Origin of the sequence: Streptomyces sp. NPDC018026 (assembly GCF_044327745.1) — a bacterium.
Lineage (GTDB): Bacteria > Actinomycetota > Actinomycetes > Streptomycetales > Streptomycetaceae > Streptomyces > Streptomyces rubrogriseus.
The window spans coordinates 57672-173014 of record NZ_JBIRFY010000014.1 but is presented as its reverse complement, the minus strand read 5'-3'; the positions used below and the strand labels follow the sequence as shown (position 1 = coordinate 173014).

Here is a 115343-nt window from a genome sequence, read left to right as displayed (position 1 = left end):
CCGCTGCCCCGGGCCGCGGACGGTCGGCTGGTGTTGGCCATCGATGTCTCACCGTGGTTGCGGCCGGACGCCGGGACCGTGCCGGACCGCTCGTTCTGTCACACCTACAGCCGAGGCAACGCCAAGCACCAGATGATGCCCGGCTGGCCGTACTCGGTCGTAGTCGCCCTGGAGAGCGGACGCACCTCTTGGTCCGCGTTGCCGGACGCGGTCCGCCTGGCTCCCGGCGCGGACCTGGCCGTTGTCACCGCCGACCAGGTCCGTGAGGTGGTCGAACGGCTCGCCGCCGCAGGCCAGTGGGCCTCCGGTGATCCGGAGATCCTGATCGTGCTGGACGCCGGCTACGACGCCCCGCGCATCGCCTATCTGCTGTCCGGCCTGCCCGTCGAGGTTCTGGGCCGGACCCGGTCGGACCGGGTGATGCCTCGCCCGGCGCCCTCGCGGGAGGAGTTCCTCCTGGCCAATCCGAAGGGCGGACGGCCGCCCAAGCACGGCGGGGAGTTCGTTTTCGGCGACCCCGCTACCTGGGGCGAGGAACAGGCTGTCACGGTCACCGGCACCCGCCTCTACGGCAAGGCCACCGCTCAGGCGTGGGACCGGCTGCACCCGCGGCTGACCCAGCGGGCCGCGTGGCTCGACCACGACGGCCCACTGCCCCTCATCGAACAAGCCGGTCTAGTTGTGGTGGTCAAGGACCGGTGCCACCTCGGCCGACGTCGACCGGTGCTGGCAGGCGCTCCTGCGAAGGTTCGACATTGAGCACACCTTCCGGATGCTCAAGCAGACCCTCGGCTGGACCCGGCCCCGCCTTCGTGACTCGGCCGCCGCCGACCGCTGACCTGGCTGGTCATCGCCGCCTACACCCAACTCCGCCTCGCCCGGCCGCTCGCGACCGACCTTCGGCGGCCGTGGGAGAAGCCGGCGCCGCCGCACAAGCTCACCCCCGCCCGGGTCCGGCGCGGGTTCCGGAACCTCCGCACAGCGACGGGCTCTCCGGCCGGTGCACCGAAACCCACCGCACCCGGCCCCGGACGCCCGACGGGCTCGAAGAACCGGCGTCCCGCAACCCGCCACGACGTGGGACGAGTCCTCGTCAGCGGCGAGGGATACCAGCGACCGGCCCACCACAAGGTCGGCATCAAACCCCGACGAACCGGTTAGAAAATAAGCTGAGGGTTTTTGGCACGAGTCCGTCCTGCGGCCAGGGGCTCGGTCGGCTGGGTCCACCGTGACGCTGCCGGGGTGAGACACGTGGGCCAGGTGTCCGCCGCGTACCGTCAGAACTCCCTGATCACCGGTGCGGGGACGGGACCCGTCGCTGCCACCTGAGTCAGCAGGATGGTGACCGCACCCGCGGCCGGGACGACGTGCGCCGCTGTGCCCGTGCCGCCGACCCAGTCGTCGGCCTTCGAGGCCAGCCCGCCGTGTGCTACGTCAGCGGGGACTCTCCACCCTCGTTGCCACAGACTACGAGAAGGAGTCGGACGCTCTGCAGTCCCCAGAAACGGTGGTTGCGGCGTAGTCGGTCGGAGTCTGGTCGTAGCGGCTTCGGAAGGCGCGGGCGAAGTGACCGCTGTCGGCGAACTGCCAGTGAGCGGCGATCTCAGTGATGGACATGCGCCGGTACGGTGTGACGAGCGCGCGGCGCGCCTCATCGAGGCGGCGTTCCCGGATGTATGCGCTCAGTGACTGCCCTTCGTTGGCGAAGGCCCGTTGCAGGGTACGTACGGAGACGTTCAGTTTTCGCGCGACAGTCGTGGGAGAGAGCGCGGGATCGGTGAGTCGGCGGTCGGCCAAGTCCCTCGCGGCTTGGGCCAGCGCCGGCGACAGCCGGGGTTCCACGTCGTCGAGGCCGCCTTGGACCGCTGCCCGAGCCAGTTCGGCCAGAGTGTCGCGAGCGGCGTTGACCCCGACCGGTCCGAGGCCGTCCAGCACCCGACCCACCATGGTGGCGTGTGCGGTCAGCAGCCGCACCTCGGCGGTGTCGATCGGACCGGAGGCCGTCTGCCCCCGCCCGCTCCGGATCTCGGCAGCGGGCAGCACGAGTACCTGGACGCTGGTGTGTGGTGTCGCGGCGAAATGCGACAACTCCCCAGTCTGGACCAGGAGACGGCCGGCCGGAGTCGTGTGCTCGGTTCTCCCGTCCGTTTCTCCGAACCGCCAGGTGCCCCGGTGGACGATCCACAGGCGTACGTGGTCGTCGGCCCCGACGCGTGGGCCGGCCGTTTGGAGGGAGGCCGTGTTCTCGAAGCGGTTGAACATCACGTCCCGCAGTCGAAACCCCTGGGATCGTGCCCCGAACCCGTCGACGGACGGCCGGCTGAAGGGCGCCAGCGCAAACGGCTCGCCCATCCGGTCCTGCCACTCGCGGGCGAAATCGCCGAAGGCGTTCGCGCCGCTCAGGTCCACCGAGAGAGTGTCGTTCATCGTTGTCGCGAGTCTTCCGTTCAGGTTGTCGCGTTGCTCCAAGCCTCCGCGACTGAGCTCGCGTCCGGCACGGCTCCCGGCCCCTCTTGCGGACACGCCTCACCGGCCTGTGTGTCGAGCACCTGAGGGGCGGCTCACGGGCCGGCCGGGGGAGTCCGTCCGCGTGCCGCGTAGAGGGAGGGAGCCCGATCACGGAAACGATGATCGCTTCCCGACCCCCACGCCCTGCCAGGGGCCGTCGTGACTCCGAGCAGGAGAAAGGCGCCGGTGGTCACGACGGTACGCCACAAGGCACGCAGTCTCATGACGCGTCCTCCCTCTCCAGGACTGTGATGTCTTCGTTCACAGACGTCTGTAATGAACGTTCTATCTACTACCTTCGCAGACGTTGCCCACAGGGTCAATGAAGTCGTGGAGGCGTCCGGTCGGGGTGCGGCCGTGCCGGTCGTCGCCGGGGTGCGTCCAAGTGTTCGGAGTTTTATATCAAACGTTTGACCCTCCACTTGTCCGCTTCTAATGTCATTCCTGTCGAAATCATCTGATCCGCGAGCATACGAAAGACGAACGGAGGTAGCCGCCATGTCTACCTTGGCGAGGTTTGGCGCCATGCCTGTGGCGGCGCCCGGTTCGGGCCGAGGATGTCTCCACTCCGCGTTCCCGGCGCGAAGCGTGCGACGTATCACTTTGCGTGCACCGGCCCAGCCCGAGTCGGTCGGGCAGCTCAGGAAACGCGTGTCGGTGATCCTTTCCGGTTGGTTGCTCGGCACCGACGAGACGCAGGCGGCCGAGCTGGTCGTCAGCGAGCTCCTCACCAACGCGGTCGAGCACGGGCACGACGAGATGACCCTTGGTGTCACGCTGAGTGGATCAGCTCTCGAGATCACGGTTACGGATCACGGCCCAGCCACGGAGTCCGGCAGCTCCAGTGATCCCGACGAACATGGTCGCGGTCTGGCCATCGTTGCTGCCATCGCGCAGGACCTGTCCATCGACAAGACGCCCGGCGGATGGCGGGCCGTGGCCGGCATGGCCATTCAGCCGGCGATGTCCGACCGTGCAGCGTGAGATGAGATGCCCGACTGCCCCGACTGCGAGGACCTGGCTGCGGCCTCAGCACACTCAGCGAGTGTTGTCGGCCTACCCCCGTGTGGCACGGTCCCGGCTCTCAGGGATGCAGGACGATCTTTCCCACATGATTCCTGCGGGCGAGTTCCGCCTGGGCCCGGGCCGCCTCGCCGAGTGGAAACGTCGCGGCGACGACGGGCTGGATCTCGGCGCGCCGGGCCATGTTCATGAGGAGGTCGAAGTGCGTGGGTGTGTGCATCGTGGAGCCGATCACCTGTGCGTTGTGCAGGTAGAGGCGGCGTACGTCGAAGGCAACCTGGTGTCCGCCAAGTGCCCCGGCGATCACCCAGCGGCCCCCTTCGCGCAGGAGGGGAAGGCCCTCACGCACCAGGTCCCCGGCCACGACGTCGAGGGCGACATCGATCCCCTCGGGCGCGGCGGTCCGCACTTGCCCGGCGATGTCCTGTGCGCGGTCGACGACTTCGTGTGCACCTGCGTCGCGCACCGGCTCGACCTTCGAGCCGCTGCTGATGGCGAGCACCCTCGCACCACGTGCTCGGGCGAGCTGGACCAGGGCGAGGCCGACACCTCCGGAGGCTCCTGAGATCAGGGCCGTCTCTCCGGCCCGCAGCCGACCCCGCTCGATCATGCCCAGTGCCGTGCCGTAGGCGGTCGGCAACGACGCGAGTTGGTCGTCGGTGAGCGGGGAATCCGTCATGTCGTGCACACGCTCTTCGGGGGCCGTCACATACTCGGCGTACCCGCCGTCACGCTCGCTCCCCATCAGGCCCACCGGATTTGCGTCGGGCCGGTCGGAGTCGTATATCGCCGGGTCCACGACCACTCTGCGTCCGACGAGGTTCCGGCCGCTGTCGGTGCCGGCGGCGACGACCCGGCCTGCTACGTCGGCGCCCTGGATGCGGGGGAAGCCGATGGGGCCGCGCCATCCCGACAGGGCGTTCATGTCCTCCGGCCGGCCGTACGCGCCTTGTCGGGTCCACAGGTCCGTGTTGTTGAGTGCCACCGCGCTGACCTGGACCAGTACTTCACCTGGCCGTGGTGCCGGAACGGCCACGTTTGCCGGCTGGAGGACATCGAGTCCTCCGTGCCCGACAATTCTCATTGAGCGCATGTTCTGGGGCACGACCACCGCGAGTTACCTCTTCGTGGAGTATACCGATCTGTTTACTCCAGTACCGTACACCGTCTGGACAGGGAGTGCTCGGAGTGGACAGTTGGGGATGCCCGATTCCTCCGCTCAGCGAAACGAAGGCGCGGCGAATCGATGTACAGCTCGCGGGGCCAGTCCTTGGTCACCTGTCCTGTGCGGGCCGACCGGAGGACCCTGCCGAGGATTGCCGGTGTGCCAGGCTGCGTGAGCGCGCGCCAACGGACCGCTCTGACACCGGTCGGCGCCGACCGGCCAGGTCCATCGGTGCGGTGGGGGGAAGTGGGCTGAGGGTGTGGCCCTGGAAGGATTGCAGGAGGTAGGTGACGAGGCGCCGGGCGGCGGGCAGCGCGGTTTCGGGAGGCTGGTGGGACAGTCCGCTGACGGCCAGGAAGAGGAGACCGATGTCGGCGGGGTCGAAATCATCGCGGAGTTGTCCGGCCTCGCGGGCGCGCTGGACCAGGCTGGACAGGCCTTCCGCGGCGCGGGTTGGCTCCCCGTTGTAGTCCAACGCCTCGGGGAAGCCAATCATGAAACCCATGTCGAAGCCGTGTTCGGTGACCAACGTCAGAGACACCGTCTCCAGAAAGCCGAAGAGTCCGTGCGCGGGGTCGGGGTCGGCCAATGCCGCGTCAAGAGCCGTCGCACACGTGGTGAGATGGTCGTCGAAGGCGGCGGCGACAAGATCGGAGCGAGTCGGGAACCGGCGGTAGAGGGTGGCCACACCGACACCGGCCCGACGGGCGACCTCGCTCAATGGCGCGTCGACGCCCTGGCTGGCGAAGACCTCGCGCGCGGCTTTCAGGACGCGCGCGCGGTTGCGGCGGGCGTCGGCACGCAGATCCGTCGCAGGTGCGCCGCCAGCCGCTCCAAGGGGCGCTTCAGGGGCAGGATCTATAGGCTCTTGAGAAGTCTGAGCAGGCACTTCTTCTCACTCCGGGCTATGCGGACGATGGATTCCGCGCACGAGAGTAGTCTGAGCAAGCGAGGCCATTCGCCCCCAACCTGGGGAGGTTCAGAGCGCAGGGTGTCTCGCAAGTGCAGTGCGGTGCGGTCGCGGTGGTGGTTGCAGGCGGGCGGGAGGTCTGCCGGCGGAGACGTCGCACGGCCCCGTTGCCACCGAGGACGCTCGCTTCTCAGATGTACGAGGTTGTGTCCTTCCCGTCTGTCTCTGTGCCGTGGTGTATGGGGATGTGTCCTCCGGTGAGTGAAACTCCGCTGCCCCCGTGCCGCTGGGCCACGATCTCGGCGGCGATGGACACCGCGGTCTCCTCCGGAGTGCGGGCGCCGAGGTCGAGACCGATCGGGGAGCGCAGTCGAGCCAGCTCCCCATCCGTGAGGCCCGCTTCACGCAGGCGTTCGTTGCGGTTGATGTGAGTCCGGCGGGAGCCCAGGGCGCCCACGTAGGCGATCGGCAGACGCAGCGCGCGGTGGAGCACGGGCACATCGAACTTGGTGTCATGGGTGAGCACGCACAGTACGGTGCGGGCGTCCACGTGGGTGCGTTCGAGATAGCGGTGCGGCCATTCGATGACGATCTCGTCCGCGTCGGGGAACCGGGCCGCGGTCGTGAACACGGGCCGTGCGTCGCAGACGGTGACGTGATAGCCGAGGAACTTGCCCATCCTGACCAGCGCCGACGCGAAGTCGATCGCACCGAAGATGATCATTCGCGGCGCGGGCAGCGAGGACTCGATCAGGAGCGTGAGCGGGGCGCCGCAGCGAGAGCCCTGCTCTCCCACCTCCAGGGTGCCGGTGCGGCCGGCGTCGAGGTGGGCAAGTGCCTCAACGGCCACGGTGAGGTCAAGTTCGGAGTGGGTGCCGAAACTGCCCTGCCGACGACCGCCCGGACGTACCAGCAGGGCGCGGCCCATGAGGTCGGGTGGGCCGGAGACGATGCGGGCGAGCGCCGCCGCCTTCCCGGTGGCGGCAGCCGTGAGCGCCGCTGCCAGCACGTCGCGTACCGTCCGGTCCCCGGACCGGACCGGTGTGACGAGAATGTCGATGACGCCGCCGCAGGTCAGACCCACGGTGAAGGCTTCGGCGTCGCTGTACCCGAACCGCTCCAGTCGGCTGCGTCCGTCCTCGATCGCCTCGCGGCACAGTTCGTAGACGGTGCTCTCCACACAGCCGCCCGAGACCGACCCGATGGCGCGGCCGTCACCGTCGACGGCGAGGGCCGCGCCCGGCTGCCGGGGCGCACTGCCACTGACGGCCACCACTGTGGCCACGGCGAAGTCGAGTCCACGCTCCACCCACCGGACCAACTCGTCGGCGATGTCCAGCACTGACAGGCTTCCCTTTCTCGCGCGGCCGCTGCCCAGGTGTCCATGTGCGGCAGCTCCCCTCGGCGCCGCACATGAAGGACTGCTTCGTCAACGGGCGGCGAAGTCGGCCTCGATGTCGGACATGGCCCGCCCGCGCCCCTCCTTGAACGCCCATCCCACGGCGGCGAGGACGACGAAGAGGGCGGCACCCGAGAAGACGAGGACCGAGTATCCGTACACCGGATAGACGGCCGCGGCGATGAGTGGCGGGAAGAAGGAAAGCCCTCGTCCGAGCTGCAGTGAACTGCCGACGCCCAACGAACGGACCCGAGTCGGGAACTGCTCGGAGAAGACCAGGCCGAAGGCCGCGGCGACGCCGGTGCCGAAGTACATGATGAAGACCGGTGCCAGGCTCAGGAAGCCCTGCGCGTCGGCCTCCAGGACGATGCCGAGCAGGACGCTCCCGAGGGCGGCGATGGATGCCATGATGCACCAGGTGAGACGACGTCCGATGCGGTCGGCCAGAACTCCGCAGGTCACTGATCCCAAGAAGATCGACAGACCCACGGTCATCGTCCACCAGGCAGCTTTCCCGAAGCTGAACCCCTGTACCTCGATGAGGTATTTGGGCAGGAGAGCGGCGACTCCGTAGAAGGCGAAGAACTCGATCGCACAGGCCGTGAGGCAGAGGAAGAAGGGCTTGAGGAAGAGCTTTGAGCGCACCAGCTTCCAGTCGGTCGAGACGCGTTCACCACGAGACTGAGCTTCCCACTCGTCGGACTCGGGTACAGCGAACCTCGCGAGGATCGCCAGGAGGATCGGCAGACACGACACGGCGAAGACCCAGCGCCAGCCGATGGCGGGAAGCAGATATCCGCCGACCACGGCGGCCAGGGCCAGTCCGAGTCCCACCCCGCTGTAGAGTGCGGCGCCCCACCAGCCACGGCTGCTTGCCGGCATGGCTTCCGAAACCAGGGACTGCCCGACTCCGAATTCGCCGCCCAGTCCGATCGCGGCGAGTATGCCGAACGCGACAAGCATGTTGTAGTCGGTCACGAAGGCTCGGGCCAGAGTGAACACGCCGAATATCACGATGGTGATCATCAGGACGCGACGGCGCCCGATCCGGTCTCCGAGGTATCCGAACACAACGCCTCCGACCGCGATGCCCAGGAGCTGGAGCGAGAGCAGGAGTGCGGTCTGCTGCGAGGAGAGGTCGAACTCCGCCGCGATCGGCACGATCAGGAACGTCATCAGTGCGATCTCGTAGTAGTCGAACAGCCACCCCGCGAATGCGGTGAGCCACGCAAGGAACTGCGGGCGGGTGACTTTCTCTCTCTCGTATACGGTAGCTTCTAGGGCTTGCATGGTCCTGGTCCCATCTTTCGGGAATTTACCGGAAATCGAAATGTTTCGATTCTCGGCAGGTGAATGATGTCGTGCTTTCTTCTCCTGTGGGGTGCATGGTTGTCCTGCACGCGCCGATCGGTTCTTGTGCGGAAATGAAAGGTTCGGGGGGAGGCGGTTTCAGGAGTTTTCCGGGTTACCGGCCGCGAGCATCGCCGCGGCGTGCCGGACGGCCTTGACGATGTTTTCGTAGCCGGTGCACCGGCACAGGTTTCCGCTCAGCGCGTCCCGGATCTCCGCCTCGTCCGGGTGCGGGGTGCGCGCGAGCAGGCTGATCGTCGAGAAGACCATGCCGGGGAGGCAGAAACCACACTGGAAGGCGTAGTGCTCCATGAAGGCGGTCTGCACCGGGTGGGGTCGGGACAGGCTGCCGAGGCCTTCGAGGGTCACGACCTCGGATCCGTGCGCCCGGCCGGCGAGCATGAGGCAGGTCTTGACGCAGGCGTCGTCGACCATGGCCGTGCAGCTTCCGCAGTCGCCGTTGCGGCAGCCCACCCTCACACCGGCCACGCCACAGCCCTCGCGCAGGGAGTCGACCAGCGTCTCGGCGTCGTGGACCTCGGCGCGAGTGGTCTCGCCGTTGAGGGTGAAGGTGACCTTCTGGGTGGCTTCCTGACTGCTCATGGTCGCTCCATTCCTGAGGGGAGCCGCGCGTGGGCCTGTCGTGATGCGCGCGATGCCACGGTGGCGGCGACTCGGCGCCGGTAGGCACCGTCCGCTCGGATGTCCTCCCAGAAGTCGTCCTCAGGGAGGGCAGACATGTGGTCTTCCAGGGCGTCCCGCAGCCGCCGCGGACTGTTCGCCACACCGTCGGGCAGGCGGATCTTCCAGGGCACACCTCGGACGCCACCGAGGGTGAGTTCGACCGTTCCGTCCGTCAGGACGCAACAGGCGCAGGTCACCACGGGCCAGGAGGACTCCGCGAACTTGAGCTTGTAGTAGCCGTGCGCCATGGCCTCGGGACGGGACCGGACGGTGAGTTCGGTGACCAGTTCGTCAGGACACAGGTCCGATCGTTCGGGACCGGTGAGGAACCGCTCGGCCGGCATCGTGCGGGTGCCGCGCACCGAGGCGAGCGAGACCTGGGCGGCGTGAGCCACGAGGACGGCCGGCGCGTCCGAGCAGGGCCGGGCACAGACCAGGGAACCGACGATCGTGCCCTGGGTGCGGATCTGGATTCCGCCCGTGATCCCCTTGGCCATCATGTGGAGAAGGGGCACACGCCGCTCGGCACTCGGTGTGTCGAGCAGTGACTGATAGCTGGCGGCGGGACCGAGACGAACGGTGTCCTCGTCGTACCGCACGAGAGGGATGTCCAGGTAGCCCAGGTCGACGATGTCGCTGGGATCGACTTCCCGCCGGGTGAGTTGCGGAACAGCGATCGTGCCGCCACCGACGACGAGCGCGCGCCCGCCTTTCGCCGTCACTTCCGCGAGCGCGGTCGTGGCCTCGGCGACGGTCCGTGGTCTGATGATCCGTCGGTTCACGGTTCGACATCCCTCTGCGCGTGGGCGAGCAGATCGAGAACCCGGGGCGGGGTCAGGGGCAGTGCCGTCGGAGGCGGGCAGTCGGGGCCGAGCGCGTGCGCCACGGCGTTGAGGACTGCGGCCATCGTGCCGCCCACTCCTGCCTCACCGGCTCCTTTGGCGCCGAGCAGGGTGTTGGGTGACGGTGTCTCGATGTGCTCGACGACCATGCCCGGCAGGTCGTTGGCACGGGGCAGCATGTAGTGCTTGAAAGTAGAGGTGAGAAGGGTGCCGTCATCGTCCGACAGGCTCTCCTCGAAGAGTGCCAGGCCGGCTCCGGTGGCCATGGCGCCGTGCATCTGGCCCTCCACGAGCGTCGGGTTGATGACGAGTCCGCAGTCGTGCACCGCGACCAGGCCGGTGATCGTGGTCTTCCCCGTGGCCAGATCGACGAGCACCCGTGCCACATACACGCCGCTGGAGACGTACGGGTACGTGTAGCGGTACTCCTCGCTGTCGTTGAGACCCCGCTGCGTCCGCGGGGTGTACGAGCGGGTGGCGACCAGTTCTGACGCACCGGTGGCGGAGTGCAGGTCGGAGCAGAGGTCGGCGAGAGTCATGACGGGACGCCGGTCGGCCTCGACCCGCCCGTCGACGAAGGTGATCCTGTCCGGACGAGTGCCGGTCAGCTCGGCCGCCCGCACGCGCAGCCGGCTGGCGACGTCCCGCGCCGCCAGGACGACGGCGGCGCCGCCCACGGCCGTGGCCCGGCTGCTGGCATGGCCGGTCCCGGGCGGGACGCGGTCGGTGTCGCCCTGGACAACCGTGACCATCGCGCGGGAGGTGCCCAGCTCCGCGGCGGCGAGCAGGGCGAGCGAGGAGTCGTTGCCTCCTCCCGGATTGGTGACACTGCTGCGCACCTCGACGCGCCCTGCGGCGTTCACCGACACCGTGGCGGTCTCGGGAGCCGGGGCCGTGGGACGTGCTGCCGTGCGCAGTGGACCCGCGGGATGGCCTCCGCCCTCCGGAGTGATCTCGAAGGCGATGCCCACGCCTTCGACCACGTCGTCCGCCGGGGTCGTGACGCGGGTCCCCTTGGCCGGCCGGTAGTTCGCCAGGGAGAGCGCGCGGTCGAGAAGCGCACCGAAGTCACCACTGTCGATGAGGTACCCCGATGGCAGGCGGTGCGGCAGCCGGCTGCTCGCCAGCAGGTTGCGCCGCCGTACCTCGGCGGGGTCGAGGCCGAGGTGGGCGGCGACCATGTCCAAGAGCCTCTCGATGACCACGATGGCGGTGTCCTTGCCGTAGCCGCGGCAGGAGTGCCAGGGAGGCTGGTTCGTCAGAAAGACGCGTGAACGGATTTCCACGGCCGGGATGTCGTAGGCGCTGGGGAAGGTGGCCGCCGTCACGTAGGCCATGCGCCAGCCGGGCGAAGTGGAGGCCGCGCCGACCGGGATGGTGATGTGGTCGCGCAGGGCGAGGAGACGGCCCTGGTCGTCGAAGGCGACCGCGGCGCGGTGGATCTGCTCGCGACCGCCCCCGAGGAAGCACTCGGCCCTGCTTTCGACGAACTTGACCGGTCGGCCGGTCATCTTGCTGAGCAGACAGACGAGGGGCTCCTCGGCGAATCCGGTCATCTTCAGACCGAACGATCCACCGACCTGGGGCACGACGACGCGAATCGAGTCCTCGGGGATCCGCAGCACGGTGGAGAGTTCCCAGCGCAGTTGGAAGGGCTGCTGATGAGAGGCGTGAACGGTCAGGCGCCCGTCGGCGTCCCACGAAGCGAGGTAGCCGCGCGGTTCCATCGGTGCCGTACTGCTGCGTGCGATCCGCAGGGTGCTCCGAAGGGAATGGGGTGCCGACGCGAACGCGCTGCCGGTGTCGCCTTGGGTGAAGTCGTTGGCCGCCAGCACCAGGTCGGCGAACTGCTCCTCGGCGCGAAAGGGATCCTCCCCCAGGTCGTCGAGGTCCAGGACCGGAGGGAGTTCCTCGTAGCGCACGCGCACCACGGCGGCTGCGGCCCGGGCGAGCGTCGCGGACTCGGCGACGACCACGGCAACGGGCTCACCGGACCAGCGCAGTTCGTGTACCGCGAGTGCCGGCACACTGAACGTGCGAGCGTCGATGTCCTCGGGGTTCTGGACATAGGGCATCGGGGCCAGATGCCGGGCGGCCTCGTGGCCGTCGACGGCAGCCACCACGCCGTCCATGGCGAGAGCCTGGCTGACGTCGATGCCGAGCAGTCTGCCTCGGGCCACAGGGCTTCGTACGACCGCCATGTGCAAGGTGCCGACGGGCTCGATGTCATCCAGGTACGTGGCGCCACCGCTGATGAAGGCGAAGGCGTCGTACTTCGGCCATCGCGCGCGTTCGCTCTCCGCAAGGGTGAGTGCGTTCCCCGAGGGATCGCCGGGCGTGGTACTCACGGCTCTCACGCCTTCGGGCCACGGCCGGGGGCGTCGGCCCGCTCCGGGGAGCACGGGTCGATGTAGGCCTCGCGATTCTTGATGATGCGGTGGCCGTAGGAGGCGGGGTCGAGGCGCAGCATGTCGTCGAATGCCGCGGCTTCGTCGACAACGGCCTTGGAGCCGTACCTGAGTTCCTCGTAGGCCCGGTGCAGATTCAGCACGAAGCGTTCCGGGTGCTGCCACTCGGCGTATTCGCCGAGGTCCTGCTGCCGGGCGGCCTCCAGCACGGACAGGTTGGCGTCCAGGGCCTTCGCCGCGGTGTCGGCGACGAAGGAGAAGTATCCGAGCCACTGGTCGAGCACATCCGGACCGCAGACCGTGCCGTGGCCCGGCACGATGACGCGCGGTTCGAGGGCCTTCATGGTGTTGAGTGCCCGCACGGATCCGGCGGTGGAGCCGCCGTGGGTGATGGGTGTCGCGTCGTGGAAGAGCACGTCTCCGGCGAACAGAACGCGTGCGTCGGGCAGCCAGACCACGATGTCGTTGTCGGTGTGTGCCGGGCCGACGAAGATGAGTTCGGCCCGGTGATCGCCGACGTACAGCTCCAGCTTCTCGTCGAAGAGGAGCTGAGGGGGGCGGACCTTCAGAGATCCCCACGGGACGATCGGGTCCTGCTCCGTGGGTTTGAGCCCCTGCTTCACCACGGCGTCCCGGCAGCGGCGGTGGGCCACGATGCAGGCATCGTCGAAAACCGAATTGCCGAAAGTGTGATCACTGTGATGGTGCGTATTGATCAGAATCTGAGGACTTTCGACGCCGGACCTGCGTGTCATCGATTCACGGAACAGACGGGTGCGATCTTCGGTGAGGGCGGTGTCGATCACCGCGAGCTCGTGGCCCGAATGGATGAATCCAGAGTTGTTGAGCCCCCAGCTGCCGTCGTGGTGGAGATACGCGTAAATTCCGTCTCCCACCTCGGCCAGGCTGGGCTCTTCGACATATCCGCGATAGAACTTGTTCCAATTGGAGGCCATCATCCGCTCCTGATCTCAAGTCCGCACTGTCGTTGATGTGGTGGGGCGGTCAGCTTTCGCGCATACGGGCCAGGCCTTCGAGCGCCAGACCGTAACCGAGCAGGCCGTGCATCTGACCTCGCAGGGTCTCGGTCACGACCGTGCGTGTGTAACGCCGGACGAGCCGAGGCTGCTTCAGCAGCTCCGCGGCCAGGTCCCGTGCTCGGTCGAGGAGCTGGTCCTCGGGAAGGACCTCGTTGACCAGGCCGAGGTCCTTGGCCTCGGCCGCCTCGATCTTCTGCCCCGTGTACAGGAAGTACCGGCCGCGCGTGGGCCCCATGAGCAGGGGCATGATGATGTGCATGCCGTCTCCGGGGACCATCCCGCCGGCGAAGTGGGCCGTGTCCTGAAAATACGTCGAGTCGGTCGCGAGAACGATGTCCGACAGCAGTGGGATCTCGGCGTGGCGCACCGCGGGACCGTTGATCGCGGCGATCACCGGTGCCTCGATCGCGAGGAGGTTGGGGAGCAGGTGCTTGCCCTCCCACAGGATCGGGTCGTAGTGCGAAGGGGTCATGCTGTTGCGGTTCGGGTGGCTGCCGGGCTCGATCGCGGGGCCGCTGAAGGCGTCACCCGTGCCCGTCAGAATAATGACGTCATTGTCACGGTCTCGTCCTACCTGTGCGAAGGCGTCCTCGAATTCGTAGTGAGCCTGCAGGCTCCACTGAAGAGGGCCTTCGTTCGTGTGGAACCGCATCGTCAGAACACCGTCGTCGGTGCGCTCCATGTCGATGGTTTCGTACCGGTCCTTGTACTCCTTGAACCGTGACGGCGGGCGCTGGAAATGAGTGATGCTCGCGTTGGTCCCAGTCACTGCGATCTCTCCTGTTCGCTGCCTCACGGCAGGGGTTCGAGCCATTCGGTACCGCAGACGCTAGAAGCGTGTTACATGGCGGTCAATCGTTTGATATAAAAAGTTCATCAGGCCGGACGCCATAGAGCCGCACGGAGGCCACGATGACTACGGACCGTAAGCCGACCGGACCGCGAAGGCCCACGCTGGCGGATGTCGCCGCGGCAGCGGGTGTCCACACCAGCCTGGTCTCCAGGGTCCTGCGTGATGATCCGCGGGGCTTCGCCTCGGCCGAAACGCGCAGTCGCATCCTGGCGGCGGCGGAGTCGCTGGGGTACCGCGCCAACGTCGCGGCCCGGGGGCTGCGCAATGCGCGCACGACCACACTGGGACTGTTGCTGCCCGGCTTCACAAGCCCCATGTACACCGCCCTCGCGAAGAGCGTGGAAGAGCACGCCGCCGCGCGGGGCTACGGTCTGGTCCTGGGGACGCACGCGGCCGGTGACCCACACGAAACCATCACGAACATGCTGATGCAGGGCCGGGTGGACGCGATGCTCGTGGCCTCCGGACGCATCGAGGACAAGGCCCTGCGCCGCCTCGCCGAGTGGGCGCCGCACCGGGTGGTGCTGCTGAACCGGCAGGTGCGGTCGGTGAAGGCCAGTGTCGTCCTGCGCGACGGCGACGCGGCGGCCCTGGCGGTGCGGCATCTGGCCGACCTCGGCCACCGGCGGGTGGGCGGCGTGTTCGGTCCGCCCTCCCTCGACACCATGGTCCGGCGCCGGCACGGGTACAGGGAGGCGATTCGCTCGACAGGAGTCGATGCGCTCACCGTCTCACTCGAAGGGCGCGACTACTCCGCCGGCTTCAGCGGTACGCAGCGGCTGCTGACCGGTGACGGCGGCCGGCCCACCGCGATCTTCTCAGCGACCTTCCCCATGGGGGTGGGTGCACTGGCGGCTGCCCAGACCATGGGATTCGCGGTTCCCGAGGAACTCTCGATCATCTCCCTGCACGACGACGATCTGGCCGGCTTCTTGACACCGTCGCTCACGACCGTGGCCCTGCCGGTCAAGGAACTCGGGATAGAGGCGGTCGAGCTCGCACTCGACATGGCCGCGGGAGGGGAGCCACGCAGGATCGTGGTTCCCCAGAGTCCCCACCTGATCGAACGCGCGTCGACCGCGGCGCCAGGGTGAGCGCCGTATGCCTCACTCCTTGGTGGCATCCAGCAGCGGTATGTCCAGTCGTGCGGCGAGCTCGTCGAAGGTGGTGCCGAAGGTGTGCGTCACGCTGACTGCTCGGGGCGAGATGTCGAACACCGCCAGGTCGGTGTAAACACGGTCGACGCATCGAAGCCCGGTGAGGGGATAGCCGCATTCGCGCACCAGCTTGGGCGTGCCGTCCCTGGTGAAGAGTGTCATCACCACGAACACCTGCTTGGCGCCGATCGCGAGATCCATGGCCCCGCCGACGGCGGGTATGGCATCGGGCGCCCCGGTGTGCCAGTTCGCCAGGTCACCCGCGGCGGAGACCTGGTAGGCGCCCAGGACACAGAGGTCCAGGTGCCCGCCGCGCATCATGGCGAAGGAGTCCGCATGGTGGAAGTAGGCCGCTCCGGGCAGCTCGGTGACGGGTACCTTGCCGGCGTTGGTCAGGTCCGGGTCGACTTCGTCTTCCCGGGCGGCGCGACCCATGTTGAGCATGCCGTTCTCTGTGTGCAGCACGACACCAGAGTCCGGCCGCAAGTGGTCGGCGACGAGGGTCGGCAGGCCTATACCGAGATTCACGAACGCCCCGTCGGGGATCTGGCCGGCCACCAGGGCCGCGATCTGGTGCTTGTCCAGTGGGGCCTTCTCGCGCGGTGTGCGCATGGCAGCGTTCATGCCCAATCCACCTCCTGTACCACGTGGTCGACGTAGATGCCGGGGGTGACCACGGTTTCCGGATCGATCTCACCGGTTTCGACGATCTCGCGTACCTGCGCAATCACCGTGGTCGCCGCGGTCGCCATGACCGGTCCGAAGTTCCGCGCGGTCTTGCGGTAGACGAGATTGCCCATGCGGTCGGCCCGGTGAGCACCGATGAGCGCCACATCACCCTTGATCGGGTATTCCAGTACGTAGGCGTGTCCGTCGATCTCCCGGGTCTCCTTCCCTTCGGAGAGGAGGGTGCCCACCGCGGTGGGACAGAAGAAGGCTCCGATGCCCGCGCCAGCGGCCCTGATCCGTTCGGCGAGGTTGCCCTGGGGCACGACTTCCAGCTCGACCTTTCCCGCCCGGTAGAGCCCGTCGAACACCCAGGAGTCGGCCTGCCGCGGGAAGGAGCAGATCACCTTGCGGACGCGGCCGGCGGCGAGCAGGGCGGCGAGCCCGGTGTCACCGTTGCCGGCGTTGTTCGACACCACGGTCAAGTCGCCGGCGCCCTGTCTGAGGAGCGCGTCGATCAGATCCACCGGCATGCCTGCCATACCGAATCCGCCGACCAGCACGGTGGAGCCGTCCTGGATTCCGGCGACCGCCTCGTCCGCGTTGCCGCACCACTGCGCGCTCATCCCCTGCTCCCCGTCACATTCTCCAGCACGACGGCGAGGCCCTGACCGACACCGATACACAGGGCCGCGACACCCCAGCGCTCGTCGGACTCGCGCAGCCGATGGGCGAGGGTGCCCAGGATCCGGCCCCCCGAGGCGCCCAGGGGGTGACCCAGTGCTATGGCGCCGCCCTTGGTGTTGACGATCTCCGGGTCGACTCCCCAAGCGTCCATGCAGGCCAAGGACTGTACGGCGAACGCCTCGTTGAGCTCGACCGCGGCGACATCGGCCCAGGAGATGCCGGCGTTCCTCAGTGCGCGGTCGGCCGCTTCCACTGGGGCGAACCCGAACATCTGCGGGTCGAGGGCGGTGGCGGCGCGGCCGGCGATCCGAGCGAGGGGCGGGGTGCCGATGTGCGTGGAGGCGTCGGCGGAACCGAGCAGCACGGCCGACGCACCGTCGTTGAGGGGGGAGGCGTTGCCGGCCGTGATGACACCGTCGGGCCGGAAAGCGGGCCTGAGCCCGGCAAGCGTCTCGACGGTGGCGCCGGGGCGGATCCCCTCGTCCCGGTGGACCGCGGCGTCGGCGGTTCCGGTCTGGACCGGCACGACCAGGCCGTCGTAGAAGCCCGCGTTCCATGCCCGGTCGGCCAGCGTGTGAGAACGTACCGCGAAGGCGTCCTGCCGTTCGCGGGGGACGCCGAAGCGTTCGGCGAGCCGCTCGTTCGCCTCGCCCAGGGAAACGGTCCACTCCTTCGGCATCCGCTCGTTCACCAGCCGCCACCCCAGCGTGGTCGACACCGCGGTGACGTCCCCGGCGGGGAAACCCCGCGCGGGCTTGGGCAGGACCCAGGGAGCCCGGCTCATCGACTCGGCTCCGCCGCAGAGCACGATGTCCACGTCGCCCGTCTCGATGGCGCGTGAGGCGATGATGGCCGCGTCGAGCGAGGACCCGCACAGGCGGTTCACCGTCGTGGCGGGAACCGAGGTGGGAAGGCCCGCCAGCAGGGCGGCCATTCGCCCCAGGTTGCGGTTGTCCTCGCCGGCCCCGTTGGCGTTGCCCCAGACGACGTCGTCGATCTCTGCCGGATCGAGTGCGGGCGTCTTGGCGAGGACACCGGTGATCGCCTGCGCGGCGAGGTCGTCCGGCCTCACCTCGGCAAGGGCACCCGCGTACCGTCCGAAGGGAGTTCTTGCTGCCGCATACACATAGCTTTCGGTCACCCCGTCACCGTAGAAACACGCAGTTCATCGCGTCCAACACATAATTCTTATAGATTGATAACTTTGTGCTCTAAAATAGCGGCATGGAGATCCGTCAGCTGCGGTACTTCCTCGCCGTGGCCGAGGAGTGCCACTTCGGACGCGCCGCAACCCGTCTGCACATCGCGCAGCCTGCCCTCTCCCAACAGATCAAGCAGCTGGAGGCCGAACTGGGGATCGCCCTGTTCAACCGGACCACGCGACGCGTCGAACTGACGGAAGCCGGTCACCAGCTCCTCGACCACGCCGGGACACTCGTCGGCGGAGAGGAACGCGCGCGCTCCCACCTGCACGAGCTGGCGGCAGGGCGGGCGGGCCGGGTGTCCGTCGGATTCATCGGAACGGCGACCTACGACGTGCTGCCGCAGGTCGCGCGTACGGTGAGGGCACACCTCCCGGCGGTCGCCATGGACCTGCACGGGGAGGTTCTCGCCCCACGTCTGGTCGAGGGGCTGCTCGACGACACGTACGACCTCGTGGTGGTTCGCCAGGCGGCGCCCGACGAGGGCATCCGCGTCACCCCACTGCGTTCCGAGCCACTCGTGGCGGTGCTCCCGGCTCATCATCCGTTCGCGAGTCGCCGTGTCGTGCCGCTGGGGGAGCTCGCCGGCGAACCGTTCGTGATTCACCCCTCGCAGGCACGTTCCTCGATGTACGAGCGAGTGCTGGCGGCGTGCCGACGTGCCGGCTTCGAGCCCTCTTCCTTGGTGGAGGTCAGTGAGACGGCGACGTTGGTCGTGTTCGTCGCGGCGGGTCATGGTGTGGCACTGGTTCCGCAGTCGGTGCGGAGTCTCGGCCTGGAAGGCGTGACGTATGTGCCACTGGCGGACACCGAAACGGTCGACCTTCTCCTGCTCCGTCGCACGGACCGCAATTCCCCTGCCGCCACCCGCGTCGCCGAGGTGATCAGGCAGAGCGTGCGCGGCTGACGGCATCGGACCCCAGCTCGCGCCTCGGGCGGTTTGGGCCGAGACCTACGCCGGTGTGACACACCGCTGTACGACAGTGCCGCGGGCGCCGGCTGGGCAGAGCGGACTGCATGCGTTGTGGGAGGAGTTCGAGGAGCGCCGCACCCCCGAGGCGAGGCCGAGCCCATGTGGACCGTCTGCAGCCCCTGCTCCTCAACTGGTTGGCGCAGGGCGGCACGTGGCGGACTCCGGGTGTCACCGCAGACGACGTCCGAGTCGGCAACATCGGGCATGGGGAGGCGTCTTCGGCCTGAGGAGGGCCGGGCGGCACCTCATCGCTGAGGGAGAGGAGCGTGTCTGCGCCGGAAGTGCCACACCCCACGCGAGACCTGGAGGGGTCACTGGCCTCTGAGCAGGTTCGCGCGGAGAAGGTCGTTGATGAGGCGCTCGGTCTCGGGGCCGTTCTCGGGCAACTCGGCGCCATGGGCCTGGGGCAGGCGCCGCACCGTCACGGTGACACCGTCGTCCACGAGGCGCTGGGCGTAGGCACTGCCTTCGTCCCGCAAGAGGTCGTAGTCGCCGAGAATCACGAGCGTGGGGGGCAGGCCGCGAAGGTTGGCCGCGTGCATGGGGGAGGCATAGGGATTATGTGCGTCGACCGGTGAGGCGAGGTACATGTCCCACATCTCCAGGGCGTTCTGCCGGGTCATGACGTAGCCCTCGGCGAAGAGATGCATCGAGGCCGTGTTGCAACCGCTGTCGGTCACCGGGATGTTGAGCACCTGCGCCGAGAGGACCGGACCGCCGCGGTCACGGCTCATCAGGGCCACCGCCGCGGTCAGGTTGCCGCCGGCGCTGCCGCCGCTCACCGCCAGTCGGGCCGGGTCGACACCGAGCTGCTCGGCGTTGTCCGCTACCCAGGTCAGCGCCGTGTAGCAGTCCTCGACTGGGAGCGGGAACTTGTGGGTGGGCGCCATCCGGTAGTCGACGTCGATGACGACAACGTCGAGTTCGCGGGCGCGCGCGGCATGCGCCGCGGCGTTGGTCCGCAGGACGTCGAGTCCGCCGCCGACCCAGAAGCCACCGCCGTGGAAGTGCAGACAAGCCGGGGCGGCGCTCGCCCGGACGGGACGGTAGATGATCGCGTCGATCGAGCCCGCCGTGCACGCAGGGCAACCAGACCATCCGCAGGTACCGCTGACGGGGATGCGGACCTCGCTCACCTCGACGTCCGTGAGGTCCGGCGTCACGCCACCCGCCGCGCTGATCTGCGCTTGCTGTCGGTCACGCTCCCGCGTGACCGTGCTGAACCAGGCCTCCCGGGCGGCGGGCTCGATCGGAGGTTGCTTGACGACGGGGGCCTTGCCATTGGCCAGATGGGGTGTGATCTGTTCGATGATGCCGCGAAGACGCGGCTCCGTCACCAGTTCCATGGACGCGAACGCTATGGTCCGCGTCCATGGTTGTCCACATCGGACAGGTATCCGGTGTCGGGAACACGGCTCGTAGGAGTATCGGCCGGCAGGTGCGGAACGGGAGCTGCCGGCCACCGAGGTCAGGGTGAACTGATCCCTCTGAGAACGATGTGAAGAGCACGATCGGCGCGCGTGCGGCGCTCGTCCGGAGCGGTACCAAGCTGGGATCCCAGCGCCAGAATCACGCCGCTGACCAGGAAGACGACGTCTTCGGGATCGATGTCCGCACGGACCGCTCCAGCATCCTGCGCCTGGCGGAGCAGGCCGTCGACCGCGTCGACGACGAGGTTGTGGCCCCGCTCCGCATTGCCCGCGGCGTCACTCTGCTGCAGGCCCTGGGCCATCAGTTGGACGAGAACACCCTGGGACTCGATGCCGAGTGACACGAAGGAGTCGAGCCACTGCCGGAACGTCTCCATGGGCTCGCCCGTGCCGGTCAGTGCGCGGGCATGTTCCGCGACCCTGGCGGTGCGGTCGCCGTAGACCCGCTCGAACAGGTGCATACGAGTGGGAAAGTGTCGGTAGAGCGTCGCAGGCGCGACGCCGGCCTCTCTCGCCACCTCGTCGAGGGGCACTGCCGGACCCACGCGCTTCACGAGCCGGTCGGCCGCGGCCAGGATCTGCTCGATGCTGCGCTGGGCGTCCGCGCGGACGCGGCGGCGCGGGGCCGGCGACGCCGTCTTCTCGGTTGCCAAGAGAAGCCTTCCTCCCTCTTGCGTGGGTCAACGGTGCTACTTTACGGTTACGGCTATGTGAGAGTGTGACTCTCACATAGGAGCCGCCTGGTCGGACCTCCCTGCGAGGTCTTTCGGACGTCCATCAGGACCCCAGGAACGGAGGATGACGTGTCCGCACGCCTCAGGGCGGCCGTTCGTCGCAGGCGCCGGTCGGCGACAGGCCGCTGATCCGGCCGAGTTGTCGAGTGCACACACCGCGGTACCCGCGTGCCGGGAAAGGTGAGTGCGATGCGTTCTTCCCTCGCGCCCTCGGAACCGCTTTATTTCTAGTGGAATCAGAAATCTGCAGAATTTTGCGCCCCTCAAAGCCCGTCGTTGCTCGCCGGACAGCGCCACACTTCTTTCGATTGAGGAGAAACCTGTGCCTTACGTCAGTGCTCTCGGGTATATCGGGATCGGTGCACGAGACCTCGACGCGTGGCAGACGTTCGCCACCGAGATCCTGGGACTTCAGGTCACCAGGACTGCGGACGAGGAGAACGTCGACACGCTGTTCCTTCGCATGGACAGCCGGCACCATCGCATCGCCGTCCGCGCCGGCGAGGACGCGCTGAGCTACGTCGGGTGGGAAGTGGCCAACGAGGCGAACCTCGACGCCCAGGTCAGCGAGCTGGAGTCCGCAGGTGTGACCGTCAAGGAGAACCCGCAGCTCGCCGAGGTCCGAGGGGTCGTCCGGCTCTTCCAGTTCGAGGATCCGGCCGGCTTCCACCTGGAACTCTTCTACGGCGCGGCGACCGTCGCCGAGCCGTTCGTCTCGCCGACAGGCGTCCACTTCACCACCCAGGACCCCGAGGGCCGGGACCTGGGGTTGGGGCATATCGTCCTCGCGGCGCCGGACACGGAGAAGATGGTCGATTTCTACCTGAACACGCTGGGTTTCAGGGTCACCGACCGCATCACCTACAAGCCATTGGTGCTCACCTTCACGCACGTCAATCCGCGCCACCATTCGCTCGCATTCGGTCCGGCCGCCGAGGGAGCCAAACCTTACATGGACCATTTCATGCTCGAAGTCGAAAGTATCGACGCCGTCGGCCGTGCTCTCGACGAGGTCCGCGCCCGTGAGATATCGCTGACTGCCACTCTGGGACGGCACACCAATGACGGAATGCTTTCGTTCTACATGAAGTCGCCTTCCGGGATCGGCGTCGAGTACGGCACGGAAGGCAAACTGATCGACGACGACACCTGGACCGTCACCAACTGGAACGCGGCCGCGTTCTGGGGGCACGACCGCAGCCACACGCACTGAGCCACACCCACAGCCGGTCCCGTCCGGTGCGGCTGTACCGGCCCGTCCTCCGAAGGGAAGAAGCATGACTGAGACGAGTCCCGCCAGCATGGTGGACCAGCTCGACTCCCTGGTGTCGCTCGAGCGTGGTGAGATCGACCGACGGATCTTCAGCGATCAGGAGATCTTCGATCTGGAGATGAAGTACATCTTCGGCCGTGCCTGGCTGTTCCTGTGCCATGAGAGCCAGATCCCCAAGAGAGGTGATTTCTTCGAAGCCCCGATGGGGACGGACAACGTCCTGGTAGTCCGGCAGCGGGACGGCGGCATCAAGGCATTCCTCAACACATGTTCGCACCGAGGCAACGCCGTGTGCCGTGCCGAAGAGGGCAATGTACGCAACTTCATGTGCACGTACCACGGTTGGACGTTCGGTCTCGACGGCGAGCTGGTGGGCGTCCCGGGCTCGTCCCTCTTCTACAAGGAGAAGTTGGACCGCTCCCAGCACCCTCTGCGCAAGGTTGCCCAGCTGGAGAGCTACCGGGGCTTCGTCTTCGCGACCTTCGACGAGACTGCGCCGCCGCTCCAGGAGTACCTCGGTGCCACGGGCCGGCTCGGCCTCGATCTCCTCGCCGAGCGGGGCGACATCGAAGTGGTTCCGGGCATCCAGAAGTTTACCGTCAGGACCAACTGGAAGTTCACGGTCGACAACGTCTTCGATTACTACCACCCGCAGATCACGCACATGTCCGCGTTCGCGGTGGGCCTCATCCCCTCGCCGCCCGACAGCTACATGGAAGGCGGCGCCAGGAGCGAGAGCGGCGCCAACTTGGAGGTTCCCTTCCTCCCCACGGACCTGCACAACGTGGTGATGATCGGCGAGTACGGTCACGCGATCTCGGGACCCGACCAGGACTCGCTCGAAGTCAGCGCCGGCCAGGAGCCGTTCGCCTGGCGGCACACGGCGGAGACACAGGCGAAGCTGGGCCGCCACGGTAGCCGTGTGGCCGGCCACCCACATGTGTTCCCCACGACTTGGGTCACCGCGGGCGGCCAGCTGAGTCTGCGCGTCCCCCGCTCACCGGATGTCACCGAGATCTGGTGGTTCTCCTTCTGCGACAAGAACGCCTCGTCCGAGGAGAACGCAGCCCTGCTCAGCTCCCACATCCACTCCTTCGGCCCGGCCGGACTCCTGGAGCAGGAGGACGGCGAGAACTGGGCGCAGTCGACCCTGCAGACCAAGGGACTCAAGAGCCGCGAGATCCCGCAGCTGCTCAAGATGGGGCTTGGAACCTCCGAGGTCATCAAGGACGACGGGCTGGCGATCATCGACGCGCCGATCAATGAGCACGCCCAGCTGTGGACCTACCACGCGTGGCGCGAGTGGCTGCGCAACCCAACGTGGGACGAGCTGCGCGAGCGCACCGTCCCCCGGGACCGATACTGACCGACAATTCGCGAGGGAAGTGCCGGATGGCCACCGAAGCAGCACCTTCCACACAGGAGACGGCATTGGAGGTCGTACTCCTGCAGTACGAGGTCGAGCAATTCTACTACCACGAGTCCGCGCTGCTTGACGCGCACCAGTACGAGGACTGGGTCCGTCTCTTCACCGAGGACACCCACTACTTCATGCCCCTGCGCCGCACCGTCACCAGGCGGCAGGCGCATCTGGAGTTCACCAAGCCCGGCCAGATGGCCTATTTCGACGAGGACAAGAAGTATCTCGAGATCAGGGCACAGAAGTTCGCGACTGGCACGTCCTGGGCGGAGGACCCGCCCTCGCGGACCCGACACCTGGTCACGAACGTGCGCATCGGGGAGCGGTCGGGTGGCGAGATGGAGGTCCACAGCAACTTCATGCTGTACCGGACCCGGCTCAAGGACAGTCTGGACCAGTGGGTCGGACGGCGTGAGGACACTCTGCGGCGCATCCCTGAAGGTCTGGCCATTGCCAAGCGCCACATCTTCCTCGACCAGACAGTGCTGCAGTCGGGGAACCTGAGCAGCTTCTTCTGACGGCGGCCACCGATCAGACCCCCAGCAGCCAAGCTACGAACGAGAGTCAGTCGAAACATGCCCTGGATACGTGCCTGCGCCGCCGATGAACTGGACGACGGCGACGCGCTTCAGCTCCCCATCACGCCGCCGATCGCGGTCTTCCACGTCGACGGCGCCTTCTACGCGACGAACGACACCTGTCCGCACGGACAGTCCTCGCTGGCCGACGGATACGTGGAGGGGAAACAGGTCGAGTGCGCCTGGCACTTCGCCAAGTTCGACATCACGACCGGAGCGGTACTGACACCGCCGGCGAACGCGCCCCTGTGCACATACAAGGTGCAGGTCGAGGGCGAGGACGTCATGGTCGAGATTCCGGACCGCGGGTGACGACCCGGATATGACCAAGACAAGGTGTGTCATCGTCGGAGCGAGCGCGGCCGGGGTCTCCGCTGCGCTCCAGATGCGGCGCATGGACTTCCCCGGAACCATCACGCTCGTCGACACCGATCCGCGTCTGCCCTACGAGCGGCCGCCCCTGTCCAAAGCGCTGCTGGAGGACGGTGCGTCGGCGTTGGTGCCCATCCAGCCGGCTGAGGCCTACCGGGATCTCGACATCGAACTGCGCCTCGGTGAACGGGTCACCGAGGTCGACCCGGCACGGCTCACGGTCCGGCTCGGTAGTGGGGACATCCTGAAGTCCGGGCGTCTCGTGCTCGCAACGGGAGTGCGTGCCAGGCGACTGGCCCTCGAAGGCGGCGACGTGGACAACGTACTGTCCCTGCGCGACGCCGACGACGCCAGGCGCATTGGCGCCCAGCTGGCCGGTGGCGGGCCCCTGGTCATCGTGGGCGCGGGCTTCGTCGGACTTGAAGTCGCCGCCGTCGCCCGCACCCGCGGTATCGACGTCACCATCGTCGAAGCACAGCCCCATCCCCTCGTCCACGCCCTCGGCCCGGACGTGGCGGAGCTGCTGACCGACCTGCACCAGGGGCACGGCGTACGGCTGCTGTCCGGCGTCACGGTCTCCGCGTTCTCCGGCCCGGCGGGCCGCGTCGAAGAGGTCTGGCTCTCCGACGGGCGCAGGCTGCCTGCGGCGGTGGTCGTCGTGGGGATCGGCGTGGAGCCGCGCCACGAACTGGCCAGGTCGGCCATTGTCGACACCGATCACTACGGCATCCCCGTCAACGAGTTCGGGCAGACCAGCCGCGCCTGGATCTACGCCACGGGAGACGTGGCGAGCCAGCGCCACCCGAACCTGCCGCAGCGCGGGCGGATCGAGCACTGGGATGCCGCCCTGCGTCACGGAGCGGCGGTGGGCTCCACCCTGGCCGGCGAGCCGGTCCGGTACACCGACGCCCCCTACGCATGGACGGACCAGTACGGAGCGACCCTGCAACTCATTGGGCGGGGCCGTCCCACCGACGACCTCGTCCTGCGCGATGGAGCAACACCAGGACGGTTCCTCGCGTTCTGGATGCGGCACGGCCGCATCGGCGCCGTCGCGGGCATGGATGCTTCCCGCGAGATAGGGGTCGTCAAACGGCTCATGGCCGCGGGCGTGCCGGTCGACGGGGAGCAGCTGGCCCGTCCTGATACGGACCTGCGCGGTCTCCTCAAGAAGAGGCGCGCGGCCGACGGCCCGGTTCCCGTCGGTGCGAGCGCGGCCCCCTAGCAGGGGGTCCCTTCCTCACCCCGCACATTCCCTTCCCACACGCGACAGGCGAAAGGTGTCAGTGGACACCCCGACACCCCACCCTGTCCTGTCATCGATAGGTACGGTCGTGACCACGCAACTCTCGGAACTGACCAACGAATCGACCTACAGGCTAGTCGACACCGCCGACTACCGGATCCAGATCAACGAGGCGGGCGAGGGCCACCCCGTCATCCTGATCCACGGCACCGGCCCGGGAGCCACCGGATGGTCGAACTTCGAGCCCAACATACGTGACCTCTCCAGGTCCTTCCGCTGCATTGCCGTGACGATGCCCGGCTGGGGCGACTCCAGTCCCCAGAACCTGAAGACCGGACGGGACCAGGGCCGGGCCGTTCTCCAGCTCATGGACACCCTGGGTATCGACCGGGCCGCCATCGTCGGCAATTCCATGGGCGGCGCGGTCGGCATGGTCGTGGCGACCCAACACCGCGAGCGCGTCTCCCATCTGGTCATGATGGGCTCGGGGATCTGGGGTGTGAACGTCCTGGCGCCCAGCGGCCTGTCTGAGGGTATGCAGTGCATCTTCGACACGTATGAGGATCCGTCGCCGGAGAACTTTCAGAAGCTCGTGCGGACCATGTGCTACGACCCGTCCTTCGCAACCCGGGAACTCGCCGAGGAGCGCTCGCGCAACGCCCTGAGCAAGCCCGAGCACCTGCGGAACTGGCTCGACGTGATGCGCAGCGGCGTCGGCGGGACCGGGTTCCTCGAAGCCGGGCAGAAGATGGCCCAGTCCGACGTGCCCACAATGCTCGTGCACGGCCGCGACGACCGCACCGCGCACTACGAGATGGCTCTGCGGGCCAACGTAGTGATTCCGGACTCACGCCTGCTGCTGTTGAACCGGTGCGGCCACTGGGCCCAGCTCGAACATGCCGCGGAGTTCAACTCCACCGTCAGGCACTTCGTGGAGCGCGGCTAGTGTCCGACCGCCGAGCAACACCTCACGCGGCGGACGCTGCACCGGGCGGAGGGCGCCTCGCGGGGCTCTCCGCCCTCGTGACCGGCGGTGGCTCGGGTCTCGGCCGTGCCATCGTCGACCGGTACCTCGCCGAGGGCGCTCACGTCACCGTCCTGGAACGGTCGGCGGACAAGCTGCAGGACCTCACTTCCGCGCACGGCGACCGCGTCCAGATGGTCCAGGGCGATGTCACCTCCGTCCGAGACAATGAGACGGCCGTCGCCACCGCCGTCTCCGCCTTCGGCGGCCTGGACACCTTCGTGGGCAACGCCGGACTGTGGGACTTCGGCCGGCCGTTGTTGGACATGCCGCTGGCCGGCCTCGAACAGGGCTTCCGTGAACTCTTCGACGTCAACGTCAAGGGATACATCGTCGGCGCCCGCGTGTCGGCCGAAGCCCTCAAGGATCGCGGTGGGTCGATGATCTTCACCCTCTCCAACGCGGCGCTCTACCCCCGCGGCGGTGGAGTCCTGTACACCGCCTCCAAACACGCCGGCGTGGGTGTCGTCTCCCAACTCGCCTACGAGCTCGCCCCCGATGTCCGGGTCAACGCCGTGGCACCCGGCGGCATGTCGACCGACCTGCGCGGCCCGGACGCCCTGGGCCTGCGGGACCGAGCCATCAGCGAGGTACTGCCGGCGGAAGCACAACTGCGCCAGTACTCCGCGCTCGACCTCGCGCCGGTCGCCGAGGACTACGCGGCTCCCTATGTGCTTCTGGCCTCCCGCGACGAATCCAGGACAGTGACCGGGATCGTCTTCGACGTCAGCGCGGTCGGCACACCGCGCCGCCCCAACGCGCCTCTCTGAACACCCCGCCAGGTCGTCGAAGATCACACCCACTCGGTCGCGCGGTGCCGGCTTCGGCACCACGGCCCTCAGCCGCGAAGCAGGTCCCCTTCACGCTCAGACGACAGCCGGGCCGGCCACGGGCCGCCGCCCCGGCCCTGCCTGACAAGGCTGCGGCGCCGCCGCCCGGGTCCACGCGTGTCTCCACGTGGGCGCCCTTCGCCCATGTGGTGTTCCGGATCTTGTTCGTGACGCAACTGGTCGCCAACATTGGCCGACTCATGCAGGCGGCCGGCTCGGCCTGGGCAAACCAGGAGAACGGGGGTTCGCCCCCTGCAGGTATCATTGATCCAGACCGCGACCTACGCGTCTTTGGTAGCGCTGGGTATCGTCGCCGGCACACTTGCCGACCGGCTCGACCGCAGGCTTCTGCTCGTCGTCTGCCAGGCATGGATGGCCCTCGGCGCGACCGTGCTGTTCGTCGCCACATGGCTCGGGTGGACCGACCCGCTGGTCGTGCTCGCCCTGACCTTCGGCATCGGGTTCGGAACGGCGGTCGCCGCGCCCACGTGGGTAGCCATCCAGCCGTCGCTCGTCCCGCCCCACCTCGCCTGCACGGTCCCGGCCGTGCTGGCCTGGAAGGCTCCTGCCCGGCCGCCGCACTGCACGGAGTCCTTCGGACAGTCCTTCCGCGCGGGTCTGCGCTGCATCGCGACGGCACCGCAGCGCCAGATCCTGACGCGCTACGCCCTCTTCATCCTGCCGGCCCCCGCGGTGATGGCGATGACACCGGTTCTCGCCGGTGACCGGCTCGGACTCGCGGGCGCCGGTTTCGGTGTATTTCTTGCCACCTTCGGTGCCGGAGCGGCGCTGGCCGTGATCGTCTGGTCTCGCGTCGAGGGACGCGGCGAGGAGTGGGGGGGCCTGGTCGCCTCGACCGTCGTGCTTGCCGTCGCGCTGGTGACCGCGGCGGTCAGTACGCAGCCCGTCGTCGTGGGTGCCGCCCTGCTCGCGGCGGGCATCGGGTTCACACTCGGCAGCACCTGCGCGTTCGTCGCGGCACAGCGTGTGCTGGACGACACGATGCGTGCGCGGGTCATGGCGATCTACACCATCACCTCCGGTGCTGTGGTCGCCGCCGCCAGTGCGGGGTGGGGCGTGGTGGCCCGGCTGCGTTTCGTCCAGGCATTCGCCCTCGCGGCCGCCGTGGCCGTGATCAGTCTGCTCATGCGCCGCAGGTGGCCGCTGCCCGCGAGGACGGAGGACCGGACCGGGCCTGGGCAGTGAGTGTGTCACTACCCAGGCGGCTCGATCGGGTGGTCGAAGCACTGGGAAGGGCGTCGAGGCGAAGCCGATTCACCTGGTTTGCTGATGCGGTTGCCGTACTCGTGCACTCTCGTGATTGTGCTCCAATCGGTAGAACGATTGGTCTTGCAAGCTTGATCGACCTTGCCGTACTCTGCCACCAGATCGAACGTTCTACTTCATTCTCAGTGGGTGCGGTGCCCAGAGGTGAGGCGACCTTAGCCTTCGTCGATGCCACTTCTGACCCGTCGCCCTTCCCGAGGAGCAGCATGTCTACTGATTCCGCACCCGTCCTGGTTATTGGTGCCACGGGCAAGCAGGGCGGGGCCACGGCTCGGGCCCTGATCGCGGCGGGGAACCATGTCCGTGCCCTGGTACGGGACCCGGAGAGCGCGTCGGCCAGAGCGGTCGAGGCGCTTGGCACCGAACTCGTCAAGGGTGACCTCCTCGACCGCGACTCCGTGACCCGGGCCACCGAGGGCGTACGCGCTGTCTTCTCGGTGCAGATCGCGCCCGTCTCCGCGGAAGGTTTTGACTTCGGTCTGGAGGCGACCCAGGCCGTCAATCTCATAGAAGGCGCACGCGACGCCGGCGTGTCGCATTTCGTGCAGTCGACAGTCAGCGGCGCCGGTCAGCACGCAGAGCTGTTCCCCGGCTGGAATGAGGGGCGCTGGGCTCACATGGAGCCCTACTACTCCGCCAAGACCACAGTCCAGGACCGCGTCCGGGAAGCCGGATTCCCTTACTGGACGCTGCTCAAGCCCGGATTCTTCATGGACAACTTTCTGCCGTCCCTGGGGTTCTACTTCCCGCGTGGCGTGGAGGGTGGTCTGGTGAGTGTCGTGAAACCCGAGACGTCGATACCTCTCGTCGCGGTACCGGACATCGGCAGTGCGGCCGCCGCGGCCATCGCCGCGCCGGAGAAGTTCAACAAGGTCGAGCTGGAATTGGCGAGCGACTACCTGTCGATGACGCAGATCGCGGAAGTCCTCACCAGGGTGCTGGGCGTACGACTGTCCGCCCCCGACATGACCATGGAGGAAGCCTTCTCCGCCGGGATGCCGCCCATGGGTGCCGGGCACGAGCTGTACAACGTGGTTGGACAGCCGGCCCGTCCTGAGTTCGCGAGGGACCTCGGTATCCCGCTCACCAGCTTCGAGGACTGGGCGCGTGAACACATGACTTCCGCATTCTGACCTGGTTGTGCGCCGGTTCCTTGCAAGAGCTCCCGCCAGGCACGTTGGACGTGCGTCGAGACCCATACGACCGGGCTGAGGTCGGGCAGCAGCTACACCGTCAGCCCTGCACGTTTGGCGAAAAGTTCCGCATGGCAGCGCTGGGTGCGGGTGAGGGGCCGTACTGTGATGAACCCGGTCACGGCTGGCCCGCCCCGAACGCGAACCCGCTCCCTTCGCATGCCTGACACACACGGGATGCAGCCACCACTCCGTACCAGTCGGCGGCTTGGCCGTAGATCACCCTGAAGGGACCGCGTGAGACCGGCTTCGGTCCGGCGCCCACGCCGCCGCCCTACTGCTCTCGGACCGGGGAGAGTGTCCTTCCTTCCTTTGCGTCGGGATCGTGTGCGCCGACGATCTTGGCGGGTGTCTCCAGGGCCGGGACACGCTCGGCGCGGAGCGACAGCAGGGCGCCGAGGAACAGCAGTACGGCGATGAGGAGGGACACCGTCGTGATGGCGTGGGTCGAGCCGAAGGCGTCGGCGGCGGCATAGAAGATGCCACCGATGATCGCGACCGACAGCGCGGCGCTGATCTGGAGGGTGGCGTTGACCAGACCGCTGGCGAGGCCGGCGAACGCGCGCGGAATGTGGGTGACGGTGATGCGGATCAGTGAGGGCAGGGCGAGCCCCTGGCCGAAGCCGATGAGCGCCAGGGGCGCGGCGGCCCACGGGGTTTGGTCGAACGCGGCGACGAGTCCGGCGAAGGCGAGGAACCCGATGGTTTCCAGGAGCAGACCCAGAGCGGCGATGCGGCGCGGCATGAACCGCATGAGGTGCGGCACGGTCAGCGGGCCGATCAGGAAGCCGATGCCCAGCGGCAGGATGTCCAGGCTGGCCTGGAGCGGGGTGCGGCCGACGGTCTGCTCGTGTTCGGAGAAGATGAGGAAGAACGCGGCGATGGAGTAGAACAGGGCGACGGACACCAGCGCGACGCGTACGCCGGGAGCGGTGACGGCCCGGGGCGGCACCAGGGGCATGACGTTTCGTCCGCGGGAGCGGTTACCGTCGTGGGCGGACTCGTAGCGCCAGAACCTGTGCAGCACACCGGCCGCGATGGGGAACAGGACGAAGCACCACCAGGGCCAGCCCAGGGCCTGCCCTTCGAGCAGCGGGACGACGATCCCGGCCAGACCGGTGAAGAGCAGGACGGCGCCGACTGCGTCGAGCTTCTCCGCACCTCGGGTGTGCGGGTCGTGCAGGAACAGGCTGCCCAGCAGGCCCAGGGCCGCGACGGGAAGGTTGATGAAGAAGATCGACCGCCAGCCCAGGCCCCAGATGTCAGCGGTGACGAGGAGCCCGCCCAGGGACTGGCCGATGACCGCGGCGAGTCCGACGGTCGCGCCGTGGAAGCCGAGGGCGATCGTCTGGTCCCGGCCGTCGAGGCTCGCGCGGATGAGGGCCAGCGACTGCGGCGCCATCAGCGCGGCGGTGAGGCCTTGCAGGATGCGTCCGACGATGAGCAGCCAGGGTTCGCCTGCCGCACCGCACAGCAGCGAGGCAAGGGCGAACCCGACGAGTCCGATGAGAAAGACTCGTCGCCGCCCGTACAGATCTCCCAGACGGCCGCCGAGAGTGAGCATCACGGCGTAGGTGGCGGCGTAACTGGCCACGATCTGCTGGCCCAGGATGTCGCCGCCGCCGAGGTCGTCCTGAATCGACGGGATGGCGAGATTGACGATGAAGAAGTCCAGCGGCGGCAGCAGTGTGCCGGCCAGCAGTGTGACGACGCCCAGCCATGTCCGGGCCGATGTACTTGTTGCTGAAGAAGTCGAAGTCATTTCTTGGTCCTGCTCTCGGCAACGACCGTGCCGGCCCGCTGCTTTCTGGGAGCCGGAAAGGCATCGGTGGAACGCTGCATGGTTTCGGCGGACACATCGTCGTGTGCCTGAGTGGAGATGTCGATGAAGAACCCCGGACGAGACCGGCCGATGCCGATCGTGGGCCGGCGGGACGGGAAAGGGGGACCCTGCCCCGTCCCGCCGGCCAGTCGGCGCGTCAACGTGCTGCTTGGCTCAGTAGGTGAAGGAGACACCGCGGAGACGGCCGGGGGTGAGGTCGGTGTAGCGAGCGATGTCGTTCATCACTTCCTCGCTCTCCGGGGAACCGAAGGCCGCGATCGCGGCCTGCTCGTCGCGGAATTCGTTCACCGCCACCACGATGATGTCGCTCTCACCCTTCGGGTAGACGGCTGTGCTGGAGACCAGACCGTACTTTTCCCAGGCCCTGCGGACCAGCGGGAGGTGCTCGGATTCGAAGTAGTCACGGTCGAACCGGAAGTCCTCGCCGTTCGACTTGTAGGTCACGTAGACGGTTTCCATTGAGTTTCCTTTCGTTGTTCTCGTGTATGCGGTGGGCGTGTCCACACGCGGTCGCGAAGTGACTAGGCGGGCAGGCGGCCCACGAAGTCGAGCAGTAGGGCGCAGAAGGCTTCGGGCTGTTCCATCGGGGCGAGGTGCCCGCCGTCCGGGAGGACGACAATCTCTCCGGCCCCGAGCTCGTCGCTCAGGCCCACCGCGCCTTCGAAGAAGTCCGGCATGTCGAGTTCACCGACGCCGACCAGCGTCGGGAAGGGCAGGACGCGCAGGGCGCCCGTGTCCTTGCCCAGCGGGTCCGCCGCCGCTTTCGGCTCACCGTGGGTGACGCGCGCGACCAGTTGGTTGCGCATCATGACGGCGGCCTGCTCGCGCACGGCGTCCGATGCCTTCGGCGACGTCCACGCGTCGAGGCCAGCTTGTACGGCGGCCTCGAGGTCGTCGGCTTCCAGCGCGGCCCGCTCCCTGTCCCACGCGGTCCGGAGACGGGAGGAGGGCGGCAGGTCGTGCGGTCGGAAGCCGATGGATACCAGGCCCTGCACGCGCTGGGGCTCTGTGACAGCGATCTGGAGTGCCACCAGGGCGCCGAGTGAGTTCCCCGCCAGGGTGAATCGGTCGACACCGAGGTGGTCGAGCGTGTCCAGCACATCGGTCCAGGGAGTCACCCCGTCGAGCCGCGCCGTGGCGGCGTCGCCGTGACCCGGCAGATCCAGGGCAATGGCCCGGACACCGGCCTCGGCGAGCAGGTGAAGGTGAGTGCGCCACATCGTGCGGTCGGCGGGCCGGGCGTGCAGGAGGACGATGGGCCGGCCACGACCGGCCTCGTCGAACGGGAGTATCACGGTTGCTTGGTTCTCTCGGAAACAGTGGGTGGTACCGGCAAACCGGTCATGGCGATGGCCTCAAGTGGATCCAGGCTCTGTCCCGCCGCTGTGCGTGGGACGGTCCCTGAGACGGGAGACGTGGGCGGCAGCGGCGCGGCGATCGGGCCCTCAGGTGCAAGCACCTGGTGCTCGCCTCCTGCACACCACACTAGAGAAGAAGGGGACTTGGGGCCTGGGTGTGCTGCACCCACCTGTTGTTCCTGAACGGCTGGGCCCATTCTTCCGGCGGGCAGGGCACGCCGGAGCCGGAACAGTCCCGCCGCCTGGTGATGTCTGGAGCCGTTGCCTCCCGACCCCGGTCAGGCGTATGGCGCCGAAGCCCGGCGAGTGATCTCCCGATGACTTCGCAGGTGCTCACGCTGTCGGCGGGGGAGGCTTCATGCCCGGGTGTCACCCTGCTCCAGAGCCTCTTCCTCCTGGTCGGGGTTCTCGGCATCGGTGGCCGCCGACTGCTCGGCCAGGCGGCGCAGGAGGATCAGGCCGTCGTGGCTGGCGCTGCCGGGTTCGGCGCTGTAGACGGACAGGTGCTGTCCGGGAGCGCTGGCGACCGCCAGTGTCTCGAAGTGCAGGCGCAGTTCCCCCACCTGGGGGTGCACGAAGTGCTTTTCCTCGCGGGTGCGCGGACGTACCTCGTAGCGGGCCCACAGGTTTGCGAACGCCGGACTGCGCAGGGTCAGTTCGCCGACGACCCGCTCGATGTGCTCGTCCCCGGGGAACTGGGAGGACGAGTTGCGCAGATTGCTCACCGCGAGCCGTGCCGCGGCGTCCCAGTCACCGTAGAAGGACCTCGCATAGGGGTCCAGGAAGATCATGCGCAGCAGGTTGTCGTAGCGGGAGAACCCCCGGTAGAGCTCCCGCGCCATCGCATTCGCGCCCAGGATGTCCTGTGCCGCGCCGACCAGGAAGGCGGGCATGTCCGGCACGCTCTCCATGAGTCGCAGCAGCTCCGGAGCGATGGTCAGCGACGTGGCCGCCCTCGCTCCGAACACCGGCAGGCCGAGCCGGAACAGGTGCGCCGCGGCGGCGTCGTCCAGGCGCAGTGCACACGCGATCGAGCGCAGCACCTGGTCGGACGGACGCCGTTCTCTGCCCTGTTCCAGCCGGATGTAGTAGTCCGTGCTCACTCCCGCGAGCAGTGCCACCTCGTCGCGCCGGAGCCCCGGCACCCGGCGCGGACCGTCGTCGGGCAGGCTGACGTCTTGCGGCCGGAGCAGTGCCCGCCGGGCGCGCAGGTAGTCACCGAGTTTGTTTTCACTGTCCACGGTGACGACACTAATGCGGGTCGGCTCGCGGGGCGTGGGTGTGCTGCACCCACGTGGGCGGGGCGGGTGCCCGTGGTGTCGCGCCGGTCACTCCTGCTGTTCCGTGGGCCGGACCAGGACCTCGTTCACCGCGACGTGGCGGGGGCGGGTGACGATGAAGGCGATGGTGTCCGCCACGTCCGCGGGGCGCAGGCACTCCATCGAGGAGTAGCGCTGGTACATCCGCTTCTGGACCTCCGGGCGGTTCTGCAGTGGCAGCTCGGTCTCGACCGCGCCGGGTTCGACGAGCGAAACGCGCACGTGCCGCTGTGTGACCTCCTTGCGGAGGGCCTCTCCGAAGGCCGTCACCGCGTACTTGCTGGCGTTGTAGACGCCGCCGCCGCCGCGGACCATGCGCCCCGCTGTACTGCTGACCAGGACGATGTCGCTGACTCGGCGGGGGCCGTCGGCCGCTGCCGCAAGCAGGTGCGGGGTGGCGGCGTGGGAGGTGTACATGAGGCCGAGCGTGTTGAGTTCGATCATCCGGCGCCAGTCGGCGGTGTCGGCACCCGTGATCGGTCCGAGGATCATGGCGCCCGCGTTGGCCACGACGGTGTCGAGGCGGCCGTATGTCTCCAGGGTGCGGGCGACGGCGGTGTGGGCCTGTCCCTCGTCCGTGATGTCGGCGTTCACGGCCAGGGCGTGCCCGCCGGTGCTCTCGATCCTTTCGACGAGTGCGTCGAGACGGTCCGCGCGACGGGCCACGACGGTCACGCGTGCCCCGAGAGCGGCCAGTGCGAGCGCGGTGCCCTCGCCGATTCCGCTGCTGGCTCCGGTCACCAGGGCGACGGTGCCGCCGAGGGGGGCGGCGGCCGAGGTCCTGACCGGGTCCGTGGCCACGCCCGCCGAAGGCCGATGAAGTGTGCGCGCGGGGTCCGCGCTGTGAGAATGACTGGTCATGGGACCGACGGTATGAGCGTTCCGGCAGGCGCGGGAGGGAGCGATACCCCCACCTTGATCACCGGGTCGCCGCGTGCCGGGGCACGACTGCATCTGTGGGACGTCTCCCCGCCCCGACCCCGGCAGACCGGTGCCGTCGAGCGTCTGAGGGACGGGCCCACCGACAGAGTCGGCGGACCCGTCGGGCGAGCTACCCGGTCAGGCAAGCTCCATGGACGAGCCGCTCAGGTCGCGAGAGCCTGCTCGCGGAGGTGGCCGGAGGGCAGGGCCTCGCGCCCCGGGTCGACGGGCAGCCGGATGCCGAACTGGGTGGCCATGACGTCGCTGATCAGCTCGTAGCACGACCCGATGCGGACGACCTCCATCGTGGTGAAGTCGATGATGGTCGAGGAACGCCGGTAGTGGTGGTACTTGCGGAGTCCGTAGTCGATCACCAGGTCCACGGCATCCAGGATCGGCTGCTGGATGTCCTCGATCCGGAATTTGGTGCCAGTGCCGGTGAGATTCGCCGATGAGCCGAGGAACGGGATCCCCGCCTCGGTGCAGCGGCGGACCACCTCGTCCTGGAGGCAGCCGCCGTTGACGAGCATCGCGAGCGTGTCCCCGACCGTGCTCGCGGTCAGCGTCTCGGGTTCGACCGCGGCGACGACGGGGTGGTCGGCCCGGAAGCCGGCGACGACGCACAGCGGCAGCCCCGCGTCGAGGACGATCGCGTCCACGATCTCTTGCTCCTGGCGGCCCAGCAGGTGGACCTGGCGGTGCAGTTCGTAGTTGCCGACCATCGCATGGCGCTTGTGCGGGGCGCGTCGCTTGGCGACGAACAACCGGTGCAGGGCGTCCGTCGTGCTCGCCCCCGCCCCGTAGCCGATGTCGCCGGGAAGGATGACCGCGCCACCGGCCGTGATCGTGTCGAGGACGCGCCCCGCGTCGGCGTTGATGTCGTGCCTGCCCATCTGAGCCTCCTTGCTCAAAGGTGGGGTGCCAGGCCGCAATGCGGACTGGAACGGTCGTGCACTGAGGCCGAACCTAAGGAACGGCCAGTTCTATTGACTGAGGCAAAGAGCAGCATCTACCTTCATGCCGTTTCGTGGCAAGGGTTGCCACGATGTGGTCATCGGGAGGCATTGTGCGTCGAAGTCTCGTGGCTCGGGCCCTTGTCGGCGTTTCGGTACTGCTCATCGCGGGGTGCGGCGGTGGCGGAAGCGGAGGCCGAGGCGCCGACCCGAACGACCCAGTGAAGATCGACGTCACCGTCCTGGCGGCGACGGAGTTCTTCGCGATCCCCTGGCTGGTCGGCCAGGACCAGGACTTCTTCTCCAAGCGCGGAGTGGAAGTCGAGAACATCCTGGCCGGCAGCGGTGGAAGCGCCACGCTGCGGACGCAGCTCTCCGGCGACGCTCCCATCGGCGAGATCGGCTACAAGTCCGTGCTCGACGCGTGGTCGCAGGACATCCCGGTACGCGCCGTCGGAGGCGGTGCGCAGGGCCCTTACGGAGGTGAGTTCTACGCGCTCGCCGACAACGACCGGGTCAACGGCATCGCCGACATCAAGAAGTGGGCCTACACCAACCCCGGGTCATCCGTCTACGCGCTGTCGTTCCTGCTCCCGAAGGAGGCGGGACTCTCCACTGACGGCGAACGCATCGCCGCCGGCGGGGTCGGCGAGGGGGCGGCCCTGCTGGAGGCGGGCACCGTCGACGCCGCGTGGCTGCCGCCGTCCCTGGCGAGCCGGAACAAGGGCAAGTTCAAGCAGGTGGTCGCGACGAGCGACTACCTCACGGACTTCCAGCAGAGTGTCATCACCACCAGCCCGGCCTACGCCGAGGAGCACCCCGACGTGGTGCGCGCCGTCCTGGCCGGCTGGCAGGAGTCGGCCCGGTGGATCGCCGAGAACCCGGACCGTGCCGCTCAGCTCTACGCCGAGCACGTCGATCTGCCCGTCAAGGCGGCGGTCGGAGTGGTCAAGGGCGCGATCGAGTCGAACGTCTGGAACGTCGGCTTCAACCCCGCCGCGCTGGAGCGTGCCACCGAGGCCGCTGTCGTCAGCGGGTTCAAGGGCGAGGTCGACTACTGCGAGTTCTTCGACGGTTCCTTCCTGCCCGAGGGCGCCGCCAGGGAGCTGCCGACGAAGTGCGGCACATGACATGAGCACACGGTGCCGGGTCCGTCACCGGGCCCTGCCGTCGAGGGCGTACCGACAGCGGGAGTGGGTGTTGCGCGTCGTGAGTGACCGGCCGCATACCTGCGCGGCAACTCGTCGAGTACCGTGAAACGTTGCCGATGACGCGTGTGGGGAAGACTGCCGACGGGCGTCGGCCGCCGACGGTGGAGCCATGAAGACGGAGAACAGAACAATGCCTGACGGCCAGCCCGGCCAGCCCTCGATCCTCGTCATGGAGAAGGCGGTACGCGTCCTCGACTGCTTCACGACGGACCATACCCGGCTGTCGCTGAGCGACATCCGGAGGCTCACGGGCATGCCCAACTCGACGGTCGCCCGACTGGTGCGCACCCTGGTCGCCAGTGATGTGCTGCAGAAGACCGGCGACGACTACTGTGTCGGCCTGCGTGTGCTGGGCTGGGCATCTGCGGCTTCGGCCGGCTCGGACCTGCTGGTCGCCGCCGAGCCGGTGGCGGCACGGCTGCGGGATGTGACCGGTGAGACCGCCGGGGTTCATGTCCGGCGCGGTACGACGCGCGTGGCCGTCATCGTCAAGCTCAGCCGGCGGTCGATCATCTACCGCGGCGACGTCGGCCAGCACATGCCCATGCACGCGGGGGCCGCGGGCAAGGTGATCATGGCTTATGACGAGCGGGTGCTGAACGCGATCCTCCTCGAGACCGCCGACCAGGTACCGGGCAGGTCACGGATCGCGCTGGACCGCCAGCTCGAGTTCGTGCGGGCCAACGGCTGGCTGATGACCGAGGAGGAGCGGGAGCCCGGCCTCAACTCGCTGGCCGCGCCGGTGTTCGACGCGAGTGGAGCCATCGTGGCGGCCCTCGGGATCGGTGGTCCGTCCTTCCGGCTCGACCGAGCGACGGCCGAGGACTTCGGCCCTCTGGTCGCCGACTCCGCTCACGCCCTGTCACGCCGCCTCGGATACGGCGGCACCCCGGCGGAGCGGGTGCCGGGTGGCGCAACCGGAGCGGCGCACGGCTCGGTGCCCCGTGCCCGCGGCTGAGGAACAGGAGATGAGCGACTTCGGCCGCTGACGCTCCTGCGGTCGCCGTAACCATCTGGGCTTGTCCGCCGGACCAGCTCGTAAAAGGCCGTGGCTGCTGATCGGTGCCGTTCGGTCGGACCGTGCCCAGCCAAGCGAGCGTGGGCGGGCCTGGGGAGTCGGCGACCACGGCAACGCCGTAGACGGGTGTGCCGATCGCCCGTGTCACCCAAGCCGGGGCCGGCACATCAGCTCTACCCACAGCTCACTCGCGCCTCGTCCTCCGGCAGGACTTCCATCGTTGGAAGGTTACGAGACGGTCAACAGCAGACACGCTGCGCCGCGAAATACACGTGTGCGAAACCTTGACGGGGCCGGGACGCGTACCTAGCGTCAAAACCACTATACGGTTTGGCGAACCGCTCTGCGGTGTTGGAGGGTCGATGGCTGAGCCCGGGGTCCGCGTACTCGGACGTGCGTGCGACGTACTGGATTGCTTCACTGAGAAGGCGCCTCGTCTGGGGGTGGTGGACATCCGCAGTCGCACGGGACTGCCCGCCACCACCGTCGCGCGCATCGTCTCCACCCTCCTGCGGGAGGGGCTCCTGGTGAGGGAGGGAGACGCCTACCGTGTGGGCCTGCGTGTCCTGGTCTGGAGCGCTCCGGCGCGTTCGGGGTCGAGCCTGCTCGGCGTCGCGCGGCCGTTCGTCGAGCAGCTTCGTGACGTGACGGGGGAGAGCACGGGCCTCTACGTGCGTCAGGGCGCCACGCGTGTGCTCGTGGAAGCGGCGTCTTCGTACCATTCCGTGATCTACCGGGGCTACGTCGGCCAGGTCCTTCCGCTCGACGCCGGGGCGGCCGGCAAGTGCTTCATGGCGTTCGACGAGGACGCACTCGGTGCCGCTGTGGACGCCGGCCCGGAGCGCTACGCGGCAGCCGGTGCGCGGGAGGAGCTCGACCGGCAGATGGAAGAGGTGCGTGAGCTCGGGTGGGCCTTCACCGAAAGTGAGCGCGAGGTCGGCCTCAACTCCGTCGCCGCCCCGGTTCCGGGGTTCGGCGGCCTGCCGGAGGCGGCGCTGGCGATCGGGGGTCCGTCCATCCGGCTCGACCGTGCGCAGGCCGAGCGCGTGGGACCGATCGTGGTGGCGACCGCGAGAGCGATCGCCACCCGCATGGGGCACACCCCGGCCGAGGAGCACGCCGATGTCTGAAGCGCGGATACTCACCGACCTCTTGCGGCGGGACCGGCTCCTCGTCGCACCCGGTGTCTACGACGGTCTGTCGGCCGCGGTCGCCTCGCGTGCCGGCGTCGAGGCGGCCTACGTCTCCGGTGCGGCCGTCTCCGCCAGTGAAGGACTGCCCGACATCGGGCTGACCACCGTCACGGAGATGGCTCGCGCGATCTCCGTGGCCCGGCGACATCTGGACGTCCCGGTGATCGCTGATGCCGATACCGGGTTCGGCGACGAGACCAACACGTTCCGTACCGTGCGGACCTACGAAGACGCCGGCGTGGCGGCCGTTCAGCTTGAGGACCAGGAGTTTCCCAAGCGGTGCGGGCACCTCGACGGCAAGGTCCTCGTGGACGCCGACGAGTTCGCGCTCAAGATCGAGGCGGCGCTCGCCGCGCGTCGCCGGGGAACCCTGATCGTGGCGCGTACCGATGCGATCGCGGTCGAAGGCTTCGATGCCGCCGTCTCCCGGGCGCGGCAGTACGCCGCGGCCGGCGCCGACGTGATCTTCGTCGAGGCGCCGCAGACGCTGGACCAGGTGGCGGCGATCCCGTCGGCGATCGATGTGCCGGTCATCTTCAACGTCGTGCCCGGAGGGAAATCGCCGGAGGTGTCGCGGGAGCAACTTCAGCAGCTCGGCTACGCGGGCGCGATCCTGCCCGCCGCGACGGTCGGCGCAGCCTTCACGGCCATGACCCGGGCCCTGTCCGCGATCGCGGGCGGCCGTCTCACTCCCGGGCGTGCCACCTCCCCCCGCGCCCTGTTCGAAGCCGTCGGTCTCGACGAGTGGGCCTCCCGGCGCGCACCGAAGGAGTGCTCCCGTGCCTGACACCATCATCGAGCGGATCCTGGCTCGCGCGGCGGGACGCGCCGACGTGCAGCCGGGACAGATCGTCACGTGCGACGTCGACATGACCGTGGTGATCGATGTCCAGTTCGCTCACGACCGGCTCGCCGACGTCCGAGCGGTCCACGACCCCGACAAGATCGCGATAGTCCTCGACCACGCGGTGCCGGCACCCACACCACGCGACGCCGATCACGGCATCAAGGCCCGTGCATTCGCCGCCAAGCACGGCATTGACCGGTTCTACGACGTGGGGCGGCACGGCATCGTCCACCAGGTCGTCGCCGAGCAGGGACTGGTGCTCCCGGGCACGGTGGTGTGCTGCACCGATTCCCACACCTGCGCCGGCGGAGCGCTAAACTCGGCCGCGCGGGGGCTGGGCCCGCTGGAGATCCTCCAGATGCTCTGCACCGGCCGGACCTGGTACCGCGTACCGCCCACGATCCGTTACGAACTCACCGGGACGAAGCCGGCACACGTCAATGGCAAGGACATCTTCCTGACGATCTCGGGGCAGTACGGCGATGCCACCGATCACGCACTTGAGTTCGGCGGCCCAGGGCTCGCGTCCGTGCCCTTGTCGGATCGGCGGACCATCGCGACCCAGGGCGCGGAGATCGGCGCGGACTTCACGCTGTTCCCGTACGACGCTGTCACCGAGACGTTCCTGGCCGAGGTGGCTCCCGAGGCGTTCTGGACCCCGGCCAACCCCGATCCGGACGCGGCCTACGCCGACGTGCGGACCATCGACCTCGGCACGGTCGAGCCGATGGTGGCCCTGCCGGGCACGGTCATCAACAACGCGGTGCCGCTCGGCGGCCTCGACCGGACTCGTATCGACCAGGCGTTCATCGGGTCCTGCGCCAATGGGCAGCTCGCCGATCTGGAGGTCGCGGCGCGCGTTGTCGAGGGACGCAAGGTCGCGGCGGGCGTACGGCTGATCGTCACTCCTGCCTCGCAGCAGGTGTACCTGGAGGCGGTGAAACGCGGCTATGTCGCCGCACTCGTCGAGGCGGGCGCCGTGGTCACCAACTCCACGTGCGGAGCGTGCTTCGGCTACCACATGGGCGTCCTAGCCCCCGGCGAGGTCTGCGTCACCTCCAGTACGCGGAACTTCCGCGGTCGCATGGGCAGTACGGAGGCGCAGGTGTACATGGCCTCGCCCGCGACCGTCGCGGCGTCGGCCCTGACCGGTTACATCGCCGGGCCGGACCAGCTTGCGGAGGTGACGGCATGACGTCACCCCTGCGGATGCGAGGACGCGCCTGGGTGTTCGGAGACGAGGTCAACACCGACGACATGTACCCGGGGTTCGCGATGAAGCTGCCCGTGCCCGAGGCGGCTCAGCACATGTTCGACGCGACCAGGCCGGGCTGGCCCGCCCTCGTCGAGGCCGGCGACATCGTGGTCGCGGGAAAGAACTTCGGCCTCGGGTCGAGTCGCGCGTGTGCCGAACTCTTCGTCCACCTGGGCATCTCCTGCCTCGTCGCGGAACAGTACAACTCCCTGTTCCACCGCAATGCCCTCAACTACGGCCTCCCCGCGCTCGCCGTCCCGGACGTGCGCACGCTGATCGACGAGGGCGACGTCGTCGAGATCGACTCCGCGGACGGCCTGCTGCGCAATGAGACGCGCGGAACAGAGCACCACATCGAGCCCCTGCCGGGGTTCGTCGTCGAGCTCATCGCGGGCGGCGGGCTGATCAACCGCCTGGAATCCCAGGGTTTCCTCGATCTCCGGGACGCGACCACAGGAGGAAAACCATGAGGGGCAGATACTCCCTGGTCGCCGCCACGAGTGTCGCGGCCCTGGTGCTCAGCGCCTGCGGAGGCGGCGGCGACGAGGCGTCCGCGACCTCGTTCGACATCGCGGTCAGCAACGCCACCGAGCTCTACTCGATTCCCTGGCTGGTCGGGAAGGACCAGGGCTTCTTCGAAGAGCGCGGTGTGACCATCGGCAAGATCGTCCCGAGCAAGGGCGGCGGAACGACCATCCGCAACATGCTCAGCGGCGACCTCCCCATGGCGGACGTCGGCTTCACCTCGGTACTGGAGTCCAGTGACGCAGACATGCCGCTGACCGTGGTGAGCGGTGCCACACAGAGCGTCTACGGTCTCGATTTCTACGCCCTCGACAGCAACAAACAGGTGCGGACCATCAAGGACGTCCGGAACTGGGCCTACACCAACCCGCAGTCGGTGACCCAGGCCCTGTCATTCATGCTCCCCAGGGTCGCGGGCGCCACCCAGGAGATCGAGCGCACCTCCTCCGGCGGTGTGGGGGAGGGAGTCGCGCTGCTTGAGGCCGGCGACGTGGACGTTGCCGTCGTCCCGCCGTCGGTGGCGGCCAAGACCGGCAAGTTCCGCATGGTCGTCTCCAGCGCGGACTACCTGGAGAAGTTCCAGCAGAGCGTGATCACCACGACGCCGGAATTCGCCGAGCACCACCCCGACACGGTCAAGGCCGTCGTCGAGGGCTACGCGCAGTCGGTTCACTTCATCCGCGACAACCCCCGCAGAGCCGCACAGCTCTACGCCGACTACATCGACATCGACACCGATGCCGCCACCGACCTCGTCAACAAGGCGGTCAAGTACGACAACTGGGGTGCCGGCTTCGACGCCGAGGCCATCGACCAGGCCGTCGAGGCCCAGCGCATCGCCATGGACCGCAAGGAACTGAAGTTCTGCGACCTGTTCCAGAGCACGTTCCTGCCCAAGAACGTCTCCAGTACGCTGCCGGCCGAATGCGAGTGAGTCGACGATGAACGCTCAGACGAGACAACAGCACGACATCCTGTCCACCTCACTGGCTCCGATCGTGCGGGTAGAAGGCGTTGAGCAGCACTTCGGCGCCGTACACGCACTCGGGCCCGTCGACCTCACCATGGAGCGCGGCGAGTTCGTGTCGATCGTGGGACCCAGCGGGTGCGGCAAATCGACCCTGCTCGAGATCATCGGCGCCCTGCAGGACCCGGCCCGCGGCTCCGTCGAGGTGGACGGCGCACCGCTGACCGGCCCCCGGCGGCGCACCGCGATCGTCTTCCAGGAATCCGCGACCCTCCCGTGGCGCACGGTCGTCGACAACGTGGCGTTCGCACTCGAAGTGCGCGGCGTCGGGCGCAGGGAACGTCGGGAACGTGCCAGGGAACTCGTCGAGATCGTCGGGCTGGGCGGCTTCGAGAACCACTATCCCGCACAGCTGTCGGGCGGTATGCGGCAGCGTGTCGCCATGGCGCGAGCCATGTCGACCGACCCGGACCTCATTCTCGCCGACGAGCCGTTCGGCGCGCTCGACGAACAGACCCGCATGCTGATGGCCGAGGAACTCCTCCGTGTCGTGGAGTCGATCGGGTGCGGCGTCCTGTTCATCACCCACAGCATTCAGGAGGCCGTACTGCTGTCGGACCGGGTGCTGGTGATGGGCCGCAGGCCCGGCACGTTCATCGACGAGGTCGCCATCGACCTGCCCCGCCCGCGTGCGCACGCGGCCCTGTCGGAACCGTCGGCCACGGCGGCCCAGGAGCGGATCTGGGCGCAGATCCGCAAGGAGGCCGAAGTGGCCATGGTCGGGACGAGGAGCACACGATGAAGACACGTTCCTCCGTCGTCCCCTCGTACGTGCGGCCGACACCCCGGCGGGTGGCCGGACTGCCGTCCGCGGCGTGGACACTCGTGCTCGTCGCCGCGGCCGTGGTCGCCATCGAGTGGTACGCACGCTCGGGCGCGGTCTCGCGACTGGACCTCATCCCGGTCAGCGAGATGGTCTCCCGGGCGGTCGAGATGCTCAAGGATCCCGGCTTCGTCGTCGACGCGCTGCTGCGAAGCGTCCTGCTCATCTGCCTGAGCTTCGCCGTCTCTGCGGTGGCCGGCGTCGCCGTCGCCTACGCGATGGCGCGTTCGCGCTGGGTGCACCGCGCCGTGAAGCCGTACGTCAACGTCTTCTACGCCCTCCCGATTTTCGCGCTGTACCCGGTGATGGTCGTGATGTTCGGGACAGGCGTCGTCCCGATCGTCCTGCTGGCCACGCTGTTCAGCGTCGTGATCGTCGTCTCCAACGCACTGGTTGGCTTCGAGTCGGTACCACCCATAGCCACCAAGCTCGCCCGCTCGCTCGAGATGACACGGAGACAGCGACTGCGCAAGATCATGCTGCCCGCGGCCCTGCCCGACATCCTCGTGGGCCTGAAACTCGGCCTCGCCTACGCGATCATCGCCGTGCTCGCGGCGGAGTTCATCCTCGCGACCACAGGGCTCGGCCAGGTGGTCAACCGGGCCTACAACAACTTCAATACCGTTGACATGTACGCCGGCATCGTCTTCGTCAGCGTCTTCGCCCTGCTGGCGAACCTCGCGCTCGGCGCGGCGCTGCGCGCATTCGACTGGAGGCGACGATGAGTACGACTCCTACGCCGGCGCCGGCGATCCGACGCGGTCAGGGCCCCGCGTGGCTTCCTCCGCTGCTCCTCGCCGCGGCGATCGTGGCGCTCTGGACGGTGACGGCGGCGCTCGCCGACAGCACCGTCTATCCCGGACCCGGGCAAGCCCTGGGCAGCCTGTGGTCGGACGTCGGCGATCCCCGGTTCATGAGCAGTGTTTCCGACAGCGCCCGGGTGCTCCTCCTCTCCTATGTCGCGGTGATCGTCGTGGGATCGGTCACCGGCATGCTGCTGGGGCTGAGCGCCTTCTGGTCGCGGGCGGCCCTGCCGCTGGTGTACGCCCTGAACAGCGTCCCCAAGATCGTCCTGTATCCCGTCTTCCTGCTCTTCCTGGGGATCGGGGACCTCAGCAGAGGCGCCTTCGCGTTCGTCTCGGGTGTTCTTCCGATGTTCCTCATCATGGGCGAAGCCACCGCCGGGGTGAACCGCCTGCATCTGAAGATGGCGGCCGGTCTCGGCATGTCGCGATGGTCCCTGCTGCGGCGCATAGTGACCCCCAGCGTTCTGCCGTCCCTCGCGTCGGGCATGTGCCTGTGCTTCGGCCTCACCCTGATCGGACTGGTACTGGCGGAGATGTTCGCGGGCTCCTCGGGGCTCGGCTACGAGTTGCTGCGCAACCTCTCGCTCGCGCGAGTGGAGAACATCATCGGCCAGGTCATTCTGATCGGCGTTCTCGCGCTCGTGCCGACCCTGGCCCTGCAGCAACTGGCATCCCGGGTGCGCCGCCGCTACGAGGTGACGGCGTGACCGCCGATTCCTGCGGGGCGGCCGGCGACCCCAGCGACCCCGACGGCGTGACGGGCCTGCTGGCGACCTGGATCGCTGACCTCCGGTACGAGGACGTACCGCAGGACGTGCGCGAACGGGCGGGACACCTCCTTCTCGACGGACTCGCGTGCGCGCTGGTCGGTGCCCGCCTGCCCTGGTCGGAGCTGGCCGTCGACACCGTGCTCGCACTGGAGGGTGCGGGCGATGTACCGGTGCTGGGACGGGGCGTCACCACGTCGGCACCGGCGGCGTGCCTGCTGAACGGCACGTTCATTCAGGGCTTCGAACTCGACGACTACCACGTGCGCGCACCGCTGCACAGCAACTCACTGACCGTCCCGAGTGCCCTCAGCACGATCGCCGGGCTCGGCCGGCCGGTCTCCGGGCGGGAACTGCTCACGGCACTGATCGCCGGTTACGAGGTCGGTCCACGGGTCGGACTGGCGTTGCACGGCGCCGAGATGCTTTCCCGGGGCTGGCACTCCGGCGCGGTGTTCGGCACCCATGCGAGCGCCGCGACCTCGGCGTGGCTGCGCCGACTAGACGCGGCGCGGGTCGAGGACGCGCTGGGCCTGGCCGCGACGCAGTCCGCCGGCCTGATGGCCGCCCAGTACGAGGCCATGTCCAAACGGATGCACCACGGCTTCTCCTCCCGGAACGGCCTGTACGCGGCGGCACTCGCGGAGGCCGGCTACACCGGGATCAAGCGTGTGTACGAGCGCGAGTACGGTGGCTTCCTCGCCGCATTCGGCGAAGGGCACGCCCCTCGTGCGGAACTCATCACCGACGGTCTGGGCGAGGAGTGGGTGCTCATGGACACGGGTGTGAAGCCATACGCCGCGATGGCCGCCACCCATGCCCCCATCGAATGCGCCCTGCGGGCCCGTTCGCGCGGAATCCGACCCGAGAACATCGCCTCGATCTCGGTCGAGGTCTCCCACGCCGCCTACCACCACGGGTGGTGGAGACCCGTGCCCCCGCTGGAGACCATCGGCGCCCAGATGAACATCGGGTACGCCGTCGCGGTGGCCCTGTTGGACGGCCAGGTTCTCGCTGAGCAGTTCACCCGGGACCGCATCCGTGCCGACGATGTCTGGTCGCTGCTGGACCGCGTGGAGGTCAACCACTGCGAAGACTTCGACCGGCCCCAGGACCGTTTCCGCGCCCGCATGTGGTTGACCTCGCACGGCGGGGACCGCGTGGAGATCGAGGTCGACGGCCCCCTGGGCGGGCCGACCCGGCCCCTGCCGAACGGCGACGTCGTGACGAAGGCACGTCGTCTGGCCGAGTCGATCGACATCTCCGCCCGGTGGGACCGCGTCGAAGAGAGGGTGCTCGGCCTCGACTCCCTGCCCGACACCTCCGTTCTGATCGGCGATCTCGCGGCCTGCGTTCCCGCTCTCGCCGTGTCGCTGTGACCCAGGAAAGACAACAGCGATCGAGCCCCGTCTCTCCATGAGCCGGGAAGCCGCCACGGTGGCCTCGGAGGATGAGGCCGGTCGCGTGCTGCCCGCGGCACCCCCTATGAGCCATGCCCGACATCCCCGGGCTCTCCGATCTCACACACGACCAGAGCAAACACCCTTGAAAGGCAGGACTCCCGTGGCGAATCTCGCCGACTTGCTGGAATCGACCGCCGAGAAGCATCCCGACCGTACGGCGATCGTGTTCGGCGACGGCCGACTTTCCTATGCCCAACTCGACGGGGCATCGAACCAGGTCGCCAATCTGCTCGTGGGCGACGGGGTGCGTCCGGGCGACAAGGTCGCCCTGTCGTGCCCGAACCTGCCGTACTTCACGATCGTCTATTACGGCATCCTCAAGGCAGGCGCGACAGTCGTGCCGCTGAACGTGCTCCTCAAGCCCCGCGAAATCGCCTACCACCTGGACGATTCCGACGCGGTCGCCTACTTCGCCTTCGAAGGCACGGCGGACCTCCCCATCGGCGAGTGGGCGAAAGAGGCGTACGAGGACAGCCGCACGTGCCGCAGCCTGTTCCACATGCCGGCCGCGCCGGACCACATGCCCTGGGCGGACCAGCCGTCCGAGTTCGAGCCGGCCGACGTCTCCGACGACGACACCGCGGTGATCCTCTACACCTCGGGCACCACCGGCCGGCCCAAGGGCGCGGAGCTGCGGCACCGCAACATGAGGGACAACGCGCTGGCCGGCAAGGAGATCTTCGCCATCGACGAGGCACGGCCGGACACGTATCTGTGTGTGCTGCCGCTGTTCCACTCGTTCGGACAAACGGTCATCCAGAACGGTGCGGTCGCCTTCGGCGGCACGCTCGTCATGCTGCCCCGGTTCGACGCGCGGGCCGCGCTGACCGTGATGCTCAACGAGACCGTCACGTTCTTCGCGGGCGTGCCGACCATGTACTGGGGCCTGCTCGGCGCGCTGGACGACGGCGTGGACGTCTCCGCGCTGGCGGCCCGGCTGCGGATGGCGGTGTCCGGTGGCTCGGCACTGCCCGGCGAGGTGCACAAGGACTTCGGGACCAGGTTCGGGGTGACCGTTCTCGAGGGATACGGCCTGTCGGAGACCTCGCCGGTGGCGTCGTTCTCGGTCCTCGGCCAGGAGCCCCGGGTCGGGTCGATCGGCATACCGATCCCGGGCGTCGACATGAAGCTGATCGCCCGGGACTGGTCAGACGTGCCCGACCACCCCGACGAGGTCGGCGAGATAGTGATCAAGGGCCACAACGTGATGAAGGGATACTACGGCCGTCCCGAGGCGACCGCCGAGGCGATGAAGGACGGCTGGTTCCGTACCGGCGACCTCGCCAGGAGGGACACGGAGGGTTTCTATTACATCGTCGACCGTGTCAAGGACATGATCCTGCGGGGCGGCTTCAACGTGTACCCGCGCGAGATCGAGGACCTGCTGATGACACACCCGGCCGTCTCACTGGCCGCGGTGATCGGTGTCCCGCACGATTCCCACGGTGAAGAGATCAAGGCGGTCATCGTCAGGAAGAAGGGCCACGACGATGTCGGCGAGGCAGACATCGTCGCCTGGGCCAAAGAGCGCATTGCGGCGTACAAGTACCCGCGCATCGTCGAGTTCTGCGACTCCTTGCCGCTGACCGCGACCGGCAAGATCCTCAAGCGGGAGATCTGACGGAGCGAGCAGGTGACGCCGTCTCCGGTCCCGGCCGACGGGAGACGGCTCAGCCGATGACGAGGGTGCGACGCGAGAGGACGGCACCCCAGGGGGGGCGGAAGGTGCTCCTGGGCAGGGTCGGGCAGGATGACAAGCGGGCGTTGCGTTCATGACTATGCCGAGCGAAGTCAACGTCGTCCTGCCCGGTCGGGACCCGGTGGACGTCCTTGCCGCACAACCGTCGCGTGCCCCGGTCCGTGGGTGACGTCGGTGCGAGTGCCTACCGGGAGTGTCGGCGCCGGGGCACAGGGCGCGAGTCGACAGCCCCTGCTGCGGGCCGCCCGGCACCTCGCCTGTTTGCCGTGGGCCGGCTGTTGGAGGACGCGGGCAGGAGTTCACCGGCGTCCACGGACAGGGGTCCCGAGGCTGCGCCCGCAGACTGTGCTTGCTCCCGCCTCTCCGCCAGTACACTCAGCATTTCTGTCGCATGGTCGGTCAGCGGCCAATTGGGCAGAGGGACGGGGCCTGCGGAATGTGTTTGCTCCCGCTCCCGCTCCCGCGCATCCAGTGCCCTCCGCACGGCGGCATGCATCTCTGCCTGCAGCGTGGCGCGCCACTCATCACCGGGAGTAGGCGCAGTTGGCCCCGTGCCGACCGACGCCGCAGGAGTATGGGCGGCCCCAGCAGGTGTGTGCGGTGCCTGATCCGCTGGTTGAGCCGAAGCCTGACCGGAGGTCTGTCCTTGGCGATTTCGGAGTGCAAGCCGTGCACCCCGGTACGCTCCGTAGCCGGCGAGAACGACGGCGGCACCGGGCCCGCCCGTGACGACCCCGGCAACCGTCGCGACTGCGGCCACGACGAGAACCTGGCCTATCACTTGTCGACCGCGCGGCGACTGAGCGTAGCGCAGCCCTGACGACATTGCGGAGCGTATGCCTTGCCAAGCTGCCGCGGCACTTCTGCGCACCTGACCCCGCTGTCGCGTCTCGCCCCGGTCATCTGCAACGGCCCTTGACTCAAAATCTGACATAGCACCCTATCTTCTGCGAGCGCGGTCACGCCTACTGCGTGAATTGATGCCCGGCACTTTTTGAATCGACGATGTGGTAGCCCGCCCCTAGGCGTGATCGACCCAGGTACCGACACGTACTTCGCTGGATACGACGGATGCGTAGGGCGAGAGGTTCATTGCGGTGAGGGTGGAGAACGTTCGGTCTTGACACCGGCTTGCGATCTTGCGAGAGTTCGGCAAGGTAGAACGTTCGTTACGCGAGAGGTGTTCGATCCCATGGCTCGTCGAATCACCGGTCTGGTGTCCGTCGGTGCGGCCGCGCTCGTCGCGCTGGAGCGGGGAGGAGAGTGGATGATGGCGACCAGAACCAGCCCGGGGGTCTCCTGTCGCAGTGTCAGCCGAAGGCCGGCCGACGTGAAGGTCGCACGGCGTTCCCCGCTCGCGAGGCCGCAACAGGCAGCCTTTCCGGCGTCGGCAACCCTCGATCTCCCGTCGGTTCGCATGGCCACGCGCACCGATCGCGTCACGTTGACCCGACCCGCGGTCGCCGACGACTACGAAGCGGTCAACGAGATGCATGCCAAGTGCTCGCTCGAGTCGCGGTATGCCCGATACGGTGCCGCCCGGCGGAGCCTGTCGCACCGAGAATGGGCGACTCTTTGCGACCGGGCCCTCGGACTCACCCTGGTCACCGTTCCGGCCGACAACCCGTCGCGAGTAGTCGCTCTCACGCACCTGATGCGCACATCGGAGCTGCAGGTCCGCGAGCTTGCCGTGCTGGTTGAGGACTCATGGCAGGGGGAGGGACTCGGCCCGGCCCTCGTCAGCTACGTGGCGGGTCTGGCTCGTACCGTTGCACCCGGTTGCCGGGTGATATCGGCCTCAACGGGCAGGAGCAACGTACGGATGCTGTCGATCCTGCGGGGCCTGGACGCCGCAGTGAAGTACACGGCCGGAGCGACCGCGGAGGCGCTGATCCGTGTGGGGGACGGTATCGGCAGATGAGGTAGCAGCTCAGTACTTCTTCGCAGAGCGAAGAGGTTTTGCTCGTCACGGAGGCAGGGGGCCGTTCAGGACCCGGGGTAGGGCGTACTGGATCCCCGCACGGGTGGTGCCGTGCCGGGGCAGGTCGCCGACAGCCGGCTCGCGGCGGATACGGGGCCCGTACCGCCGATCCCGTCCCTCGCGACGCCGGGATCGGCCGGATGACCCACGTCCAGGGGTCGGCATCAAGCCCCCTATGCGACTTCGTCCAACAGCCGGGACAACTCGCCGTCGAGATCCAGTGCTGCTTCCTCGGAGCCCGCCGGCACCAGGATATGGGTCCGCGCCAGCCACGGCGTCATCGTTTCCGCAGGCATGGTGAGCAGCGCCCGACCGTGCGGAGAGGTCAACTCGAGCCAGATGGAGTCCGAGTGCTCCGTTCTCTCCGGCCATATCCGCACATCACCGAGACCGCTCGGCCGGACGGCACCGTCCGCCAGGAGATCGCGGGCAAAAACCCAGCTGACTGGGGTGAATCCCTCGACGTAGAAGGTGACATGAACGCTGTACGGGTCCTGTACGCGGTAGGAAAATCGGGCAGACACAGGAACGCTTCGGTCTGCGGTCACCACGAGCTGTAGTGCGCAGTCAAGTTCTGTGAGGGGCATGCTGATACTCCATTGAACGGGTGTCGAGGTCGGGGCCCAGTGGTGCGACTGCTCCTGTGCTGCAGTGCGTTCTGTATGACTGATGACGGACCAGTTCGCCGCCCTGCTCCACCACTTGCCGTGAGTCGCGGCCGGACCGGCGAAGAACTTACGCCGGGCGAAAGGAAAAGAGAACATCCGCTGTTCGTGACTTAGGTCATTGAATGCCTGTCCGGCATGCGATACGCGGCATCTGTACGGCTTTCTGTTACCGCCAGGTAATGCAATCTCGATAGATGCGCGCGCGATCTCGCTCCGCGGCTTGCCATTGTGCGAAAATGCTGTATAGTGAACGCTACATACAGCACTACTCCTGGTCAGACACGCTTGCGCTCCAGAGGCTCGCATGTCGGGTGACCCGGGGAGGCTCGCTGTGTCGCCCAACCTGTTGCCCAAGCAAGCGCACCACTCCTTCGAGGCTGTCGTTCCTCGCGAGTCGTCCGCGGTGTCCGATATTCGGCCTCCGCGGCGTCGGTCCTGCGGCTCGGGGGTATCGGGGATTCGGTTGATGGCGACGTCCAATTGGTCGCATCCGAAATCGCGGCGAAGGCAATTGAATACGGCTGCGATTGTGTCAAGCTGAGCATTGTGGAGACGGTCTGCAGAGTGATCATTGACGTCTCCGATTCCAGCTCCGCGCCCGCTCTTCTTCGTAGTGCGGATCCGGACGCTCTGAGGGAGTGGGGGCTGGAGATTGTGGCCGCACTCGCTCATGGCTGGAGAGTTGGCGCCGAAGGTTGCGCCGCGTGGGCGGAATTCGTCGCTCCGTAGGGGTCGGCGCCGTGTGTTGGGATGCTGGACGCGGGGGAGACCGTTGGCCGTCCGACGGGTGACGGCCGCTCAACGCGGATAACCGAGCTCTTTCAGAGTGGCCATCGATCGGGTGACGAGTCGGTGAGTCGCAACGCACAGGGCTCCCGCGCCGTTGAGGGAGGTGTTCGAAGTCTCAACCCACCAGCACAGGAGCCTTGTTGGTTCCCCATCCTGCCGTACTCGACCTCCCGCACGCCGTGGTCGAGCGGCTGACCATGCTCACCGTCACCCGCGAGGGTGAACGCCGCTGCAAGCTTCCGCCGCACCGGCGTGCCCTGGTCGCGCTGGTGTACCTGCGCAAGCACGAGTCACTGGCCCCAATCGCCGTCGCTTTCGGGATCTCGGTCGGAACGGCTCACGCCTACGTGCGCCGGGCCACCGGCCTGCTCGCCGAGAGGGCGCCCGGCCTGCTGAAGGTGCTGCGGGAGAGCAACCCGGACTTCGCCCTGCTGGATGGCACCCTCGCCGAGTGTGACCGCATCGGGGACGGCACCGCGGACTACTCGGCCAAGCATCGCCGCCACGGTGTAAACGTCCAGGTCGTCACCGACCACACCGGAGACATCCTGTGGATCTCACCAGCCCTGCCTGGACGGGCCCACGACCTGACCGCTGCCCGCACCCACAAGATCATCCGGATCTGCGAACGTCAGGGCGTACCAATCCTTGCCGACCGCGCCTGCCAAGGAGCCGGCCCATGGGTGACCACCGGACTCAAACGCCCACCTGGCGGCGAACTCACCACGACGCAGCGGACCGTCAACCGGACTCTCGCCACCGCCCGCGCACCCGTCGAGCGTGGCATGGCCCGGTTGAAGTCCTGGCGCATCTTCCACCGATCCCGCTGCAGCCCGAATCGAATGACGTCAATCGCCAAGGCCGTCCTCACACTCGAGCGGCAACGCTGAAAGAGCTCACTGTTGCGATCATCACACAGTAGAAAGAACGTTCTGCCTTGCTGATTGGCCGGATGTCGTGCGACTCTGCTCTAAAGAGAGTGAACGTTCTATCTACTTAGGATGAGGTTCCAGTGATCCTGCCTTCAATCCGGCGGTCCGCGGTCGTCGCCACCGCTCTTGCGACCGCGGCAGCTGTCTACATTCCCGCCGCCGCAGCTGCCGGCGGCGGCGACCACCACGTCGAGAAGCCCAAGCCGACCGTCGTCTTCGTCCACGGAGCCTTCGCGGACTCCTCCGGGTGGTACGGCGCGATGGACCGCCTGCGCAAGGAGGGCTACCCGGTCCGCGCGGCCAGCAACCCGCTGCGTGGCCTCGCCAGCGACGCTGCCTACGTTCGGGACTTCCTCAACAGCATCGATGGACCCATCATCCTGGCCGGTCACTCGTACGGCGGGGCGGTCATCACCCAGGCAGCCGCGGGTGACCCGGACGTCAAGGCCCTCGTTTACGTGGCAGCCTCGGTCCCGGATGTCGGCGAGTCCCTGGCCGACCTGAAGGCCCACCCGGTGGACAACCCCGCGCCGGCTCTCCCGCTGAAGCAGGTGGAGTTCACCAAGCCGGACGGGACCCGAGGCAGCGACGCGTACATCGACCCGGCCAAGTTCCGCGAGACGTTTGCCGCGGACGTGGATCCGACCCTGGCAGCCGACATGGCGGACACGCAGGAGCCGGTCGACATAGCGACGCTCAACGAGCCCGCCACAGCTGCCGCATGGAGGACCATTCCCTCGTGGTTCCTGATCGCCAAGCAGGACCATGCGAACAGCACCAACCTCCAGCGCTGGGAGGCCAAGCGCATCGGAGCCCACGCCGTCGAAATCAATTCTTCGCACGCCGCCATGGTCAGTCACCCCAAGGCGGTCGCGGACCTGGTCAAGCAGGCGGACCGCGGCACCCGCTGACACACCCTCACGCCGTGGCCGGGGAAGGTCCACCTTCCCCGGCCACGGCGTGACCCCCTGGGCGACCTGGGCTCAGGCCGACTACGGGGTAACCATGCCGCCCCTGGCGATGGCTGCCTGACCGTCTTGTGGCCCGCGCTCTGCGGGCCACGTCGAATGGCGCCGTCTCCGTGAAGTCCCTGTCCCGGAGGCATCCCGCATCACCTCATCCTTCCCGGCTGTCCCCGAGCGGAGTTACGTCATGCCCGATTGCCCGTCTGAACCGCAGTGCTGGGTGATTCCGGCGGTTCTGTTTGTGTCCGCGGCCGGCACAGTGCTGGCCTTGTGGTGGCAGAGGCGCCGGCCGACGTCGTACACGCATAGCTCGGAGTACGCGGAGAGGATGGCGGCGCGGGCGCACAACCGGTCCTGATCCTGTCTGCCCCCTTCCCCTGTCGGGGTGCCATGGCTGCCGTGAGGGGCGGGAGGATGTCTCGCCGGGCAACGGAGTCACCGCAGGGCCGTGTTCGAGGACGGCGAGAGTCAGAAGGGGCGGTCGCCGATGATGGTGACGCGTTCCATTAGGCGGAAGTCGGGGTAGTAGTCGCTGACCGCGTAATGTTGCGTCGCGCGGTTGTCCCAGAAGGCAATCGCCCCGGGCTCCCACTGGAAACGAACTTGGTACTCGGGATGTTCCGCCTGCCGGAACAGCATGTCCAGCAGGGAGTTGCTCTCCGCCTCCGGCACACCGGCGATCGCGGTGGTGAACACCGCGTTGACGTACAGGATCTTCCGGCCGGTGTCGGGGTGGGTGCGGACCACGGGGTGCTCCACGGGCTTGGTACGGGCTCGCGCCGCCCGGATGTTCTTCGCCACCTCGCCCCTGGCGTCCTCCGCCACAGTCGGGATCTCGTGGAGGGCGGTCAGTCCGTCGATGCGATCGCGGACGTCCTCGGGGAGCCCCTCATATGCGGCGGTCATGTCCGCCCACAGGGTGTCTCCACCGATCTCGGGCACCTCGACGGCGCGGAGTATGGATCCCATCGGCGGTGTCGCTCTGAAGCTGACGTCGCTGTGCCAGATGTTCTCGGTTCCGGGGTGTGACGCGTCGTGTTCGAGCCGGACCACCTCGGGGATCTCGGCCTTGGGCAGGAAGGGGTGGTCCTCCAGCTCGCCCCAGCTACGAGCCAGGCCGGCCTGCTGGCGGGCAGTCAGCCGCTGGTCGCGAAAGAAGAGCACCTTCCACTCCAGCAGCGCGCGCTTGAGTTCGTCGACCACCTCTGTCGTCGGTCCCTCGGCGAGGTCGATGCCGCGAACCTCGGCACCGATCAGCCGGGATCGGGGAACCAGGTCGAAGTGCTCGTACGGCTCGCCGGTGCCGACGGGGCGGAACTCCCCTGTGAACAGAGTCGGACGGAGGGCCCGTGCGGTACGCGCGGCAGCGGACTGTCCGGGCGGTTCGGTCTGCGTCGTCATGTCAGTGTCTCCTTGGTGAGTCCGTTCTCCATGAAGGGGGTCACGGAGAGGTCGTTGCGGTGTGCGGTGACGGCACCGCCGGTGGCCGGAGCGCGACCGTGCCGCATACACAGCGTGGTCAACAGGGCCAGCAGAGCGACACCGGCCGCCAGGACGAAGGCGAGTCGGTAGCCCGTGCCGGCGAAGAGCGAATCGTCCGACCCGACCGGATAGAGGGTGCGTACCGAAGCCAGTGCCGATGCCCCGGTGGCCGCTCCGAGTTGATTGGCGACCGCGATCAGTGCGGTGCCCGTGGCAGCGCGCTCGTCCGGCACGGCGTCGGTGATGAGGTTGGCCAAGGCGACATAGGCGAGCCCGGTGCCCACGCCGAACACCAGCGCGAGCAGCAGGACGACACCGCGTTGGCCGGGCAGGGCGGCGAAGCCGAGGGCACCGGCCGCGACGAGTACTTGTGCCGCCAGCGCCGTACTGCGCGGGCCTCGCCGCCGGGCCAGCAGACCGCCGACCGGCCCTCCGGCGAGCGAGCCGAGCCCCGAGGTGAAGGTCCAGCCGGCCGCGGCCAGCGCCGTAAGCCCGAAGGCGTAACCGAGTCCCGCATGGCGCGGGGTCTGCAGGAGTTGAGGCAGCAGATAGGCGACGGTCGACGTACCGGCCGTGGTGAGTACCGCGGTGAGCAGGGTGGTGCGCACCGCCGGTGCGGTGAGCAGGGCGAGGTCGACCGCGGGGTCGGACCTGCCCCACTCGCGTCGCCAGAAGGCCACAGACAGGAGCAGCGCCACGGGCAGCGACACCAGGACGCCGGGGTTCGGCCGGCCCGTGCGCACCGCGTTGCCGATGCTCCAGATCAGCACCGCGGCGGACAGCCCGAGCAGGAGCGCCCCCACGGCGTCGAGGCGCCGGCGGGGAGCGGTCGGCACGCCGGTCGAGGGCCGGTCGGCGGGCAGTGCCAGTGCCGCGAGCGGAAGGACGACGGCGCTCAGTGCGAACAGGAACCAGAAGACCCCGTGGTAGCCGTAGCGGTCGACCAGCGCACCACCGAGGAACGGCGCGGTGATCCCACTGATCCCGATACCGCTGGAGACGATGCCCAGGGCGACCGGTACCCGGTGGCGGGGAAAGGTGTCCCGGACGACCGCGTACGCCACCGCCAGAGCCCCGCCGACGGCGCCCTGGAGGGCCCGGCCGAGCAGCAGCAACGCCAACGATCCGGCCGTTGCGCACAGCAGCGATCCGACCGCGAAGACGGCCCCCGACCACAGCAGTACCCGCTTCTTGCCCACGACATCGGCGATCCTGCCGAGCAGCGGGATGCACACCACGGCCGCCAGGCTCACGGCACCCGTGACGGCGTCGGCACCCGAACTGCCGAAGGACTCGGTGAGCGAGTGCGCCGCCGGGTAGACGAGGCTCAGCTCCAGGGGTGCCGTCTCGGTGAGCAGGACGAGCACGGCGAGGATGCCCAACTGCCGGCGCCTGGACTCGGGGGACGTGGTCATTGAACTCCTTGTTCTCCGCAGGCGGCCGTACCGGCGACTGCTCCACGCGTCGATTAACCCATGTGGGTTAGAAGGGGTCCATGTACGCGCTATTGCAGGTTTGTGTCCCCATGTGACGCCGGACTCGGGACGGCTCCCGGTGGCCGGCGAGCGCTGTGATACTCGCCCCATGACCTCGTCCACCACGAAGCAGCGCCCCCGGCCGGCCCTGGCCCCTCGTGCCGACGAAACACGTCTGGCCCTCATCGAGTGCGCTGAGCGGCTGTACGCCGAGCGCGGGGTTAACGGTGTCTCCCTGCGGGAGATCGGTGCTGCCGCGGGCCAGCGGAACACCGGTGCCGTGCGCTACCACTTCGGCTCCAAGTCCGGTCTGCTCACGGCGGTCTTCGAGCACCGGATGAGCCGGGCCAACACACACCGCGAGCGGATGCTGGGGGACGCGGACGCGGACGGACGGGGTGAAGACCCGCGCGCTCTGGTGGAGGCGTTGGTGCTGCCGCTGGCAATGCTCCTCGGCGAACCCCGCCGGCCGAGCTGGTACGCCAGGTTCCTCGCTCAGACAGCCGCCAATCCCCAGTTGGCGGACGCGGTCGGATACCGGCGCGGCACTCCCTGGACCAGCGCGGCGGTCGAAGTCGAGCAACGCGTGCTGCGACATCTGCGCCAGTTGCCCGAGCCTTTGCGCCGGCAGCGCTTCGTGCTCCTCGTCAGCTTCTTCACCCATGCGCTGGCCGACTGGGAAGCCCGTCTCACCAGGTCCGACCTGCATCAACCGACGCGGCATGAGCTCGCGGAGCACGTCATCAGCCTCGGCACGGCCATGCTGACCTGCGACACGTCCCCCGGAGCCGCCTCGGCCCCGGGGTGAGGCAATGCCCAGAGCTGCGACCGGGCACGCCGCACCCACACCGACGATCCGATCGCCACGCGTTGTCGATACGCGGGAGGCCCGGTCGCCGGACTCGAACACGGCCAGGGCCGGACTCGTCAAGTTGTCCCGGCGTTGCTGGGCCCACTACCCGCGCCAGAGCCATGTAGTCCGCTCGTACAACGGCTCGAATCCGGCGCGGACCATGTTGTGGAGGGACGTGTTGTGGTCACCGGGGTCTTCCGCCCCGGTCTCGGCGACGATCCATCGGCAGCCGGCTGCCTGAGCCGCTCGCACACGCGCGGCGAGCAGTGCCGACTGGGCGCCGAGCCCCCGGGCTTCCGCAAGCGTCGCGCCGCCGAACATGTCCGCACACTCGCCGTTGACGAAGATGCTCCCGACCGCGATCATCCGCTTGCCCTCCCAGACGGCGTACTGCTGCCAGTCTGGCTTGCCCACGCACGACGCGGCCAGGTCGGTCAGGCCCGGCGAGGTGAACCCGAAGGTGGGCATCATGACCGTGGCGAACTCGTGCGCCTGATCGGCTTCGACCAGTCCGACACGTAGCTCCGGGGCGAGGGCCGCGGCTTCTTCGGTGGCGGCCAGCGCGGTCTCGACGTCGCACCCCAACTTGACGAAACGGCCACCTTGGGAAAGGTTCAGTTTGCCCACGACGGAAGTCCAGTCCGGGGGCAGCAGCGACGGCGTGATCATGAGAGCGCCCTGCGGCACACCCTGTTCACGGTAGAAGTCGCAGACCTGCGTCAGGAGGTCCGCGGTGACCGGCTCGTCCTCGGCGAACCCCCCTGCCCGGTTGAAGAAGTGGCTCGGATCCTCGCGGATCGCCAGCGCCAGCGCCGAACCGACGCGCAGAGAATCGATACCCAGCGACTTCCGCAGCGGCGGCGGCGCGCTGGCCGTGAAGTCGGTGTATGCCTTGATCTCGGTCTGCTCGGCCAAGCCGAGCGGTACGGACGTTGTCATGCCCGGGTCTCCATCTCTTGCTGCTGTACGAAGACCAGTGCGGTGGGGGCGACCTCGCTCGGCTGGTCCAGGCGCCGGAAGCGGCCGCGCTCGCTCAGCCCGGTGAGCCGTGCGGGTGCCGCAGAGCACTCCGGGCTGTCGTTCTTCCTGCTCATACCCACAAGATGCGGTGGGGTCGGGAAAAGTTCGACCAGCCGTCTAATCCTCTTTGCGGGTGCGTGGATGGTAGAGGCGTATCTTCCCAACGCGGTCCCGGTCCAGAAAGTGCACCCACGTGACGGTGGGCGGGCAGTGGGCGGGGTCTTCCGGCGGGCTGAGCAGTGCTGCCTCCCAGATGACCACCTCGCGGCTGGACACCACGTTCAGCAGCTCATGGCGTACGCCGTCGGCCAGGTCGTGCTCGAACGCGACAGGCAGGTAACCGATGCCCGTATGCCTGCCGGTCGGCCACACCACCTCCGCCTGTGGCGACCAGCCGTCGGACAGGGCCGAGGAGAGTTCGCCGCGGTGCGCGGACACCATGGTCTCTTCGGCCACTCTGCGGTGGCGCGCGCTGAGCTCGGCGGCATCGTCGTGTACGCGGTCGGCAGAGTCGAGCAGCGCACCGGCCAGCTTTGCGCGTGCCTGACTGAGCCTGCTGCGCACGGTGCCAACCGGCGTGGCGCACAACGCCGCTATGTCCTCGTAGGACGTGACGCCAGTGAAGTAGCGCAACATCGTCACCAGCCGCAGACCGGGGGAGAGGTCTTCCAAGGCATTCCAGACCCAGTCCCGCAACGCGTGGCGGTCGAGAACCTCCGCCGGATCCGGTGGACCACCCGACCGCTCCATGGCGGCGGCCGCTGCGGGATCCGCCATCGGAACCGCCGACGTCTTGCGCAGCTTCGCCCGGCACACATTGCGCACGATCATCCGCAGCCACGGGCCGACCGCATCCGGTTCCCGTACGTCGCCGAGCCGACGGAGCGCGATCAGCACCGCGTCCTGCACCGCGTCCTCGGCGTCCTGGTTCTGGCCGAGCACGGACAATGCCACCGCATGCATCCCCGCCCGGTGTCGCGCCAGCAGCAGGCCGAGCGAGCCGGTATCGCCCGCCTGGGCGGCCCGCACCAGCTCAGCGTCCTGCGGTGCTCCGGCTGCCAGAAGTTCAGTCATACCATGACAATATATCGATAGATGTCATAAGAGTCTCAGCCACCGCAACGCGTGGACACCACCCGGCGTCCTTGCCTGACTCACGGGAACCTTGAACTGGCCGACAAGCGAACACGTTTCACTGCATGAAGCCGCTTGATGAAGGATTCCACAGGTGAGAATGGCCGTGCGGTCATGCATGGTTCACAGTGGGGGCGGGCAACGGCCACGGCCCGGGGCGAACCGGTGGCGCTCTTCCCGGCGTTGGAGGGCTGGGAGCCGGCACGGCTGCGGGCGGGGGGAAGCCTCGCTTCTCACCGACATGCACGCAGGAGAAATGGAGACCTCCATTTTGCCGCATGACTGTCCGGGGTATGTCCGTTCCGGATACCGGAGTGCCGTTTGCGCCACCGATGACCGGCGGCAACTGCTCTCCCTTGGTATGGCCGCCTACACGGATTCCGGTGTCATGGGCCAGCCCTCGCTGAGCTCGGCGGAGAGGGGCAAGGCACTGCTGGCGAGTCTTACGGACTCCTACCCGATTGCCTCGGCTGCCCGCTTGCACCGTCTCTGGCCGAGTGCTCGGGGTAGACACATTGGCTGGGATGCGCGCGGTGCGATTGTCAAGTGTCGTCCCTAAGGCTTGCGATGACTGTTCGCCGATGCCGCGTATCAGATGCCGGGAGCCTGGCACGTCCGACTGTCGTCCAGGATCGACTTCAGGCTGCGCAGGGCATAGTACACCCGGGACTTCACCGTGCCCTGCGGGACACCCAGCGATTCAGCTGCCTGCTGCGTGGTGCGATCCGCGATGATCGTCGCTCGGATCGCCTCCCGATGTGCCGGAGTCAGGGACCGTACAGCATCCCGGACCACTATAGATGACAGCATCCGGTCAATGTCGTCCGCTTCGACGGGCATATCACTCAGCCATGAGTCGCCACCGACCTCGATCGGCCGTGCCATCCGCTTCCGATGGGCGTCGATGACGAGATTGCGGGCGACCCTGAACATGTAGGGACGTATCGCCATCCCCTCACTGTCAGCCAGCGCACGTTTGCTCCAGCAGCGCAGCAACGTCTCCTGAAGTATGTCCTCCGTGCGGTGTGTGTCCCCGCCCAGCAGGCGCAGCACGTATGCGTAGAGCGCCGGACCATGCTGCTCATAGAGATCCCGCAGTGCGCGCTCCTCGGGGGAAACCGCACTCGCCGAACCGATAACCGTCACGTTCACGATGTGCTCCGTCAGGTGTCAGGTGTAGGGCGGCCGTGGACGGCCGGGGTGAGTCTTGTCCGCGCTTGTCCTCGACACCGGTGTCCGCGACGTCGAGGACACCGGTGCGATCTGAAATGTGAAGCCGCTGCATACGCAAGCGCCGACGGGTGCCACTTGGCGGATGCCGGCAGGCCCAGGGGGCTGCGCTCGTGTCCCGTGGGATGACTCCGCGACCAGGAGGGTGGTGGTGACCGCGTGTCTGTCGTCCGTCGCGTTTGAGCGGAGTCCCGGAGCGCTATACCGATTGTGTCGGTGGGAGATGGAAGTGCTCCGAGGCATCGACGCCACCCGGACTGCGTCGCGGACGCCGTTCTCTGTGCCAGGCTTCCTGAGCGGTGGATCCAGGCGCGGCATCGAGACGTCTCGGCCCGCGGAACCGGCCACCGGCCGCGCACCTTGTGGCGCGGGACGACCGCAATGTGCCGGTCAGCCTGGGCACAGCCGCCCAGGCACCGCCACACCCTCACAGAGGCAGGAGATGTCGGGGTGACGCAGGCGTGAGCGCTTGCGATGGGGTGGACTGCCATGCACATGTGCAGTCGTGTCGACGACTAAGTGGTGTGCGAGGCGTTTGTGCCGGCGACGGCCGCACCCGCGTCGAACAGCGTGTACCTGGGGAGCAGCTCGAACGTCCTCGGGCTGCGCTTGGTGGGCATCACGACCCAGGCGATGGCGCATGCTGCCCGGACTGAGGACAGCCGTCGCCGCACGGAAGCCGCGTCCATGACATGGAACGGGGCAGCAACAGTACTCACGTTGAACCTTTCGACAAGGAACGAAGGGAGAACCAGCACGACGCGCCGGGCCAGAGGTGGGATGCCTCGAGGCACCAGGTAGATCGAACGTTCTATCCGTACAACTTGCCAAGCGTGATTCCGTTTGTCAATACCGAACGTTCTATCTCAACTGACGGGTCGTCGATCCTCGCGAGGTTGCAACCGGGGCTTGGTGTGAACCGTGGGGCGACCTCGCACGTGGTGCCCAGGAGACGCCTGACCTGAAAGGCAAGTCCTATGCGTATAAAGCCATTTCGACCAATTTTGCTTGCCCTGTTGGCGCTCGTCGCGGTCGTAGCAGCAGTCGTGACGGCGGCGGCATACCAGAACACTTCATCCGGCAACGACACGGACCGTGTCGCCGGAGTGGCAGCCGCACGCGGCGCCGATCACACCGTCACGTTGCGCAATGAGACGGACAGTCGGATCTGGGTCGGTGCGATGGTCAACGCCGACGGTTCGTCCCCGCTCACGGGGTTGCCGACCCTTGAACCAGGGCAGTCCGCTGCTATCACCGTCCCCGAGCATTCCGGTGCCGGGCACTGGCGCGGCAAGTTCTTCGCCCGTCAGGGCTGCTTTGGAGAGGAGGGCAGCACGTTCCACTGCGCCGTGGGTGACTGCGGTCCCTTCCCCGACCATTGCTCGACCGGTGAACAGCCCGTCAGTCTGGCCGAGTTCAACTTCGACGCGGCTGACAGTGCGGCCCCCTGGTACAACGTCAGCTACGTCAACGCCGTCTCAGCACCCATCACCATCACCCCTGAGGGAAAGTCCCCGCCGGCCGACGGAGGTGAGTGCAGTGCAGTCGGCTGTCCCACCGACCTGCTGTCGGTCTGCCCCCCGGAGAACCTGACCAGGGATCCGGGTTCGGGGAAGCCGTTGGTCTGCATCAATCCGAACCGGGACGCGAAGACGGCCTACAGTGAGGCAATAACCAAGGCATGCCCAACGGCGTATTCGTGGTCCAAGCAGGATGCCGAGGCCGGCAACCAGGTTGTGCGTCAGTGCAGTCACTGCAGCGGGTTCACCGTGACATTCCACGGCACAGGGCAGCAGAATACTTCCGTGCCGGAGGCCCGCAACCGGGCCGTGCCCGCTCCTGGACAGAGCTCTGATGAGCAGTCAACGCCCGCACCTCGTCGGGGCGTGGCCCTCAATCCTGTCGACGGCGCTGAACAGGCTCTCGCTCACTCCGGAGCCTCCTGGTACCAGAACTGGACTTCCTCCAGCCATGTGAAGAAGCCCAAGGACGTTGAGTTTGTCCCCACGATCTGGGGTCCCGGTTCCGTCACTGACGAGGAACTGGGCAATGCGGCCCGAGCAGGTGAGAATCTGCTCGGCTTCAACGAGCCCGACATGGCCGGGCAGGCCAACATCACACCGGAGCAGGCATTGGATCTGTGGCCCCGGCTGGAGAAGACCGGTCTGAATCTGGGAGCGCCGGCCGTGGCCGCCGACGCGGACAGGGCCGGTGGCTGGCTCGACCGCTTCATGAAGGGCGCTGAACAGCGCGGACTCCGCGTGGACTTCATTCCGGTTCACTGGTACGGCTCCGACTTCGGTCCTGGAGCCGCCGGTCAGTTGGCCGACTACCTTAAGCGTGTCCACGACCGCTACCACAAGCCCGTCTGGCTGACGGAGTACGCTCTCATCGACTTCTCCCATGGCATGCCCCGCTACCCGGGGGAACAGGCGCAGGCGGCGTTCATCAAGGAATCGGTCAAGATGCTCGACGGCCTGGACTTCGTCCAGCGCTACGCGTGGTTTGCCTTGTCCACCGAAACCAGCCCGACCGGCTTGTACCAGGGCGCTCAGGCGAACGCCAGTGGTCAGGCGTACCGAGAGGCTGACTGACCCGCCGGGGCTCTGGGGCGCTCACTCGCGCGTGCCGCCCCGCGAGTTCGCGGGTGCCCTGCTGGTGGTACAGATCTCCCAAACACTCCAGTGCGACTGCGCGATCTTGGGTCGGACCCATGTGAGAACTGGAACGGCCACCGTGTGATCATCAGGAGCTGTGTGGACTCATGATGACCGTGCGGTGGCCGCGCGCCCGGCATAGACGGAAGCCGTTGGCGGGAGATGTTCGAGCAGGCCATGACCCGGATCGCGGGCCGGCTCAGCCGGGTTGAACCCCGGGCTACCGTCCGTGCCGAGCGGAGGAACTGCTGGCAGCCGGCTGGCCGAACAGGCAGGCCATGCGCGACCCGGCCCGATGCAGCGGCTGCTGCGCTGCGCACGTTGGGACGCCGATGCCGTCCGCGGTGACATCCGCGCCTACGCCCGTCGAACACCTCGGCACCGACGGCGGTGCGCTGATCGTGGACGAGACCGGCTTCGTGAAGAAGGGCCGGGCCTCGGCGGGCGTGCAGCATCAGTGCCCCGGCACCGCCGGGCGCATCGAGAACTCCCAGGCCGGCGTCCTCGTCGCCTACGCCACCAGCCGAGGACGGACACTGATCGACCGTCGGCTCTACCAGCCCGAACAGGCCTGGTGCTCCGATCCCGAACGCCGTCAGGGGGCCAGGTTAACCGAGACTGTGCAGTTTCAGACCAAACTCCGCCTGGCCCGGGAGGCGATCGCCACCGCACTGGAGGCACGCGGGACCGGCTACGTGATGGCCGTCGTCTGTTCCCGGGCAGGGATCAACGCAGGCCGCACCGCCATGCGCGCGGACACCGTCGCCGAACGCCTGCCCGCCGCCTGGCAGCGGCACGGCCCAGGGCAACGGCGCGAAGGGCCCACTCTATTACGACTGGGCCCGGATCCACATCGGCACCGACGGACATCGCCACCTGCTCGTCCGCCGCAACCGCGCCACCGGCGAACTCACCTCCTACCTGTGCTGGTTACCTGAAACGGTCACCCTTGCGGAACTCGTCGGGTCGCCGACGTCCGCAGGAGGGTCTAGGAGTGCTTCCAGGCCGCCAAGGGCCAGGTCGAACTCGATCACTACGCCGGTTCGGGATGAGGCCCAGCTGGGCTTCTCGACTGTTTGCTGCACTGGTGCCTCGTATGGGTCCAGACACTGCAAGCAGCCGCCGGACCATCCGCTGTCCACAGAAGCGCAGTTGTCGATGGGGACGCGGAAGGGACTGCGTCAACGGCGCCGCGCTGCGAACCAACCGACCGGACTGGGGAGTGCGGTTCACGGCCGTGCAGTAGGTGCTCGTGGCGATCCGGGGTTGACGGCTCGTCAGGACTTCATGAGCCTGACTGACAGTGGGTGTTGGGAGCCGCGGGTGTTCGCCGGACATTCGCGCTGGCGGTCCCGCGGTCTTCGTGGATCAGGCCGACGAGCAAGTCGTGGCGGTTCACTGTCCGAAAGAGTCGGCAACCGCGGAGGCCGCAAGATCGACAGCGAATGCCGAGGCACTTCGGTGTCCCCCGTCAGCCTCACCGCGTGCCGTTGCTCTCCAATACCGTCCTCCGTCCGCGTAGACCGTAGTGCATCCGGGACTTCAGCGTGCCCTGCGGGACACCCTGTTCGACATCGGGTTCCCGCCCTGGAGCACGCTTCGGCACGTCAGGACGTGCCTTCAGCTCGTCCACGCGCCCGCGGACCTCCTCCACGAGTCTCGTATGGGGCAGAGGCAGCATCCCCCGATCACCCAGCCGAGCCCACATGTGCAGTAGCTCACGACCGTGCACCACTGTCGCGCGGTCGTCGTCGAGTCGCTGCCAGGAGGCCGCCGCTCGTACCACGTCCTCGGGAGCCCGGCTGTCATTCGCGCGGCAACGGAGCCGGGCCACTCCCAGAGCCAGCACGACGGCTTCCCTATGGTCGCCACGCAGGTGCGCCATGTAGGCCTGTAGGGCCCGCGCCTCCACTGTATCGGGATCGTCGGCTCCCGCTGCGTCGGTGAGAGCCTCGTGAAGTCCCGCCGCGAGGGCGTATGCGTCGTCCACTCGGCCGGCATCCGCGAGAGCGCCGATACGGCGGATCGGTCCGGCCAGCTCGGTGGGGAGGACAGCCGCGGGTGCGTTCCTCGGGGTGTGTGCGGCGGTGGCACGGGCCACTGCTGTCGCCACCGCGGTGGCGACAGCAGTGGCAGTACCGGGCCGGGTGATGACTTCTCGTGCGGGTGCGGGTGCCGGTTCCTCCGCGAAGGCGCGGAGACGACTGGCACCGTCCGGGGAGACCTCCAGAACGAAGTGGTCGTCTTCGCGGGAATCGGTGACCGTTGCCTCGACGGTCTCTGCCTGTTCGACTGCGTAGCGCTGGAGCCGGTCCAATACGGCCTCGTGAACGGACTGGCCCGGTGCGGCGACGAGAGGCTCCCCGTCGATCGTGGCGTGCCCTTGCTGTGAGACGTGTACGTCGTGATGTGTCATGACTTTCCTCCTCATCAGGTGGTTGCCGGATCGAGTGACTCGCTGGGTACGGCGGTGGGGAGGGGTGTCTCGATGCCGGTCGGAGTGGCTGAGTCCGAAGGAATGGCAGCAATTCCCTCATACTTGGCGAACTGGGCACGGACCGAGACGACATAGCCCTGCGCCTCGTTCGTCGCCGGCAGGCCCCCGGCCGTGGTAACGGCGTCGATTCCCACTGCGTATCCGGCCAAGGCGAGATCGAGGACGCTGCCCTCGGCCTCGCCGGAGTCGATCAGCTCCTGCGCCTGGTCGGCCAGGTCACACATGTAGCGTCCCTGCGCCATGATCGAGTCCTCGGCGTCCAGCGCGGTGGTCTCACCGCTGTCATCGTCGTCTTTGCCGTACTCGTCGAAGACGTCGGGCGGCAGTTGTGAGATTCCCTTCTTCCCATCAGGGCCGAGCAACTCTTCGTCGAAGCCGGACTCCTGCTGGATCTGCGAGGCAATCACAACCGGGCCAATGACATCGCAGAGTTCACCGGCGTTCTGGATGGGCTCCGCCAGGTCCTCAGGGACGGTCGAGGTGTCCAGATCTCCGAGGCCGTCGCCCTGGGCGATGCTCAGCGCGGAACTGGCCTCACTCAGGCTCGGTGGCATGTCACTGCTTCCGCCTCCACCGGTGACGAGCAGATAGAGCAGGATGAGGGGAGCCAGAAGGATGCCGAGCCCGCAGATGATGATGGTGGAGATGGCGACGCCGACCAGGACGACCGGGGAGAAGAGGAAGCTGATCGAGCCGACAGCTATCGCCGCGTTTCTGGCCGTCTTGGTTCCGCCTTGTTGGCCCTCCTGATCGGCCTCCGGTGAGGAGGCACCTTCCTCGCTACCCGTATTCGTGCTCATTGATGCCTACCTGCTTCCTCGTCCCTTGAACCGCCGGGCTCGTTCCGACCGTTGTGCTCCCCGATGGGCTCGGCAGATCGAAACGGGCCTTGTGGCAGATGAGTTCAACACGGTGCAAAGCCAATGAGCTCACGTAGAGGACCGACGAGACAGGAAGGAGGCGGGGCACCTATGACACCCCCTCCCTCGACGCCAGCAGGCCGGGCAGAGGGCTGGGTACGGGGCCCGCGGGCGCCTCGACCCGTCCCTCCTCCCTCGACGTCCGAAGGCGGCCCGTCCGCTTCGGTGGAAGGAGCCACCGCGCGGCCGACCACGCCTGCGGCTCGCATGGCAGACCCCCCGGTACGGACTGGTCTCCCCGGCCATCCGCGCACGTCCCCTGCCTCGACCGGACAGGCAGACAGGGCCGGCCGGAAGACCACGCGGGCGGCCGGGGAGCACACACTGGGGCCTCAGGACCGCCAGCTCGCTGCCCCCGGACCCCTCGGTCCTGCCAGGAGCAGTCCCCGGCACCCCGGTACCGGGTCGTCAGAGGAAGTCGGCTGGGTCAAGGCCCACGGCGGTGCTGGTGTGACCTCGCTGGTCGAGGTTCTAGGCGGTGTGGATGTCGGCGCCGCCTGGCCTGACCCTTCTCGGGGCCAGCCGCAGCGGATTGTGCTCGTCGGCCGAACCAGCGCGCGCGGACTGCAGTCCATTTCACGGGCGCTGGGCGCATTCGATGCCGGACGCGCTCCACAGGGACTCGACCTGCTTGCGGTGGTCCTCGTCGCCGATGCCCCCGGTCGGCTTCCGCTCGGCCTGCTGCGCCGTATCCGCGTCTTGCGTTCGGCTGCCAGGGTGCACCGGGTGCCGTGGATACCGGCATGGCGCGTCGGTAGCACCCCGAAGGCCTTGCCCAGGCAGTTTGACCGGCTCGCGGAACTGGTGGGCAGCGGAATCTACAGCAACGGAACCGTCGCGTGATCCTCTCCCTGGCTGCTGTCCATTCTTTGGCCGCCGATGCCACCTACACACCGACCGAAGACGCGCAGACCATCCTCAACATTCTCGCTTGGTCTGTCTCCGCAGCGGGTGTCTTCGGCCTGATGGCCGTCGGCATCAACATGGCGATACAGCTCAACCGCGGTGAGATGGGCGAAGGGGGCGCGCACTTTCGCGGCGTCTTCTTCGTAGCCCTCGCCAGCGTGGTCGCCTCGACGGCCGGCCCGCTCGTGAAGTTGCTGGGTGACCTGAGCCTTCTCGGGCCGTAGGACCTGCCAACCTTCACCACCGTCGGCGTGCTGCTGCCCGACACCCCCAGTCGCCGCGTCTCCCGCCGCTCGCGCGCTATCAATTTCTTGGAGATTCCAATGCCCTCAGTGATGCTCAAAGCTGCCGTTTACCTGGCCGAAGCCGATGTGCCCGAGCCCACCGGAGAGGCTCCCGACGAACTCAGCGACAAGGTCGACGTGGTGCTGAACCTAGTCGCCTGGGCCGGTACCGTGGCCGGTGTGCTCGGCGTTCTGGTCACCGGCGCCATGATGGCCGTCTCGCTCAAGCGCGGCGAGAGTTCGGAGCACGCGAGCCGCCTCGGACTGGTGTTGGGTGGCTGCGTACTGATCTCCACGGCCGGCCCGATCATCAGTTTCGTCTTCAACTGAGCGCGGGCCGATCGAAAATGCAACTACGCAGGCGACGGAAGACCGAGGAATCCGGGCCTTACTGGAAGCAGCGCAGCTGGCGGCTGTCGGCGGGGTTCCTCGGCCTCGTGCTGGTGCTGGGCGGTTTCGTCGCGGTGACAGCCGATCACGAGGACACCACCCTGGCAGCGGCTGAAGGCCCGTTGTCCGATGACTCCGTGCCGCCTCAGGAACGGCCCAGGGGATGCCGTACCGACGACACCGCTCGTGACAAGAAGTTGGCGCCGAAGGACGTGACGTGGCGCAGCGTCGGCGGCGCGCAGGTACCTGTTTCGGCTTCTGCCGGTCCCACCCGGACGTCAGGCCCGATGCACTGGTGCTATGCGCACACACCCGTCGGCGCTGCCCTGGCGGCCACGGTCATCCCCACCCAGATGAGCAGGTCGGACTGGAAGACCATCAGCCGGCAGCAGGTGGTGGCGGGGCATGGACGGGACATGTTCGAGTTCAGACGCTCGGCCGTTCCGAACATCGACGACATCGTTGAGGGCGCCGGTACCCGCGTCGGCTCGTACGTTGGTTTCACCGTGTCCTCGTACAGCAGCGAAGCCGCCCGTGTCAGCCTGTTGATCAGAGGTGCTCAAGGTTTTGCGACGACCACCATCCAACTGCGCTGGAGCACCGGGGACTGGAAGGTGGCCCCTGCCGACAATGGTTCTCTCCACACACCGGTGACCACGGCGCAGGGCAAGCCCGCGGGCTATGTCCTCTGGGGGGCGTGACATGGCGTGTGGATCGACCGGTAGTCCGGTAATTGACGCGGTGGTGGGCTTCTTCGAGTTCCTCGGCGATCCGATCGGTAAGATCATCGAGCTGGTCGCGGATGCCATCCTCGCGGGTGCCATCAGCGTGTTCGGAGCGCTCACACTCAGTGTGCCCACTCTGTCGGCGACAGGGACAAGCGCAGCACAGGCGATCAGCGGTCAGACTCAGTGGCTCGTGGTGTACCTCGCCGTCGGTTCACTGTTGTTCGCCTGCGCCCGCATGGCCATCGAGCGGCGCGCGACCGCGGGCACGACCGCTCTGAAGGGTATTCTGCGAGTCATCGTGGTCGCCGGAGGTGCCACGACCATTGCCATGGCGGCCGCCGGTGTCGCGGACAGCTACGCCCAGCATCTGTTCAACGCGGGAGCGGCGAACGTGCTGGACAACGTCGGGGCCTGCTCGGACGGCAGCGAGATCTCTGAGGCATTCCTGCTCCTGATTCTCTCCTTCCTGCTGTTGATCGCTGGGATCATTCAGACGATCCTGCTGTACATCCGCCTCGGTGTCATGATCCTTCTGCTCGGTACCCTGCCGGTTGCCGCGGCATCGTCGATGACCGACTGGGGAGGCGGCTGGTGGCGCAAGCACATTGGCTGGATGATCGCGTGGCTGTTGTACAAACCCGCGGCCGGTCTGGTGTTGTACGCCGGGACGGAGCTGATCACAGCGAGCAGTTCTGAAGGCAGCGCGGTCAATGAGCGTATCGCCGGCATCGGTGTGCTTCTGCTGTCCGCGGTCGCCCTGCCTGCCCTGCTGAAGCTCGTGGTGCCCGCCACGGCCGCCCTCGGCGGAGCTTCCGCGTACTCCGGGGCATGGCAGGCCGTGGGCGGCGCCCTGGCCAGCGGCGCCCGGTCGCTCGGCGGAAGCGGCGGCGGCAGCGACGGTGACGACGGAGGGGGCCGGACGGGTCCGAGCGGCGCGTCGGGGACTCCGGCTCCGGGCCATGCCCAGAGTTCGGCTGGACCGGGCTCGGTCGGCACGGCGGGCCCGGCAGGTGGCGAGGGCGTCCGCAACTCGGCAGGCGGTTCCGGCGGTGGGGCACGGGACGCCGAGGACGGGGAGGCATCCGGCGGAGCGTCAGGCTCTACGGCGATCGCCCTGACGGTCGCGGCCGCCGAGGTTGTCGGCAGAACTGCCTCCGGCGCCTTGGACGACGCCGACGGCGATCAGGGTCACAACGGCTCGCGCTACCACTGACCTGAATGCCCAGCCGTATTCGTTCCTTCTCCCTATGAACGGGCCGCCGGACTCCGCGCATCCTCCCGTCGCTGAGTCCGGCGGTTCTACCCGCTTCTGTGCTACTCCCAGCTCTCAACGCCTGAGACCACCACCTCTGATGAAGGGAAACCGGACCTTCCATGTCCACGGAAGCCGTCACTCACCCGACCTACGGGAACTGGCGCCGACCACGGCGGCCCGGGCTCGGACCACTCGGGCTGGTCGGCACAGTAGGGGTCTTCGGCGGGCTCGTCGTCACCCTGCTGGCGTCGCTGATCTCGCTGTATGCGGCACTGGTCGTGATCATTCCAGTAGTCCTCCTCCTGACCCCGCTCGCGATCCGCACCCAAGACGGGCGCAACGCTTACCAGTTGCTGCTGCTGCGTATCAGCTGGCGGCGCCGTAAGGCCAAGGGCGCGCACCTGTACGTCTCAGGCCCGCTGTCCGCCAGGCCCGGCGGCCGGTTCAGGCCGCCGGGCCTGCTCAACCGGGTCACGGTCACCGAGGGGCGGGACGCTTATGACCGGCCGTTCGGCGTCCTGCACCATCCGTCACGCAACCTGTACACGATCGTGCTCGGCTGTGACCCCGACGGTGGCTCCCTGGTCGACTCCGACCAGGTCGACGTCTGGGTCGCCCTGTGGGGTGACTGGCTGGCGCGGCTGGCTCACGAACCCGGCCTGCGGGGTGCCTCGCTGGTCGTGGAGACGGCACCCGACCCCGGTACCACGCTCGCCCACGAGGTCTTGCCCCGCATCCGACCGGACGCCCCACCCGCAGCTCGCGCGATGATGGAGGAGGTCGTCGAGCGCTACCCGATGGCCTCCTCCGAGATGCACACCTATGTCACGCTCACCTATGGTGCGCCCGCAGGCCCGAAGCGCAGCCCAGAGGACGTGATCACTGACCTCGCCGTGCGTATTCCGGGCCTGCTCCGGGGGCTCGTGTCAGCCGGCGGCGGGGCCGCGTACCCGCTCTCCGCCGAGCGGATCGCCGAGGTCGTCCGCGTGGCTTACGACCCAGCGGTTTCTGCCGACGTCCTGGACGCCCGTGCTCAGCACGGCGGTACAGGGCTTGAGTGGGACGATGCCGGACCGGCAGCGGCCGTGGAGACTGTGAACAACTACCAGCACGACTCCGGGGTGTCACGGACGTGGCTGCTGACACTGGCACCGCGCGGCACCGTACGGTCCTCCGTACTCAAGGGACTGCTGGAGGCGAGCCCCGGTACCCGCCGCAAGCGGGTCGCGTTGCTCTACCGGCCGATCGACCCGGCCACCTCGGCGCGGATCGTCGAGGCGGACCGGCGCTCCGCGCAATTCATGGCGACGTCGGGCCGAGGCATCGTGCGTGCAAGGGCTGTCTCCGAGATGCGGGCGGCGGAGCAGACCGCTGCGGAGGAGGCGTCGGGCGCAGGGCTCGTGGAGTTCTCGCTGATGCTGACCGTCACCGTCGACGAAACGGACCAACTCGCCGACGCCACGGTCGCTGTACGCAACCTGACCGCGTCTTCCCGGGTGCTGATGCGTCCCGCGGACCGCATGCAGGCTGCCGCCTTCACGTGCACGCTGCCGGTAGGACTACTCCCGTGGGAACAGACCCTGATCCCGCACGAACTGCAGGAGGCACTGTGAGCCGGCGAAGCGAGGAGAAGAAGGCCGAGCAGTGGGACCGGCTCGCTGAAGAGGCGGCGTGGCGGTCGGAACCCGGCGCGCAGTTGCCGGACCTCGGTGCGCTCCGGACGCCGCACAAGCAAGGGAACAAGAAGCGCAGCTCGGCCGACGAGAAGTCGACAGCCCGGCCGAAGAAGTTGTACGTCCCGGACCGCGGATGGCATGGCCCCGGTGGCGGCCGCGTCGGCTTTCTCGATCCGCCGACCATGTGGCGGGCCACCACGGTGCAGGCCTGCGGCATGTGGCCGTTCGCCGCCGGTTCGGGCTCGCCGATGATCGGAGTGCCGCTCGGACAGCACCTGTTCACGGGCGCCACTGTCTGCGGCGACCCGCTCAACTGGTTCACCCGCGCCCGCTACATCTCCAACCCGTCCCTCTTCATGCTGGGCATGCCGGGCCTGGGCAAGTCCACTCTCGTCAACCGGATGTTGATCGGACTCAGCGCGACCGGTGTCGTGCCCCTGGTTCTCGGTGACCTCAAGCCGGACTACGCGGACACAGTACGGGCGCTTGGCGGTCAGGTGATCTCCATCGGCCGCGGCCGGGGCGGCATCAACGTCCTCGATCCTGGCGCCATGGGCGCTGCGGCGGCGAAAATCGGAGGTCAGGCCGGCGAGGTCCTGAAGGCTGAGACACACGGCCGGGTACTGAACATGGTGGCCGCGCTGATCACCATCGTGCGTGGAAACCCAATGGACGACCACGAGCAGTCCGTGCTCTCCGCCCTGCTGCACCACATTCGCGAGCGCCAGCCGAAGGGCCGTCCGGCGCTCCTGCCCGACCTGTTGCGGGTTCTGAACGAAGGGCCCGACCGCGTCCGGGCGGTCACCTTGGACCGGGGGGACGACGCCCGCTACCGGGACGCCGTGGACCCGCTGCACCGCTCCCTGCTCGGTATCCTCGACGGCCCGCTCGGCGACACATTCGCCTCTCCGACGTCGACCCGCATCGATCCGGACGCTCCCGCCGTATGCATCGACATCTCCGGCATCGGTGAGGCCGACACCCAGCTCACCGCAGCCGCGATGCTCGCTGCGTGGTCGGACGGGCTGGGAACGGTCGCGGCCTCGCACGCTCTGGCGGATGCCGGCCTCGCGCCCCGGCGCTGGTTCTTCACCATTCTGGACGAGCTGTGGCGCCCGCTGCGGGCCGCCTCCGGCATCGTCGACCGTATCGACGCGCTGACCCGGCTCAACCGGTCCCTGGGGCTCGGTGACGCCAAGATCACCCACACCCTCAAGGACGCAGAGGCACTCGGCACCGACTCCGACCGGGCCAAGGCCCGTGGCTTCGTCGAGCGGGCCGGGATGGTGGTGTGCGCCGGGCTGCCGCGAGCGGAGATGGAGGACCTCGGCAGGGTGGTGGGACTCTCCCGACGCGAGATCGAACTCGTGTCGTCCTGGTCCTCGCCGCCAGGCTGGGGGATTGCCGGTGAGAATGAGGAGCCGCCCGGTCGGGGGCGCTTCCTCATCAAGGTCGGCGGTCGGCCCGGCATACCCATCAAGGTGGCCATCACCGCTGCCGAACGCGAACTGCACAACACCAATACCCGTTGGACAACTACTGAGAAGGCCCTCGACCGAGCCGTGGCGCACGCCGCCGGACAGGTAGCCCGGGCCGCTCAGGAGGACGCGTCCCCCGCGTCCCTGCCGTCCGAAAGGTGGCCTTCGTGACCGGCCGCTCCCCGTCGTCACGCGGTATGTCCGATCTCGCCCCCTGGGGAGTCGTGGCCATCGCCGCAGCGATCCTGGCTGTCTTCACCGTTGGGTGGGCAGGCGGCACGCTGGGTGCCGGAGTCACAGGCCACGGATGGCACGCTCCGCCGTTCGCTCTCTCGACCACGGGCCAGCTCGCGTCCGGTGAAGTGGACACCCTGTGGCCGGGGACGCCCCCGGCGGCCGTCTACGGCGGCATACTCGGTCTGCTCGTCCTGATCGCGGTGCCCGTGACGATGTTCGGGCGAGTGCTGCTGGCCCGCGAGAACCGCACTGAGGGTCTGGCCGGCAGACGCGACCTGGTGAGCATGAGCCCTGCGGGTATCGCGGCCCGAGCTCGCGAACTGCGCCCCAGTCTCAAGGGCCGGCAGGAGCTGCACCCGGACGAGACCGGCAATCTTCTGGGAGACCTCGACCCGAAGGGGCCCGAGCTGCGAAGCAGCTTCGAGGACGTTGAACTGGATCTCATGGCCCCACGGGCCGGAAAATCCACTGGCATCGCCGTTCCCCGAGTGTTGCGTGCACAGGGTGCCGTCCTACTCACATCCAACAAGTCCGACGTCTACTCCGTCACCCGTGCCGAGCGCGAGAAGGCGGGACAGGTCTGGACGTTCGACCCCCAGGGCATCGCCCACACCGAACGCGCCATGTGGTGGAACCTTCTAGGAGACTGCGACACGATCGAGAGCGCGCGTCGGCTGGCCGGACACTTCGTTGCCTCCGTCAACGACGACGCCTCGAAGAAGGACTTCTGGATCTCGGCTGCTCAGAACACTCTTACGGCACTCTTCCTCGCAGCGGCGCGCGGCGGTGCCTCGGTCCAGGAACTGCTGGGCTGGCTCGCCGACCCCGCGGACCGCACACCGATCGACCTCTTGCGCGACGCTGGGCTGCCTGCCATGGCCGAGCAGCTGCAGGGCACGGTACGCGGCGCGGCGGAGACCAGGGACAGTATCTATGAGACGGCCCGGCAGACCGTGTCCTGTCTCCTCGACCCCGAGATCCTCGCCTGGGTCACACCAGACCCGTATACGCCGGAGTTCCGCCCCGACCAGCACGTCACAAGCAAGGACACTCTCTATCTGCTCTCCAAGGACGGCGGCGGTTCCGCTGCCGGTGTCATCGCGGGTCTCGCCGATGCGACGATGCGGGCGGGCGTGGTGGCCGCCGAACGCATGGGCGGACGTCTTGATCCGCCGCTCACAGCGGTCCTCGACGAGGCCGCCAACGTGTGCCGCATCTCCGATCTTCCGGACCTCTATTCGCACTTCGGCTCACGTGGCATCAACGTGGTCACACTGCTGCAGAGCTACCGGCAGGGTGCCCGGGTATGGGGCGACGCGGGGATGGACGCGTTGTGGAGTGCCGCCACCATCAAGCTGCTCGGCGCGGGTCTGGACGACGCGGACTTCGTGCAGAAGATATCAACGCTGGTGGGGCAGCAAGATGTGCGCACTCCCAGCATCTCCCGCAGCAAGGACGGCACACAGCGTTCGTACTCCTATCGCCAGGAGGCGGTTCTGCCACCGGACAAGATACGTGCCCTGCCCAAGGGAACCGCCCTCCTTCTTGCCACCGGCATCCGCCCGTCCTTGATCCGGCTGCGCCCTTGGTACAAGGAGCCCGGTGCCGACCTCATCTCGGCACAGGCGAAGGCGGAGGCGGAGGCCATCACCGCCCGAGCCACAGCTCGGCTGACCGCCAGGGTGGAACTGACGAAAGAGAGCCGCTGGGAACGCACGGCCACGCCGTCGTGACGCTGCCCGGTGGGGAGAGCCGATGTTCGTACTCGCCTTCCCTTGACGACCTGAAGCCATTGAACCGCTTTCACCCATCATGCAGGGGTGATGAGGCAGGTCACGAACTGGTTGGCGCGTGTCTCATGTCTGCCGAGATCCGGTGCGGTGTTGTGCACAGCCGGCTGGTCGGCAAAGTCGGCGTCACCCTCGGCCTGTTGGCGGCGGGCCCAACTGCGTGCCGTGGCACGGGAGGCGCCCGCCTCAGCAGCCATATGACTCACCGGTCGCCCGACACAGACCCGTTGGACCGGGCTACCGCCCGACGTGAACGGTCAGCCAGGCTTTGGGGTGGGACACGAAGACCTCCGTGCGGCGCAGTCCTGGACAGCTCCACCACACGGAGGTCCCCGCTCGGTCCCGGTGTATTGGCGAGGCGCGGTGCCGCCGCTGGGGCCGGCCCGGGACTGTCGTACGATCCACAACGGACGCCGGAGACCCGCGGCCCACATGCGGAACTTTTCCAGATTCTCGTCCTCGGCGGACCGCCCTGGCCCGGGTGCCGCCGCAACCTCCCACACCCCGCCTCGCCGCAGACCTCAGCACAGCCGCCCAGGCAAGCCATTCAATCGGGCATGAGCGCCAACGCCGTGCACAACGCAATGGCTGAAGCAGGAATCGTCCGAATGACGGGGCCAGCATGTGCTGCGTGGTACACAGCCGGGCTGTTGTGGTGCACGCGGCTGTCAGTACCGCGCGCACAGCAAAGAGCAAAGCGCAGAGAACCGAGGCCGAGGCCCGTGCCCAAGGCTGACAACATCAACTCCACACTCATGTGTGCGCCCTCGTCCCTCTGCCTCGCTGACCGCGGTGGGTTGTCCACTGCAGCGTCCGCAACCTCATGACGGGCCGTAACGTGAAGCGACATACCAAGGCTCACACCGTTGATGGTCTTTTGAACCGCGCTACCCTGACGGCTCGTTGTGCGTGCGAATCCATCAACACTCCCACTGTAAAAGGGGTATTGGTTCACATGGCACGGATCCGACGTACACGGGGCCGTTGTATTGCGGCAACTTGCTTGCTTCTGGGCTCATTGACGGCGGCAGTGCCGTCTTCCGCATACGCCGCCCCCGGCCCGGCGGCTACCACTCTCGACGGAGTGCGTCTGCAATTGGACGAGTTGTACCACCAGGCAGAGGTGGCGACAGAAAAGTACAACGCCGCCGACGAGAAGGCTCGCGCACAGCGGAAGAGGGCTGACGGGCTGAAGGGCCAAGTGAAACAGGCTGTGCAGAGGGAGAAACAGCTCAAGGCCTCGCTCGGTGCTGCGGCACGGGCTCAGTATCGCGGTGGAGGACTGCCGGCCGAGGTCCAGTTCGTTTTCACCCCCAGGCCAGAACGCGCCCTGACCTCCGCCGCACTGGCCAAGCAGGCCCAGCATCGCACGACAGTGAAGCTCATGGCCCTCAAGGAAACCCGCGAAGGTCTGCGTGAACAGGCCGACAAGGCCGCCACCGAATTGCGGGCACTTCAGGAGAGCCGCGAGGTCATGGACAAGAGCCGCGAGAAGATCGAGGACCGCATCGCAGCCGCCCGGACGGTGCAGGCACGGCTCCAGAAGAAGGAACTGCGTCGCCTCTCCGAACTACGGAAGCAAGCCGAGGAGAAGGCCCATGCTGAACTGGTCGGCACAGGTGTCCTGTCGGAAGTCGGCACCGAGGGAAGTGCTTTCGGCCGCAAGGCCATCGCATATGCCACTCAACAGCTCGGCAAGCCCTACGTTTGGGGCGCCGAAGGCCCGGACTCCTTCGACTGCTCCGGCCTCACGTCCCAGGCGTGGCTGCACGCGGGTGTCGCCATCCCGCGCACCTCACAGGAGCAATGGGCTCAGTTGAAGCACGTTCCCCTCTCAGAGATGCGCCCGGGCGACCTGATCATCTACTACGCCGACGCCAGCCATGTGGCGATCTACGCGGGAGATGGGAAGATCATCCAGGCGCCTCGGACAGGACGGCCGGTGTACGTATCTCCGGCGGGATCGATGGAGATCCTCGGAGTAGTACGACCAGACGCGTGAGTCCGGACAGGGACGGCTCATATGACACACGTCAAGTGACGCGAAGCCGGTTCGGGCAGTGCTGTGGCCCGTCCACCAAGATCGCCCCTGTCCTGTCTGCAACCGCCCGCGTTTCCAGAGGTGCCCTTGACCAGGCAAGATTGCGAATCGCTGTGGGGAAACTAGGCCACCGCTGTGGCCAGGCTTGTCAACGATGCGTCGAGCTCGTCGGCGGTGATGACCGGCAGGCGAGGCATCAGGAAGGGGTGCGTGACACCCGTCCAGTCGTAGGTCTGGGTCACCTCGGTGTGTCCGTCGGCGGTCGGGGTGAGCTTCCATGTGAAGCGGTGACCGATCGGCCGCTGCCCCGGTAGACCGGGGGCCCAGGCAAGGATCCGGTTTTCGGTGAAGGCGACGACGTGGTTCTCCATCCGGTTGTCGCCGCTGACCATAACAAAGGTGTCGCCGACGGCGTTGAGCGAGAGAGAGCCCTCTACCCCCCGCAGACGGCCGACCGCGTCGAGTTCGGGGTGGCGGCGGGGGTCACGGAGCACTGCGAAGATCTGTTCGGCCGGGGCGTCCAGCACTCGGGACACCGTGATGTGGGTCGGGCCGTCCGTGATGACCGGGTCAGGATAGAACCGGGCCCATGCGATCCGTCCGTCGCGGGTGGTGAGGATGACCGGGCCGCGCAACAGGACCGTCGCCCCGGTCGGGGCGGTGCCCCGGTACTCCCACTCGGACCAGAGCTCGTCGCCGTTCTGGGCATGGCGCAGGACTTCGACCTGCAGGTCGGGCAGTTCGGCCAGGATTTTCGTCCAGTTTGCGGTGACCTCGACGGTACCGATGAACCCTTCGGCCGGGCGCAGGGGTCGTTCGGCCACGTAGTCGTCGGTGAAGCAGTCGGCAATCCGCTCCGGGACATGGGAGTTGATCGCGTCGCACAGCGCTTGAAGGGCCCGGGGGAGCATGCCGTCAATCTCCTAGCGGTGGTTCGTCGTGTCACGTCGATCATGAATACCGGGGTGCTGGCTGACAACCGGACATTGCTCAGACAGCGTCCGGACAGCGCGTAGGCCCTGACGGGCATAATTGATCTCGTGAACCATTCGTTGGGAGCGGAGGGTGAGTAGTTTCGCGGCCATGCTGCGTGACCTGCGTGAGAGCAGGTCGCTGACCCAGCAGGAGTTGGCCGCGGCCGCCGGACTCTCCGTCGATGCGGTCAGCGCGTTGGAACGGGGGCGGCGGACCCAGCCTCAGCCACACACCGTGCGGGCGTTGGCATTGGCGCTGCAGCTCTGCGACGCCGACCGTATGGCGTTGCTGTCCACCCTGGGCCGGGGAGGGGAAGGCAGCAACCTCGCAATGCCGTCCCGTACGTTGACGCCCCGCGTGCCGTCGCCCCCTGCCGTCTCGGTGGTCGGGCGGGACGGCGAAGTGGCGGAGGTCGTCGCTGCCCTGGGTGCCACGCCGGGGCGGCTGGTGACGCTCACCGGCCCGGGCGGGGTGGGCAAGACCACCGTCGCCCTCATGGCCGTGCGTGTGGTGGCCGCCGAGCGTCTGGGCGGCATGTATTTCGCCGACCTGACCGATGCCATCGACCCCGACGACGCTGTGGCTGTGATGGCCCGCGCGGTGGGATCCCACGCAGATACGGTGAAAGGCCTCGCCGCTCATCTCGCCGGGATGTCGGCCCTGCTCGTGCTCGACAGTCTGGACCGTGTGACGGCCTGCGGCCCGCACTTGGTCGAGCTGCTTGGGGCATCCCCCGACTTGGTGGTCCTGGCCACCAGCAGAGTCCCGTTGCGGGTGCGGCGGGAACGGGAGGTGCGTATCGCCCCGCTCGGTCCGACGATGGCGGTTCGGCTCTTCGCTGAGCGGTCGGCCGCCGCGGGGGCGTCACTTGCTGGGAGTGGGGAGGAAGACGTCGCGGCGCAGCTGTGCCGACGGGCCGACGGGCTACCGCTGGCCATCGAGCTTCTGGCCGCCGCGGCCGCCCGACTCGGACCACGGGCGTTGCTCGAGCGGGACGACCAGGTGACGGATCTGGCGGTGGCCGGACCGCGGGACCTGCCGATGCGGCAACGCACCATGGCGGCCACGATCGAGTGGAGCTGCCAGCTGCTCGGCCCCGCGGCCAAGCGCCTCCTCCCACGGCTGGCCATAGTGCCGCGCGGCTTCTCCCTCGACACCGTCGACGCGATCGCCGCACCGGAGTCGGACGGAGCGTTGGGCGCGCTCACCGAGCTGATCGAGCACTCACTGGTCATCCGTGACGACACGACGGGGCCTCTCACGCGGTATCGGTTGCTGGAGCCGGTCCGCCGGTACGCGTCCGAGCGCCTCGAACCGCACGACCGGGAACAGGCCCTTCGGGGCGTGGCCCAGTGGGCCCTGAGAGCGGCGCGCAGACATGGTGCGCGAATCCGGGACAGCGGTGACATGGCGGCGGTCGAGCGGGTCGAGACCGACCGCCATGTGCTGAGGCTCGGTTTCGACCAGCTTGTCGATGCCGGCCGGCACGACGACGCCGCCGAGCTGATGTGGTTGGTGTGGCTGCCGTTGTGGATGTCCGGGCATACCTATGAAGGCTGCGCCTGGACCGGTCGTCTGCATGAGGACGATCTGAGCGAGCGGGGTAGGGCCCGCTGGCTGGTGGCGTGCGCGGGGTTCAACCGTGTCGCCACCGATGTGTTCGCCACTGCGGAGCGCGCGATGCAACTGGCTGAGCAGATCGACGACGTCTCGCTGGCTGTAGAGGCGGCGATCTTCGCGTCGGCGGCAGCGTTGCGCCTGGAGAACTTCGACGGTTCAACGGCCCTGCTGACGCGAGCGGAGGCCCACATGAAGGAGCCCCTCGATGTGGAAGGCGACGTGTGGGCGGCCGTGCACGTGCCCATCGGCCACGGAGCCGGCGCGCTGTGGCACGGCGATCGGGACGCTGCCACGCGGCGCCGGCGGGAAGACGCTGCCAGGGCGCAGGAACTGGGCAGCGGCTTCTCGGTGGCCAGGGTCCTTGCGGAGTGCGCGCAGGCCGCCTGCGCCGAAGGGCGTCTGGACGACGCCGCTGTGATGCTTGCCGCCACCGCCGAGCTTGCCTCCCAGCAGAACGGGCACAAGCCGCGTACGCGCCTGGCCGGCTCAGCCGCGGCTGTGGCCGCCGGCCTTGGTGACGTGGTGTCAGCGCAAGACCGGCAGGATATGGCAGGCACGCAGACGGCGACTGACAGCGACGATCTCAGCAAGCGGTTCCGGGAACTCGTCCGGCGTGCAGACACCGTCTTCGGACGGGGCCGAGCCCGGCCGTCCTGAAGTTCGCCCGCCATTTGACGCCTCCCGACGGTGCCTTGGGGCCTGGGCGTACTGGTCCCACTGCCATGCTCACTTCGCTCCCAAGCCAAGCAAGGAAAGAACATTCTGCCCCTTCAGAATGGCCGGAACATCCCCTACAGTGATACAGAACGTTCTACCCAGTGCATGATGCGATGGCCGCATCATGCACCGGTCGGCAACGCTTTGCGGCTGCAGTCGCGGCCCACCCAGTGGACGCCGCGGGACAGAACGGTTCGACCTCAGTGCCAAGCCACCGACGGATCCGGAGTCATCGCGTGCGCCCCAACTCCACTAAATGCTCCTCGGATTCCACCAATCCGGCTCACCAGCTCGGCCCCGTGCCAGACGAGGCGTACGACACAGGATCGCGGTCACCGTCAGGAGCCACCTCGACAGCTATCCGGTATTCCGCGGACTTGTTGCCGCCGCGAACTGCTACAAGCAATCCGTTCGCCTCACTACACAGGACACGATGTCAGGCGCTGGTAGTGAGGTTGAGGGAGCCTGTGTTCTCCTTTTCCGGTTCGCGTATGGACACGGACCTCTGCCCCCGGCGACCCGTGGTGCATTCGTGATCCGATTCGACAACGTCTCCAAGGTCTACCCCAAACAGAGCCACCCAGCCCTCAGGGACGTCTCCCTGGAGGTCGAGAAGGGCGAGTTCGTCTTCCTCGTGGGGTCCTCCGGCTCCGGAAAGTCCACCTTCCTGCGACTGATCCTCCGCGAGGAGCGGTGCAGCCACGGACAGGTGCACGTCCTCGGGAAGGACCTCGCCCGCCTGTCCAACTGGAAGGTGCCGCAGATGCGGCGCCAGCTGGGGACGGTGTTCCAGGACTTCCGCCTGCTGCCGAACAAGACGGTCGGCGAGAACGTCGCCTTCGCCCAGGAGGTCATCGGCAAGTCCCGCGGCGAGATCCGCAAGTCCGTGCCGCAGGTCCTCGACCTCGTCGGACTCGGCGGCAAGGAGGACCGCAGGCCCGGCGAGCTGTCCGGCGGTGAGCAGCAGCGCGTCGCCATCGCGCGCGCCTTCGTCAACCGGCCCAAGCTGCTGATCGCCGACGAGCCCACCGGCAACCTCGACCCGCAGACCTCGGTCGGCATCATGAAGCTGCTCGACCGGATCAACCGGACGGGCACCACCGTGGTGATGGCCACGCACGACCAGAACATCGTGGACCAGATGCGCAAGCGCGTCATCGAGCTGGAGAAGGGCCGCCTCGTCCGGGACCAGGCACGCGGTGTCTACGGCTACCAGCACTGACGAGCCACTGACGACGAGGAACGAAAGGCTTAACGAGACGCCATGCGCGCCCAGTTCGTAGTCTCGGAGATCGGAGTCGGTCTTCGCCGCAATCTGACGATGACCTTCGCGGTCATCGTCTCGGTCGCCCTGTCCCTGGCCCTGTTCGGCGGTTCGCTGCTGCTGAACGACCAGGTCGATACGACCAAGGGCTACTGGTACGACAAGGTCAACGTCTCGGTCTTCCTCTGCAACAAGAGCGACGCCGAGTCCGACCCCAACTGCGCCAAGGGCGCGGTGACCGAGGACCAGAAGAAGCAGATCATGTCCGACCTCGACGAGATGACCGTCGTCGAGAAGGTGACCTACGAGTCGCAGGACGAGGCGTACAAGCACTACAAGGAGCAGTTCGGCGACTCGCCGCTGGCCAGCTCCCTCACACCGGACCAGCTGCAGGAGTCGTACCGGATCAAGCTGAAGGACCCGGAGAAGTACCAGGTCATCGCGACCGCCTTCGACGGCCGGGACGGCGTGCAGTCCGTGCAGGACCAGAAGGGCATCCTGGACAACCTCTTCGGCCTGCTGGAAGGAGTCAACCTAGCCGCTCTCTCACTCATGGCACTGATGTTGGTCGTCGCCCTGATGCTGATCGTCAACACCGTGCGCGTCTCGGCGTTCAGCCGGCGCCGCGAGACCGGCATCATGCGCCTCGTGGGCGCCTCGGGCTTCTACATCCAGGCGCCGTTCATCATGGAGGCGGCGGTAGCGGGACTCATCGGCGGCGGTGTCGCCTGCGGATTCCTGGTGATCGCCAAGTACTTCATCATCGATCACGGACTCGCGCTGTCCGAGAAGCTGAACCTGATCAACTTCATCGGCTGGGACGCCGTCCTGACCAAGCTGCCGCTCATCCTCGCCATCAGTCTGCTCATTCCCGCACTCGCCGCCTTCTTCACTCTGCGCAAGTACCAAAGGGTCTGACCCTTATAGCCTCGATTTTTCGCGACGGCCCGTCGGTTCCTTCGGCGGGCTGTTTCGGCCTTGGAGCCCGCGCCGGCGGCCACCAGGCGCTCGTGGCCTCGACGTGTGCGGAGCACTTGCTCGCGTTGAATCTCCATCGCTGGGGTCAATGCGTCGATGAGTTCGCTGAGGTGCTGACGGGTCATCCCGGTCAGTTCCGGGTCCTCGAGCGCACGCCGGGAGAGGCACGTCGGTCTGTCTGGCAGGGCATTGTCGGGAGTGCTGCCGGTGGTCGCGGCGTCCATCGGACGCTGGGGTGGAGGGTGTAGTTCCCGTCGCCGTGGAAGCGATGGCGAGTGATGGGCAGGGCGGCAATCTGGCCGTCGCTGATGCGGATGCCGGTGGGGTACTCACCGTGGTCGAGTTCGGCATGGGCGGTGAGGCCGGTGCGGCTGGTGGTAGCGGCGATGGTCTGGAGTATGACTTCGTGGCTGGGCAGAGGTCTACCGCGCCAGTTCATGGTGATGTGGGAGAACAGCCGGTGCTCGATCTTGTTCCAGTGTGTCCTGAATGCGGAGGAGAATTCGATGTAGGACGAGTTTCTTCAAGCAGTGCTGCGTGACCGATGAAGGATTGGCCCTTCGAAGCCGCCCTGCGGGGGGAGGCTTCAAACCGCCTCATGCTGCGTTAGCCGAAGACTGTCGTGGTGAGCGATGAGGAAAAGGCGTCCAAGAGACGTCAGGTAGGGATCAGGGAGACGAACGCAAGTGAATCGTTGCTGACGTGTCGAAAAGATTCCGACGACATCAAAACCGGGAAGCTTGGAACCGTCCCGGGATGAGCCTGGCGGGAGCCCGCCGACTGGCCAGGCGGTGTCCGGCATGGAGACGACGTGAACCTGATCTGCCGCGGTCATGTGGAACAGGAGAAGGCGCGTACCGATACAGCCCGTCCTGGTAGGGGCGGGCGAGAGGGAGCACCCCGAGCGGTTGTGCCGTGAAGGGGCCGAGTACCGATGCGGGACGCGCCGGCGGACCGGCTCGTAGTAGTGGAGAAGCCCCTGTAACAGGGGTGGAGCGAAGGGGCCGGGTCGTTCGTGACTGAGTTGATCGCATCAACCGGACAGGGTCCGGGAGGAGTTCGGTGGACCAGTTGAAGTCGCATGCCAAGCCGTTTGATATCTCAAAGTGGGAAGTCAAGGAAGCATGGGAGGAAGTGAGGGCCAACAAGGGTGCACCGGGTGTGGACGGGCAGAGCCTCGCCGACTTCGAGAAGGACCTGAAGAACAACCTTTACAAGGTCTGGAACCGGATGTCGTCGGGCTCCTACTTTCCTCCACCGGTGCGTGCGGTGGCCGTTACCAAGCCGCATGGCGGCGGCGTGAGAATCCTCGGGATTCCTGCCGTCGCCGATCGCGTGGCTCAAACCGTCGTGGCCCGGCATTTGGTGCGACGGGTGGATCCTGTTTTCCACCCGGACAGCTTCGGATACCGGCCCGGACGGTCCGCCTTGGACGCCGTGGAGAAGTGTCGGGAACGCAGCTGGAAACGGGACTGGGTAGTCGAGTTCGACATCTCCCAGTTCTTCGACAGCGTGCCCTGGGACCTCCTGGTCAAGGCGGTGGAAGCGCACACCGACGCCGTCTGGGTGAAGTTGTATGTGCGGCGGTGGCTCGCTGCCCCGCTCAAGATGCCCGACGGCACCCTGCTGGAACGGGAGTGCGGGACGCCACAGGGCGCTCCGGTCTCTCCCGTCTTGGCGAACCTGTTCCTGCACTACGCGTTCGATGTCTGGATGGCGCGGGAGTTCCCCGCCGTCACCTTCGAACGCTATGCAGACGATGCAGTCGTGCACTGCGTCACCGAGCGCCAGGCCCACCAGGTGCTGATCGCGCTCTCGAACAGGATGGCCGAGGTCGGACTGCGTCTGCACCCGGCCAAGACCCGGATCGTGTACTGCCGGGACGGATTGCGGCGTGGCTCCTACGAGCACACGTCTTTCACGTTCCTGGGGTTCACGTTCCAGCAGCGCCGGATGCGGGACAAGAACGGCCGTATCAGATGGTCGTTCCGCCCCGCGGTCAGCAGGGATGCCCTCAAACGACTCGGCGAGGAGGTCCGCTCCTGGCGACTCCACCGACGAGTCAACCTCACCGTGGAAGAACTCGCGCAGCGGATCAATCCGATCGTCGCGGGCTGGATGCAGTACTACGGCCGGTTCTACCGATCGGCCTTGTATCCACTCCTGATGCGCATCAACGCCTACCTGGTGCGCTGGCTCCGCAACAAGTACAGACGGTTTCGCGCGATGAGGAAGGCCATCGCGGCCTTCCAGCGGGCAGCCAGACGCCGCCCGGGCATGTTCGCTCAGTGGAGGTGGACCAGCGCCCCCTCCCTGGCCTGGTGATCAGGACGACAAGAGCCGTATGACGAGAGATCGTCACGTACGGATCTGTGGGAGCCGGAGGGTGCGAATCCCTCCGGCTACCCGACCTTCGAGGTACCTGGCGGTAGGTGGCACACCGGGATCTCAAGGCCGCTCTCGGCAGCGAGGTCGGCGAGCTGGGTCTTCCAGCCGCGGGTGCGGTAGCCATTGGAGCCTCCGCCGTCGGCGGTGATGAGCAGTCGGCGGGCGCGGGGGTAGTCGTGCCGGCCGCGGGCCTGCCACCAGTTCCGGATCGAGGCGACGGCGAACGCCGCGGTGTCGTGATCGTTTCCGATGCTGACCCAGCCGACGTTCGCGGCCATGTCGTAGATTCCGTACGGGATCACCTTCTCGGCCTGGCCGGGGAAGCCGTGCGTCTTGACCTTCACGGACTGTGCTGCGGGCCGCCATTCCTGCCCGGCGTTCTTGTAGTCGCCGATCAGCTCCTTCTTCTTGCTGTCCACGCTGATCACCCGGTTGTCGGCGTCCCGGTCTCTCGGGCCTGTTCGTTGAGGTATCGGAACTGGGCATCCCTGTGGGGGTGCTGAGAGCCCTCGATGGTCTTGGCGTTGGCCTGCAGGCTGAAGCCTTCCTCCCGCAGCAGGCCGGCGACCGTGTCGGCGGAGACCCGGTGGCCCTGCCGGGTCAGCTCCGCTGCCAGATTCCGCGTCGACTTCGTCGTCCACCGCAGCGGTGACATCGGGTCACCACGTTCGTCGGGGCTCAACCAGCGCAAGCAGAGCCGGTCGCAGCCCTGGATCAAGGTCCACAGCCTTCTTCCGACCCCCACCAGGCCGGCGGATCCGCCCCAGCGGGGCCTGACCAGAGTCCAGTTCAGCCGCTCCGCGAGAGACCGTGCCTTCCCGAACCCCGGCTGCGACGAGCCGGATTCCGCCGTGCCCCAGCGACAGTGAGCGTTATCCATCCTCAAGCTGGGCTGGCCTGATGCAGGCAGAGGACGGCCTGGACGAGGACCGTGATGCGGGTGGTTGAGCAACGGAGCCTGCGAAGGAGTCGCCAGGACTTGCGGGTGACGACGGCTTGCTCGACGAGCGCCCGGATCTTCGCGTGGTATCGACTGACGGCCTGCTGCCCTGCAGACAGCGTCTCCCACCGGCCGCGGTAGGGAACACGGACCGTGCCTCCGGCGCCCTGGTAGCCCTTGTCTGCCCAGCAGTTGACGTCGGCTGTGGCAAGCGTGTCGATGATGCCGTGCTCGCGGGCCGCGCGGACGTCGTGGACGGCTCCGGGCAGGGCCGGCGAGGCCCACAGCAGGCGGCCGGAAGGATCTGCGATCACCTGCACGTTCATCCCGTGTTTCTTGTGCTTGCCCGAGTAGAAAGGCCGGTCGGCGGCGATTCGGTCGATCGGCAGCAGCGTCCCGTCCAGCAGGACGAACGCCTTCATCGACGCCGCCCGGACCGCCTCGGCGAGCGTCGGGGCAAGGGCTGCCAGAACCTCAACTGCCTCGGTGACGTAGCGGTAGGCAGTGGTGGTGCCCACGCTGAACCCGGCCGCGAGCTGCACATACGGATGACCGTTGCGGAGATGGGCGAGGGCGAGCAGAGCCTGCCGACCTGCGCTCAGGCGCCGCCACCGGGTGCCGAGACCACGGCGGTGTTCCCGCAGACAGGAGGAGAGGAAGCGGAGGGCAGAACTGGACACGTCCAAGCCCGGAGGGGTAAACAAGCACGTGAAGCCTCCGGTAGAGACGGGTTTCTTGGTCGAAAACCCATTACCAGGGGCTTCACCCCCTGTGTCAGGCCAACTGGCAAGCTGCCGAAGCAGAATGAAGACACTCCTTGGCTACCGGTCTGGCGCATGCGAACCCCGACATCGTGGGTCTAGCTGGTTGTCCTGACGGGTGCACTGCTGCGCCCGTGGCGTCGACCGCTGAGCTCGGCGTCGAGTGTCTCCTGAGCCACGCGCATGGCCTCGGCGTATACGGGGTCCTGCAGCCGCTTCCACATCTCGCCCTCAGAGACGTCCTCAACGCAGCTGACTACCCACCAGATATTGCCGAAGGGGTCCTTGATGCGCCCTCCGCGCTGTCCGAAGGCGTCGTCGGCCAGGGAAGTGACGACATAGCCGCCAGCTGCGACGGCCTGGGAAAACGCCTCGTCCGCATCGGCGACAAATACGCGCAGCAGGCTCGGCATGGCGGGCCAGTCCGTGTGTCGGTCAAAGGCCAACACGACGGTGTCGCCGACTCGGATCTCAGCGTGACCGATCAAGCCCTCCTCGGTCGACACCCGCCCGAGTTCCTCGCCCCCGAATGCCTGGGTGACGAAGTCGAGGAAAGCCCCCGTGTCGTCGGTGACGACCCAGGGCGCAACGGTGGTGTAGCCCTCCGGCGCGGGGCTGGTCTGCTCGGGCATCGCCGTCCTTTCGATGATGTTGGTTGCCAGCAGCGACGATAGGCGTGAGCTAGGTCAGCTTCTGTCCTAGACAGCAGTGAGCTTGGAGCACAACCGGTACCACCTCACGACCGCACGCGCTGATCCAGACCCCGCCTCTGACCCCTGACCCCGTCAGCCTGAGGTTGGAAAACGCTCAGTGCCTCCGCCCCTATGGCCAGCCGACGCTGGCGCTCATCCAGATGCGGCAGCAACGCCTGGAACTTCGCAGCCAGGACGGCCTCGAAGCCCTCCGGTCTCCCCATACCAGAACAACGAGTTCCGCAGCAGGAAGCCACGACATGTTTCCCGGCAAGCCCTAACTGGCTCTAACAAAAGCTGCTGATCATGAGGCTGTCGGCCTCTCTGCTCGTATGTCTGGGTATGGGAAACCGTCAGTCGCGGCGGTGGATCGTGTCGGATGAACTGTGTTAGCTGGTCGAGCCGTTGCTGCCGGAGCCGGGTCCGAAGAAGGTCGAGGGCAGACCGCGGGTGCCGGACCGGCAGGCACTGTGCGGGATCCTCTTTGTCCTGCACATCGGCATCCAGTGGGAGTACCTGCCCCAGGAGCTGGGCTTCGGCTCGGGCATGACGTGCTGGCGACGCCTGGCGGCCCGGAACGGGGCCGGCGTCTGGGACCAGCTCCACCAGCTGCTGCTGAACGAGCTGCGGTGGAAGAACCAGCTGGGCTGGGACCGGGCGGTGCTCGACGTCTCGCACGTGCGGGCCGCCCGACGGGGCCCAAAAGCGGGCCCAGCCCGGTCGACCGCGCACGTCCGGGCAGCAAGCACCACCTCATCACCGCCGGCCAGGGCATCTCGCTCGCGGTGTCCCTGACCGGCGGCAACCGCAACGACGTCACCCAACTCGGGCCGCTGCTCGACAAGATTCCCGCCGTCGCGGGCCAGGTCGGCAGACCTCGGCGACGCCCCGACGCACTGCTGGCCGACCGGGGCTACGACCACGACAAGTACCGCCGCCTGCTCTGGCAGCGCGGGATCCGCCCCGTGATCGCCAGACGGGGCGAGCCACACGGCACCGGCCTGGGCATCTTCCGCTACGTCGTCGAGCGCACGATCGCCTGGCTGCACGGCTTCCGCCGCCGGCGCATCCGCTGGGAACGACGCGACGACATCCACGAGGCCTTCCTCGGCCTCGTCGTCTGCCTGATCACCCACCGCCACGTCCGACGCCTTTGTTAGGACCTCTAAGCCGTTAAAGCAGCTAGGCGTATGCGATGAGAAGGGCGGGCCGAGGAGGAGGGGCAACCGTGGAAGGTCAGCCCCTCCTGCCCCGCGCCTTCTCCTTGCCCTTGGACTTGGACGTGTCCATGACTGCCGTGCCTTTGCCCTTGCCCTTGCTCTTGTGCCTTTCGCCCTTCGCCCTGTGCCGTTCGTGTACCTGCTGCGAGTTACTGGGCCCAGCGGCGCTCGGAGCGGGGGAGTAGTCGGCGGCCGACGTACCGACGGGCTGATTCGTCCAGCCTGCGTAACTCGCAGAATCGCTCAGGCCCGCGGACATACTGGCCATGTCAAACGCCTGGTCGTCCGAACCGTGCCATGACACTGGCACTGATGAAGCAGAAGAGTCCTGCGACACGGACGCCTGGTACCCGGGGGGGTACTGACCCGGTCCATGTCCGAGCTGTGGGTTGCGGTACAGGCCGTACATCTCGACGTCAGCGTCCTGCGGCTGTCGTTGCGGGTCGACGTGCGCGTGGTGGACCAGATCGGCCACGGTTGCGGCTGCGGCCGTCCAGGTTCCCACTCCGCCGAGCCGGGTGCCGACAGGGTTGTCGCCGAGGGCGGCGCTGGCCGCGTTCAGTCCGCTGGAAGCAAGCCTGGTCGCGGCTGTGGTTGCCTGCCATGGGTCGACATGGGCGCCGGCACGGCTCTCTGTGTACTGGTCGTAGAGTTCCTTGGCACCCACGAGACCTTGGAGACCGATTCCGGCAGCGTTCACCTTGCCGCTCACCGAATCGGGCAGGAAGGACGACGCCCCCTGAACCAGGGTGGGAGCTGAATCGATGAGGGCGGTAGCGATGCGCTTTCGGTGCTCCGAGACCCATTTTGCCGAGTCTTCGGCCCAGCGCCACACCTTTCCCTTGGCGGCGTTGACCTGGTAAAAGGCCCCCGTCTCGACCCCAGGGTTCGCGACGTACATGGGTGTCACGTTTGGGGAAGACGAGGGCTCAGGCGCGTTCTCCGGTACCCGGATGTCCGGCTGATAGTCCCAGGTCATGCTTCCGTCCGAATTTCGGAGGATATGGCCCGCGGAGTAGTAGCTGGCGTTGGAGGAGCCGCTGCGTTCTGACTGATGGTCTGAATCTGAGTCAGGCATGTGACTTCCTATCCTGATCGGATGGTCGTTCCATTCGAGATGCACAACGCGTGTGTCGGAGTGTCGGTTCAAGGCAGCCCCGGGCCGGGCCGAGCTGCCGGAACGATGGGGGTTCAGGGGCGGCAGCCCAGTACAGCAGGGCGCAGTCGCCGTGACCGGTGATCGGGCCGGTCGTTGAGCTGGTCTGGGCCACGGCACGCCACCAGCACTCGCCACTTGCAACGGCTAACAAAAGGGCGCTGGGGCCTGCGCTTACAGGTATCCCGGACCGCCGTCGGTTTTAACCTTGTCAGGGAGCGCTCCAGCAGCTCCAGAAACTGTCGGAGGTCAGCGGCCACCTTGTCGAGCTCCGGTTCGTCCAGCGACGCCGTCCGCGTCCGGTAGACGGTCCCATCGGGCCCCGCGACATAGATCAGGCCGCCGCCGTTCGAGCCGATGACCAGACCATGGGCCTTGCGGTCCGTGCCTATGTCGACAACGCCTTCCTCCTGGAGCCGCAGCAGGACGTCACCGGCCGGATCGAGGAAGTAGCCGTTGCTGACGTCCGCCCAGGTGACATCGCCGATGCTTTAGTAGAAGGTGATCAGGTCAGCTGGTGTAGGGGGACTTGGGCGAGCGTGCGTGCCGCGGCTTGATCGTCATGGTCGGCCGACCGGACCTGGTTGGTCCCAGGTGGGAAGCCGTGCCGATACTCGAACTCGCCTGTCATGGCCGTGAGAGTCCCGGAGACTCTGTCTGTCCACGAAGCTAGTCAGGCAGGTGAAGGCGATCGGTCGCTCATGAGGCCGGATCATGGCATGAGCCATGGACATCCATGGGGTGCCCAGCGTTTCCGGTGTCAGCACAATGCCCTGAGTTGCCGATGGGTGATGAGGCAGCAGACGAGTTTGAGGAACGCTTCGTGGATTTCGGCTCGCCGTTCCCAGCGGATGCGCAGGCGTCGGAAGCCGTGCAACCAGGCAAAACTCCTCTCCACCACCCAGCGGTAGGTGCCCAGTCCGGTGCCGCGGCGGGCGATCGCGGGCACGATGCCGCGGGCGCGGACCTGGTCGCGGTAGATGTCGTGGTCGCAGCCGCGGTCGGCGAACAGCGAGTCCGGCTTCCGGCGAAGATGACCGACCCGGCCGCGGACCGGCGGGATCGCGTCGAGCAGGGGCAGGAGCTGGGTGACGTCGTTGCGGTTGTCGCCCGTCAGCAGGACCGCGAGCGGGGTGCCACGCCCGTCGGTGATCAAGTGTTGCTTGGAGCCGGCTCGTCCCCGGTCGACCGGCGATGGGCCCGTGTGCTGCCCCCTTTTAGCGCCCTGATGTGGGAAGAGTCGACCACACAGCGGGACCAGTCCAGCCGTGCGGCCGCGTTCAGTTCTGCCAGCGGGACCTCGTGCAGCCGCTGCCAGACGCCGGCTTCGCTCCAGTCCCGCAGGCGCCGCCAGCAGGTCATGCCCGAGCCGAAGCCGAGGTCCTTGGGTAGGTACTCCCACTGGCTCCCAGTGTGCAGCACGTACGGGATCCCGCACAGCGCCTCTCGGTCCGGCAACGGCCTGCGGCCCGGGTACCGGAAGTGCCGCTCGCGCTGCGGCAGCAGCGGCTCCAGGCGATCCCACAGCTCATCCGACACGATCCACGGTGAAGTCCCCACACCGCACCGAACGCTCAACTCCCGCCCCGGACTCGGCGACCAGGGGCGATCCACCTCATTGTGTTACTGAGGTTGAACTCGTGATGTCGCTGGGTTGCTCATGTGGGTCTGATGGTCAGGCCGGTCTCGGCGAGGCAGCCGTCTATGAGGTTGCTGCGGTACTGGATGTGCCGTAGGCCGCGTCGGATGCGCTGGATGAGGTGCTCGGGTGTGGAGAAGACGACGTTGGAGAGCCATCCGCGCCGCAGCAGCGACCAGACCCCGTCGCCTGGGTTGAGGTCGGGGGCGTAGGGCGGCAAGTAGCAAATGGTGAGCCAGTCCCGGGCTGCTGCGAACTCATGCAGACCGGCGGCCTTGTGGACGTTCAGGTTGTCCCAGACGAGCACGACCGGGCCGCCGAGCTGCTGGTGGGCGGCGATCAGCAGGTCCCGATAGTCGCACCAGGAGAGGCTCTTACGGCCGTCCCGGCGCGGCCGGTAGATCAGCCGCGTTCTGTGGCCGGGCTTGTAGCAGGTCAGCGCTGCGATGGATATGCGTCTGCGGGAGCGGCCGCGGACCCGCACCATCGGGGTCCGGCCGCACGGGGACCAGGTCCTGGCCTGCGGCGGCGTCATGGAGAATCCGGCTTCGTCCTCGAAGACCAGCCAGGCTCCACTCACCGCCGCGAGTCTTCCGCGCAGGGCCACACCTCCTTGACCCATCCGGCCACCGCCTCGTCGTTCCGCTCGACCGCCCGTCGGGCCGGGACCTGGCAGGACCAGCCGTTACGGACCAGGAGTCTGCGGACGCCCTGGATGGTGTGGGTCAGGTGGAAGCGTCGGCCGATCACCGTCTTCACACGGCTCAGGGTCCAGCGCTGGTTTTCCCGACCGTGCGCGGCAGGCCCTTTGGCCGGCTCCGCCTCGAGCTGCGCGAACTGCTTCTCGCTCAGCCTCGGCAGCGACGTCGGCCCCTGTGACCGCGGAGCACGCGGCCCGCCCTCGTCCCACATCTGCCGCCATCGCTGCACTGAACGGACGCTGACCCGCAGGTCGCTGGCGATCACCGAGCTCGCCTCGCCCTGGGCGAACCTCTTGGCTGCCTGGAGCCGTAACTCCTCGCGCAACTACTGCCGTTCGGCGGTCAACCCGCCCCCTTGTGAATACCGCATGCCCGGTGATACCCCACGGACGACGAGGCGTCAGCCCCTACGACTCCACGAGTTCAACCTCAGTAGCGTTGAGAATTCAGCCCTGACAATCGATCGGTGCGACCTCAGGATCACTGGAGCGGTCGCAGAAGAGGTGCGGTGGACTGGGACTCCTGGCCGTGCAGTAACGTTGCCGCATCCAGAAGTGCCGAGACGGGCTACTTTCTCTTTCGCACGGAGTGCTGCGGGCGGTCTGTGGCTTGCGACGCGATGGACTGGGAATTTCGGGAATTCCGGGCGTCATTCACGCGCTTCGAGGTTCGCCGGGCCCCGTCGCTCAGCCCATGCGGATCTTCGACCAGTGGCTCCAGCGAGTTCACAAACTTCCATGCCGCATTCGCGTCAGCGATGAACGAGTTTCGCTGCAACTGCTCTGGCTGATAGGAATCGCGTTTGGCGCGGACTTTCCGGGTGGGTGGAGTCGATACCAGTGAGGCGGGTCCGGCGATTGTATTGTCCTTGTACCGCAACTTTGGGGCGACTCTTTCAGGGGCTTCCCGTAGAGTCTGTATCTTAATATTCGCCTTTTCTGTGATCAAATTCCAGGTGTGAGGAAGCTCGTTGTTGTGGAGGCGCCTTATTAAACCCTTGTCGCGTTCCGCTCTCCTCCAGAGTTCCACGCCTATTGCCTTCTGTTGTCGTTCACTCTGGCGGGAGATGATCTCGGCGTAAGTAGATTTTCCAACAGCTCTCCTGAACTGTGATTCACTCCACGCGATGGCCTTGTTAAAGGGTTGCAGGATGCGTTCGCCGAAAGTTGCGGGGCGAGGTCGCCCTGCAAGGAAATCTGGCACTGCCGGATTACGTACCGCCGCGTGCAGATTATTGATTTGTGTTTCCTCTGCGATCAGCCCTGCCGCGAGCTGATCCACAGGAAGCCCGGATCGGGCGCGAGGTAGGGAACCGAGACGGTCGGAGTCTACGGGCGTGGCCACGGTGCGGAGCTCCTCTCATAACCTGCGATCCGTAGTGCTTTTCGTCGGGACAACGGCCGGCAGTGGCCAAACGGTTCATACCACCCGTCTTGGCGGCGTGGTTCCCAGGCGAGCTGCAGCGGTATGGGATCACGGAGAGCCACGGCGAGGCGTCCATGGAAAGCCCATCCTCGGAGAGCCAGCACGTTCCTCGGAATCCTCGCCGCCTTCGGACTCAGGAGGTCACTGTGCCCGCTTCAAATTGCCCTGATGGCCGTCGTCGGTCGTCATTCCGCCCTCCTGTCATGCCCTGGTCCGCTCGTGCGGCGGGGCCGGTGGCCCGAACGGATCCACGACAGGTGCCTCCTTCGGGCGGTGGGAGCCGGGCTTGCAGCCGGCGAACGGGCCTGTCGGATCCCGCAAGTTCTGCATGATTGGCCCCAGATAGTCCCGGTGCCAGCTGGCAGGACCGGTCATGCCGGACTCGGACCCGGTGTCGCTCAGGTCCGCCCAGGCGAGCCACAGCGCATGCATCTGGGCTACGGCCTCGGGGTGCTCCCACCAGCGCGAGCACCATGGGGCCTGAGAAGTGACCTCACGGCCGTAGACCGGTATCAGGACGTGCTGCACCCAGCGGGTCAGCTGGTGCAGAGCCTGTCCGTACTCCGGCGCCTTCAGATAGAGGATGAACTTGGGAGGAGGCGGCATGTCCTTTTCGGGAGAGGAGTCCGGGGGCTCGTCGGTTGTGCGGTCGGCCTCAGTCGTCATGAACTTCCTTCCGAAGAACGGGCTGCCGGGAGGGCTGCCAGTGGGGTGGACCGTTGAAGGGCGTAGGTGGATCCGCAGGTGGGTCCCCTACAGATCGCACAACGTTCACACTCGACACAGGGTTCATTCGCGATGCGAGGCCAAGTCTTGCTCATGTCAGTTCCGCAGTACGGACAGGAGACGGCTGGACAACTGGCATACTGAAAGGCGTCCTGGAAAGACGCTGCAGTCACCAGCTGAGGCAAATCCGTCTCACACTGTCAACTTGATACCATCCAGCAAGATGTTATTACTGAGGGTGCCACCGAAGATGAAATCCGGCCTCGGTCCGACGCAGCTTCGTTTGCTCCAGATGGATTTGTGATTATGGGCGGAGCGGCATACCTGTCCGCTGGTGACGTTGATGGCGAAACCGAGCATAGCCGGGGCGTCCTTTCGGGCGTCACCGATGTAGAAATCCTTGTTGTCAGCGGTGACGGCAGTCCAATGGGGTTTCCAGACGCCCTTATTGTTGGTTGATTTCGGGTTGTGTACGAAGGCGTTGGCCGCCGCTCCTTGGGTGCCGTGTACTGCGATGTTGAGGGCTTTGATAGACCGGTTTCCGGTTGTATTGCCGGCAGCGGTGCCATCGCATACGGGCTTCTGCCACCCCTGTCCAGAGACGTAGGCGCGGTAGCAGATGTGTCGTCCTGGAGCATTCTTGGCGAGCTGTTTCACGGCGGTGGCGGCGGTGTCTGCCGCAGGCTTGGCTGTCACGGTCACTGTTGCCTTGGGCGGTGTCACGGTTACAGTGGCCGTCGGAGCAGGGTCGGCGGGTGAGGTGTGTTTCGCCTTGGACGTCATCTTCGGTTTCGCCTTCGGCTTTTTCTCCCTCGACGAGGCGCTGGGCGATGCTGACAGCAGGCTGGGGGAGACAGTCACGGTGGGCGTCGCCTCCATGGTGCGACGGGGCGGTGACTCGTCCAGGTTGGTGCTGGCGCCGGCGGTATTCTTCGACTGGCCCTCAGCGCTTGATCCGCTGCCCAGCAAGATCAACGGTACGATCACCACGGCTGCCACACCCACTGCTATCGGTGCGGCGACCAGAGGCCTGCGGAGCAAGCTGGATGACTTGAACTCGTCGTCCGACTGGCGCGGCGCATTTGCGTTCCCGCGCTCGGAATGCACCCGGCGCGGCAACTGCCTGACCGCGCGTGTGGTGTGCACAGGTGCCGGGGACAGTGCGTACGCCGCTTCGTCGTCCAGGTTCTCACCGATTCCAGGGTGCTCGGCTTCTGGTGCGGACCGGTGAGTCTCCACCGGATGTCCTTGCCCTACGAGACCCTGCTGCGACGCCTCATGACGTGGGGACTCCACCAGCCTGCTTGAACCATCAGGGGCAACTTCGACGAAGGTTGCATCCTCGATGGAGGCGCCGGAAATGGCGGCAGTGACCGTCGCGTTGTCCTCGATCGCGTATTGGTGCAGCGTATCGAGGATGGCCTCGTCGACGCTCTGCCCGGTCGCCACTGACACGGCGGCGCCGTTGACGGCGGCGGATCCATCGGTGCCGATGACCACCCACAGGTAGGGAGATGTGTCTGGTGTCTCCGTGAGGGGTGCGGCCGTGTCAGTGTCCATCGATTCACCAGGAGTGTCCCGTTTCTCCCACGCGACCGGGTCCTCTGACGCTTCCTTCGAGCTCACGGCCATCCCCTTCCCTCGGTCTCAGCACTTCCAGCGGGCTGCAACGGGAACGGCACAAGCGAGGGTTCAATCTGGAACGCCGGTGCGAGGCGTCCTGTCATGTTGCGTAGTGGATAGGTGGGGTGGGGCCGCCGCACGAACAGGTCACCCGGCGATGCGTCCAGGGGCCCTGGCAGGGCCAGTCAAGCCAGTTGGCGGAAGGCGCTTGCATGGAAGACGAGCGGGGCGCTCGTAGGGTCGGCGTCGAGGCAGTGGATCTCCAGCAGCGCGATCGAGTGGTCGCCCGCTTCGATTTCTCTGTAGAGGGAGCATTCGAACCGGGCCGGAGAGCCCTGGACGAACATCGCTCCGGAGTCGGACACGTCCCAGGGGATGCCGGTGAAGCGGTCACCGGCCTTGAGGGAGAGCTGACGGGCGTGGGCGCTGTGCTGGTGGGAGAGCACGCTGACTCCGATACGTCCCGCCGTCCTCAGCTTCTGCCAGGTACGTGAGGAGTTCTGTATGGACACGGAGATCAGCGGTGGATCGAGGGAGACCGTGGTGAAGGCACTGACGGCCATGCCCACGGCCTCTCCATCAACGATGGAGGAGATTGCGGTCACACCGCTGGGAAAGCAGCTGAACGCGGCGCGGAGAACCGATGAGTCGGTGGGGGCGGTGAAGGACATTCTTGTCTCCTGAAGACGAGTACTGACTGCCGGTTTCAGGTGGGAACGCGCAAGCGGCGGTGGAGGAACGACAGTGCCCTTCCACCGGTAGGCGCGAGGCGGCTCCCGGAGCCCGTGACGGACGCATGGGCCCGATGGCGTTGTCGCGACAGGGGGCGCGGGGCGTGCCGAATTTCACGGCACCTTGTCACCGGCCAGCGCCCGGCGTCCCACGAGGTATGTCGTTGGACTCCGCCAGATCTTTCCTGACGGCGGTGTGTTCCAGCTGGACCAGGGCAGACGGCAGGCGTCGCGTGCGGGTGGACGGCGAGATTTTCCGGATGCCGCCCACCCCGGCAACGCGCCGCTCGTCCACCGCTGTCGGGGCTGCCCGGCCGAGGCATCTTGTGCCGGCCGCCGCTTCGACCGGTGCCCGGGCTCCCGCGACACACCCCAATGACGCGGTGACCCGTTGGAACCTCTGCTCATCACCGCCCAGCGGCCGCTCTGTTTCAGGCGCGCATATAGTCTGCGATAGAGGGCATTTGGCCGGACAGTTCGTACGAGCCGATGAACGCGTTCTTCGCGTCGACGGAATCGTGGCTGCCGTAGGTGCGGGCGTTGCGCCAGAACCGGTCGAGGCGGTACTTGCTCGCGGTACTGCGAGCGCCCGTCAGGTCGTGGATGCGCGACGTCACATCCAGCGCGGTCTGGGTGCTGGCTACCTTGCTGCGCATGCCCTGGATGGCCATCTCCGCCGGCTCCACGACGAGTTCAGGCGTCTCCAGAGCACTGGCTATCGAGACCATCAGCGCGCGGGCTGCGGCGAGTTCGCTGGCCATCTCGCCGATCTGGCGGTGCATGAGCGGATCGTTGTCAGCGGTCTTGAACATCGGCATGCCCGGCCGGTTGAGCTGTCGCACGAACGACAGCGCCGCCTCCAGCGCACCCTCTCCGATGCCCTGCAAGATGCCGGCGTGCAGACACATGAGAGCACCGAGCCAGTGCGGGAAGTGGGTCGGGTCCATCAGCGGAGAGACATAGTGCCAGCCGTCCGGAACGAAGACGTCACGGTAGACGATCGTCTGGCTGTACGTCCCCCGCTGGCCCATGTTGTCCCAGTCGTGCCGCAGTTCCAGTGCGGGATTGTCCAGCCGGATCAACGCATGGTGCTGGGTGGCGTTCTCCAGCTGTTCGTCGTCGCCCAGCAGGGCGAAACCGACGCTCGCGATGTCGCGGCCGCCGCCACCGCTGTTGGTGTTGAACGTCTTGACACCGCTGACGACCACTCCGCCCGAGACCCGGCGCCCCACGACCGGCCCAGTGCCGCCGGCCTCGGCGTTGGAAGAGACGAAGCGCCGGCCCTGGTGCAGCAGTTCGTCGGCCAACTGCGCCTTCGTCTGCTGCGGAAGGTCGTCGGAGCTGAACAGATCGCGTGAGACGAGCACCATTGTCGCCCAGCACTGACCGGTGGAGCCGTCCGCCGCGGACAGCTCGGTCAACACCTCGATGACTTCCCGCCATCCACCGTAGGCCGATCCCTCCCACAGCCCGCCGAATTCCTTCGGCACATTCAGGCTGTTCAGCCCGGCTTCGCCGATCAGCCGCATATTGCGGGTTGGGTCCGCGCCCGTGGTGTCGATCATTACTGCGTCCTCCGCCAGGACCGTCCGCAGTGCCCGGGCCCTGTCCAGGGCCTCCTGGCGAGACGTCGGCAGAGAAACGTTCTCCGTGTCAACCGAGGTCGTGTGTGCATCGATGTCAGTCACATCGGTTCCTTCTGGTTCTGTGCACCAGGTGCAACGTGTGCAGTGGGTTCATCGGACGCAGCAGCCCGCCGGGCAGCCGGGACCGGCAACCGCCTAGCCGGCCTCAAACTGCCGCTGTCCGGCGCGGTTGACCAACTCAGACGGACAGCTTCGGCCAGGTGCGGAAGGGTGGGTGCTCGTACGACTGCTCGGCGAGCTTGAAGCTAGGCCCGACCCAGTTAACTGAAACACGAATGCATCAGTTACGTCAACAACTGATGTGCTTGTGTTTCTATGTGTCGCAGGTTGTCAACCCGCCGGTGGCGTGGGGTCAGCCTTGCGTCGGGGGCGATCTTGATCCCGTCCGCCGTGCGGGGGACGCCGTCGGGCGCTGCGGGTCGGACTGCGGGTGGTGGTGCCGAGGGGTGAAGTCCTCCCGTCGGGGTCCCAAACGAGCAGCCTCTTCACGGGTTGACGGGTCGCCGCCGCGGCGTCTCGCCGGGGCCTTGAGGAATTGACAGAAGCGAACCGGCGTAGCTACGTTCGTGTATAGCGAGCGTTCTATACACGAATATCGAGCGTGACGACTGGCCAACGTAGCGGTCGATTCGCGCGGTACTCATGCATGGGACGAGCCTGCGTCGCCGCACGAGTGGGATCTCGAAAGTCCATGGCGCATCGCAGAGTTCTGGGGGGATGGGCGTGTCTGCCACCGGCCTCGAAACTGGCCGGCAGCTGGAGATGAAGGGGAAGCGCTTGTCCAGCTCATCGGGGATCATAGGTCTCGGGACGGCCGATGCACCGGAGCGGGTGTCCGTGACGGTGCAAACGTTGGATCCGGCCCTTCGCGAGGGCGTGATGAGTCAGCTCCGCCAGCACCCTGAGGTCGACCTCCAGGAGGAAAGCGTCTCAGCCCCCGGCACGGTCGCGGTGCTTGTCGAGGATGTACTGGGTGAGGCCGCTCTGACCCGGCTGTACCGCCTGTGCGCCGAGGAGACCCGCGTGGTGCTGGTGGTGGACTCACTCCAGGAAGGCAGACTGCTTGAGGTCCTCAAGTGCGGCGTCGGCGTCATCCTATGGCGCCACGAGATGACCGCTCCCCGTCTGGTGCAGGCCGTGTTCGCAGCCGCGCGCGGCGACGGAGATCTGCCCCCCGACCTGCTGGGCCGACTGCTCAGCCAGGTGGGAGTCATGCGTCGCGGCGTCGCGGACGGGATTGACTCGCCGCCCTCAGGGCTGACTCCGCGTGAAGTGGAGGTGATGCGTCTGGTTGCTGACGGCCTCGACAGCGGAGAGATCGCCGGCAGTCTGTGCTGCTCCGAGGACACGGTCAAGAAGATGATCCGCGGGATGACCACCCGGCTCAACCTGCGCAGCAAGGCGCACGCAGTCGCCTATGCAGTGCGGGCAGGTTACATCTGACGAGTTGGTGTGCGTTGCGGGTGGGGCGCGGTCGGCTGGGTTGTGGTCTGCTCTCAGAGGTTGACCGTGCGGCCGGAGAAGGACCGGCGATGCTGCGGATATCAGACGGTCCTGGCAGCGCACCTGGTGGTCACGGATGCCGAACGTCGCATGCTGTGGTCCAGTCCAGCACGTCCCGCAAGCTGCGCGGACATCACCCACGCTCGCCAGTGAGGGCTGGTCAGGCTCCGCTCCACCTCTCGCTCCGAACCGCTTCGAGCCCGACGGGCTCGATTTCCTGACCGGATCGAGTCATGGCCCGCCCGTCCCCTCACGTTCCTGAGCGTGTGGTGCACATAGTCACGATGGTCTACTCTCGACCGGCCGTCGAGCTCGGCGCCGTGAAGTGGGTTCGAGACGAGCGCCAGGGCTCGGCGCATGTTGGCAACCCATCGAGCCCGATCCTGGAGCGGTTCGGTCGGCTGCGGCCCGGCCGAGCAGGTGCATGCCGGTCACCGAGTTCATTGTCTCGCCAACACACGGGGGCGGGTTCCGCCAGCGGCTCCTTGCCCCGTGCTACCGACGAAACGCCTCGGCTTCTCCTCCGAGCGCACCGAGTACGGTCCGGGTCAACAAGTCCGTTCTCGCACCCACTTCCGCCCCCCAGCCATCCTCGGCCCGCGTCAGCGGGGGCAGCCGTTCGACCTCACACATCAGCGCTCCGTACACCTGGCGACACCAGGACGGGTTGTCAGCGGTGATGGCGTTGGCGGCGCGGAGCCGCGAGAACAGCAGATGAACGCCATCGATCACTTCTTTGGCGAGGACGGCGTCACCGGTCTTCGGGTCGACCACGCTCGCCAATGCCGAACGATGACTGAGCCTGAAGTCAAAAATGATCTCCGTGAGGCGGTGCAGAGCGACCAAAGGCGGGGCCGTCGTCACCCGGGCCTGCTCCAGTGCTCGCAGATACCGCTCGTTGAACCGTTCATTCAGCGCTTCCAGCAGTGCCTGCCGGGAGGAGAAGCGTCGGTGGACGGTGATCCGGGCGAGCCCCGCCGCGTCGGCGATCTGCTCAAGCGTCGCGTTCGCGTCGACTGCAAGCAGCGTCTCTGCTGCTTCGAGGATACGAGCGGAGCTGCGTTCGGCATCCGCCCGCACACGTTTCCTCGTGTCTGCAGTCATGCCATGCCACCTCCAGTTTGAGAACTTACGGTACACGGTAACATCCGGACATCATTTTTTGCCATAAATGGTGCAAGCATGTTTCAGTTCACTGTTGAGGGGTGGACTTTCCTTCAACCGGTGGCCGGTCGCCGGTCGCGGCCCCGGGCACCCGACCGCGACCTCTCCCACTTGGAGTCCAGGCGGATTCTCCGCAGATCCAGCGAAGCGCCCCCTCCGTGCGGCGGGGATTCCCCGGGGCGGGGCGGTCATGTGCTCTCCTGTGGTTGAATCACCCGTTCATCAGGGAGATGTGCGCGAAGGCTGCCTCTGCCCGGAGAGCAGTCATCGGCAGTCCGAAAAGGCGGCTTCGTTCCGCTCGGCCTCTCTTCATACCCCGCAGGGCAGAACGCTCGGTTTTGACAAGTTGGGGCGAGTTGGTGGTTCTGCTCATGCTCTCCGTCACTACTTCGTCGTCCTGAGCATCGCCCTGGCGGTCGTGGCCGACTTGGCGGCTGCGCTGCCAGTGGTCGCCGGAACCAGGCTCCCTATCGCGAGTTCCCCAAGGTCCAAGGGATCGAGCAGAAGAACGCAGGCCGTGGGGCGACGGACCTTTGCTGATCCGTCCGGACCTCAAGCTCATCGTCGGTGGCAGGGGGCCGGGACGTCCGATCCGATGTCATCGCCTTCCTCGTCCACGGCGAGGCCCGAACCGTTCCCGAAGGAATCGCCCAGCTCGAAGCCGTTCTCCAAGTTCTCGTCCGGCTCGGGGTCCCCACCAGGGAACAGAGCGACACGGTCGCTCCCGAGTCGTCGTCTCCCGCGCCCTCTTCGGCGTCCAAGCCCTCCCCGGAAAAATCGCCCGCCCCGAGGCGCTCAGTGACGAAGCAGGCTGAGAGGGAAGGCCCCCGACCCGTGAAACCCCTGATACCGCAGGCCACTTCACCGCCCCGGCCTCCAGTATCCCTCTCGTTACAACGACGGAGGCAGCCTGTGGTCCAGCGGCCACCACACCGGAGTCGACTTCCTGGCGGCAACCGGCACTCCGCTGAAGGGGTCGGCGCGGGAACCGTGGTCTCGGCCGGCTGGGGCGGCGCGTACGGCAATCGGGTCGTCATCCGGCTCGCCGACGGAGATACGCCCAGTACGCGCACCTGTCCTCGCTCTCCGTTTCCAGTGGCCAGAGGGTGGCCGCGGGCCAGTAGATCGGTCTCTCCGGCGCGACCGGCAATGTCACCGGCCCGCACCCGCACTTCGAGTTCCGCACCACGCCCGACTACGGCTCGGACGTGGACCCGGGCGCCTACCTTCGTACCAAGGGTGTCGTCATTGGCTGACGCGGGTGCTGCGCTGACGTCGTTCTGGGTCCTCGCAGGCAGATGCCTCATCGATTCGCTGAAGGCCTGCCTCCCGGCCCGGATGTCGGTGTGTAGCCGGCCTTGAAGACTTCGGCCGGGTGTTTGGCGTGAGCATCAACACCTCATGACCGGGGAATGCGGCCGGATTCGCTTCCGGACGGGCTCCCGGCAGGGTGATGAGCCATCAGGACGAAATTGCAACTGCCCCGGCCCACTTGTCCAGTGGCCCGCCATGCAATCACCTGATCAGGAATCAGCTGGGAGAAGATCATCGTTGACTTTGGGGAGATCTCAAGGCAGACTCTCCCTGTAGGGAGAACGTTCTATCTTGATGAGGTGGAAGTTCACCACTCCAGTACACCGAATCCCGAAGCTCAATCCGTGGCGCATTCCGCCCGGCTTCCGTGAGTGACCACGCAAGAAAGTGGCGCTCGCCACCCGCTCCGCGGGCCTGGTCCGACACTCCCCCCGAGTCGGCCAGGTCCGCGGATTCGACTGGAACCCACCCGCAAGGCTCACCGGTGCGGTGCCGTCGGCCTCCGGATGGTTGGTGAGCGGGGAACTCGTGTACTACGTCCGGTATCAGAGTGATGTTTCAACCTGGGGACTGGACCTAGTGTTGGTGGCGATCGCGCTTCCGGTGTGTCGTCTGCGGTGGGTCCAGCAGGAATGCTGCTTCCCTGCACGGTGGCTGTGGGGTAGTCCGAGGATCCGGGGGGAGAAGGTGTGCACGACGCACGCGATGCGGACGACACCTTCGCAGACCTGGACGTGGGTGAAGTCCGTGACCCAGTACTGGTTCGGAGCGTCGGCGACGATGTCGTGGTCGACGAGGCCCGGGGCCGGGTCGGTCTGACCGCCGGGCAGCGTAGTGATCACGCGCCGCCCGTGGACGGCACGTGGTGCCCAGCCCGCGCGCCTCAGGTGCTCGAGGGTGCAGCGGGCCACCGTGTGGCCCTGCCGGTTCGGCCCCGGCCAGCTCGCCCTCGTGCCGCGGGCACGGTGGTTGGCCTCGAACGACTTCGCGGATGTGACTGCAACTCGGTGTTCCGCATGGTTGCGATGAGCTTGACCCTTAACCCTTGGCGAAGCCTCAGTGCCAGGGAAAACCCTGCCACGCACAGCAGCGGGTCGATGATCTCGAACCGCGCGTCTCCTGGCGGATCGACGTCCGAACGACCTCACTTGGCGGCAAGACGTGCGAAACCGGCGGTGCCTGCAAACACCACCGCGGCCACGATGATTGCCCAGTCACGCCCTGCCCACCAGCCCGCCATCGAGCCAACGAGGTAGCCCAGGGCCACGAGGAACAGCGTGCTGGTCACGGCGAAAACGAGTAGGCCCGTATTGCCGGCACGGCGCGGTGTGCCTCCGACCGACTCTGGCTCCTGCATCGTCGCGCACTCCTCTCTGTTCCACCTCATCGTGCCACCTTCGCCGTTGGCCGCACAGGGCAAGAGGCCTAGGGTGCGTATCGAGTCGTGATCACTTTGGGTTTACCCTCGCTCCGAGGCCTGATTCGGTAGACCTTCTTGCGTGACGCGAGTGCAACTGGCGAACTAGGAGTGGGAGTTCATCGAGCCGTACCTGCCGATCGGCGCGTACGGTCCGTACCCCGAGCGGCTGCGGCAGCAGTTCGAAGGCGCGATCTGGCGGTTCAAGACCGGCGGGCAGTGGCGGGAGATGCCGACCGAGTTCGGCGCCTGGTCGACCGTCTCCAACCGCTTTCGGCAGTGGCGGGACGCCGGGGTCTTCGAGGCCCTGCTGGAGGGTCTGATCGCCCAGGCCGCGCAGCGGGGTGAGGTGGACCTGTCCCTGGTCAGCATCGACGCCACCATCGCGCGCGCTCACCACGACGCGGCCGGGATGCACCTGGGCGAGGACGTGCCCGCCGCCCTGGAGAAGGCCGCCGCCGAGGAGGAGAAGGCCAGTTCAAAGGGGGCGGCCGCGAGGAACAAGGCGGGCAGGACACCGGGGACGCCCCCGGGCGGGAGGAGCGACGCCGCCTCCGGCCCAGGCGCAAACTCCGGCTGAAGGCCGCCCTCTTGGGACGCTCGAGGGGCGGGCAGACCAGCAAGGTCCATCTGGCCGCCGCCCGCAGGTGCCGCCCGCTGGCCCTCGTGCTGACCGCAGGCCAGGCCGCTGACAGCCCGCAGTTCGTCCCCGTGCTGCAGAAGATCCGGGTCTGCGGGCCCGTCGGCCGTCCCCGCACCCGGCCGGACGCAGTCGCCGGAGACAAGGCCTATTCGTCGCGCGGCAACCGCGCCCACCTGCGCCGACGCGGCATCAAGGCGGTTATCCCGGAGAAACAGGACCAGGCCGCCCACCGGAGGAAAAAGGGCTCCCGGGGCGGCCGTCCCGTCAGTCACGACGCCGGTCTCTACCAGGAGCGGAACACCGTCGAGCGGCTGATCAACAAGCTGAAGGCCTGGCGGGGCATCGCCACCCGGTACGACAAGACCCCGGAGAGCTACCTCGCCGGCCTCCACCTGCGCGCCGCGATGATCTGGATCAAAGACCTCACCCGGACCACCCATTGATCACAATCGACGCGCCCTAGCCGTACGGGTTGAGTGCCCAGAAGCGGACGGTGTCGCTGCGACGGTCAAACCACAATTTGGTGGAGTAGCCGCTGCCGTGGCGGTCGAGCTCGTGCGACCGGACCCACTGGGGGTTCTCCGGCCCCTCGCCCTTGAGCGGCTTCTCGAACCACGAGGAGAAGTCATCGGCCGGCCCCTCGGAGACGAAGGCGTGGGCCGCCGTCAGCTCGGCAAATTTCCCCGGTGCCAGCCGGACGAAGCCCGAGATCACCAGCTCCGGCGACGGTATGCCCCGATCGTTGTCCCGGCTGCTCACCCACTTGGCGTCGGTGAGCGGGCCCAGCAGCGGGAACGCCCGCTCCAGCGGTGCGGTGTCGGTGTTCCAGTCCCCCTTGGCCCCGTTCGCCACCTGACGCAGGGCCCACCAGGTGGGTAGGACCGCCAGCCCCGCCCCGATCCCGATCAGCTTCCGTCGCTCCAACGAGATCCCTCCGTGTCTGACTTCGGGGGCACCTTATCTGGCCCGAGCACCTCACCCGGACCACCTATTGATCACAACCAAATACGCGCCCTAACGCAGTGGTCTGAGTCGGTCTCGTTCGATGATGCGCGCAGGACAGTGCAGGTGCGGTTGGGTGGAGGTTTCCGGCTTGGCAAAGCGGAACTCCTTGCCGTGCCTCGGCGAGCGCCCGCTCCGGGGACAGGCCAGGGCGTACTCCTTTAGCGAAGGCGTCGGCGATCGCATTGCCCAGTCCGAGCGCATCCGTCCCAGGACACCGGCGGGGAGCTCGTCAATGCGGTGGGCCATGCGCGGGCGTCGTAGCCGGCATCGAAGACGATGAGGATGTTGCTGTCGCCGTCGCGCCAGCGGCCCATCTCGGTGAGGTCGTCGGCGCGTCGGGGGCGGAGCCAGTCGCTGACGTCGACGGCCAGGACCAGGCGCCCGCCGGTGGCGGGTGGTACCGGCAGACCAGCCAGCACCTGCCGCAGCCGGGGAACGTCCACGTTCCCGCTGTTCATACGTCGTACATCGCGCCGTGCCCACGCCGGTGCCCGGCCACCAGCGTCAAGTCCGCCGGTGACGCCACCGGACCGCCCACGCACAGCAACGCATCCACGAGCTCGAACAGCTCTTCCCCATGCATGGTCAGGCAGTCGAATAGGTTCTTCCGGAAGCGTGACGCCTGCGCGAACAGTTCCCCGGGATCGGGCATCAGGCAGGAGACCACTTTCACGGCCTTTGTCTGGATCGGTGCACCTTGGCCGGCACGCATGATCAGGCGAAGGCCGCTTCAGCTTCCGACGAAAGCACAGGTGAGCGGCCTAGGGCGAGGTCCAATTCGACCTTAGAGCATAAAGAACAAGACGAGAGGCGGTGCCGTATCCCATGAACCGTCACTTTCTGTGATGGTGTGCCGATGTTGCCGTCCCGTTGATCGCCCCCGGGGGCGGACGTGCTGCTGGACAGCACACTCCCGCCGATCGACCGGGTGTCCTTCCACCTGCGTGCGATGGCAACCAGAGAGAACGTTCTATCTTGACAAATGTCAGCGTAATCATATGCTGGCCTTAGATAGAACGTTCCGTCTATGCGCATCCGGCAGCTCTGTGTGTCCGCCTGCAGGCGGAGAAGCCGACCGTGATGCTGCCGCTGAATGTGTTCTTCGTCTGTGCCACAGCCCGGAAGGAGCGTTGTGACCGCTGTTGACTTGCCTGCCGCCTACTCGTCTGCGGGCGTCGGCGGATTAGCGCCGACGCTGTGTCACCTGTGCTCGGTGCGATCCGATTTCGCCGTAGCCGGGGCAGGCGTCCGCTCGTCACCAGCTCGCATTTTGGGCCCTCGGCATCACACTGCTCGCCCTTTCCGGGGCCGTTCAACTGATCGTGGGGCTCGGCCGCAGCATGCGCCAAGTGGTCGGCGTGTGGCCGATGCTGCTCAGCGGTGGAACTTCCGTGCCGACAGGGTCGCGGTTCATTCCTGGGGCCTCCGCCTCGGATCCGAAGCCGGCCGATGGGGGAGTGTGGGCCGTCCTCGGCGGAGTCTGCTTCCTCGTCCCGGCGTGGCATCGCGACCGGGCCAGTCAGGCGGGCTCTGACATGAACACCGCGTCGTTCGACGTCGTCGTCTCCGCATCAGCGAACCCGGTCCCGCCGGGCCGAACAACAAACTTCACGGAGGACGTATGAGTGGGCAGCAGCCCGGCAACGGCAAGGGGAGAGCCGCAGACGGGCCGGCACCGGCTTCGGGGGGAGAGGGCATACCGCAAGAGCCGGGCTCCGTCCCGGCCAAGACGCGCTTGGCTGGTCGTGGCGGGCGGATCGCGAGGGGAGTGATCGTCGGTCTCGTGGCGGGCGGCGCGGGGCTGGCGGTCGGTGAACTGGTCGCGGTGGCCACGGGGGAGGCCTCCGCGCCCGTGACGGCAGCCGGGACCTGGGCGATCAGCATTACGCCGACGTGGCTTGAGCAGTTCGCAATTCGAAATTTTGGCAGCAACGACAAGACGGTGCTGCTGATCGGCGTCTATGTGACGCTGGCGTTGGCGGCGGCCGCCGACGGCGTGCTCGCCCGCGCTCGGCCGACCACGGCCAGCATTCTGACCGCTTTGGTCGGTGTGGTCGGTGCGATCGCCGCGGTCACCCGTCCTGCTGCGCACACGAGTTGGCTGCTCCCCTCACTGCTCGCCGGACTCGTCGCGGCGTTGGTGCTGCGCTGGCTGACGATCTTGTCCCTGAAGGAACCGAGGCCCTCCGTAGAGCCGAGCGAGAGGCGTCGCTTCATGTTCGGCACGCTGGGCACAGCCGCAGGCGCGCTGGTGGTCGGGTACGGCGGTAACGCGTGGACCAAAAAGCGCTACGACGTTTCGGGCGCGCGCGACAAGGTGGTGTTGCCGGCTCCGGCGAACGCGCTGCCCGAACCGCCCGCCTCGGTGCATCCGGAAGTGCGCGGGCTCGGACCGTTCTTCACTCCGACCTCGGAGTTCTATCGGGTGGACACAGCGCTCGCAGTTCCCCGAGTGGACCCGAGGGAGTGGAAGCTGAAGATTCACGGCATGGTTGAGCGCCCCTTCGAGATCACCTTCGACGAGCTGCTCTCCTACCGGTTCGAAGAACACGACATGACCCTGACCTGCGTGTCGAATCCGGTGGGCGGACCGTACATGGGCAACGCGCGCTGGCTTGGGACGCCCTTGGCGCCGCTGCTGCGCCGCGCCGGCGTGCGCAGAGGGGCGGACATGCTCATGTCCACCTCGACCGACGGGATGACGATCGGCTCCCCGGTCGAAGCGGTGCTCGATGGCAGACAGGCGATGCTCGCGATCGCGATGAATGGCGAGGCGCTGCCGACCCAGCATGGCTTCCCGTGCCGAATGTTGATCCCAGGGTTGTACGGATACGTGTCGGCCACCAAGTGGTTGGTCGATCTGAATCTCACTACATTCGCTTCCTCCGACGCGTACTGGACGCCGCGTGGCTATTCGCCGCAGGCTCCGGTCAAGACCGCGTCGCGGATCGATGTGCCGGCGTCCGGGGCGACGGTATCGGCCGGGACCGTGGTGCTCGCGGGCACGGCCTGGGCCAATCACCGCGGCATCGCCGCGGTAGAAGTACAGATCGGCAACGGGGCCTGGCAGGAGGCGAGGCTGGCGACGTCAGACACCCCGGACACCTGGCGGCAATGGTCATACGAGTGGAAGAACGCACCCAAGGGCTCGCACAAGGTCAGGGTGCGCGCGACCGACGGCACAGGTGCCGTGCAGACCTCGGTCGTCCAGGACGTGGTTCCGAACGGCGCCACCGGCTACCACACCATCACTGTCCGGGTTTCCTGACCCGGCCGCGCGGCCGGGTCAGGAAACCCGGACGCCGCGCCTTTGGTGCACAGCAGCTTCTTGACCTCCCTTATGCCGGTGAGCCGGAGCAGAGCCTGGCTCAGGAGCGGGTGCTGCGGCACCCGAGGACGAGCGCACTTGGTTGCCAGGTGGGCTGCCGCAAGCGACGAGACAGAATGTTCTGTCTTGACTCGTGAGGCGAAACCGCACTAGGTTGCAATTGTAGTGAGCGCTCCATAGGCGAATCGATGAGTCAATCCGCATCGCGAAACACGTTAAGGATGGACATGCTCCATAAGAATTCACTGCGAACGCTTGGCGTTGGCCTCTCCCTCGCCGCATTGGCGACGTTCGCGGCAGCGTGCGACAGCTCTTCCAGCGACGAGTCGGCCGCCGATTCGACGACGGCTTCCGCTGCGCCGGACTCGAAGGACTCCGGTTCGACGACGGCCTCAGCAACACCGGACTCGGAAGACTCGGGCTCGAAGTTGGTCTTGAAGACCGCGAAGGGCGCTGAGGGCATCTGGCTCACCGACTCGGCTGGACGCACGCTGTACCTGAACACCAAGGACAAGGAAACGGCGTCCAACTGCTACGACGAGTGCGCCAAGAAGTGGCCTCCGCTCACGACGGACAAGCCGGTGACCGTGACCGGCAAGTACACCGTTCCGAGCAGTGTGGGCACCATCACCCGGACCGACGGCACCAAGCAGGTCACCTACGGAGGCCACCCGCTGTACTACTTCACGGGTGACACCGCTCCTCAGCAGATCAAGGGGCAAGGCGTCGACGGCACTTGGTTCCTCATCGGACCGATCGCCAACATCATGAACGGCACCAAGCCGTAGCAACCGCCCTGCGACCGTCTTCGTCGCCGCGTCTTTCACGTGGGTGTGTGATCGCGGATGGAGTGTGGTGCCGGGCCGGCCGTGGCGTGATCCGGGGGTGAGTGGTTCCCGGCCGCCCCGGGCCGTGTCGTCGGAGGCGGACGGTCGTGTTCGCCCGGACCCCGGCCGATGATGTCGGGCCGCGGCTGGGTACCACTGAGGTAGAGGGCCATGGGCCGTCGGCCGATCGTGGCGGTCGCCGTGCGTTCGGCGGGCTCTGACGTCAGTCCGACCAGACGGCATCCGAGATCGACGGGGAGCCTCTCGTCGTCCACGAACGCTTCGCAGCCGCCGATTCCGTGGCGGTCGACGAGAGTCGGTGCCGCCGCGGTCAATTGGGCGCCGTCAATCTCGCCGTCGCCTGGCCGGGCCAAGCGCAGGGACCTGTACTGCCCGCACGAGAGCTGTTGACATCGCCTCCTGCGAAGTTCGCGAAGCGATCCGGGCGCAAGCTCAGCGGCCTGCAGGTCGGCTGCGGGTCGGCCTGCGACCGTGGCACCGGGCGTTCGTGCTGGAGCAGTTCCCGGGAGACCGGATCACCGGTGAACCCCCGCAGAGGGGACCGGCCGGCCTGCCCAGCATGGACGCGGTGCTGTGGGCCATTGGGCGTGTACGCCCCAACGCGGGCTGACTTCCGGTCCGGGACGTACTTCGTGAACCCGGCCCGCCAGGCATCGGCCACCGTATTCCGACTGGCAGCCCCCGGTTCGAGTTCCTCATAGCTTCTCCACGGAGCCAACTGCCCAGGGCGGTCAGGCGCTCCCGCCCTCACACGTGGCTCGCCGGCCGGGTTCCGTCACTCGGCAGGCAGGACAACCGCCGGTTCCCCCGGGACGAACCAATTCACGCAGGTCCTCTCGACGCGGCGGCCGCATTCCCAGTTGCCCCAAAATGTGAGATAGAACGTTCGGTCTTGATTGCGTGGCTTCGCGTGATTAGGTTCGTACGAGCGGCGTCGCACACAGATCACCTGCGCTGCGCCTGCCCTCGTGACGGTCGCCCGGGTGGGTCAACTGCCCTTCGGCCGGGCGGTCGATCCGCCTCCGCCGTAAGGCTGCAAGCCTGCAAGGCAAGGAGAGAGCCATGCCCACGATCCAGGACATTCCCCGGGCCCCTGGAGGCAATCCGCTGTTCGGGCACGCGGGACCGTTGGTTCGGGATCCATTGGCATTCGTCTCGTCCCTGGCCGGGCGCGGCCGACTCGTGCGCATGGACATGGGAATCAAGAATGTCGTGGTCGTCAGCGATCCCGCCCTGATTCGTCAAGTCCTGCTCGACGACCGAGTCTTCGACAAGGGGGGACCGCTTTTCGAACGTGGCCGAGAAGCCCTCGGCAACGGCCTCATCACCTGTCCCCACCATGACCACCGGCGGCTGCGGCGCCTGTCCCAGCCCGCGTTCCATCCGAACCGAATGGCCGGCTATGCGGCCGTCATGACCGAACTGGCCGACGAGATGGCGAGCGGCTGGCGCGACGGCCAGGTGCTCGACGTGGTGAGCGAGATGATGGGGCTCACCGTCGAAGCCACTGTGCAAACGCTGTTCAGCGACTCGCTGCCCCGCGCCACAGCCTCGCAGATCACGGATGACTTCCTCGTCCTGATGACCGGATTCTTCCGGCGAATGATCACGCCCCCCTTGCTCAACCGGCTTCCCAGCAGAGGAAACCGCGACTACGCGCGTGCGATTGAGCGCCTCCGCAACACGGTCGGTGGCATCGTGACCGCTCGACGAGCCGATGAGTCCGACCACGGCGACCTGCTGTCAGCGCTCTGCGGCGCCACTGGTCCGGACGGCTCCCACGGCCGCAGTGAGACGGAGCTCATCGACGAAGTCCTCACCTTCCTGCTTGCCGGGACCGAGACCACGGCCGCCACCTTGTCATGGGCGATGCACCTGCTGTCCCAGAACCGGGAGGTGGAGCGGCAGGTGCACCGGGAGGTGGAGGCCGTACGGTCCGGAAGCCGACTGGATTTCGCACGTCTCGGCGAACTGGAGACAACCGGCAACGTGATCAAGGAGACACTTCGCCTGTACCCCGCCGTGTGGATGCTGACCCGGGTGACGTCCGCGGAGACCGACCTGGACGGGTACGTTCTTCCCGCGGGAACGATTGTCGCGTTCAGCCCATACGCCATTCACCGGCGTCCCGATCTCTACGAGCGGGCGGAGTCCTTCGATCCGGACCGGTGGCATGACGCCTCGATGGTGCAGGACTCCTACCTCCCCTTCTCCGCAGGGGCGCGGAAGTGCATGGGAGACCGGTTCGCGCTCACCCAGGCGACGTTGGCCCTGGGCACTGTTGTTTCCCGCTGGAGGCTCTCACCCGTCACCGACCAACCGCTGCGACCCTCCGTCAAGGCGTCCCTGACACCCCGCAGGCTGCGTCTGCGCGTGACCGCTCGGGGCGAGCGCCTCCCGGTGCGGGATTCCGCCCTGGGGAGCGCGGAGGAAGGAGAATGACCGCGCGACGCGGGAGGCCGGCGCACCAGGACGAAGAGGCAGAGTCGAAGACGCCGAGCACAGCGGACACATCCGTGTCGCGCAGCGTCGCCGAGTACCGGGCGATAGCGGCCAGTCATGTGCCGGACGGGCTTCACACCGACCCGGCAGTCGGCGGTGTATGGAGTGTGCAGGAGTTCAGAGGACCGCGGCGATCACTCGTCCGAGTCGGCTCCCCGGGCGCCGAGAGGGCCGGCCGGGTGGCGATCCGATACCCGGAAGTCGTGCGATCTCCGGAAGTTTGGCGGTCCCTGCTGGGCGACACCGACTCGCTGAGGGGGAACGGCGCGGGGCCAGGATCCCAGGCGGATCTGACGGCCGTAGTCACTGAGGACGACTGGCGGCGGAGCCTGGCGGCGCTGGCGGCGAGCCTGCGTGTGGACCACTCGGTCGACCCGCACGGTGACGGCTTGGCCAGGACAGTCGAGCGGGCCGCTTACGCCCTGCTGGGGGCCATGCTTCACGAACCGGAGCACACTGCCGCGCGCCCCACGAGTCGCTTCGCCGCAGACGACACGGGTGAGGCGCAACGGTGTGGGGCCTGGTCGGGTTCCGCTCAGTGGTCGCGTGCGCAAGGGGGTTCCCGAGCCTCTCGGGCGGCGCCGGAACGGCCATGCGGATGCGACGACGCATCCCCTTGCCTGTGGGCCTGGGCGGACACGCACTATCCCGAGACGATGCCCGCGCACGACTGGGACGAGTTTCGTGACCTGATCGCCGACTCAACCCTGATGCGATCGGTTCGGACTTTGGGCGTCGACGCGAGGGCCCGGAACGCCGGTAAAGGCCGACCGCCCAGGGTCGAAGGAGGGCTTTGGGCACGTGCCGTCCGGGAGTGGGGATTCCAAGGCGCCATGACGTCCCGCGTGTACGCGGTCCCCTCGTTCACCGTCATGCCGGCGTCCAGGTGGCTGGTCAACGAGAGCCGACGGGAGAGCGCGCTCACCGAGGTGTTCGGTTACCTGGACGACATACACATCGAGAACCTCGCCCTCGCCGGGCCGGACGGAGGAGCCACCGCCGCATCCATTCGTGACAACCTCCGGTCCTGGGCATCGGTCGAGCCGCTTCGCGAGACGGCGGTCATGGTCGCGCTGATCGGTGTGTGGAACACCCTTCTGGAGGTCACCCAGAATTACCCGGCCCCAGGCGGAGGCGGCCCAGCAGCGATACCTCAGTACGGACAACTGAGTGGTGGGGAGCGGAAACTGATCCTTGCGGTCGACACGTGCCTGCCGCATCTCGCCTCGGCCTACGACGCCGATGAGCGCTCGCTCGACGATCTGGCGATATCGCAGACGCTCAACGGATACAGCGACCTCGGCAGCGACATGGCGATGGGCGTGGTCAACAACGGGCTCCTGCTCGGTGCCGGGCCAGGAGCCGTCCCAGGCAGTCCCGACGCGGAGGACGCTTACCGAGCGTTGTCGAGATCCATGCTGGCCATCGCCCGGTCGGGGGCGAACCGGCCAGGTGCCGAGGCGGTGTCGAACACCGTCATCTGGAACATCACGAATGGGCGCCACAACATCGTCGAACGTGCGGCGGGGGTGCCGTACGAGTGGATGGCCCGTCGATGGCCGGCACTCGACAAGAACCGCCGGGACTGGGACGCGGTGGAGGGAGAGCTGTGCACCCGGGTGCGCGCAGCTCTCGGGCGCGATTCCGGTCACGGCGACGGGAGGGAGAGGTCCTGTCCCGTGTGCGGCGAACTGCCGCGCTGGAGTGCTCTCATGCACGAACTGCTGGACGACGTCGAGGGCGCCGC

95 protein-coding genes and 9 pseudogenes (2 of these 104 cut by a window edge) are annotated in these 115343 nt (G+C 67.3%); 54 read left to right on the top strand and 50 right to left on the bottom strand.

Annotation, left to right across the window (positions count from 1 at the left end; all coding sequences use genetic code 11):
• Positions 1 to 1161, top strand: a pseudogene (locus tag ACH4D3_RS33145) (NF041680 family putative transposase) (it extends 263 nt beyond the left edge of the window).
• Between the two features lie 306 nt (positions 1162 to 1467).
• Here ACH4D3_RS33145 and ACH4D3_RS33140 read toward each other — a convergent pair.
• Complete coding sequence (locus ACH4D3_RS33140; protein WP_398329904.1) at positions 1468 to 2469, bottom strand: helix-turn-helix domain-containing protein; 1002 nt, start codon at positions 2467 to 2469, stop codon at positions 1468 to 1470.
• Between the two features lie 474 nt (positions 2470 to 2943).
• On the opposite strand from ACH4D3_RS33140, the gene ACH4D3_RS33135 reads away from it, so the two are divergent.
• Complete coding sequence (locus ACH4D3_RS33135; RefSeq protein WP_398329901.1) at positions 2944 to 3492, top strand: ATP-binding protein; 549 nt, start codon at positions 2944 to 2946, stop codon at positions 3490 to 3492.
• Between the two features lie 100 nt (positions 3493 to 3592).
• Here the strand turns inward: ACH4D3_RS33135 and ACH4D3_RS33130 are convergent, their stop codons facing one another.
• The 9 genes from ACH4D3_RS33130 to ACH4D3_RS33090 form a co-directional block, all read right to left on the bottom strand.
• Positions 3593 to 4624, bottom strand: coding sequence for a zinc-binding dehydrogenase (locus tag ACH4D3_RS33130; RefSeq protein ID WP_398329898.1), 1032 nt, complete (start codon positions 4622 to 4624; stop codon positions 3593 to 3595).
• Positions 4625 to 4805: 181 nt separating this feature from the next.
• Positions 4806 to 5585: a TetR/AcrR family transcriptional regulator gene (locus tag ACH4D3_RS33125; RefSeq protein ID WP_398329895.1), complete on the bottom strand. Its 780-nt coding sequence runs from the start codon at positions 5583 to 5585 to the stop codon at positions 4806 to 4808.
• Positions 5586 to 5796: 211 nt separating this feature from the next.
• Entirely contained in the window at positions 5797 to 6948 is a 1152-nt protein-coding gene (locus ACH4D3_RS33120; RefSeq protein WP_398329892.1) for an XdhC family protein, read from the bottom strand.
• An 87-nt stretch (positions 6949 to 7035) separates the two neighbouring features.
• Positions 7036 to 8295, bottom strand: coding sequence for an MFS transporter (locus tag ACH4D3_RS33115; RefSeq protein ID WP_398329889.1), 1260 nt, complete (start codon positions 8293 to 8295; stop codon positions 7036 to 7038).
• Positions 8296 to 8454: 159 nt separating this feature from the next.
• Positions 8455 to 8958, bottom strand: a complete 504-nt coding sequence (locus ACH4D3_RS33110) for a (2Fe-2S)-binding protein (protein WP_398329887.1) — start codon at positions 8956 to 8958, stop codon at positions 8455 to 8457.
• Entirely contained in the window at positions 8955 to 9821 is an 867-nt protein-coding gene (locus ACH4D3_RS33105) for an FAD binding domain-containing protein (protein WP_398329884.1), read from the bottom strand. Before ACH4D3_RS33105 ends, ACH4D3_RS33110 begins: the two co-directional genes overlap by 4 nt.
• Positions 9818 to 12229 (bottom strand): xanthine dehydrogenase family protein molybdopterin-binding subunit, encoded by a 2412-nt coding sequence (locus ACH4D3_RS33100; RefSeq protein ID WP_398329881.1) that lies wholly within the window; start codon positions 12227 to 12229, stop codon positions 9818 to 9820. The genes ACH4D3_RS33105 and ACH4D3_RS33100 overlap by 4 nt, the downstream gene beginning before the upstream one ends.
• A gap of 5 nt (positions 12230 to 12234) precedes the next feature.
• Positions 12235 to 13245 carry an MBL fold metallo-hydrolase gene (locus tag ACH4D3_RS33095; RefSeq protein WP_398329878.1) on the bottom strand — a complete coding sequence of 337 codons (1011 nt, stop codon included), beginning with the start codon at positions 13243 to 13245 and terminating at the stop codon, positions 12235 to 12237.
• 49 nt (positions 13246 to 13294) lie between these two features.
• On the bottom strand, positions 13295 to 14098 hold the full coding sequence (locus ACH4D3_RS33090; RefSeq protein WP_398329875.1) for an enoyl-CoA hydratase/isomerase family protein: 804 nt from the start codon (positions 14096 to 14098) through the stop codon (positions 13295 to 13297).
• Between the two features lie 143 nt (positions 14099 to 14241).
• Here ACH4D3_RS33090 and ACH4D3_RS33085 point away from each other — a divergent pair, with 143 nt between their 5' ends.
• Complete coding sequence (locus tag ACH4D3_RS33085; protein ID WP_398329872.1) at positions 14242 to 15276, top strand: LacI family DNA-binding transcriptional regulator; 1035 nt, start codon at positions 14242 to 14244, stop codon at positions 15274 to 15276.
• 12 nt (positions 15277 to 15288) lie between these two features.
• Here the strand turns inward: ACH4D3_RS33085 and ACH4D3_RS33080 are convergent, their stop codons facing one another.
• From ACH4D3_RS33080 to ACH4D3_RS33070, 3 genes are read right to left on the bottom strand one after another with little or no spacing between them, the layout of a single operon-like run.
• On the bottom strand, positions 15289 to 15963 hold the full coding sequence (locus tag ACH4D3_RS33080) for a 3-oxoacid CoA-transferase subunit B (RefSeq protein ID WP_398329869.1): 675 nt from the start codon (positions 15961 to 15963) through the stop codon (positions 15289 to 15291).
• The gene (locus ACH4D3_RS33075; protein WP_398329866.1) at positions 15960 to 16631 is read right to left on the bottom strand and encodes a 3-oxoacid CoA-transferase subunit A; all 672 of its coding nucleotides are present in this window, start codon (positions 16629 to 16631) and stop codon (positions 15960 to 15962) included. The genes ACH4D3_RS33080 and ACH4D3_RS33075 overlap by 4 nt, the downstream gene beginning before the upstream one ends.
• Positions 16628 to 17833, bottom strand: a complete 1206-nt coding sequence (locus tag ACH4D3_RS33070; protein WP_398329863.1) for a thiolase family protein — start codon at positions 17831 to 17833, stop codon at positions 16628 to 16630. Before ACH4D3_RS33070 ends, ACH4D3_RS33075 begins: the two co-directional genes overlap by 4 nt.
• An 83-nt stretch (positions 17834 to 17916) precedes the next feature.
• Between ACH4D3_RS33070 and ACH4D3_RS33065 the strand changes: the two genes are divergently transcribed.
• Positions 17917 to 18801: a LysR substrate-binding domain-containing protein gene (locus tag ACH4D3_RS33065; RefSeq protein WP_398329860.1), complete on the top strand. Its 885-nt coding sequence runs from the start codon at positions 17917 to 17919 to the stop codon at positions 18799 to 18801.
• Between the two features lie 377 nt (positions 18802 to 19178).
• On the opposite strand, the gene ACH4D3_RS33060 is transcribed toward ACH4D3_RS33065, so the two are convergent.
• Positions 19179 to 20213, bottom strand: coding sequence for an alpha/beta hydrolase (locus ACH4D3_RS33060; RefSeq protein ID WP_398329857.1), 1035 nt, complete (start codon positions 20211 to 20213; stop codon positions 19179 to 19181).
• 122 nt (positions 20214 to 20335) lie between these two features.
• Entirely contained in the window at positions 20336 to 20950 is a 615-nt protein-coding gene (locus ACH4D3_RS33055; protein ID WP_398329854.1) for a TetR/AcrR family transcriptional regulator, read from the bottom strand.
• 403 nt (positions 20951 to 21353) lie between these two features.
• On the opposite strand from ACH4D3_RS33055, the gene ACH4D3_RS33050 reads away from it, so the two are divergent.
• The 9 genes from ACH4D3_RS33050 (at position 21354) to ACH4D3_RS33010 (ending at position 30194) form a co-directional block, all read left to right on the top strand.
• Positions 21354 to 22244 (top strand): VOC family protein, encoded by an 891-nt coding sequence (locus ACH4D3_RS33050; protein ID WP_398329851.1) that lies wholly within the window; start codon positions 21354 to 21356, stop codon positions 22242 to 22244.
• A gap of 64 nt (positions 22245 to 22308) precedes the next feature.
• The gene (locus ACH4D3_RS33045) at positions 22309 to 23670 is read left to right on the top strand and encodes a Rieske 2Fe-2S domain-containing protein (RefSeq protein WP_398329848.1); all 1362 of its coding nucleotides are present in this window, start codon (positions 22309 to 22311) and stop codon (positions 23668 to 23670) included.
• Between the two features lie 26 nt (positions 23671 to 23696).
• Entirely contained in the window at positions 23697 to 24242 is a 546-nt protein-coding gene (locus ACH4D3_RS33040) for an aromatic-ring-hydroxylating dioxygenase subunit beta (RefSeq protein ID WP_398329845.1), read from the top strand.
• A gap of 57 nt (positions 24243 to 24299) precedes the next feature.
• Positions 24300 to 24614, top strand: a complete 315-nt coding sequence (locus ACH4D3_RS33035) for a bifunctional 3-phenylpropionate/cinnamic acid dioxygenase ferredoxin subunit (protein WP_385973429.1) — start codon at positions 24300 to 24302, stop codon at positions 24612 to 24614.
• 10 nt (positions 24615 to 24624) lie between these two features.
• Positions 24625 to 25899 carry an NAD(P)/FAD-dependent oxidoreductase gene (locus tag ACH4D3_RS33030; protein WP_398329841.1) on the top strand — a complete coding sequence of 425 codons (1275 nt, stop codon included), beginning with the start codon at positions 24625 to 24627 and terminating at the stop codon, positions 25897 to 25899.
• A 109-nt stretch (positions 25900 to 26008) separates the two neighbouring features.
• Positions 26009 to 26866, top strand: coding sequence for an alpha/beta fold hydrolase (locus ACH4D3_RS33025; protein ID WP_398329838.1), 858 nt, complete (start codon positions 26009 to 26011; stop codon positions 26864 to 26866).
• Entirely contained in the window at positions 26866 to 27714 is an 849-nt protein-coding gene (gene hcaB / locus ACH4D3_RS33020; protein WP_398329835.1) for a 3-(cis-5,6-dihydroxycyclohexa-1,3-dien-1-yl)propanoate dehydrogenase, read from the top strand. The genes ACH4D3_RS33025 and hcaB overlap by 1 nt, the downstream gene beginning before the upstream one ends.
• 249 nt (positions 27715 to 27963) lie before the next feature.
• Entirely contained in the window at positions 27964 to 28980 is a 1017-nt protein-coding gene (locus ACH4D3_RS33015) for an MFS transporter (protein WP_398329832.1), read from the top strand.
• A 287-nt stretch (positions 28981 to 29267) separates the two neighbouring features.
• Positions 29268 to 30194, top strand: coding sequence for an NmrA/HSCARG family protein (locus tag ACH4D3_RS33010; protein ID WP_398329829.1), 927 nt, complete (start codon positions 29268 to 29270; stop codon positions 30192 to 30194).
• 334 nt (positions 30195 to 30528) lie between these two features.
• Here the strand turns inward: ACH4D3_RS33010 and ACH4D3_RS33005 are convergent, their stop codons facing one another.
• The 6 genes from ACH4D3_RS33005 to ACH4D3_RS32980 all read right to left on the bottom strand — a co-directional run bounded on the left by ACH4D3_RS33005 (position 30529) and on the right by ACH4D3_RS32980 (position 36588).
• Entirely contained in the window at positions 30529 to 32016 is a 1488-nt protein-coding gene (locus ACH4D3_RS33005; protein WP_398329826.1) for an MFS transporter, read from the bottom strand.
• A gap of 234 nt (positions 32017 to 32250) precedes the next feature.
• Positions 32251 to 32556 (bottom strand): EthD family reductase, encoded by a 306-nt coding sequence (locus ACH4D3_RS33000; RefSeq protein ID WP_381609207.1) that lies wholly within the window; start codon positions 32554 to 32556, stop codon positions 32251 to 32253.
• A 62-nt stretch (positions 32557 to 32618) separates the two neighbouring features.
• Positions 32619 to 33392 (bottom strand): alpha/beta fold hydrolase, encoded by a 774-nt coding sequence (locus ACH4D3_RS32995; RefSeq protein ID WP_398329822.1) that lies wholly within the window; start codon positions 33390 to 33392, stop codon positions 32619 to 32621.
• A 419-nt stretch (positions 33393 to 33811) separates the two neighbouring features.
• Complete coding sequence (locus tag ACH4D3_RS32990; protein ID WP_381609212.1) at positions 33812 to 34696, bottom strand: helix-turn-helix domain-containing protein; 885 nt, start codon at positions 34694 to 34696, stop codon at positions 33812 to 33814.
• Between the two features lie 87 nt (positions 34697 to 34783).
• Complete coding sequence (locus ACH4D3_RS32985; RefSeq protein ID WP_398329818.1) at positions 34784 to 35635, bottom strand: SDR family NAD(P)-dependent oxidoreductase; 852 nt, start codon at positions 35633 to 35635, stop codon at positions 34784 to 34786.
• Positions 35636 to 35859: 224 nt separating this feature from the next.
• The gene (locus ACH4D3_RS32980; RefSeq protein WP_398329815.1) at positions 35860 to 36588 is read right to left on the bottom strand and encodes an L-threonylcarbamoyladenylate synthase; all 729 of its coding nucleotides are present in this window, start codon (positions 36586 to 36588) and stop codon (positions 35860 to 35862) included.
• 281 nt (positions 36589 to 36869) lie between these two features.
• Here ACH4D3_RS32980 and ACH4D3_RS32975 point away from each other — a divergent pair, with 281 nt between their 5' ends.
• The 13 genes from ACH4D3_RS32975 to ACH4D3_RS32915 all read left to right on the top strand — a co-directional run bounded on the left by ACH4D3_RS32975 (position 36870) and on the right by ACH4D3_RS32915 (position 51203).
• Positions 36870 to 37778 (top strand): ABC transporter substrate-binding protein, encoded by a 909-nt coding sequence (locus tag ACH4D3_RS32975; protein ID WP_398329812.1) that lies wholly within the window; start codon positions 36870 to 36872, stop codon positions 37776 to 37778.
• Positions 37779 to 37989: 211 nt separating this feature from the next.
• Positions 37990 to 38817: an IclR family transcriptional regulator gene (locus ACH4D3_RS32970; protein WP_398329809.1), complete on the top strand. Its 828-nt coding sequence runs from the start codon at positions 37990 to 37992 to the stop codon at positions 38815 to 38817.
• Positions 38818 to 39239: 422 nt separating this feature from the next.
• Positions 39240 to 40007, top strand: a complete 768-nt coding sequence (locus ACH4D3_RS32965; protein ID WP_398329806.1) for an IclR family transcriptional regulator — start codon at positions 39240 to 39242, stop codon at positions 40005 to 40007.
• Complete coding sequence (locus tag ACH4D3_RS32960) at positions 40000 to 40857, top strand: oxaloacetate decarboxylase (protein WP_398329803.1); 858 nt, start codon at positions 40000 to 40002, stop codon at positions 40855 to 40857. Before ACH4D3_RS32965 ends, ACH4D3_RS32960 begins: the two co-directional genes overlap by 8 nt.
• Positions 40850 to 42112: an aconitase/3-isopropylmalate dehydratase large subunit family protein gene (locus tag ACH4D3_RS32955; RefSeq protein ID WP_398329800.1), complete on the top strand. Its 1263-nt coding sequence runs from the start codon at positions 40850 to 40852 to the stop codon at positions 42110 to 42112. Before ACH4D3_RS32960 ends, ACH4D3_RS32955 begins: the two co-directional genes overlap by 8 nt.
• Positions 42109 to 42642 carry a 3-isopropylmalate dehydratase gene (locus ACH4D3_RS32950; RefSeq protein ID WP_398329797.1) on the top strand — a complete coding sequence of 178 codons (534 nt, stop codon included), beginning with the start codon at positions 42109 to 42111 and terminating at the stop codon, positions 42640 to 42642. Before ACH4D3_RS32955 ends, ACH4D3_RS32950 begins: the two co-directional genes overlap by 4 nt.
• Positions 42639 to 43631: an ABC transporter substrate-binding protein gene (locus ACH4D3_RS32945; RefSeq protein WP_398329794.1), complete on the top strand. Its 993-nt coding sequence runs from the start codon at positions 42639 to 42641 to the stop codon at positions 43629 to 43631. Before ACH4D3_RS32950 ends, ACH4D3_RS32945 begins: the two co-directional genes overlap by 4 nt.
• Positions 43632 to 43638: 7 nt before the next feature.
• Positions 43639 to 44466, top strand: a complete 828-nt coding sequence (locus tag ACH4D3_RS32940) for an ABC transporter ATP-binding protein (protein ID WP_398329791.1) — start codon at positions 43639 to 43641, stop codon at positions 44464 to 44466.
• Positions 44463 to 45272 (top strand): ABC transporter permease, encoded by an 810-nt coding sequence (locus tag ACH4D3_RS32935; RefSeq protein WP_134655959.1) that lies wholly within the window; start codon positions 44463 to 44465, stop codon positions 45270 to 45272. The genes ACH4D3_RS32940 and ACH4D3_RS32935 overlap by 4 nt, the downstream gene beginning before the upstream one ends.
• A complete protein-coding gene (locus ACH4D3_RS32930) occupies positions 45269 to 46060 on the top strand; it encodes an ABC transporter permease (protein ID WP_398329787.1) in 792 nt (263 codons plus the stop codon). Before ACH4D3_RS32935 ends, ACH4D3_RS32930 begins: the two co-directional genes overlap by 4 nt.
• Complete coding sequence (locus ACH4D3_RS32925) at positions 46057 to 47499, top strand: MmgE/PrpD family protein (RefSeq protein ID WP_398329784.1); 1443 nt, start codon at positions 46057 to 46059, stop codon at positions 47497 to 47499. The genes ACH4D3_RS32930 and ACH4D3_RS32925 overlap by 4 nt, the downstream gene beginning before the upstream one ends.
• Before the next feature lie 184 nt (positions 47500 to 47683).
• Positions 47684 to 49204: a long-chain fatty acid--CoA ligase gene (locus tag ACH4D3_RS32920; protein ID WP_398329781.1), complete on the top strand. Its 1521-nt coding sequence runs from the start codon at positions 47684 to 47686 to the stop codon at positions 49202 to 49204.
• Positions 49205 to 50474: 1270 nt separating this feature from the next.
• Positions 50475 to 51203, top strand: coding sequence for a GNAT family N-acetyltransferase (locus ACH4D3_RS32915; RefSeq protein ID WP_398329779.1), 729 nt, complete (start codon positions 50475 to 50477; stop codon positions 51201 to 51203).
• Positions 51204 to 51436: 233 nt separating this feature from the next.
• Here ACH4D3_RS32915 and ACH4D3_RS32910 read toward each other — a convergent pair whose 3' ends face one another.
• A complete protein-coding gene (locus tag ACH4D3_RS32910) occupies positions 51437 to 51850 on the bottom strand; it encodes an SsgA family sporulation/cell division regulator (protein ID WP_398329776.1) in 414 nt (137 codons plus the stop codon).
• Positions 51851 to 52860: 1010 nt separating this feature from the next.
• Between ACH4D3_RS32910 and ACH4D3_RS32905 the strand changes: the two genes are divergently transcribed.
• Positions 52861 to 53610, top strand: coding sequence for a transposase family protein (locus ACH4D3_RS32905; protein WP_398329773.1), 750 nt, complete (start codon positions 52861 to 52863; stop codon positions 53608 to 53610).
• A 122-nt stretch (positions 53611 to 53732) separates the two neighbouring features.
• Positions 53733 to 54563: an alpha/beta fold hydrolase gene (locus ACH4D3_RS32900; protein ID WP_398329770.1), complete on the top strand. Its 831-nt coding sequence runs from the start codon at positions 53733 to 53735 to the stop codon at positions 54561 to 54563.
• Positions 54564 to 55085: 522 nt separating this feature from the next.
• On the opposite strand, the gene ACH4D3_RS32895 is transcribed toward ACH4D3_RS32900, so the two are convergent.
• Both ACH4D3_RS32895 and ACH4D3_RS32890 read right to left on the bottom strand, forming a co-directional pair.
• A complete protein-coding gene (locus ACH4D3_RS32895) occupies positions 55086 to 56018 on the bottom strand; it encodes a TauD/TfdA dioxygenase family protein (RefSeq protein ID WP_398329767.1) in 933 nt (310 codons plus the stop codon).
• The gene (locus ACH4D3_RS32890) at positions 56015 to 57514 is read right to left on the bottom strand and encodes an MFS transporter (RefSeq protein WP_398329764.1); all 1500 of its coding nucleotides are present in this window, start codon (positions 57512 to 57514) and stop codon (positions 56015 to 56017) included. Before ACH4D3_RS32890 ends, ACH4D3_RS32895 begins: the two co-directional genes overlap by 4 nt.
• Positions 57515 to 57683: 169 nt before the next feature.
• Here ACH4D3_RS32890 and ACH4D3_RS32885 point away from each other — a divergent pair, with 169 nt between their 5' ends.
• Positions 57684 to 58382: a TetR/AcrR family transcriptional regulator gene (locus ACH4D3_RS32885; RefSeq protein WP_398329761.1), complete on the top strand. Its 699-nt coding sequence runs from the start codon at positions 57684 to 57686 to the stop codon at positions 58380 to 58382.
• Positions 58383 to 58529: 147 nt separating this feature from the next.
• Here the strand turns inward: ACH4D3_RS32885 and ACH4D3_RS32880 are convergent, their stop codons facing one another.
• The 3 genes from ACH4D3_RS32880 to ACH4D3_RS32870 are packed head-to-tail and all read right to left on the bottom strand — an operon-like array spanning position 58530 to position 60521.
• Entirely contained in the window at positions 58530 to 59366 is an 837-nt protein-coding gene (locus tag ACH4D3_RS32880; protein ID WP_398329758.1) for an N-acetyltransferase, read from the bottom strand.
• Positions 59363 to 59521: a hypothetical protein gene (locus ACH4D3_RS32875; protein ID WP_398329755.1), complete on the bottom strand. Its 159-nt coding sequence runs from the start codon at positions 59519 to 59521 to the stop codon at positions 59363 to 59365. The genes ACH4D3_RS32880 and ACH4D3_RS32875 overlap by 4 nt, the downstream gene beginning before the upstream one ends.
• Before the next feature lie 43 nt (positions 59522 to 59564).
• Positions 59565 to 60521: an RNA polymerase sigma factor gene (locus tag ACH4D3_RS32870; RefSeq protein ID WP_398329752.1), complete on the bottom strand. Its 957-nt coding sequence runs from the start codon at positions 60519 to 60521 to the stop codon at positions 59565 to 59567.
• A 204-nt stretch (positions 60522 to 60725) separates the two neighbouring features.
• Here ACH4D3_RS32870 and ACH4D3_RS32865 point away from each other — a divergent pair.
• A pseudogene (locus ACH4D3_RS32865) lies at positions 60726 to 61140 on the top strand (creatininase family protein); the annotation flags it as partial.
• 32 nt (positions 61141 to 61172) lie between these two features.
• Here the strand turns inward: ACH4D3_RS32865 and ACH4D3_RS32860 are convergent.
• Positions 61173 to 61733: a sigma-70 family RNA polymerase sigma factor gene (locus ACH4D3_RS32860; RefSeq protein ID WP_398329749.1), complete on the bottom strand. Its 561-nt coding sequence runs from the start codon at positions 61731 to 61733 to the stop codon at positions 61173 to 61175.
• A 1094-nt stretch (positions 61734 to 62827) separates the two neighbouring features.
• Here ACH4D3_RS32860 and ACH4D3_RS32855 point away from each other — a divergent pair.
• Positions 62828 to 64405 carry a glycosyl hydrolase gene (locus tag ACH4D3_RS32855; protein WP_398329746.1) on the top strand — a complete coding sequence of 526 codons (1578 nt, stop codon included), beginning with the start codon at positions 62828 to 62830 and terminating at the stop codon, positions 64403 to 64405.
• 395 nt (positions 64406 to 64800) lie between these two features.
• Positions 64801 to 65406 carry a transposase gene (locus tag ACH4D3_RS32850; protein ID WP_398329743.1) on the top strand — a complete coding sequence of 202 codons (606 nt, stop codon included), beginning with the start codon at positions 64801 to 64803 and terminating at the stop codon, positions 65404 to 65406.
• 539 nt (positions 65407 to 65945) lie between these two features.
• On the opposite strand, the gene ACH4D3_RS32845 is transcribed toward ACH4D3_RS32850, so the two are convergent.
• Positions 65946 to 66884 carry a hypothetical protein gene (locus tag ACH4D3_RS32845; protein ID WP_398329740.1) on the bottom strand — a complete coding sequence of 313 codons (939 nt, stop codon included), beginning with the start codon at positions 66882 to 66884 and terminating at the stop codon, positions 65946 to 65948.
• Positions 66885 to 66898: 14 nt separating this feature from the next.
• On the bottom strand, positions 66899 to 67765 hold the full coding sequence (locus ACH4D3_RS32840) for a transglycosylase SLT domain-containing protein (protein ID WP_398329737.1): 867 nt from the start codon (positions 67763 to 67765) through the stop codon (positions 66899 to 66901).
• A 570-nt stretch (positions 67766 to 68335) separates the two neighbouring features.
• Here ACH4D3_RS32840 and ACH4D3_RS32835 point away from each other — a divergent pair.
• The 9 genes from ACH4D3_RS32835 to ACH4D3_RS32795 all read left to right on the top strand — a co-directional run bounded on the left by ACH4D3_RS32835 (position 68336) and on the right by ACH4D3_RS32795 (position 78631).
• A complete protein-coding gene (locus ACH4D3_RS32835) occupies positions 68336 to 68728 on the top strand; it encodes a hypothetical protein (RefSeq protein WP_398329734.1) in 393 nt (130 codons plus the stop codon).
• Positions 68725 to 69015 carry a hypothetical protein gene (locus ACH4D3_RS32830; RefSeq protein ID WP_240798845.1) on the top strand — a complete coding sequence of 97 codons (291 nt, stop codon included), beginning with the start codon at positions 68725 to 68727 and terminating at the stop codon, positions 69013 to 69015. The genes ACH4D3_RS32835 and ACH4D3_RS32830 overlap by 4 nt, the downstream gene beginning before the upstream one ends.
• Before the next feature lie 99 nt (positions 69016 to 69114).
• A complete protein-coding gene (locus ACH4D3_RS32825) occupies positions 69115 to 69405 on the top strand; it encodes a hypothetical protein (RefSeq protein WP_398330075.1) in 291 nt (96 codons plus the stop codon).
• 17 nt (positions 69406 to 69422) lie between these two features.
• Positions 69423 to 70166 (top strand): hypothetical protein, encoded by a 744-nt coding sequence (locus ACH4D3_RS32820; protein WP_398329731.1) that lies wholly within the window; start codon positions 69423 to 69425, stop codon positions 70164 to 70166.
• Positions 70167 to 70206: 40 nt separating this feature from the next.
• Entirely contained in the window at positions 70207 to 71406 is a 1200-nt protein-coding gene (locus ACH4D3_RS32815) for a hypothetical protein (RefSeq protein WP_240798844.1), read from the top strand.
• 161 nt (positions 71407 to 71567) lie between these two features.
• The gene (locus ACH4D3_RS32810) at positions 71568 to 73061 is read left to right on the top strand and encodes an SCO6880 family protein (protein ID WP_381609299.1); all 1494 of its coding nucleotides are present in this window, start codon (positions 71568 to 71570) and stop codon (positions 73059 to 73061) included.
• Between the two features lie 176 nt (positions 73062 to 73237).
• Positions 73238 to 74773 (top strand): ATP/GTP-binding protein, encoded by a 1536-nt coding sequence (locus ACH4D3_RS32805; RefSeq protein ID WP_398330072.1) that lies wholly within the window; start codon positions 73238 to 73240, stop codon positions 74771 to 74773.
• 26 nt (positions 74774 to 74799) lie between these two features.
• Positions 74800 to 76572 (top strand): type IV secretory system conjugative DNA transfer family protein, encoded by a 1773-nt coding sequence (locus tag ACH4D3_RS32800; protein ID WP_398330069.1) that lies wholly within the window; start codon positions 74800 to 74802, stop codon positions 76570 to 76572.
• Positions 76573 to 77725: 1153 nt separating this feature from the next.
• Positions 77726 to 78631, top strand: a complete 906-nt coding sequence (locus tag ACH4D3_RS32795) for an NlpC/P60 family protein (RefSeq protein ID WP_398329727.1) — start codon at positions 77726 to 77728, stop codon at positions 78629 to 78631.
• 161 nt (positions 78632 to 78792) lie between these two features.
• Here ACH4D3_RS32795 and ACH4D3_RS32790 read toward each other — a convergent pair whose 3' ends face one another.
• Positions 78793 to 79581, bottom strand: a complete 789-nt coding sequence (locus tag ACH4D3_RS32790; RefSeq protein WP_398329724.1) for a nuclear transport factor 2 family protein — start codon at positions 79579 to 79581, stop codon at positions 78793 to 78795.
• 172 nt (positions 79582 to 79753) lie between these two features.
• Here ACH4D3_RS32790 and ACH4D3_RS32785 point away from each other — a divergent pair, with 172 nt between their 5' ends.
• From ACH4D3_RS32785 to ftsX, 3 genes are all read left to right on the top strand, one after another.
• On the top strand, positions 79754 to 81922 hold the full coding sequence (locus ACH4D3_RS32785; RefSeq protein WP_398329721.1) for an ATP-binding protein: 2169 nt from the start codon (positions 79754 to 79756) through the stop codon (positions 81920 to 81922).
• Positions 81923 to 82514: 592 nt separating this feature from the next.
• Positions 82515 to 83204: a cell division ATP-binding protein FtsE gene (gene ftsE, locus ACH4D3_RS32780; RefSeq protein ID WP_003975843.1), complete on the top strand. Its 690-nt coding sequence runs from the start codon at positions 82515 to 82517 to the stop codon at positions 83202 to 83204.
• Between the two features lie 42 nt (positions 83205 to 83246).
• Positions 83247 to 84164, top strand: a complete 918-nt coding sequence (gene ftsX, locus ACH4D3_RS32775) for a permease-like cell division protein FtsX (protein WP_398329718.1) — start codon at positions 83247 to 83249, stop codon at positions 84162 to 84164.
• 190 nt (positions 84165 to 84354) lie between these two features.
• On the opposite strand, the pseudogene ACH4D3_RS32770 reads toward ftsX, so the two are convergent.
• Positions 84355 to 84702 (bottom strand): annotated as a pseudogene (locus tag ACH4D3_RS32770) (ISAzo13 family transposase); the annotation flags it as partial.
• A 584-nt stretch (positions 84703 to 85286) separates the two neighbouring features.
• Between ACH4D3_RS32770 and ltrA the strand changes: the two are divergent.
• Complete coding sequence (gene ltrA, locus ACH4D3_RS32765; protein WP_398329715.1) at positions 85287 to 86549, top strand: group II intron reverse transcriptase/maturase; 1263 nt, start codon at positions 85287 to 85289, stop codon at positions 86547 to 86549.
• A gap of 86 nt (positions 86550 to 86635) precedes the next feature.
• On the opposite strand, the pseudogene ACH4D3_RS32760 reads toward ltrA, so the two are convergent.
• From ACH4D3_RS32760 to ACH4D3_RS32750, 3 genes and pseudogenes are all read right to left on the bottom strand, one after another.
• Positions 86636 to 87478: pseudogene (locus ACH4D3_RS32760) on the bottom strand (ISAzo13 family transposase); the annotation flags it as partial.
• Positions 87479 to 87494: 16 nt separating this feature from the next.
• Positions 87495 to 88256 carry an IS5 family transposase gene (locus tag ACH4D3_RS32755; RefSeq protein WP_398329712.1) on the bottom strand — a complete coding sequence of 254 codons (762 nt, stop codon included), beginning with the start codon at positions 88254 to 88256 and terminating at the stop codon, positions 87495 to 87497.
• A 155-nt stretch (positions 88257 to 88411) separates the two neighbouring features.
• Positions 88412 to 88945: a VOC family protein gene (locus ACH4D3_RS32750; RefSeq protein WP_398329709.1), complete on the bottom strand. Its 534-nt coding sequence runs from the start codon at positions 88943 to 88945 to the stop codon at positions 88412 to 88414.
• A gap of 453 nt (positions 88946 to 89398) precedes the next feature.
• On the opposite strand from ACH4D3_RS32750, the pseudogene ACH4D3_RS32745 reads away from it, so the two are divergent.
• Positions 89399 to 90165: pseudogene (locus ACH4D3_RS32745) on the top strand (IS5 family transposase).
• Positions 90166 to 90241: 76 nt separating this feature from the next.
• On the opposite strand, the gene ACH4D3_RS32740 reads toward ACH4D3_RS32745, so the two are convergent.
• The 9 genes and pseudogenes from ACH4D3_RS32740 to ACH4D3_RS32700 all read right to left on the bottom strand — a co-directional run bounded on the left by ACH4D3_RS32740 (position 90242) and on the right by ACH4D3_RS32700 (position 98058).
• Complete coding sequence (locus tag ACH4D3_RS32740; RefSeq protein ID WP_398329707.1) at positions 90242 to 91126, bottom strand: hypothetical protein; 885 nt, start codon at positions 91124 to 91126, stop codon at positions 90242 to 90244.
• A 1015-nt stretch (positions 91127 to 92141) separates the two neighbouring features.
• Positions 92142 to 92941 (bottom strand): IS5 family transposase gene (locus ACH4D3_RS32735; protein ID WP_398329705.1). Its coding sequence is split into 2 segments (ribosomal slippage): positions 92142 to 92615 and positions 92618 to 92941, totalling 798 coding nucleotides; the frame shifts between segments, so codons are not numbered across the junction.
• A 98-nt stretch (positions 92942 to 93039) separates the two neighbouring features.
• The gene (locus ACH4D3_RS32730; RefSeq protein ID WP_398330066.1) at positions 93040 to 93555 is read right to left on the bottom strand and encodes a transposase; all 516 of its coding nucleotides are present in this window, start codon (positions 93553 to 93555) and stop codon (positions 93040 to 93042) included.
• A gap of 41 nt (positions 93556 to 93596) precedes the next feature.
• Positions 93597 to 93779: a winged helix-turn-helix domain-containing protein gene (locus tag ACH4D3_RS32725; RefSeq protein WP_398330063.1), complete on the bottom strand. Its 183-nt coding sequence runs from the start codon at positions 93777 to 93779 to the stop codon at positions 93597 to 93599.
• Between the two features lie 90 nt (positions 93780 to 93869).
• Positions 93870 to 94046, bottom strand: a pseudogene (locus ACH4D3_RS32720) (helix-turn-helix domain-containing protein); the annotation flags it as partial.
• Positions 94047 to 94288: 242 nt separating this feature from the next.
• Positions 94289 to 95065: a hypothetical protein gene (locus tag ACH4D3_RS32715; RefSeq protein ID WP_398329703.1), complete on the bottom strand. Its 777-nt coding sequence runs from the start codon at positions 95063 to 95065 to the stop codon at positions 94289 to 94291.
• 282 nt (positions 95066 to 95347) lie between these two features.
• Entirely contained in the window at positions 95348 to 95752 is a 405-nt protein-coding gene (locus ACH4D3_RS32710; RefSeq protein ID WP_398330060.1) for a DUF4913 domain-containing protein, read from the bottom strand.
• A 312-nt stretch (positions 95753 to 96064) separates the two neighbouring features.
• Positions 96065 to 97498 carry a hypothetical protein gene (locus tag ACH4D3_RS32705; RefSeq protein WP_398329700.1) on the bottom strand — a complete coding sequence of 478 codons (1434 nt, stop codon included), beginning with the start codon at positions 97496 to 97498 and terminating at the stop codon, positions 96065 to 96067.
• Positions 97499 to 97680: 182 nt separating this feature from the next.
• The gene (locus ACH4D3_RS32700) at positions 97681 to 98058 is read right to left on the bottom strand and encodes a flavin reductase family protein (RefSeq protein WP_398329697.1); all 378 of its coding nucleotides are present in this window, start codon (positions 98056 to 98058) and stop codon (positions 97681 to 97683) included.
• Here ACH4D3_RS32700 and ACH4D3_RS32695 point away from each other — a divergent pair.
• The gene (locus tag ACH4D3_RS32695; protein ID WP_398330093.1) at positions 98000 to 98179 is read left to right on the top strand and encodes a hypothetical protein; all 180 of its coding nucleotides are present in this window, start codon (positions 98000 to 98002) and stop codon (positions 98177 to 98179) included. The genes ACH4D3_RS32700 and ACH4D3_RS32695 overlap by 59 nt on opposite strands.
• Before the next feature lie 478 nt (positions 98180 to 98657).
• On the opposite strand, the gene ACH4D3_RS32690 is transcribed toward ACH4D3_RS32695, so the two are convergent.
• Positions 98658 to 99791: an acyl-CoA dehydrogenase family protein gene (locus ACH4D3_RS32690; RefSeq protein ID WP_398329694.1), complete on the bottom strand. Its 1134-nt coding sequence runs from the start codon at positions 99789 to 99791 to the stop codon at positions 98658 to 98660.
• Between the two features lie 858 nt (positions 99792 to 100649).
• Here ACH4D3_RS32690 and ACH4D3_RS32685 point away from each other — a divergent pair.
• Complete coding sequence (locus ACH4D3_RS32685; RefSeq protein WP_398330057.1) at positions 100650 to 101315, top strand: LuxR C-terminal-related transcriptional regulator; 666 nt, start codon at positions 100650 to 100652, stop codon at positions 101313 to 101315.
• A gap of 555 nt (positions 101316 to 101870) precedes the next feature.
• On the opposite strand, the gene ACH4D3_RS32680 is transcribed toward ACH4D3_RS32685, so the two are convergent.
• Complete coding sequence (locus ACH4D3_RS32680) at positions 101871 to 102479, bottom strand: TetR/AcrR family transcriptional regulator (protein ID WP_398329691.1); 609 nt, start codon at positions 102477 to 102479, stop codon at positions 101871 to 101873.
• Positions 102480 to 103437: 958 nt separating this feature from the next.
• Here ACH4D3_RS32680 and ACH4D3_RS32675 point away from each other — a divergent pair.
• Positions 103438 to 103795: pseudogene (locus ACH4D3_RS32675) on the top strand (M23 family metallopeptidase); the annotation flags it as partial.
• 1202 nt (positions 103796 to 104997) lie between these two features.
• Here ACH4D3_RS32675 and ACH4D3_RS32670 read toward each other — a convergent pair.
• Positions 104998 to 105141 (bottom strand): hypothetical protein, encoded by a 144-nt coding sequence (locus ACH4D3_RS32670; RefSeq protein ID WP_398329689.1) that lies wholly within the window; start codon positions 105139 to 105141, stop codon positions 104998 to 105000.
• A gap of 250 nt (positions 105142 to 105391) precedes the next feature.
• Between ACH4D3_RS32670 and ACH4D3_RS32665 the strand changes: the two are divergent.
• A pseudogene (locus ACH4D3_RS32665) lies at positions 105392 to 106356 on the top strand (IS5 family transposase).
• A 16-nt stretch (positions 106357 to 106372) separates the two neighbouring features.
• Here the strand turns inward: ACH4D3_RS32665 and ACH4D3_RS32660 are convergent.
• Positions 106373 to 106837 carry a hypothetical protein gene (locus ACH4D3_RS32660; protein ID WP_398329686.1) on the bottom strand — a complete coding sequence of 155 codons (465 nt, stop codon included), beginning with the start codon at positions 106835 to 106837 and terminating at the stop codon, positions 106373 to 106375.
• Between the two features lie 147 nt (positions 106838 to 106984).
• Positions 106985 to 107570: pseudogene (locus ACH4D3_RS32655) on the bottom strand (transposase); the annotation flags it as partial.
• A gap of 969 nt (positions 107571 to 108539) precedes the next feature.
• Here ACH4D3_RS32655 and ACH4D3_RS32650 point away from each other — a divergent pair.
• The gene (locus ACH4D3_RS32650) at positions 108540 to 110186 is read left to right on the top strand and encodes a molybdopterin-dependent oxidoreductase (RefSeq protein ID WP_398329683.1); all 1647 of its coding nucleotides are present in this window, start codon (positions 108540 to 108542) and stop codon (positions 110184 to 110186) included.
• Between the two features lie 253 nt (positions 110187 to 110439).
• On the opposite strand, the gene ACH4D3_RS32645 is transcribed toward ACH4D3_RS32650, so the two are convergent.
• Positions 110440 to 110709, bottom strand: coding sequence for a hypothetical protein (locus tag ACH4D3_RS32645; protein ID WP_398329680.1), 270 nt, complete (start codon positions 110707 to 110709; stop codon positions 110440 to 110442).
• Between ACH4D3_RS32645 and ACH4D3_RS32640 the strand changes: the two genes are divergently transcribed.
• The 3 genes from ACH4D3_RS32640 to ACH4D3_RS32630 all read left to right on the top strand — a co-directional run.
• Complete coding sequence (locus ACH4D3_RS32640) at positions 110681 to 111034, top strand: hypothetical protein (protein WP_167752096.1); 354 nt, start codon at positions 110681 to 110683, stop codon at positions 111032 to 111034. The genes ACH4D3_RS32645 and ACH4D3_RS32640 overlap by 29 nt on opposite strands.
• A 1122-nt stretch (positions 111035 to 112156) precedes the next feature.
• Complete coding sequence (locus tag ACH4D3_RS32635) at positions 112157 to 113536, top strand: cytochrome P450 (RefSeq protein WP_398329677.1); 1380 nt, start codon at positions 112157 to 112159, stop codon at positions 113534 to 113536.
• Positions 113537 to 114252: 716 nt separating this feature from the next.
• Positions 114253 to 115343, top strand: partial view of a hypothetical protein gene (locus ACH4D3_RS32630; protein ID WP_398329674.1) — the 5' portion only. The gene runs 271 nt beyond the window's last position; only the first 1091 of its 1362 coding nucleotides appear in the window; it begins with the start codon at positions 114253 to 114255; its stop codon lies beyond the right edge, outside the window.

Coding starts and splice junctions, on each gene's coding strand:
- ACH4D3_RS33135 (WP_398329901.1), top strand. CDS start 2,944: ATGTCATTCCTGTCGAAATCATCTGATCCGCGAGCATACGAAAGACGA.
- ACH4D3_RS33130 (WP_398329898.1), bottom strand. CDS start 4,624: ATGCGCTCAATGAGAATTGTCGGGCACGGAGGACTCGATGTCCTCCAG.
- ACH4D3_RS33115 (WP_398329889.1), bottom strand. CDS start 8,295: ATGCAAGCCCTAGAAGCTACCGTATACGAGAGAGAGAAAGTCACCCGC.
- ACH4D3_RS33110 (WP_398329887.1), bottom strand. CDS start 8,958: ATGAGCAGTCAGGAAGCCACCCAGAAGGTCACCTTCACCCTCAACGGC.
- ACH4D3_RS33095 (WP_398329878.1), bottom strand. CDS start 13,245: ATGGCCTCCAATTGGAACAAGTTCTATCGCGGATATGTCGAAGAGCCC.
- ACH4D3_RS33085 (WP_398329872.1), top strand. CDS start 14,242: ATGACTACGGACCGTAAGCCGACCGGACCGCGAAGGCCCACGCTGGCG.
- ACH4D3_RS33080 (WP_398329869.1), bottom strand. CDS start 15,963: ATGAACGCTGCCATGCGCACACCGCGCGAGAAGGCCCCACTGGACAAG.
- ACH4D3_RS33075 (WP_398329866.1), bottom strand. CDS start 16,631: ATGAGCGCGCAGTGGTGCGGCAACGCGGACGAGGCGGTCGCCGGAATC.
- ACH4D3_RS33065 (WP_398329860.1), top strand. CDS start 17,917: ATGGAGATCCGTCAGCTGCGGTACTTCCTCGCCGTGGCCGAGGAGTGC.
- ACH4D3_RS33060 (WP_398329857.1), bottom strand. CDS start 20,213: ATGGAACTGGTGACGGAGCCGCGTCTTCGCGGCATCATCGAACAGATC.
- ACH4D3_RS33045 (WP_398329848.1), top strand. CDS start 22,309: ATGACTGAGACGAGTCCCGCCAGCATGGTGGACCAGCTCGACTCCCTG.
- ACH4D3_RS33040 (WP_398329845.1), top strand. CDS start 23,697: ATGGCCACCGAAGCAGCACCTTCCACACAGGAGACGGCATTGGAGGTC.
- ACH4D3_RS33035 (WP_385973429.1), top strand. CDS start 24,300: ATGCCCTGGATACGTGCCTGCGCCGCCGATGAACTGGACGACGGCGAC.
- ACH4D3_RS33030 (WP_398329841.1), top strand. CDS start 24,625: ATGACCAAGACAAGGTGTGTCATCGTCGGAGCGAGCGCGGCCGGGGTC.
- ACH4D3_RS33010 (WP_398329829.1), top strand. CDS start 29,268: ATGTCTACTGATTCCGCACCCGTCCTGGTTATTGGTGCCACGGGCAAG.
- ACH4D3_RS33005 (WP_398329826.1), bottom strand. CDS start 32,016: ATGACTTCGACTTCTTCAGCAACAAGTACATCGGCCCGGACATGGCTG.
- ACH4D3_RS33000 (WP_381609207.1), bottom strand. CDS start 32,556: ATGGAAACCGTCTACGTGACCTACAAGTCGAACGGCGAGGACTTCCGG.
- ACH4D3_RS32985 (WP_398329818.1), bottom strand. CDS start 35,635: ATGACCAGTCATTCTCACAGCGCGGACCCCGCGCGCACACTTCATCGG.
- ACH4D3_RS32980 (WP_398329815.1), bottom strand. CDS start 36,588: ATGGGCAGGCACGACATCAACGCCGACGCGGGGCGCGTCCTCGACACG.
- ACH4D3_RS32970 (WP_398329809.1), top strand. CDS start 37,990: ATGCCTGACGGCCAGCCCGGCCAGCCCTCGATCCTCGTCATGGAGAAG.
- ACH4D3_RS32965 (WP_398329806.1), top strand. CDS start 39,240: ATGGCTGAGCCCGGGGTCCGCGTACTCGGACGTGCGTGCGACGTACTG.
- ACH4D3_RS32960 (WP_398329803.1), top strand. CDS start 40,000: ATGTCTGAAGCGCGGATACTCACCGACCTCTTGCGGCGGGACCGGCTC.
- ACH4D3_RS32950 (WP_398329797.1), top strand. CDS start 42,109: ATGACGTCACCCCTGCGGATGCGAGGACGCGCCTGGGTGTTCGGAGAC.
- ACH4D3_RS32945 (WP_398329794.1), top strand. CDS start 42,639: ATGAGGGGCAGATACTCCCTGGTCGCCGCCACGAGTGTCGCGGCCCTG.
- ACH4D3_RS32940 (WP_398329791.1), top strand. CDS start 43,639: ATGAACGCTCAGACGAGACAACAGCACGACATCCTGTCCACCTCACTG.
- ACH4D3_RS32935 (WP_134655959.1), top strand. CDS start 44,463: ATGAAGACACGTTCCTCCGTCGTCCCCTCGTACGTGCGGCCGACACCC.
- ACH4D3_RS32930 (WP_398329787.1), top strand. CDS start 45,269: ATGAGTACGACTCCTACGCCGGCGCCGGCGATCCGACGCGGTCAGGGC.
- ACH4D3_RS32915 (WP_398329779.1), top strand. CDS start 50,475: ATGGCTCGTCGAATCACCGGTCTGGTGTCCGTCGGTGCGGCCGCGCTC.
- ACH4D3_RS32910 (WP_398329776.1), bottom strand. CDS start 51,850: ATGCCCCTCACAGAACTTGACTGCGCACTACAGCTCGTGGTGACCGCA.
- ACH4D3_RS32895 (WP_398329767.1), bottom strand. CDS start 56,018: ATGACGACGCAGACCGAACCGCCCGGACAGTCCGCTGCCGCGCGTACC.
- ACH4D3_RS32890 (WP_398329764.1), bottom strand. CDS start 57,514: ATGACCACGTCCCCCGAGTCCAGGCGCCGGCAGTTGGGCATCCTCGCC.
- ACH4D3_RS32885 (WP_398329761.1), top strand. CDS start 57,684: ATGACCTCGTCCACCACGAAGCAGCGCCCCCGGCCGGCCCTGGCCCCT.
- ACH4D3_RS32880 (WP_398329758.1), bottom strand. CDS start 59,366: ATGACAACGTCCGTACCGCTCGGCTTGGCCGAGCAGACCGAGATCAAG.
- ACH4D3_RS32875 (WP_398329755.1), bottom strand. CDS start 59,521: ATGAGCAGGAAGAACGACAGCCCGGAGTGCTCTGCGGCACCCGCACGG.
- ACH4D3_RS32870 (WP_398329752.1), bottom strand. CDS start 60,521: ATGACTGAACTTCTGGCAGCCGGAGCACCGCAGGACGCTGAGCTGGTG.
- ACH4D3_RS32850 (WP_398329743.1), top strand. CDS start 64,801: ATGCCGTCCGCGGTGACATCCGCGCCTACGCCCGTCGAACACCTCGGC.
- ACH4D3_RS32845 (WP_398329740.1), bottom strand. CDS start 66,884: ATGACACATCACGACGTACACGTCTCACAGCAAGGGCACGCCACGATC.
- ACH4D3_RS32840 (WP_398329737.1), bottom strand. CDS start 67,765: ATGAGCACGAATACGGGTAGCGAGGAAGGTGCCTCCTCACCGGAGGCC.
- ACH4D3_RS32825 (WP_398330075.1), top strand. CDS start 69,115: ATGCCCTCAGTGATGCTCAAAGCTGCCGTTTACCTGGCCGAAGCCGAT.
- ACH4D3_RS32820 (WP_398329731.1), top strand. CDS start 69,423: ATGCAACTACGCAGGCGACGGAAGACCGAGGAATCCGGGCCTTACTGG.
- ACH4D3_RS32810 (WP_381609299.1), top strand. CDS start 71,568: ATGTCCACGGAAGCCGTCACTCACCCGACCTACGGGAACTGGCGCCGA.
- ACH4D3_RS32800 (WP_398330069.1), top strand. CDS start 74,800: ATGTCCGATCTCGCCCCCTGGGGAGTCGTGGCCATCGCCGCAGCGATC.
- ACH4D3_RS32790 (WP_398329724.1), bottom strand. CDS start 79,581: ATGCTCCCCCGGGCCCTTCAAGCGCTGTGCGACGCGATCAACTCCCAT.
- ACH4D3_RS32785 (WP_398329721.1), top strand. CDS start 79,754: ATGCTGCGTGACCTGCGTGAGAGCAGGTCGCTGACCCAGCAGGAGTTG.
- ftsX (WP_398329718.1), top strand. CDS start 83,247: ATGCGCGCCCAGTTCGTAGTCTCGGAGATCGGAGTCGGTCTTCGCCGC.
- ACH4D3_RS32750 (WP_398329709.1), bottom strand. CDS start 88,945: ATGCCCGAGCAGACCAGCCCCGCGCCGGAGGGCTACACCACCGTTGCG.
- ACH4D3_RS32740 (WP_398329707.1), bottom strand. CDS start 91,126: ATGTACGTCGCGAACCCTGGGGTCGAGACGGGGGCCTTTTACCAGGTC.
- ACH4D3_RS32730 (WP_398330066.1), bottom strand. CDS start 93,555: ATGACGCCGCCGCAGGCCAGGACCTGGTCCCCGTGCGGCCGGACCCCG.
- ACH4D3_RS32710 (WP_398330060.1), bottom strand. CDS start 95,752: ATGCCGCCTCCTCCCAAGTTCATCCTCTATCTGAAGGCGCCGGAGTAC.
- ACH4D3_RS32695 (WP_398330093.1), top strand. CDS start 98,000: ATGGACACGGAGATCAGCGGTGGATCGAGGGAGACCGTGGTGAAGGCA.
- ACH4D3_RS32700 (WP_398329697.1), bottom strand. CDS start 98,058: ATGGCCGTCAGTGCCTTCACCACGGTCTCCCTCGATCCACCGCTGATC.
- ACH4D3_RS32690 (WP_398329694.1), bottom strand. CDS start 99,791: ATGATCGACACCACGGGCGCGGACCCAACCCGCAATATGCGGCTGATC.
- ACH4D3_RS32680 (WP_398329691.1), bottom strand. CDS start 102,479: ATGACTGCAGACACGAGGAAACGTGTGCGGGCGGATGCCGAACGCAGC.
- ACH4D3_RS32650 (WP_398329683.1), top strand. CDS start 108,540: ATGAGTGGGCAGCAGCCCGGCAACGGCAAGGGGAGAGCCGCAGACGGG.
- ACH4D3_RS32645 (WP_398329680.1), bottom strand. CDS start 110,709: ATGCCCTCAGCGCCCTTCGCGGTCTTCAAGACCAACTTCGAGCCCGAG.
- ACH4D3_RS32635 (WP_398329677.1), top strand. CDS start 112,157: ATGCCCACGATCCAGGACATTCCCCGGGCCCCTGGAGGCAATCCGCTG.